This is a genomic window from Rhodoferax sp. ZS1R8 (assembly GCF_056521325.1).
On sequence record NZ_JBWMBA010000006.1, the window covers coordinates 171,156 to 255,228 of the forward strand.

Annotated in this window: 75 protein-coding genes, 1 tRNA gene and 3 pseudogenes (1 of these 79 running past the window's edge); 41 read left to right on the forward strand and 38 right to left on the reverse strand. The window is 60.3% G+C overall.

The genetic code is table 11. The features are described 5' to 3' along the window. The 3 genes in view from AC097P_RS20305 to AC097P_RS20315 are tightly spaced (at most 39 nt apart) and all read left to right on the forward strand, a layout consistent with a single transcriptional unit that may run on beyond the window. Positions 1–1,032: the 3' portion of an OmpA family protein gene (locus AC097P_RS20305; RefSeq protein ID WP_479612251.1), read on the forward strand. The gene continues 120 nt to the left of window position 1, outside the view; only the last 1,032 of its 1,152 coding nucleotides appear in the window; the start codon falls outside the window, past its left edge; its stop codon occupies positions 1,030–1,032. 32 nt (positions 1,033–1,064) lie between these two features. Then, entirely contained in the window at positions 1,065–1,679 is a 615-nt protein-coding gene (locus AC097P_RS20310; protein ID WP_479612252.1) for a hypothetical protein, read from the forward strand. Positions 1,680–1,718: 39 nt separating this feature from the next. Beyond that, positions 1,719–2,003: a hypothetical protein gene (locus AC097P_RS20315; protein ID WP_479612253.1), complete on the forward strand. Its 285-nt coding sequence runs from the start codon at positions 1,719–1,721 to the stop codon at positions 2,001–2,003. Between the two features lie 109 nt (positions 2,004–2,112). On the opposite strand, the gene AC097P_RS20320 is transcribed toward AC097P_RS20315, so the two are convergent. Beyond that, on the reverse strand, positions 2,113–2,271 hold the full coding sequence (locus AC097P_RS20320; RefSeq protein WP_479612254.1) for a DUF3309 family protein: 159 nt from the start codon (positions 2,269–2,271) through the stop codon (positions 2,113–2,115). Between the two features lie 259 nt (positions 2,272–2,530). Between AC097P_RS20320 and AC097P_RS20325 the strand changes: the two genes are divergently transcribed. Next, positions 2,531–2,686: a DUF3096 domain-containing protein gene (locus tag AC097P_RS20325; RefSeq protein WP_479612255.1), complete on the forward strand. Its 156-nt coding sequence runs from the start codon at positions 2,531–2,533 to the stop codon at positions 2,684–2,686. Positions 2,687–2,690: 4 nt separating this feature from the next. Here the strand turns inward: AC097P_RS20325 and AC097P_RS20330 are convergent, their stop codons facing one another. The 3 genes from AC097P_RS20330 to AC097P_RS20340 all read right to left on the reverse strand — a co-directional run bounded on the left by AC097P_RS20330 (position 2,691) and on the right by AC097P_RS20340 (position 5,096). Beyond that, the gene (locus tag AC097P_RS20330) at positions 2,691–3,836 is read right to left on the reverse strand and encodes an AI-2E family transporter (RefSeq protein WP_479612256.1); all 1,146 of its coding nucleotides are present in this window, start codon (positions 3,834–3,836) and stop codon (positions 2,691–2,693) included. A gap of 13 nt (positions 3,837–3,849) precedes the next feature. Further along, on the reverse strand, positions 3,850–4,056 hold the full coding sequence (locus tag AC097P_RS20335; protein ID WP_479612257.1) for a CsbD family protein: 207 nt from the start codon (positions 4,054–4,056) through the stop codon (positions 3,850–3,852). A gap of 122 nt (positions 4,057–4,178) precedes the next feature. Further along, entirely contained in the window at positions 4,179–5,096 is a 918-nt protein-coding gene (locus AC097P_RS20340; RefSeq protein WP_479612258.1) for a LysR substrate-binding domain-containing protein, read from the reverse strand. A 104-nt stretch (positions 5,097–5,200) separates the two neighbouring features. On the opposite strand from AC097P_RS20340, the gene AC097P_RS20345 reads away from it, so the two are divergent. From AC097P_RS20345 to AC097P_RS20380, 8 genes are all read left to right on the forward strand, one after another. Further along, on the forward strand, positions 5,201–5,923 hold the full coding sequence (locus AC097P_RS20345; RefSeq protein ID WP_479612259.1) for a substrate-binding domain-containing protein: 723 nt from the start codon (positions 5,201–5,203) through the stop codon (positions 5,921–5,923). Between the two features lie 61 nt (positions 5,924–5,984). Next, positions 5,985–7,013, forward strand: coding sequence for an amidohydrolase family protein (locus tag AC097P_RS20350; protein ID WP_479612260.1), 1,029 nt, complete (start codon positions 5,985–5,987; stop codon positions 7,011–7,013). Positions 7,014–7,093: 80 nt separating this feature from the next. Then, positions 7,094–7,777, forward strand: a complete 684-nt coding sequence (ligK, locus tag AC097P_RS20355; protein ID WP_479612261.1) for a 4-carboxy-4-hydroxy-2-oxoadipate aldolase/oxaloacetate decarboxylase — start codon at positions 7,094–7,096, stop codon at positions 7,775–7,777. 192 nt (positions 7,778–7,969) lie between these two features. Continuing rightward, positions 7,970–8,875, forward strand: coding sequence for an amidohydrolase family protein (locus AC097P_RS20360; RefSeq protein WP_479612262.1), 906 nt, complete (start codon positions 7,970–7,972; stop codon positions 8,873–8,875). 6 nt (positions 8,876–8,881) lie between these two features. Continuing rightward, the gene (gene ligA / locus AC097P_RS20365; RefSeq protein WP_479612263.1) at positions 8,882–9,325 is read left to right on the forward strand and encodes a protocatechuate 4,5-dioxygenase subunit alpha; all 444 of its coding nucleotides are present in this window, start codon (positions 8,882–8,884) and stop codon (positions 9,323–9,325) included. Positions 9,326–9,329: 4 nt separating this feature from the next. Beyond that, entirely contained in the window at positions 9,330–10,238 is a 909-nt protein-coding gene (locus AC097P_RS20370) for a class III extradiol dioxygenase subunit beta (protein WP_479612264.1), read from the forward strand. An 8-nt stretch (positions 10,239–10,246) separates the two neighbouring features. Then, positions 10,247–11,203 (forward strand): Gfo/Idh/MocA family oxidoreductase, encoded by a 957-nt coding sequence (locus AC097P_RS20375; RefSeq protein ID WP_479612265.1) that lies wholly within the window; start codon positions 10,247–10,249, stop codon positions 11,201–11,203. Between the two features lie 2 nt (positions 11,204–11,205). Beyond that, positions 11,206–12,453, forward strand: a complete 1,248-nt coding sequence (locus AC097P_RS20380) for a serine hydrolase domain-containing protein (RefSeq protein WP_479612266.1) — start codon at positions 11,206–11,208, stop codon at positions 12,451–12,453. Positions 12,454–12,511: 58 nt separating this feature from the next. Here the strand turns inward: AC097P_RS20380 and AC097P_RS20385 are convergent, their stop codons facing one another. Beyond that, on the reverse strand, positions 12,512–13,018 hold the full coding sequence (locus AC097P_RS20385; protein WP_479612267.1) for a DUF1993 domain-containing protein: 507 nt from the start codon (positions 13,016–13,018) through the stop codon (positions 12,512–12,514). Between the two features lie 284 nt (positions 13,019–13,302). On the opposite strand from AC097P_RS20385, the gene AC097P_RS20390 reads away from it, so the two are divergent. After that, the gene (locus AC097P_RS20390; RefSeq protein WP_479612268.1) at positions 13,303–14,073 is read left to right on the forward strand and encodes a hypothetical protein; all 771 of its coding nucleotides are present in this window, start codon (positions 13,303–13,305) and stop codon (positions 14,071–14,073) included. Positions 14,074–14,085: 12 nt separating this feature from the next. Here the strand turns inward: AC097P_RS20390 and AC097P_RS20395 are convergent, their stop codons facing one another. The 5 genes from AC097P_RS20395 to AC097P_RS20415 all read right to left on the reverse strand — a co-directional run bounded on the left by AC097P_RS20395 (position 14,086) and on the right by AC097P_RS20415 (position 19,313). Continuing rightward, positions 14,086–14,754: a DUF2894 domain-containing protein gene (locus AC097P_RS20395; protein ID WP_479612269.1), complete on the reverse strand. Its 669-nt coding sequence runs from the start codon at positions 14,752–14,754 to the stop codon at positions 14,086–14,088. Further along, a complete protein-coding gene (locus AC097P_RS20400; protein WP_479612270.1) occupies positions 14,751–15,392 on the reverse strand; it encodes an OmpA family protein in 642 nt (213 codons plus the stop codon). Before AC097P_RS20400 ends, AC097P_RS20395 begins: the two co-directional genes overlap by 4 nt. Positions 15,393–15,394: 2 nt before the next feature. Next, positions 15,395–17,584, reverse strand: a complete 2,190-nt coding sequence (locus AC097P_RS20405) for a DUF802 domain-containing protein (protein WP_479612271.1) — start codon at positions 17,582–17,584, stop codon at positions 15,395–15,397. After that, a complete protein-coding gene (locus AC097P_RS20410) occupies positions 17,581–18,339 on the reverse strand; it encodes a DUF3348 domain-containing protein (RefSeq protein ID WP_479612272.1) in 759 nt (252 codons plus the stop codon). Before AC097P_RS20410 ends, AC097P_RS20405 begins: the two co-directional genes overlap by 4 nt. Before the next feature lie 65 nt (positions 18,340–18,404). Then, positions 18,405–19,313 (reverse strand): LysR family transcriptional regulator, encoded by a 909-nt coding sequence (locus tag AC097P_RS20415; RefSeq protein ID WP_479612331.1) that lies wholly within the window; start codon positions 19,311–19,313, stop codon positions 18,405–18,407. Positions 19,314–19,418: 105 nt separating this feature from the next. Here AC097P_RS20415 and AC097P_RS20420 point away from each other — a divergent pair, with 105 nt between their 5' ends. The 3 genes from AC097P_RS20420 (at position 19,419) to AC097P_RS20430 (ending at position 23,717) form a co-directional block, all read left to right on the forward strand. Then, a complete protein-coding gene (locus AC097P_RS20420; RefSeq protein ID WP_479612273.1) occupies positions 19,419–20,801 on the forward strand; it encodes an MFS transporter in 1,383 nt (460 codons plus the stop codon). Positions 20,802–21,069: 268 nt separating this feature from the next. Then, positions 21,070–22,686: a diguanylate cyclase domain-containing protein gene (locus tag AC097P_RS20425; RefSeq protein ID WP_479612274.1), complete on the forward strand. Its 1,617-nt coding sequence runs from the start codon at positions 21,070–21,072 to the stop codon at positions 22,684–22,686. Positions 22,687–22,688: 2 nt separating this feature from the next. Beyond that, the gene (locus AC097P_RS20430) at positions 22,689–23,717 is read left to right on the forward strand and encodes an MBL fold metallo-hydrolase (RefSeq protein ID WP_479612275.1); all 1,029 of its coding nucleotides are present in this window, start codon (positions 22,689–22,691) and stop codon (positions 23,715–23,717) included. Here the strand turns inward: AC097P_RS20430 and AC097P_RS20435 are convergent. Then, positions 23,704–24,195: an acyl-CoA thioesterase gene (locus AC097P_RS20435; protein ID WP_479612276.1), complete on the reverse strand. Its 492-nt coding sequence runs from the start codon at positions 24,193–24,195 to the stop codon at positions 23,704–23,706. The two genes, AC097P_RS20430 and AC097P_RS20435, sit on opposite strands and share 14 nt — an antisense overlap. Positions 24,196–24,262: 67 nt before the next feature. On the opposite strand from AC097P_RS20435, the gene AC097P_RS20440 reads away from it, so the two are divergent. Next, entirely contained in the window at positions 24,263–25,186 is a 924-nt protein-coding gene (locus AC097P_RS20440; RefSeq protein WP_479612277.1) for a class I SAM-dependent methyltransferase, read from the forward strand. A gap of 125 nt (positions 25,187–25,311) precedes the next feature. Here AC097P_RS20440 and AC097P_RS20445 read toward each other — a convergent pair whose 3' ends face one another. The 3 genes from AC097P_RS20445 to AC097P_RS20455 are packed head-to-tail and all read right to left on the reverse strand — an operon-like array spanning position 25,312 to position 29,781. After that, a complete protein-coding gene (locus AC097P_RS20445) occupies positions 25,312–25,770 on the reverse strand; it encodes a carboxymuconolactone decarboxylase family protein (RefSeq protein WP_479612278.1) in 459 nt (152 codons plus the stop codon). A 39-nt stretch (positions 25,771–25,809) separates the two neighbouring features. Next, positions 25,810–26,727, reverse strand: a complete 918-nt coding sequence (locus tag AC097P_RS20450; protein WP_479612279.1) for an RNA polymerase sigma-70 factor — start codon at positions 26,725–26,727, stop codon at positions 25,810–25,812. Between the two features lie 6 nt (positions 26,728–26,733). Beyond that, positions 26,734–29,781: a bifunctional diguanylate cyclase/phosphodiesterase gene (locus tag AC097P_RS20455; RefSeq protein WP_479612280.1), complete on the reverse strand. Its 3,048-nt coding sequence runs from the start codon at positions 29,779–29,781 to the stop codon at positions 26,734–26,736. 115 nt (positions 29,782–29,896) lie between these two features. Between AC097P_RS20455 and AC097P_RS20460 the strand changes: the two genes are divergently transcribed. Both AC097P_RS20460 and AC097P_RS20465 read left to right on the forward strand, forming a co-directional pair. Further along, positions 29,897–31,252, forward strand: a complete 1,356-nt coding sequence (locus AC097P_RS20460) for a lytic murein transglycosylase (protein ID WP_479612281.1) — start codon at positions 29,897–29,899, stop codon at positions 31,250–31,252. A gap of 31 nt (positions 31,253–31,283) precedes the next feature. Further along, positions 31,284–31,700 (forward strand): YccF domain-containing protein, encoded by a 417-nt coding sequence (locus tag AC097P_RS20465; RefSeq protein ID WP_479612282.1) that lies wholly within the window; start codon positions 31,284–31,286, stop codon positions 31,698–31,700. Between the two features lie 21 nt (positions 31,701–31,721). Here AC097P_RS20465 and AC097P_RS20470 read toward each other — a convergent pair whose 3' ends face one another. Then, positions 31,722–32,135: a CreA family protein gene (locus tag AC097P_RS20470; protein ID WP_479612283.1), complete on the reverse strand. Its 414-nt coding sequence runs from the start codon at positions 32,133–32,135 to the stop codon at positions 31,722–31,724. A gap of 103 nt (positions 32,136–32,238) precedes the next feature. Then, positions 32,239–32,745, reverse strand: coding sequence for a hemerythrin domain-containing protein (locus AC097P_RS20475; protein ID WP_479612284.1), 507 nt, complete (start codon positions 32,743–32,745; stop codon positions 32,239–32,241). 466 nt (positions 32,746–33,211) lie between these two features. Between AC097P_RS20475 and AC097P_RS20480 the strand changes: the two genes are divergently transcribed. Then, on the forward strand, positions 33,212–33,424 hold the full coding sequence (locus AC097P_RS20480; protein WP_479612285.1) for a hypothetical protein: 213 nt from the start codon (positions 33,212–33,214) through the stop codon (positions 33,422–33,424). A gap of 469 nt (positions 33,425–33,893) precedes the next feature. Here the strand turns inward: AC097P_RS20480 and AC097P_RS20485 are convergent, their stop codons facing one another. After that, positions 33,894–34,247, reverse strand: a complete 354-nt coding sequence (locus AC097P_RS20485; RefSeq protein ID WP_479612286.1) for a hypothetical protein — start codon at positions 34,245–34,247, stop codon at positions 33,894–33,896. 16 nt (positions 34,248–34,263) lie between these two features. Between AC097P_RS20485 and AC097P_RS20490 the strand changes: the two genes are divergently transcribed. From AC097P_RS20490 to AC097P_RS20530, 9 genes are all read left to right on the forward strand, one after another. After that, positions 34,264–35,268, forward strand: a complete 1,005-nt coding sequence (locus tag AC097P_RS20490) for an aldo/keto reductase (protein WP_479612287.1) — start codon at positions 34,264–34,266, stop codon at positions 35,266–35,268. Positions 35,269–35,468: 200 nt separating this feature from the next. After that, positions 35,469–37,703 carry an NADP-dependent isocitrate dehydrogenase gene (locus AC097P_RS20495; protein ID WP_479612288.1) on the forward strand — a complete coding sequence of 745 codons (2,235 nt, stop codon included), beginning with the start codon at positions 35,469–35,471 and terminating at the stop codon, positions 37,701–37,703. A 249-nt stretch (positions 37,704–37,952) separates the two neighbouring features. Then, a complete protein-coding gene (locus tag AC097P_RS20500) occupies positions 37,953–38,918 on the forward strand; it encodes an ABC transporter substrate-binding protein (RefSeq protein WP_479612289.1) in 966 nt (321 codons plus the stop codon). A gap of 9 nt (positions 38,919–38,927) precedes the next feature. Beyond that, entirely contained in the window at positions 38,928–40,469 is a 1,542-nt protein-coding gene (locus AC097P_RS20505; RefSeq protein WP_479612290.1) for a sugar ABC transporter ATP-binding protein, read from the forward strand. Beyond that, positions 40,466–41,533 (forward strand): ABC transporter permease, encoded by a 1,068-nt coding sequence (locus AC097P_RS20510; protein WP_479612291.1) that lies wholly within the window; start codon positions 40,466–40,468, stop codon positions 41,531–41,533. The genes AC097P_RS20505 and AC097P_RS20510 overlap by 4 nt, the downstream gene beginning before the upstream one ends. Further along, a complete protein-coding gene (gene yjfF / locus AC097P_RS20515; RefSeq protein ID WP_479612292.1) occupies positions 41,530–42,534 on the forward strand; it encodes a galactofuranose ABC transporter, permease protein YjfF in 1,005 nt (334 codons plus the stop codon). Before AC097P_RS20510 ends, yjfF begins: the two co-directional genes overlap by 4 nt. A 25-nt stretch (positions 42,535–42,559) precedes the next feature. Further along, positions 42,560–43,486, forward strand: coding sequence for a 2-dehydro-3-deoxygalactonokinase (locus AC097P_RS20520; protein ID WP_479612293.1), 927 nt, complete (start codon positions 42,560–42,562; stop codon positions 43,484–43,486). Then, positions 43,486–44,130 (forward strand): 2-dehydro-3-deoxy-6-phosphogalactonate aldolase, encoded by a 645-nt coding sequence (locus AC097P_RS20525; RefSeq protein ID WP_479612294.1) that lies wholly within the window; start codon positions 43,486–43,488, stop codon positions 44,128–44,130. The genes AC097P_RS20520 and AC097P_RS20525 overlap by 1 nt, the downstream gene beginning before the upstream one ends. A 281-nt stretch (positions 44,131–44,411) precedes the next feature. Further along, positions 44,412–45,227, forward strand: coding sequence for a hypothetical protein (locus AC097P_RS20530; RefSeq protein ID WP_479612332.1), 816 nt, complete (start codon positions 44,412–44,414; stop codon positions 45,225–45,227). Between the two features lie 270 nt (positions 45,228–45,497). Here the strand turns inward: AC097P_RS20530 and AC097P_RS20535 are convergent, their stop codons facing one another. From AC097P_RS20535 to chvE, 7 genes are all read right to left on the reverse strand, one after another. Next, positions 45,498–46,943 carry an aldehyde dehydrogenase family protein gene (locus AC097P_RS20535; RefSeq protein WP_479612295.1) on the reverse strand — a complete coding sequence of 482 codons (1,446 nt, stop codon included), beginning with the start codon at positions 46,941–46,943 and terminating at the stop codon, positions 45,498–45,500. A gap of 44 nt (positions 46,944–46,987) precedes the next feature. Then, positions 46,988–48,151 (reverse strand): Gfo/Idh/MocA family protein, encoded by a 1,164-nt coding sequence (locus tag AC097P_RS20540; protein WP_479612296.1) that lies wholly within the window; start codon positions 48,149–48,151, stop codon positions 46,988–46,990. A gap of 13 nt (positions 48,152–48,164) precedes the next feature. After that, a complete protein-coding gene (locus AC097P_RS20545; protein ID WP_479612297.1) occupies positions 48,165–49,103 on the reverse strand; it encodes a dihydrodipicolinate synthase family protein in 939 nt (312 codons plus the stop codon). Positions 49,104–49,122: 19 nt separating this feature from the next. Continuing rightward, the gene (gene mmsB / locus AC097P_RS20550) at positions 49,123–50,271 is read right to left on the reverse strand and encodes a multiple monosaccharide ABC transporter permease (RefSeq protein WP_479612298.1); all 1,149 of its coding nucleotides are present in this window, start codon (positions 50,269–50,271) and stop codon (positions 49,123–49,125) included. A 1-nt stretch (position 50,272) separates the two neighbouring features. After that, entirely contained in the window at positions 50,273–51,805 is a 1,533-nt protein-coding gene (gene mmsA / locus AC097P_RS20555; RefSeq protein ID WP_479612299.1) for a multiple monosaccharide ABC transporter ATP-binding protein, read from the reverse strand. Positions 51,806–51,969: 164 nt separating this feature from the next. Further along, positions 51,970–53,154 carry a carbohydrate porin gene (locus tag AC097P_RS20560; RefSeq protein WP_479612300.1) on the reverse strand — a complete coding sequence of 395 codons (1,185 nt, stop codon included), beginning with the start codon at positions 53,152–53,154 and terminating at the stop codon, positions 51,970–51,972. A gap of 133 nt (positions 53,155–53,287) precedes the next feature. Next, positions 53,288–54,310 (reverse strand): multiple monosaccharide ABC transporter substrate-binding protein, encoded by a 1,023-nt coding sequence (chvE, locus tag AC097P_RS20565; RefSeq protein ID WP_479612333.1) that lies wholly within the window; start codon positions 54,308–54,310, stop codon positions 53,288–53,290. 204 nt (positions 54,311–54,514) lie between these two features. Here chvE and AC097P_RS20570 point away from each other — a divergent pair, with 204 nt between their 5' ends. After that, entirely contained in the window at positions 54,515–55,486 is a 972-nt protein-coding gene (locus AC097P_RS20570) for a LysR substrate-binding domain-containing protein (protein WP_479612301.1), read from the forward strand. On the opposite strand, the gene AC097P_RS20575 is transcribed toward AC097P_RS20570, so the two are convergent. Next, entirely contained in the window at positions 55,483–56,259 is a 777-nt protein-coding gene (locus AC097P_RS20575; RefSeq protein WP_479612302.1) for an SDR family NAD(P)-dependent oxidoreductase, read from the reverse strand. The two genes, AC097P_RS20570 and AC097P_RS20575, sit on opposite strands and share 4 nt — an antisense overlap. Positions 56,260–56,397: 138 nt before the next feature. Between AC097P_RS20575 and AC097P_RS20580 the strand changes: the two genes are divergently transcribed. Genes AC097P_RS20580 through AC097P_RS20590 form a run of 3 tightly spaced genes read left to right on the forward strand, consistent with a single transcriptional unit; the run spans position 56,398 to position 60,039 of the window. Further along, the gene (locus AC097P_RS20580; protein WP_479612303.1) at positions 56,398–58,122 is read left to right on the forward strand and encodes an IlvD/Edd family dehydratase; all 1,725 of its coding nucleotides are present in this window, start codon (positions 56,398–56,400) and stop codon (positions 58,120–58,122) included. Between the two features lie 26 nt (positions 58,123–58,148). Then, positions 58,149–59,063: an SMP-30/gluconolactonase/LRE family protein gene (locus AC097P_RS20585; RefSeq protein ID WP_479612304.1), complete on the forward strand. Its 915-nt coding sequence runs from the start codon at positions 58,149–58,151 to the stop codon at positions 59,061–59,063. A 49-nt stretch (positions 59,064–59,112) separates the two neighbouring features. Next, positions 59,113–60,039 (forward strand): aldose 1-epimerase, encoded by a 927-nt coding sequence (locus AC097P_RS20590; protein WP_479612305.1) that lies wholly within the window; start codon positions 59,113–59,115, stop codon positions 60,037–60,039. A gap of 32 nt (positions 60,040–60,071) precedes the next feature. On the opposite strand, the gene pobA is transcribed toward AC097P_RS20590, so the two are convergent. Continuing rightward, positions 60,072–61,277 carry a 4-hydroxybenzoate 3-monooxygenase gene (pobA, locus tag AC097P_RS20595; RefSeq protein WP_479612306.1) on the reverse strand — a complete coding sequence of 402 codons (1,206 nt, stop codon included), beginning with the start codon at positions 61,275–61,277 and terminating at the stop codon, positions 60,072–60,074. A gap of 130 nt (positions 61,278–61,407) precedes the next feature. On the opposite strand from pobA, the gene AC097P_RS20600 reads away from it, so the two are divergent. Further along, on the forward strand, positions 61,408–62,193 hold the full coding sequence (locus AC097P_RS20600; protein ID WP_479612307.1) for an IclR family transcriptional regulator domain-containing protein: 786 nt from the start codon (positions 61,408–61,410) through the stop codon (positions 62,191–62,193). Positions 62,194–62,314: 121 nt separating this feature from the next. On the opposite strand, the gene AC097P_RS20605 is transcribed toward AC097P_RS20600, so the two are convergent. The 6 genes from AC097P_RS20605 to AC097P_RS20630 form a co-directional block, all read right to left on the reverse strand. Then, positions 62,315–63,058, reverse strand: coding sequence for an ABC transporter ATP-binding protein (locus AC097P_RS20605; RefSeq protein ID WP_479612308.1), 744 nt, complete (start codon positions 63,056–63,058; stop codon positions 62,315–62,317). Further along, on the reverse strand, positions 63,051–63,821 hold the full coding sequence (locus AC097P_RS20610; RefSeq protein ID WP_479612309.1) for an ABC transporter ATP-binding protein: 771 nt from the start codon (positions 63,819–63,821) through the stop codon (positions 63,051–63,053). The genes AC097P_RS20605 and AC097P_RS20610 overlap by 8 nt, the downstream gene beginning before the upstream one ends. Further along, entirely contained in the window at positions 63,818–64,813 is a 996-nt protein-coding gene (locus AC097P_RS20615) for a branched-chain amino acid ABC transporter permease (RefSeq protein ID WP_479612310.1), read from the reverse strand. The genes AC097P_RS20610 and AC097P_RS20615 overlap by 4 nt, the downstream gene beginning before the upstream one ends. Further along, positions 64,813–65,685, reverse strand: a complete 873-nt coding sequence (locus tag AC097P_RS20620; protein WP_479612311.1) for a branched-chain amino acid ABC transporter permease — start codon at positions 65,683–65,685, stop codon at positions 64,813–64,815. The genes AC097P_RS20615 and AC097P_RS20620 overlap by 1 nt, the downstream gene beginning before the upstream one ends. A gap of 184 nt (positions 65,686–65,869) precedes the next feature. Next, the gene (locus AC097P_RS20625) at positions 65,870–67,042 is read right to left on the reverse strand and encodes an ABC transporter substrate-binding protein (RefSeq protein ID WP_479612312.1); all 1,173 of its coding nucleotides are present in this window, start codon (positions 67,040–67,042) and stop codon (positions 65,870–65,872) included. Positions 67,043–67,136: 94 nt separating this feature from the next. Continuing rightward, the gene (locus tag AC097P_RS20630; RefSeq protein WP_479612313.1) at positions 67,137–68,813 is read right to left on the reverse strand and encodes a class I adenylate-forming enzyme family protein; all 1,677 of its coding nucleotides are present in this window, start codon (positions 68,811–68,813) and stop codon (positions 67,137–67,139) included. Positions 68,814–68,871: 58 nt separating this feature from the next. Here AC097P_RS20630 and AC097P_RS20635 point away from each other — a divergent pair, with 58 nt between their 5' ends. Further along, positions 68,872–69,843: a helix-turn-helix transcriptional regulator gene (locus AC097P_RS20635; protein ID WP_479612314.1), complete on the forward strand. Its 972-nt coding sequence runs from the start codon at positions 68,872–68,874 to the stop codon at positions 69,841–69,843. Positions 69,844–70,056: 213 nt separating this feature from the next. Continuing rightward, complete coding sequence (locus AC097P_RS20640) at positions 70,057–71,385, forward strand: MFS transporter (protein WP_479612315.1); 1,329 nt, start codon at positions 70,057–70,059, stop codon at positions 71,383–71,385. Positions 71,386–71,783: 398 nt separating this feature from the next. Here AC097P_RS20640 and AC097P_RS20645 read toward each other — a convergent pair. Further along, a tRNA-Leu gene (locus AC097P_RS20645) sits at positions 71,784–71,846 on the reverse strand. 1,220 nt (positions 71,847–73,066) lie between these two features. Here AC097P_RS20645 and AC097P_RS20650 point away from each other — a divergent pair. Beyond that, on the forward strand, positions 73,067–75,148 hold the full coding sequence (locus AC097P_RS20650; protein ID WP_479612316.1) for a hypothetical protein: 2,082 nt from the start codon (positions 73,067–73,069) through the stop codon (positions 75,146–75,148). A gap of 2 nt (positions 75,149–75,150) precedes the next feature. Then, entirely contained in the window at positions 75,151–77,916 is a 2,766-nt protein-coding gene (locus AC097P_RS20655) for a tyrosine-type recombinase/integrase (protein ID WP_479612317.1), read from the forward strand. A 784-nt stretch (positions 77,917–78,700) separates the two neighbouring features. On the opposite strand, the pseudogene AC097P_RS20660 reads toward AC097P_RS20655, so the two are convergent. After that, positions 78,701–78,835, reverse strand: a pseudogene (locus AC097P_RS20660) (transposase); the annotation flags it as partial. A 131-nt stretch (positions 78,836–78,966) separates the two neighbouring features. Between AC097P_RS20660 and AC097P_RS20665 the strand changes: the two are divergent. Further along, positions 78,967–79,919: pseudogene (locus tag AC097P_RS20665) on the forward strand (IS3 family transposase); the annotation flags it as partial. Continuing rightward, positions 79,919–80,260: pseudogene (locus AC097P_RS20670) on the forward strand (IS66 family transposase); the annotation flags it as partial. The pseudogenes AC097P_RS20665 and AC097P_RS20670, both read left to right, overlap by 1 nt. On the opposite strand, the gene AC097P_RS20675 reads toward AC097P_RS20670, so the two are convergent. After that, a protein-coding gene (locus AC097P_RS20675; protein ID WP_479612318.1) for an IS3 family transposase occupies positions 80,203–81,485 on the reverse strand; the annotation gives its coding sequence in 2 pieces (ribosomal slippage) (positions 80,203–81,149 and positions 81,149–81,485; 1,284 coding nt in all). The pseudogene AC097P_RS20670 and the gene AC097P_RS20675 overlap by 58 nt on opposite strands. 156 nt (positions 81,486–81,641) lie before the next feature. Here AC097P_RS20675 and AC097P_RS20680 point away from each other — a divergent pair. After that, entirely contained in the window at positions 81,642–81,863 is a 222-nt protein-coding gene (locus AC097P_RS20680) for a hypothetical protein (RefSeq protein WP_479612319.1), read from the forward strand. A 222-nt stretch (positions 81,864–82,085) separates the two neighbouring features. Here the strand turns inward: AC097P_RS20680 and AC097P_RS20685 are convergent, their stop codons facing one another. The 3 genes from AC097P_RS20685 to AC097P_RS20695 form a co-directional block, all read right to left on the reverse strand. After that, on the reverse strand, positions 82,086–82,373 hold the full coding sequence (locus AC097P_RS20685; RefSeq protein WP_479612320.1) for a hypothetical protein: 288 nt from the start codon (positions 82,371–82,373) through the stop codon (positions 82,086–82,088). A 314-nt stretch (positions 82,374–82,687) separates the two neighbouring features. Continuing rightward, positions 82,688–83,110, reverse strand: a complete 423-nt coding sequence (locus tag AC097P_RS20690) for a DUF7684 family protein (protein WP_479612321.1) — start codon at positions 83,108–83,110, stop codon at positions 82,688–82,690. Continuing rightward, the coding region (locus AC097P_RS20695) for an RHS repeat-associated core domain-containing protein (RefSeq protein WP_479612322.1) at positions 83,110–84,073 on the reverse strand (964 nt) is incomplete at its 5' end. The genes AC097P_RS20690 and AC097P_RS20695, both read right to left, overlap by 1 nt.

Below are 84,073 nucleotides of genomic sequence, written 5' to 3' on the forward strand. Positions count from 1 at the left end.
GGCCAATCCCAATCGCAGATTGAGGATCGGTACACGACCGATAGCTTGCTGCGGTCTTCCAACAGCCCGAGCTCTTTCTCCAACGAACGCCAGAGTGCTGCTTACAAGCTGTTTGGCGGCTACCAGTTCAACAAGAACTTTGCACTGGAAGCCGGCTACTTCAACTTGGGCAAGTTCACCTACAACACGTCGGTCCCGGGTGGTACGTTAAACGGCCAATCCGAGATCGAAGGTGTCAACTTGGATCTGGTGGGCACCATGCCGTTGAGCCCCAAATGGTCTGCGCTGGCGCGCGTGGGTGTGCAGCATGCGCTAACCCGCGATGGCTTCAGTGGACCCGGATTTCCGGCCTCGGCAATCAACGACAACAGCACGCGTGTGAACAACATGAAGGTGGGTCTTGGCTTGCAGTACGAGATCAGCCCGTCTGTGCTGGTGCGCGGTGAAGCCGAACGCTACCGCGTGCGAGACGGTATCGCAAACAATGGCGATGTCAATCACTACTCGGTGTCCCTGGTCTTCCCGTTCGGACGCAAGGCACCGCAACAAGTCGCAGCCGCGCCAGTCTATGTTGCGCCTGCACCCCTTCCCCCACCGGCTCCCGTGGTGACGCCTCCACCCCCTCCGGCTCCGGCTCCCGCCCCGGCTCCCCGCAGGGTGCAGTTTTCTGCGGATTCGCTGTTCGCGTTCGACAAAGCCCAGCTGGGAACGGAAGGTCGGGCAGCGCTGGATACGTTTAGCCGCGACTTGCAGGGAGTGCGCTACAGCACGATCTCGGTCGAAGGCAATACAGACCGTCTAGGGTCCGACGCCTACAACCTGAAACTCTCCCAACAACGTGCAGATGCGGTCAAGGCATACCTGATTGCGAACGGCGGCGTTGACCCCCGCAAGATCACTGCGACCGGTCGTGGCGAAAGTAACCCGCAAACCAAGCCAGGCGACTGCAAGGGCAATAAACCCAATCCAAAACTTATCGCCTGTTTGCAACCTGATCGCCGTGTGGACGTAGAAGTCACCGGCGAGCGATAAGACCAACCATTGTTTAACCACCAGGAGTATTCATGAAACAGCACACACTTAACTGCACCATTCTTGCCATCGGCCTGAGCTTTGGCGCAATGGCACACGCCGCCGACACAATGACCCGCGCGGAACACAAGGACGCAAAGGCCAAGATCGAGGCAGACTACAAGTCGGCGATGAAGCCATGCGATTCGCTCACCGGCAATCCGAAGAAAGTCTGCAAGCTGGAGGCCAAGGGCAATCTAAAAGCCGCGTTGGCAGCCTTGGACGCGCGCAACGACCCTACGCCCAGACACCAGCAGAAGGCCAGCGATGCCAAGGCCGAGGCAGCCTACGACGTCGCCCACCAGAAGTGCAAGGAGCAGACCGGAAACGCCAAGGATGTCTGCATCAAGGAAGCCAAGGCTGCTGAAGTTGCCGCCAAGGCAGACGCAAAGGCCCAGATGAAGACGACGGACGCGACCAAGGACGCCAACAAAACCATCACGCAGGCTGCAAACAAGGCCGGCGAAAAGGTCAGCGACGCGCGCAGCGATGCTGCAGCGGACAAGACCGATGCCCAGTACAAGGTCGAAAAGGAGAAATGCGATGCCTTGGCAGGTGCTGCCAAAGACAACTGCATGACCCAGGCCAAAACCCGCTTCGGCAAGTAAACACTGAAGATATTTCAACCCCCACTAGGAGAACCAACCATGTCTAACCTCAACACCGCTACCTCCAACAGCATGCTGGAAAACGCTGGCAAGACCGCGGATCACGCTATCGAAACCACCCAACGCATGGCCGGCGAGGCCCTTGACGGCGTTTCCAATTCCCTGCAAGTCGCTGGTCAACAATTCCGGGACGGCGCCAATCAAGTGTCGGAGCGGACCGTCAATTACATCCGCGACGAGCCTGTCAAGTCGGTGTTGATTGCTGCTGCAACCGGCGCCGCGATCGTCGCTCTGGCCCGCGTGGTTGGCGGCCGTTCGGACTGAACGTCCTAATCACCTTGCACAGCGCGCCCTTCGGGGTGCGCTGGTTCCAAAGCCCAAAAAAAAGGGGCAGTGCCATCATGGCACTGCCCCTTTTCCTTTGCGACACGGTCTATATCCGGCCCATCGCCAGCAGGATGATCAGGATCAGGACGATAAGCCCAAGGCCGCCACTGGGTCCATAGCCCCAGCTCTTGCTGTGCGACCAAGATGGCAAAGCGCCTACCAACAACAGTATCAACACGATCAGCAAAATGGTTCCTAAACTCATATCGTTCTCCTTAAATTTGTAAATGGTTGAAAAATTAGGGATGGGCCTGTTACCCGATCACCACACGCCGAGAATAAATCGGGCGCGCTTTTTCATCTGTTCGGTAGGACACCCAACTCGGGTTGGGTAGGAGCAGACTGTGTCTGGAGACTCAGAGTGCTGTGTGTGGCCGGACACAGACGGTACGCATGTGAGCGAGTAGCATGAGGCTTAGCTGAGCCGCTTCGTGCTCAGTTTTTATTGAAAAATGGAAAGCCCCATGAACCTGCACCTTAGCCTTACACCCCTGATTTCGTTGCTTGCCGGCATATTGATATTGTTGATGCCACGGCTGTTGAATTTCATCGTGGCGATCTATCTGATCCTCATTGGCATCTTGGGCCTCGTAGGCGCCGGAGCCTTGCGCCTCAACTAGAGGTTCAGTCCCCCAATAGTTCGCCCACCGGCTGGAGGTCATCAATGGAGTCGCAGACGACCTTGATGACCACCAGTATCGGCACTCCCAGCAGCAAGCCCCAGATTCCCCATAGCCAACCCCAGGCCAGCACGCCGATGAAGATGGCCAATGGGTTCATCTTGTTGGCGCGGCTCGTGAGCCAAGGAGTGAGCAGGAAAGCTTCTATCCCGTGGATGACCATAGACGTGCCACTGACCAGCATGGCCATTTCCAGCGAACCGAATTGTAAAAATCCCACCATTGCAGAACCGATGGCGATCGTTACGCTGCCAATGTAAGGAATCAGATCCAGCACGCCGGCCGCCACACCCCAAACGGCGGCGTTTTCCATGCCTAGCGCCAGAAACGCCAACCATGTGGCAACGCCCACCAGGACCGCAGTAAAGAGTTGCACCAGCAAGTAACGTTGGATCTGGTCGTGGATCTGATTCAGGGCAGCCAGAGTAACTTTTCGCTTGCTCAGTGTGGGGCCCGCGAGTTTGACCAGCTTGCGCCGAAACTGGTCACCCGACGCCAGCAGGAAGAACGTAATCAGCGCAACCATGCCCATCTGCCCCAGCGTGGCCAGCAACCCCATGGTTCCGCTCCACAAATAGTCCTTGATATCAAATTTGGGGCGCACAATCTGCACCCGCTGAACACCCCGATTGGGTGAGGGGGCCGTCGCAGTTTCGTCAGCCACCTGTTCAATCTGGGCCGCCGCTTTTTGCATGGTTGTCAGCGCATTGCCTGGTCGGCCCAGCGGGGCCCGCATCGTATCGTGCAATTTGCGCGTAGCCGCCGGCACCAAGTCCACCAGTTTGTTGGCCTCGTCCGCCAAAGAATAGGCGGATGCACCCACGCCACCGACAATACCAAGTATCAACAGTGCAGCGCTGGCCGCACGGGGAATCCGGCGGCGCTCCAGCCAATCCACGATAGGCGACAGCGCATAGCTGAACAACACGCCTACCATGACCGGTATAAACACGGCGCTGGCCCAACGCAACGCAAAAAGGCTGGCGAGCGTGGCTAGCACCGCCAGGGAAAGGCTGCGCACATCGATCGGCGCATGGAGTATTACGTGCGCCGGTTCGGCGGGCTCCGTTGCGCCGTTCAAATCGTCCAAGTGATGGCTTCCTTCAAGATTTAGGGTGCAACCCGTTTCGGTGTGACATCATACGACTGGCGGACGCCTGTGTATCACCTAACCGCTTTTCGGCCGCGCCCAAAACCTGGCGCTGCAAACCGCGCAGCACTTGGCGCTTGTTTCCCATCACTTCGCCCAGCGTTTCTTGAACCTGGCCGGCGAGGGTCCTGAGGATGCCGTTGATCTGGTTTGCGTTCATGCTGGGCTTTCGTGGGGAGATGGAGTTCGACTACCAACACACTGTTGAGTAGATAGGCTGATCGTAGGTGAGGCCCATCAAAACACTCCGTCGGCTACCGCACACAACCCGTCCGTCGAACACTAGGGTTTGCCCGATCCCATCACTATTTCGGCTGTCTGGCGAATGAGTTGCAGCGTGGCCTGCTGGGTCAGCGTGGTGGGGCGCAGCGAGCTGGTGGCCAGCGACACCCGGGTGCGCAACACCGGGTCGTGGATCGCCCGCAGGGTGTAGGCCAACGGTCGCACGGAGTTGTCCACCGCATGGCGCGGCAGCACGGCGCTGCCCGCACCATCGGCCACGAGATCCAAGATGGCCGACACGCCGTCAATCTCCAGCGCAATCTGCGGGCGGCATCCGATATTGGCCATCTCGGATTCGACTTGCATGCGGATGGCATTCGGACGGCTGGGAATCACCAGCGGCAGCAGAGCAACATCGCGCAGCGCTACCGGGCCGGGTGCTGGGTCCTCCAGCAAGCCGGACGGCCGCAACTGAACCAAGAACAAATCCTCGTCCTTCAACGGGCTGGTTTCGATATCCGGGCTGGCCTGGGTGTTGTACAGCATGGCTATGTCCAGCCTACCGTTGACCAGCGACTCCTGCATGGCCACCGACAGGCCTTCGCTGATGGAAATGGTGGCGTCCGGCATCTGCTGGCGAAAGGCCCGTGTCAGCGGCACGGTCAGCAGCCGCGCCAGGCTGGGCGGCATACCGACAGCCACGCGTCCGGCCAGCGCGCCGCGCACCCTGCCCAGTTCCTCCTTGGCCCGCTCCACTTGGTGCAGGATGCCGCGGCCATGCGCCAGTAGCAAATTGCCCGCTTCGGTGGGCACGGCACCGCGGCCGTTGCGCGTCAACAGCGTTTGCCGCAACTCTACCTCCAGCAGGCGCACTTGGCGGCTCAGCGCCGGCTGCGCTACGTCCAGCGCTACCGCGGCGCGGGTAAAACTACCCATCTCGGCCACACGCACAAAATATTCAAGTTGTTTGAGATCCATAGTGATTTGCGAGATAGCTGCCGACGAATTATGCCGATTTGGGATAGCTGCTAGTCCCGACCCAGGGCTTACCAAAATGCCATTGCGGGCACAGAATGGCGTCCATGCATAGCTCTGCGAATCCCCCTGTGGCACCCTTGACCGGCATCTCGTCAATGGCCACGCGCCTGCTGCTCGGTGAACTGTGCGCCGCCTACACTGCACGCAGCGGCCAGGTCGTACATATCGAATCGGTGGGCGGTGTGGACGCGGCCAAACGGGTAGAGGCTGGCGAAGCCTTCGACGTGGTCGTCCTGGCATCCGATGCCATTGCCAAGCTGATGGCATCCGGCTACTTGTGCGCAGATAGCGCCGTCGACGTGGCGCAATCCGGCGTGTCTGTGGCGGTGCGGGCCGGCACACCACCGCCCGCCATCTCTACTGAAGACGCCGTGCGGCAGGCTGTGTTGGCGGCCGGCACGCTGGGCTACTCCACAGGCCCCAGTGGTGTGGCGCTAGCCAAGCTGTTTGCGCGTTGGGGGATCACCGCGCAGATCAAGGACCGCATCGTCACCGCACCGCCCGGCGTGCCGGTGGGGAGCCTGGTGGCATCGGGCGCGGTGGCACTGGGCTTTCAGCAACTGAGCGAACTGCTGCATATGGAGGGCATCGCCATCGCGGGCCCGCTGCCTGCGGCGATCCAGATCACGACGACCTTCACCGCCGCCATCGCGAGCACCTGCCAACGCGTCGACCAGGCCCGCGCGCTGCTGCACTACATGGCCTCCAGCGACGCGGCAGCACCCAAGCGCCGCCAGGGCATGGTGCCATGCTTGATATGCATTTGATAGCGGCTTACGCAGGCTGGACGAGGGCTAGCGGCCTAAAACACCAATAGGGGATTGCAGAATGATCATCGACTGCCACGGCCACTACACCACTGCTCCCAAGGCGCTGGAGAACTGGCGTAACCAACAGATTGCCGGTATCCAGGATGCTGCAGTGCGCCCCAAGGTGGCGGACCTGAAGATCAGCGACGACGAGTTGCGCGAGTCGATTGAGACCAACCAGTTACGGCTGATGAAGGAGCGCGGCAGCGATGTGACACTGTTCAGCCCACGCGCCAGCTTCATGGCCCACCACATTGGTGACTTCAATGTGTCCAGCACCTGGGCCGCAATTTGCAACGAGTTGTGCTACCGCGTCAGCCAACTCTTCCCCGACCATTTTGTGCCAGTGGCGATGTTGCCGCAGAGCCCGGGCGTGGACCCTGCGACGTGCATCCCCGAACTGGAGAAGTGCGTCAAGGAATTCGGCAATGTCGGCATCAACCTGAACCCCGATCCGTCGGGCGGGCACTGGACGTCTCCCCCGCTGTCCGACAGGGCCTGGTTCCCGATCTACGAGAAGATGGTGGAGTACGACATCCCCGCGATGATCCACGTATCCACCAGCTGCAACCCGTGCTTTCATACCACCGGCGCGCACTACCTGAATGCAGACACGACGGCCTTCATGCAGTGCCTGACGAGTGATCTGTTCAAGGAATTCCCGACGCTGAAGTTCCTGATTCCCCACGGTGGCGGTGCCGTGCCCTACCACTGGGGGCGCTTCCGCGGCCTGGCGCAGGAGTTGAAAAAACCGCTGCTGCAAGACCATCTGTTGAACAACATCTTTTTCGACACCTGCGTCTACCACCAGCCGGGCATTGATTTGTTGAACACGGTCATTCCGGTAAAGAACGTGTTGTTCGCCAGTGAGATGATCGGCGCCGTGCGCGGCATTGATCCCGAGACGGGCCACTATTACGACGACACCAAGCGCTACATCGAGGCATCGAAGATCCTGAGCGACGCCGACCGCCACCAGATCTACGAAGGCAACGCAAGGCGCGTGTTCCCACGCCTGGATGCGTTGCTGAAGACCAAAAGCCAATAAGGAATATTTGGGGTCGGGTTCGAGAGCGCAGCGAAACAGACCTGACCCCAATTATTCCGTGCTACTTACGGAGAAACACCATGACCCAGCTAGGCATAGTCCACCGCAACATCCCCCGCGCCGACAAGTCCGCGGTAGCCAAACTCTCCCGCTTTGGGGTCGCCACGATCCACGAAGCCATGGGCCGCGTTGGCCTGATGAAGCCCTACATGCGCCCCATCTACACCGAGGCCAAGATGTGCGGCACTGCAGTCACCGTGCTGCTGCAGCCCGGCGACAACTGGATGATGCATGTGGCGGCCGAGCAGATCCAGCCGGGTGACGTGGTGGTGGCCGCCTGCACGACCGACAACGAGGATGGTTTCTTTGGCGATCTGCTGGCGACGTCATTCAAGGCGCGTGGTGCCGTGGGCCTGGTCATTGATGGCGGGGTGCGGGATGTGAAGGACCTGACGGAGATGAACTTTCCGGTGTTCAGCAAGGCCATCCATGCCAAGGGGACGATCAAGGCGACCTTGGGGTCGGTCAATATTCCCATCGTGTGTGCGGGTGCGCAGGTGGATCCGGGGGATGTTGTCGTTGCAGATATTGATGGTGTGGTGGTGGTGCCGGCTGCGATGGCGCAGAAGGTGGCGGATGCGGCTGAGGCGCGCGAGGCCAATGAGGGTGACAAGCGGGCTATCTTTGCTTCTGGGGTTTTGGGGCTCGATTACTACAAGATGCGGGAGGGGCTTGAGAAGGCTGGGTTGCGGTATGTGGACTAACTTTGTGAAGCGCCTGGGTGGCCGGGCGTTCTGCTCCGTGTCCCCCGCCCGCTTCGCGGGCTCCTCCTTTACCTGCGCAGAACGCCCAGCCACCCAGGCTTGCAGCACTTGGTCATTGGGCAAATAAGGCTCCAGCCCCCGTGTATAGCGCGTAAGCAGCTATTTAATTCATAGCAATTTTTTGAGAGGCCTATGGAATTCACCAAGACTCCTGGCTGGCTGGACTGGTATGCCGGCCCCAGCAAACCGCGCTTCAAACTCCCGGCCGGCAGCGTGGACGCGCACTGCCATGTGTTCGGGCCAGGCGACCAGTTCCCGTACGCACCAGAGCGCAGGTACACACCGTGTGATGCGTCCAAGGACCAGTTGTTTGCGCTGCGTGACCACCTCGGGTTCGACAAGAACGTCATCGTGCAGGCCACCTGCCATGGGTCGGACAACCGGGCGCTGGTTGATGCGCTGCTGGCGTCCGACAACCGGGCGCGTGGCGTGGCTACCGTCAAGCGGGACGTGACGGACGCCGAGCTACAGGCCATGCATGCGGCCGGGGTGCGGGGCACGCGTTTCAATTTCGTCAAACGCCTGGCCGATTTCACGCCGCGGGATGTGTTGCTGGAGATTGCCAACCGCATTGCGCCGCTGGGCTGGCATGTGGTCGTGTACTTTGAAGCGCAGGATCTGCCGGAGCTGTATGACTTCTTCACCGCGCTGCCGACGACGGTGGTCGTCGACCACATGGGCCGGCCGAATGTCAGCAAAGAGGTGGATGGCCCGGAGTTCGCGCTGTTTGTGAAAATGATGCACGAGCACGCCAACATCTGGAGCAAGGTGAGCTGCCCGGAGCGCTTGAGCATCAGCGGACCGCCTGCGCTAAATGGCGAGCAGCATGCGTATGCCGATGTGGTGCCGTTTGCCAAATACCTGGTCGAGCACTTTCCCGACCGCGTGTTGTGGGGCACCGACTGGCCGCACCCCAATTTGAAGGACCACATGCCGGACGATGGCTTGCTCGTGGACTACATTCACCAGATCGCCACTACCGCTGAGTTGCAACGCAAGCTGCTGGTGGACAACCCGACGCGACTGTATTGGAGCTAGCTGACCATGTCTCTCGACAAACCCTACCTGGACGTGCCCGGCACGACGATCTTCGACACCGACCAAGCGCGCAAGGGCTACCACCTGAACCAGTTCTGCATGTCATTGATGCAGGCCGCCAACCGCGAGCGCTTCAAGAGCGATGAGCGTGCCTACCTGGATGCGTGGGACATGACCGAGGAGCAAAAGCAGGCCGTGCTGGCGCGGGACCTGAACCGCTGCATTGCGGCCGGCGGCAATATCTATTTTCTGGCAAAGATTGGGGCCACCGATGGCAAGAGCTTTCAGCAGATGGCCGGCAGCATGACCGGCATGACCGAAGACGAGTACCGCGCGATGATGGTCGCTGGTGGCCGCTCGGTGGAGGGCAACCGCGTCATCGGTGAAGACGGCAGTGCACAGGCCCACCGCCAGCCCCAGGGCACCGCGGGCGACAAGAAAAGCTTCTGAGAAAATGGCAAAAATCACCGCATCCGTCTACACCTCCCACGTGCCCGCCATTGGCGCGGCGCTGGACCTGGGCAAGACCGCCGAGCCATATTGGCAGCCGGTGTTCCAGGGCTACGAGTTTTCCAAGCAGTGGATCAAGGACAACCCGCCCGATGTCATCCTGCTGGTTTACAACGACCACGCCACGGCCTTCAGCCTGGACATGATTCCCACCTTTGCGATTGGCTGTGCAGCGTCCTATGCGCCCGCCGACGAAGGCTGGGGCCCACGCCTCGTGCCTGTCGTGCAAGGGCACCCGGAGCTGGCGGCGCACATCGCACAGTCGGTCATCCAGCAGGACTTTGACCTGACCATCGTCAACAAGATGGACGTGGACCACGGCCTGACCGTGCCGCTGTCGCTGATGTTTGGCCAGCCACCCGCGTCGGACTTCCGCTGGCCCTGCCCGGTGGTTCCGTTCGCGGTCAACGTGGTGCAGTACCCCGTGCCGTCCGGCCAGCGCTGCTTCAATCTGGGCAAGGCGATCCGCAAGGCGGTGGCCAGCTTCGATGGGGATCTGAACGTGCAGATCTGGGGCACCGGGGGCATGAGCCACCAGCTGCAAGGGCCGCGTGCCGGGCTTATCAACAAAGTGTTCGACAACGCTTTCCTGGACAAGTTGATTAACGACCCGGCAGCCGCCGCTGTCATCCCGCACATCGACTACGTGCGCGAGGCCGGCAGCGAGGGCATTGAACTGGTGATGTGGCTGGTGGCGCGTGGTGCGATGGACGACGTGGCCGACGCCGCGGCTCCAAATGACGCTACAAAATCGATAGCTGCTTACGCGCACCCCGTGAGGGCTAGGCACCGTTTTTACCATGTGCCTGCCTCCAACACGGCGGTCGGCCATCTGATCCTCGAAAACACATAAGAACAACTATGACCAAAACCATCAAAGTCGCGCTGGCGGGTGCCGGCGCCTTCGGCATCAAGCACCTGGACGGCATCAAAAACATAGACGGCGTAGAGGTCGTGTCGCTGGTCAGCCGCGAGCTGGACAAGACCAAAGAAGTGGCAGCCAAGTACGGCATTCCCCACGTGACGACCGACCTGGCCGACAGCCTGGCGCTGCAAGAGGTGGACGCCGTCATCCTGTGCACGCCAACGCAAATGCATGCCGCACAAACACAAGCCTGCCTGCGGGCTGGCAAGCATGTGCAGGTAGAGATCCCGCTGGCGGATTCGCTGATCGGCGCGCAGGATGTGGTGGCCACGGCCCAGACCCGCGGCCTGGTTGCCATGTGCGGCCATACGCGCCGCTTCAACCCCAGCCACCAGTATGTGCACAACCAGATCAGGGCTAGAGAATTCAACATCCAGCAGATGGATGTGCAGACCTATTTCTTCCGCCGCAGCAACATGAACGCGTTGGGCCAGCCGCGCAGCTGGACCGACCACCTGCTGTGGCACCACGCTGCGCACACCGTGGACCTGTTCGCATACCAGTGTGGCAGCCCCATCGTCAAGGCCAACGCGATCCAGGGGCCGATGCACCCCACGTTGGGCATTGCGATGGACATGGGCATACAGCTGAAGGCGGCCAACGGTGCCATCTGCACATTGAGCTTGAGCTTCAACAACGACGGCCCACTGGGCACCTTCTTCCGCTACATCGGCGACAGCGCCACCTACATCGCGCGCTATGACGATTTATTCAACGGCAAGGACGAGAAGATCGACGTGAGCCAGGTCGCAGTGTCGATGAACGGCATCGAACTGCAAGACCGCGAATTCTTCGCTGCCATCCGCGAAGGCCGTGAACCCAATAGCAGCGTGGCCCAGGTGCTGGCGTGTTACCAGGTGCTGCACGACCTGGAGCAGCAGTTGCAGGATTGAGCATGCTGCCGCGCACACGCCAATCGCTGCTGGCGGCGGCACTGTGGGCCACGGCGGCCGGCCATGCTGCGCCCGATGAGGCGGTCTTGGGAAAGGCCCATGGCTACCCGGCGGCACCCACCTTTGCGCAGTCTTCCCAGGAGCGCTACCGCGTGGGCTCGTTCAGCGCCATGGACAGCCTGACGCCGCACTGCACGCTGCCGCCCTCACCTACACCACTGGCCTTGCCGACTGCTGAAACGCAGACGCTCTTTCGCTACCGCCTCGGTGGCCAGACGCTGACGCTGGATGACTACATGCAGCACCAGCGCGCGACCGCGGTGCTGGTTCTGAAGGATGGCGAAATCGTGGCGGAGCGCTACAACTACGCGCGTACGTCCAGCATGCGCATGCTGTCCAATTCCATGGCCAAGACCATCACGGCACTGGCGCTGAGCAAGGCGCTGGAGGAAGGGCTGATCCGTTCTTTTGACGACCGCGCAGCCGTCTATGCGCCCGAGCTCAAGGGCAGCCTGTATGGCGAGACCCGCATCGTCAACCTGCTGCGCATGGCATCCGGTGCCCGCTATGTGGAGGACTACACGCCACAGGATGATCGCGCACGCTTCAACGCCACGGTGCGGCGGGAGGGCGTCGTGCAGGCGGCACGCGGCGTCACCGAGCGGGAGGACGCTGAGGGCGCACGCTTCAACTACGCCGGCGCCCAAACCCAGGTGCTGGGCCTGGTGCTGCGCGGCGCGACCGGCAAGACGCTCTGCGACTACGTGACCGAGAAAATCTGGCAACCACTGGGGGCCGAAGCCGCGGCGACCTGGCAGCTAAATGCTGCAGACCAACAAGAGCTGGCCCAGGGCGGCTTCAGCGCCACGGTGCGCGACTACGCCCGCCTGGGTTGGATGCTGGCGAATGACGGTCTGGTCAATGGGCGAGCGGTGTTGCCGCGCGAACACTTACTGGACATGACAGACGCAGCGCGCCAACCGCCCGCCTTTCGCCCGGGGCAGATGCAGCACAAGGGCAGCGCCTATGCGGGCTATGGTTTCCAGACATGGTTGCTGCCCGGAAGCCACCGCCGCTTTGCGCTGCAGGGCGTGTACGGCCAGGCGATTTTTGTGGACCCGGAATTGAAACTGGTGGTGGTGCACACCGCGGCCGGCAAGGATGCGTCCGGCGACGCCAGTGGCCACCACCTGGGAGCCGAGCGCAGCGCGCTGTTCCGCGGGATCGTCGCGCACTATGGCGACTGGTAGCTGAGGCCGGTGGAGGCGCCCGGTAGCGGGCAGCCGGCCATCGAGCGCTTCAGGCTTCTTACGGGTTGCCGAGGAAATCGCGCTTGCCGATTTCCACGCCGTTGTGGCGCAGGATGCTATACGTGGTGGTGATGTGGAAGTAGAAGTTCGGGATGGCGTGGCCCAGCAAAAACTGCATGCCCTTGTAATGGGTTTCCTTCTCACCACGCTTGACGACGATATCCTTGTCTTCGGTACCGTCGATCTTTTCGGCCGGCACGGTCTGGATGAAGGCAATGGTCTTGGCCACACGTTCTTTCAGTTCGGCAATCGTCTTCTCATTGTCTTCAAACACCGGTGCATCAACGCCGGACAGGCGGGCCACGACCCCCTTGGCGGCGTCGCAGGCGATCTGCACCTGGGTGGTCATCGGCAGCATGTCGGGGAACAGGCGGAAGGCGGTCAGGCTGGCGTCGCTCAGTTTCTTGGCGTCCACATGGGCCTGGGCCTTGTCCAGGATGTTGGACAGATTGCCCAGGATGTTGACGAAACGCGGCACGCTGGCCTGGTACATGGAAATGGTCATGGGAGAGTCCTCAAAATGGTTGCCGCGCTCAATACCGAGCGGTGGCGGCGGGCCATGGTAACTGGTATGGCGCCGCGCTGCAGCCGGGCCGCCAATGCCCCGGCCAGCCCCCGTGCCCCGTCCATCTGGGGGGTTGCCGGTTCGGTGTGCCTTCGCACAGTCGCTCTTGTGCAGAAAGCTAATATGCGAAAACAATGGCACTGTCTTTGCAACGAATCCAGCACCGGCATGGCCCACCCGCTGGCTGGCGCGCCAGCTTGCTTGGTGTTGGAATTTTTGTGTCCGTGTGCGCACAAGCTGGGGCGCAGCCCGCGCCACCTACAGCGCAGATGCCAGCGGTCACCGTGTCAGCCAAGGCCAACGCCAACCCGGTCGAGAAGTCCTACCGCAAGATGCTCAAGGGCATGGACTTGTTTGAACAGCTGCACGGCATGTCCCCCGAGGCCACGCTGCGTTTCAAACTGCTGCCCCGCAAGCCCGGCACCGACATGGACAGCACCACGCTGGCCGTCGTGGGCGACACCGTGGACTTTGCCGTGCCCATCGCTGCCGACCACACGTTTACGCTGCCGCGCGACAAACTCGCCCTGCAAGAAGACGCACAGGTTGTGCCCAACCGCAGAAAGCTGACGATGACCTGGCGCACGGATATCCGCACGCCGGGCCTGCCGCCGAACATGCGGCGGCTGGGGGACCTGCGGCTGGAGTGCAAGGTGGGTATGGAAGCGGGCCTGATCTCGAACAACACCTCGCTGCTGGGCAAGCTCGCCGGCGCCCTGTTTGACACGCCGTCGTATTGCGACAGGCTGGAGCCGCTGTACCTGTTCTTTGCCGACAAGCCCTTGCGCAGCGTCATCCTCGCCGATGGGCCACGCGCACGCCAATGGACGCTGGACAAACTCTACGCACAGGCCAGCGGAGACCCGAACTTGCGGGACAACTTGCCCTACTGTGATTGCGAAGTGCTGCTGGACCGCACCTATGTGCTGCCGTTGGGCGACCGCAGCTGGCCGGACGACACCCGGGTCGTATTCGATTACCTGGACGGCGAATAAGCTGTCCGGTCTTCAGCGCTTGGGCTTGGGTTTGGCCTTGCTGACAACCCGCAGCGCTTTGGCAGCGGCAGGCACCACAGGCCGCTCGGCCGGGTCCAGACACAGCAGTGTGTCGACATACGACAGGAAGCGGTTGAGGTAGTCCGGAGACGTGTCGCGCATCAGCGCGAGCGACCGCAGCGCCACCACATGCGAGTTGATGGGACCCGCATTCTTGGGTGCCTGCTCCAATGCCTGCGCGACCTGTTTCTCCGCGCTGAGCCTAGACCAGGTGTTGCGGAAATAGGTGACGGATTTCAGCTCCGTGCGCGCCGGTGCCGCAGGCCCGTCGTGCGGACTCGCTTCCATTTTTTGCGGCGCATGCTGGGCCATCAGGCGCACCAGATCGGCAAGCGTTTCGGGGCGACCATTGGCTTCTGTTGCAGCAGTGGAATGAGCCGGTGTCTCTATGAGCGACTGTTGCTGTTCCCGTCGCTGGCGCAGAGCCGCAGCCGCGGCCAGCAGCTTGGCATCCAGCACCTGGCGCACGCCACCCTGGTGGGCCACGGCGCGGTTCGCCAGCGCTTCGATGTAATGGAAGCGCACCGGGTCAAACTGCTGCGCGCCCTCTGCGCGCAAGGCTGCCAACAGCGCCTGTGTCGCATCCAACTGCACCGCGTCGGCCTGCGTGGCCTCTGTCATGGGGCCGGCGCCTTGGCGCTGATGGCCTTGGGCACGGGCGCCATTTCCACACGCCGGTTTTGCGCCCGCGATTTCTCGTCGACATTGGGCACCAAGGGCTGCTCGGCACCAAAAGCCGCCGCAAATACCATGCTGGACGGCATGCCTTCCGCAATCAGTGTTCGGGTTACGGTCAAAGCCCGTTGGGCCGACAGCTCCCAGTTGTCCTCGAACTGGCTGTTGCCGCCGCGTATGGATTTGTTGTCGGTAAAGCCGCTGACCATCAGCAGCTCATCACGCGATGCCAAATAGGACTTCAGGGGCACCACCAGGCTGCTGAGCAACTCCAGGCCCTCGGGCTGCAGCTGGTCCGAATTCATCGCGAACAGCACGCGACCACTGATGCCGATGCGCCCATTGGTCAGCGTGATGCGTCCAGTAGACAACGGAACAGCCAGCGCCTGCTCCAGCGTCATGCGCCGCTGTTCTTCGGCCTGGCGTTTCTTGACCTCGTCTTCCAGATGGTTGACCAGTTGCAAATGCACGACCAGCACGCCGACCAGCAGCAGCACAAAGGCGCCCAGCAGGCCAGACATCAGGTCGCCAAAGACGGCCCAGACCGGCGCCGTCTGTTCCATGCCTGCGTCGATATCCTCCATGCTCAGGCCACCTCTTCAGCGACCTGCGCCTGCTGGGCTGGTTGGGCTGGTTGAGCTGGTAGTTGGCGCAAGGCTTCGAACACTTCCTTCTGCGACAGGATGCTCAGGTCAATGATCTCGCGGGCCTGCGCCACGTAGTAGGCCAGCTGCTCGTCGCTGCGGGCCATGGACTTGTCCATCGCGCCTTCGATGCGCTGCAGATTGGAAATAAGCTTCTCGTTCGCGTCGTTGAACGACTTCACCGCAAAGTTGAACGATTCGCTCAGCGCCGACACCTCGACCGCGCTGCCGGTCACTTGGGCGGCAATGTCAGCCAGCTTGACGGCCTCTGCGTCCACCTTCTCGGCGAATTGGTTGCCCGCCTGGGTCAGTGCCACCGCCGATGACGCGACCAGCGAATCGATGACGGTGCGCTGCTCCACGGATGCGTGGTTGATGGCATCCAGCAGCGAGCCTAGCGTGGCCATGATGCGGCCGCGTTCTTCCAGCAGTTCGTTGTCGCGGGCCGCGCTGCTGGACACTTCCTCGCGCAGCTTGCCAATCACTTCGGCCGCGGCGCGGGGCGCCTCGGATGCGGTCTCAATCAGGCGGGTGATGGGCTCTTCGAGCGCGGTGCCCAGCGTTGTCAGGTGCGCCGTCAACGCGGTCTGCAGTTCACCGAGTCGGTCCACCGCGGCTTGGCCACGCAGGGCTTCTGCATCGCGCAGCGCAAGCAGCTCGGCGCGCACCGTGCCGACGGCGTCGTCCATGCGCGCGGTGTGCTGCTCCGTCCACGCGGCTTCGCTGGCGATGCGGGTGCGCACCAATTCCTCGGAGCTGGCCACCAGGTCGGCAATGCCCTGCAGGGTTTGGCTGGCGCTGGCCTGGGCCTGCGCCGCCATCTCTTGCGCGGTGGCGGTCAGCGTGCTGCAGATCAGCTGTTGCTGCGCCAGCGTATCGGCACCGCTGCGCTGCCATTCCTGTTGCAAGCCTGCGGCGATGGATGCTTGCGCCACCACCCATGCCTGCAGGCGCTCGCGGTCGCTGGCCGTGTGGTCCGACTGCAGCGCGGCATACGCGTCGTGCACCGCAACCAGATGGCCTGCGGAGCGTTGTTCGAAAGTCTGCGCAAACGCGTTCAGCGACTGGCCCAAACCGGCGACCAGCGTGGCATTGCTGCGCTCCTGTTTGACCACCGCTGCCGTCCACGCTTCGGTCACCGTGGTCGCCGTGGCGTTGAAGCGCGTGGAAATGCCATCCAGCTGGGCCTGCGTCGTGTCGACCAGACGCCCGTGCAGCGCTCGTGCTTCTTGTGCGATACCTGCCATCGTGGCTTCAAACACAGGCTGTATGCTGGCGCTGACCGCAGTTGCACTATGGCTCAGGCTGTCGCGCAGCGATTGGCCCACCGAGCTGGCCAGCTCGGTATAGACGCCTTTGACACCGCTGTGAAAGGCCTCCTGGTTGCCCAGCAGCCGCTCGTTAAGCTGGCGGCCCATGGCCTCCATCTGCGCCATCATGGCCTGTATCTGGTCTACAACCACGGGCAGGGCTTGCGACTGCAGCTGCAGGGCCTTGAAGGTTTCCTGCCGCTGGTAGGTCAGCGAAAAGCCGCGCAGCGTGGTGGCTATGGCCGTGTCCAGCCCCTGCGCCACCGCCATCCGTTCGCGTCGGCAAATGGCCGACATCAGCCCCAGCATGGCCGACGTGGCCACGCCAGCCACCGACGTGCCAAACGACAAACCCAGGCCCTTGATGGGGGCAGAAAAAGCGGAGCGTATCGCCTGCAGATCGGCCGTGCTCTCCAATGCAAACACCGCGCCATTGAGCGTGACGACCATGCCCAGGAACGTGCCCAGCATGCCCAGCATCACCAGCAGGCCGACCAGGTAGGGCGTCAGCCCGGGGCCGGGCAGGCCCACGCGTTCGCCCTCGATGCGCAAGCGCACCGGGTTTTGCAGCGTGGCATGCACAGAGCCCAGCCAGCCTCCCAGGCTGGGCAGATTTGGCGGAATCGCGGCCAGCGCAGCCGTCAGCGTCGCGGTAGCCTGGCGATAACGGTACAGCTCCAGTGCGCCCAGCCCATAGACCGCAGCAATGGCGGCCGTCACCAGCAAGGCTAGCGCGTTGGCGGAGCCCAGGAATCCGGCCGCCACCCACGCAACTGCGATGGCACCCAGCGCAAAGGCGCCGGCAAAAAATGGTTTGTTCATACGGGTTGTAAAGTTTTCTCGTTGTGCAGTGCTTCCAGCAGGCCTACCGCTGGTTGCAGGCGCAGGTCCAGCTCCGCGAGCAGCACCGTTTGGAGTTCCGTGCAGAAGCGCGCGAGCCACGCTCCAGGTTTCATCCAGAGTTCTGGTTTGTCTTCTTCTGGCGGCAGGTCCTGCCGCGACTGCAGGTGCGCCTTGCGCAGGTGATTGAAACGTTTTTCCATCAGGCTGGGCGTTGTTGCCAGCAGGCGCGCTTCGCGCTCACCCAGAATGCCTTCGAACGCCGCGTCCAGCGCTACCAGTTGCCGCAGTGCGGGGGATGCCGCGGCAACCCCGTCGCGCACCTTGGTCCGCAGGCTGCGAACACTGTTTTCCATGTCACGCTGGTGGGCCTGGTGGTAGCGGCGAAACGGGGCATAGACCTTGGTGTCGTCCAGCGGTGCATCCAGTGCCGGCAGACTCAAATCGGCCCGCGCGCGGCCATTGGCCGGGGTCCCACTTTTGGTGATCACGCTCTCCAGGCTGGCCCGGGCTTTTGCAAACGCTTGCGCCAAGGCAGCGCCTGGCGCGGTTAGCAGTGCGGCCTGGGCGTCGAGCTTGCTGGCGTTGAGCACGCCGGTTAGCGCAATTGCGTCCGCAAAGTCAATCCACTGCCCCAGTTTCTCGCCCACAGCAGTCACCGGCCCGGCAGTCTCTACAACGGCCAGGTCGGCAAGGGTACGGATGAGTCGGGAGCTGTGGAAGTTTGTACGCGTCAAGGCTCGCGTCATAGAAAAGAAGGGGTTCGGGTCAACGCACCGCCATCGGATGGTGGGGCGCGATTTTACATGGGCCGTGCGGCTGGGTTGCCGCAGACTTCCAGCACGCAGGCCCGCAGCCAACGGTGCGCCGGGTCTGCCTGCATGCGGGGGTGCCACAGCAGGGACACGGTAAAGGCCGGCACGGCCACCGGCAATGCAAAGCTGTGCATGCCGTCGCGCAGCTTGCCGGTGTGCCATTCGGGCACAGTGGCGACCAGGTCGGAGGCACGGGCCAGCCCCAGCGCGGTTGCAAAACCGCCCACCGCGGTGGCCAGGGTACGCTCCAGCCCCACTGCCAGCAGCGCGTCATCCACGCGACCCCTGCCTGCGCCGCGGTGTGTTGCGTCGATGTGGCGGCTGGCGGCATAGCGTTCGGGCGTGATCTCACCTTTGCACAGCGCATGCCCCAAGCGCACGACACCGACAAAACGGTCACTGAACAGCGCCTGCGCACGCAGCTCCGGCCCTTGCTCATCCCCTACGACACCGGTTTCCAGATCGACCGTGCCGTCGCGCAGTGGCGCGCTGTCCTTGTCCAGCTTGGGCACAAAGCACAGCCGCACGCGCGGGGCCTCGCGCGCCACGCGTGCGATCAGGTCGGCACCAAAGTTTTCGACGAAGCCTTCACGCGTGCGCAGCGTAAAGCTGCGGTCCAACTGCTGCAAGTCGATAGTGTCCGCCGGGCGCAGCACCGCAGTGGCGTCCTGTACCAGCTGGCCCACCTGCGCGCGCAAGGCCAGGGCCCGGGGTGTGGGCACCAAGCCCCGCCCAGCCCGCACCAGCAAGGGGTCACCCGTGGTCTCCCGCAGGCGTGCCAGTGCGCGGCTCATTGCCGACGGGCTGAGCCGCAAACGCCGGGCGGCGCCGGCGACGCTGCCCTCGGCCAGCAGTACGTCCAGTGTGACCAATAGGTTGAGATCGGGTGCCGTCATGCAGCCACCATAGCGCAATTCGGGAGATGACATGGCGTAAAACGCACGAATAAAGTGCAAATGCTGCGTCTTGCGCTTTGTATGCCACAGACCTACGCTTGCAGCATGCTCCAAAAACTCCCTACCAAAACCAACGCGGCGCTCGCCAGCCTGGCGCTGTCCATGCTGCTGTCCTCTCTGGGGACCAGCATCGCCAACGTGGGCCTGCCGACGCTGGCACAGGCCTTTCAGGCACCGTTTCAGCAGGTGCAGTGGGTCGTGCTGGCTTACCTGCTGGCCATCACGACGCTGGTGGTTGGCGCGGGCCGGCTCGGCGACCTGCTGGGCCGGCGTCGGCTGCTGTTGGCAGGCATCGCGGTGTTCACGGGCGCAGCGCTGCTGTGCAGCGTGGCCCCAACGCTGGGCCTGTTGGTCGCGGCGCGGGCTCTGCAGGGCCTGGGCGCTGCCACAATGATGGCGCTGAGCCTGGCCTTGGTGACCGAGACGGTACCCAAGGACAGGACGGGCAGCGCGATGGGCCTGCTCGGCACTGTGTCTGCCGTTGGTACGGCGCTGGGTCCTTCGCTCGGTGGCGTGCTGATCGCTGGGGTCGGCTGGCAAGCCTTGTTTGGGGTCCAAGTGCCGCTGGGTATGTTGGCCTTGCTGCTGGCCTACCGCGCCCTGCCCGCAGACCCGACCCGGCCCAAAACGCCAGCCATAGGCTTCGACGCGCTCGGCACGCTGCTGCTGGCCGTGGCGCTGGCGGCCTACGCGTTGGCCATGACCACCGGCACCGGTGGCGGTGCGGGCGGCTTCGGTTTGGGCCATGCGGCCCTGCTGGTGGGCGCAGTGTTGGTTGGCGGGCTATTCATCTTCACCCAGTCCCGCGTGGCGTCTCCGCTGCTGCGGCTGGGCCTGTTCCGCAACGCGGCCCTGCGCGCCAGCCTGGCAGCCAACGTTCTGGTCGCCACCGTGATGATGGCAACGCTGGTCGTGGGGCCGTTTTACCTGGCGCGCGGCCTGGGGCTTACGCCGGCCATGGTCGGGCTGGTGCTGGCGCTGGGGCCTGTGATCTCCGCGCTGTGCGGGGTGTTGGCGGGGCGTGTTGTGGACCGCTTCGGTGCACAGTCCATGGTCATGGCCGGGCTGATCGCCATGGTGGTGGCGTCGCTGGCACTGTGCGTGCTGCCAGCGGTGTACGGTCTTGCAGGCTATGTTGCCGCGATAGCCGTGCTGACACCGGGCTACCAGCTGTTCCAGGCCGCCAATAACACGGCTGTCATGGTGGATGTGCCGGTGGACCAGCGGGGTGTCGTCTCCGGCATGCTGAGCCTGGCGCGCAACCTGGGGCTGATCACTGGTGCATCGGCGATGGGTGCGGTTTTCGCATGGGCCCCAGACGTGACTACGGGCCTGCAAGCCACATTTGCGGTGGCGGTGGCACTGCTGGTTGCCGCGCTCACGGTCGCCACGGGACCAGACCTGAAGCGGGCGATCTCATACCCCTGACCTCTGCGCAGACGATCAGCCGCTGTGACAGGCTTGTCACAGGGCGACGGACGTGCTGTCGGCAGAAACAACTATGAAAATGATAGCTGCTTACGCGCTCTGCACGAGGGCTACAGCCCGATTTGGCATATACGCCACGCCGCCAGACGCCCAGCCCGGCCACCGTACAACCGTAACACTTGGGGACAAATCGCCGGCTTGCGGGCCCGGCCACCACGGGTAAATTGCAGACAATAACGGCGGAGTATCGGCCCGCCCAAGGAACTGCATGCTACGTCACGCCATGGCAACCCCACCCGTCGGTATCAGCCGCCGACTGCTGTTGATCATCTGGATTTTCGTTGCGATTGTCGTGGGGCTGATGGCCTTCGCCTACTACAGCTTTGGCTTGATGTCGGCCACCCGGGCTTATGTGGGGGGCGAGGCGCTGTGGTCCAAGGCACAAAAAGATGCCGTCATGGCACTGTCCCGCTACGTGTCCGAGCAGAAGCCACAGGACTATCGGGCCTTTGAAGATGCACTCAAGGTCAGCTTGGGCGATCGCCAGGCCCGGCTCGAAATGGACAAGCCAGAACCCGACTGGCAGCGTGCAGCCAGTGGATTTCTGCAGGGCCGCAACCACCCCGATGATGTGGACGGCATGATTCGTCTGTACAGCAGCTTGCGCTGGGCACCAGAATTGGCCAGAGCTGTTGCCGTTTGGGCCGCCGCTGATGCCCACATCGACCAGTTGATCGCGCTGGGTGCGCAGATACACATGGCAGCGCAAGGCGCCAGCCTGGACGAGGGTACGCAGCGCTTGTTCCTGGCACAGCTGGACCGCATCAATGCGCAACTGACCCCGCTGGAGGACGAGTTTTCCCTCGTGCTGGGCGAAGTCTCGCGCCGTACCAATGCCCTATTGCGTTTGGCGATGTTGGGCATGGTGCCCATACTGCTGGCAGCGGCCTACTTAGCGTCGCGCCGCATGGTGCAGCAGAACGAGCGATTCCAGCAAGCCCTGCTGGACAGAGAAACCCAGTTGCGCAACCTGCTGCAATTTGCACCGCTGCCCATCATTGTCGTCAGCCTTCCCGATTACCACGTGGTCTACGCCAACGAACGCGCGCTGGCGCAGTTTGGCGTCGGCGCCGAAGAGTTGAACGGTCTCACCACGGAGGACTTCTACGTCGACCCGGCAGAGCGAATCCGTGTACTGGAGGTGCTGCGCACGCAAGGCACGATGCGCGACCGAGAGGTCCACATGCAGGACAAAAACGGCAATGCATTTTGGGTGTCGATGTCGTCGCAGCGCCTGCTGATGGGCGGGCAGGCCTGCCTGCTGACGGCTATCAACAATATCGACGACCGCAAACGGGCCCAGGAGGAATTGCGCCACCGGGCTTTCCACGACGAGTTGACCGGCCTGCCCAACCGGGCCATGTTCATGGACACCGTTAGCCGCGCGCTGCACCGAGCCGAGCGCCGCGGCGGCAGCTTTTCTATTCTGTTCATTGACCTGGACCACTTCAAGAGCGTCAACGACAACCATGGCCACCGCGTCGGCGACTTGCTGCTGCAGGCCGTGGCCAGGCGCGTGCGGCTGTGCGTGCGCGAAGGTGACCTGGTTGCCCGCATGGGCGGCGATGAATTCGTCGTACTGGTGGAAGAAGACCACAGCGTCCACGCAGTGGCCCACATCGCCGGGAAAATCCGCACCGCGCTACAACCCGAACATGCACTGGGAGAACACCGCCTGCAGGTCACCGCCAGCATAGGCATCAGCAGCTACCCGCAGGACGGCACCACGCTGGACGCGCTGGTGCGCAATGCAGACTCGGCGATGTACCAGGTCAAGGCCCAGGGTCGCAACAATTCACAGTTCCATTCCTTTCCTGAAAGTTGAAGATGAAGCGATTTCTGAAGTGGGCGGCCCTTGCCATCGCGCTACTGTTGGTGCTCGGCATCGCGGCGCTGGCGTGGATGCTGCGGCAACACCCCTCGTTACTGCCGTATACGGCGCTGGACTGGAAGAAAGAAGTCCAGCCAGTGGCCGCACCCCTGCGCGTCAGCTTTCTGGGCGTGGCAACACTGCTGCTGGACGACGGCGAGACGGCCATCCTGACCGACGGCTTCTTCTCACGGCCCGACCGCATGCAAAGCTTTCTGGGCAAGGTCGAACCTGACCTGAACAACATCACACGCGGCCTGGCACGCGCGGGCATCCGGCTCAAGGACCAGCCGGCAGCACCGGGGCGTAGCGGCAAGCTGGCAGCGGTGATTCCGTTGCACTCCCACTACGACCACGCGATGGACGCGCCCGAGGTGGCGCTGCGCACCGGTGCCACGCTGCTGGGTTCGGAGTCCACTGCAAATGTGGGCCGCGGCTGGGGCCTACCCTCGGCACAGATCCAGGTCGCAAAGTTGGGCCAGCCCATGCAGTACGGTCGCTTCACCATTACGCTGTTTCCAGGACTGCATGCACCCACTGGCTTTACCGGTGGCGAGATCACGCAGCCGCTGAAGCCACCTGTGCGCACGTCCGAGTACAAGGAAGGCCAGAGCTACGCGATGCTGGTGCAGCATGACGGGCGCTCGGTGCTGATCACTGGCAGTGCCGGCTTTGTGCCCGGCGCGCTGCAAGGCGTCAAGGCCGAGGTGGTGCTGCTGGGCATAGGCACCATGGGCCAGCGCAGCGATGCGCACCGCCAGGACTACTGGCGCGAAGTCGTGCAGACGACGGGTGCCAAACGTGTGATCCCTATCCACTGGGACGATTTCTGGCTACCCGCCGACCAGCCCATGCAGCCGCTGCCGCCGCCGTTGGACAAGTTCGATGTATCCATGCAGTTTTTGACCGCACGCGGTGCGGCGGAGCATGTGGACATTCGCCTGCCGCTGCCGTGGACGGCGATGGACGTATTCAGCGGCTTGTGATGTCCGTCGCCGCCACGCCCGCCGGCAAATAGGTCTGGCAAAACTCCGGCGGCATGCGCCGCGCCTGGCCGGTGCTGAGTTCGATGCACACCAGTTCCCAGCGGCCGCGCAGTATCGTGGCCTGGTCGCGGTTGCGCACCAGCTGGAAGCGCCGCTCCATGCTCAGTTTGCTGGTGGTGGCCATCAGCCAGGTTGCCATCGTCAGTTCTTCGTGCACGGCCGTGGGCAGCAGGTAGTCGTATTCGCCGCGGCGGATGGCCATGGCCCGGTCCAGCCGCTGGTAGTCCGCCAGGGCCAGCCCCAAGGCCTCGGAGTGCGCCCAGGCAATCTTCTCGCACCATTGCACGTACACGGCGTTGTTGGTGTGGTTCAGGCCATCGATGTCGCCGGGTTGCGGTACCGCGGGCAGCGTGAAAGGCGTTGGATAGTCCCAGACCATGGTCATGGCGGCGGATAGCGTTCGTTTAAAAAGGACCATGTTAATCTGCGCGCTCTGGCCAGCGGTGTCGCCTGCGCGATGCCTTCAACCCCACCCCTGACCGACCATGCAAGCCCTGCTCAACGCCATCGCACAGATGGCCGCCCTGCCCGCCGATGCCCGGCGCCTGTTCCACGGCCGTGGTGGCCTGCACCCGGGCTGCGAGCACCTGGCGCTGGACTTTTACCCACCGGTCTGGGTACTGACCAGCTTCCAGGCCCTGACCGACGATGCACTGGCTACTGTTGATGTCGCCCTGTCCACGCGCCTGCGTGCCATCGCGCCCAACCAGGCGCTGAACTGGATCTACCAGTGCCGGCTGGAGGGCAAGACCGAAACCCGGCTGATGGCCGGCGGCGTGCCCAGCCCGCATGTGGTCACCGAGAACGGCGCCCGCTTTTTAGTCCACGTGCTGAAGGGGCAAAACCATGGCCTTTTTCTGGACATGGCCGAGGGCAGGCGCTGGGTGCGCGAGCATGTCGCCACCCAACGTGATCAGAAGGTGCTGAATCTGTTCGCCTACACCTGCGCGTTTTCGGTGGTGGCTCGGCTGGCAGGCGCCCGGCACGTCAGCAATCTGGACATGAGCCACGGCGCGCTGGCCATAGGGCAGCAAAACCACCAGCTCAATGGGCTGACGTCTGGCGCGGGTTTTCTGGCGCACGACATCTTCACCACCTGGGGCAAGATAACCCGCGGCGGCCCTTACGACCTGATCATCGTGGATCCGCCCAGTTACCAGAAGGGCAGTTTTGTCGCAACGAAGGACTATGCGCGCCTGATGCGCCGCCTGCCCGAGCTGCTGGAGGCTGGCGGCCATGCGCTGCTGTGCCTCAACGCGCCCGAGCTGGACATGGCCTTCCTGCAAGAGCAGATGCAGGCACTGGCGCCCGAACTCCGGTTTGTGCAGCGCGTGCCGAACCCGCCGGTGTTTGCCGACGTGTCGGCCGAGCGTTCGCTGAAAGTTCTGGTCTACCAAGCACCCGACTGAGCGCCGTGTCGGCCTGCCCGATCAGCTGAGGCACCATCCACGAAAATCTGACGTTGCCCAGATTCACCGCCTCCATGCGCACAGGCTTGCGCAGCGTGCCCCAATCTCAGGGGGTTATCTGCTGGTCAAGCGATGGTTTTCTCTACTACCGGCGCCTGCATGCCGATGGCCATGCGGTTCCAGGTGTTGATCATCGCAATCGCCCAGCTCAGCTCGACGATCTCCTGGTCGCTGAACTGGCCCTTGAGTTGTTCGAAGTCCGCGTCGCGGTTGGCGTAGTTGTCGGCCAGGCGGGTCAAGGATTCTGCCCAGTTCAGCGCAGCGCGTTCACGTTGGCTGTACAAGCCCACTTCGCGCCAGGTTGCCACGCTGTTGATGCGTTGCCAGCCTTCGCCAGCTTTACGCAGATCGCGCACGTGCATGTCCAGGCAAAAGGCGCAGCCGTTGATCTGTGATACGCGTGTTTGCACCAGTTCGATGAGTGCGGAGCCGAGGGAGGATGGGGCCAGCGTGGCGCTGGCGTTGGCCATCGCTTGGTAGGACTTGGGAGACAGCGTGGTCCAGGGGAGACGGGCTTCGTTCATGGTTTTACTTTGATGGGTTGCCGTGCGGTTTGCACAGACTCAAGACGTCCGGTGCGGCACGTTTGTGACAGGCGCATCGCGGCCCAGCGCAGCCGCGATGCGGACCAGCTTGTCCGGATTGCGCTGGGAGTGGATGCGCACGATGCGTTCCCCGTCCGTTTCCAGCGATTGCGCCGACTCCAGCACACCCTGGACAAAGCGCAGCAAACCCCATTGCCCGTTCAGCACCACGACTTCGTAGCGCACCGCGCCGGGAAAGCGCAGGTAGGTGGCCAGGTACAGCTGCGCGATGCGGGGGCCGCCCACCAGTGGTACGCCAACGCTGGGTACCTTGCCCCCGCCGTCGCCTACCAATTGCGCATCTGCGGCCAGCATTTCCTTGAGCGCGTGGAAACTTCCGCGCGCGGCGGCGTCGGCAAAGCCGCGCAGCAGCTTCAACTGGGTTTCCCGTGCCACGGTGTAACGGGGCCGTTGGTCCTGCAGTTGCGCCTTCGCGCGGTGCACCAGCTGTCGGCATGCCGGCTCCGTCTTGCCCAATGCCTCTGCCACCTCACCATAGTCCGCATCGAAGACCTCGCGCAACAGATAGGCAGCGCGGGCCTCGGGCGCCAAGCGCTCCAGCAGTGTCAAAAAGGCGACCGACACATCGTCAGCACGCTCAAGCAATTGCTCGGGTGACAACGGAGACTCGGATAGCAGGGGCTCGGGCAGCCAGGTGCCGACATAGTGTGCACGCTGAACCTTGGCGGCACGCAGCCGGTCTATGGCCAGGCGCGTGGTGACCGAGACCAGCCAGGCCTCAGTGCTGTCCAGGCTCCCCGCATCCACCGCATGCCAGCGCAACCAGGCGTCCTGGACGATGTCCTCGGCCTCGGCGGACGAACCCAGCATGCGGTAGGCAATGCCCTGCAGGCGAGGTCGCAGAAGGTTGAAGTTATGGGTGCGATCGTCGTTCATGCATAGCTAGACGTTTCGCAGCAGCGTTTTGTGACCGCTGTACGCGCTCCACGCTTGGGGCGGCTTCCACGATGCACACCATTGCACGATTTGGGAGGCCGGCATCGGGCGGGCAATGCCATAGCCCTGCGCCGCCATGCACCCCAAGCTGATCAGGCGCGTGCCATGGTCCACGGTTTCGACACCTTCGGCTATGCAGTCGCGCTGGAACGCCGCAGCCAGACCGATGACGCCTTTGACGATGGCCAGATCGTCACGGTCCACCAACATGTCGCGTACAAAGCTCTGGTCGATCTTCAGTGTCTCCACCGGCAGATGGCGCAGATAGGTCAGCGACGAATAGCCCGTGCCAAAGTCGTCGATGGCAAACCGCACGCCCAGCCTGTGGCATTCCTCCATGATGGTCGCTGTCGACTCGATATCGTCCAGTGCACTCGTCTCCAGCACTTCGAGCTCCAGGCAATGCGGCGACACATCTGGATAGTGGGACAGGGTTTCTGCCAGCTGTTTGACAAAATTGGGATTCTGCAACTGCCGCGCCGGGACATTGATGCTGACATCCAGCACGAGACCCTGTGCTTTCCATTCGCTCATCTGCTTTAGCGCGCTGTCCAGCACCCAGGCGCCTACTGCCTCGGTTAACGAATGCCGTTCTATCGCGGGCAAGAATGCGCCCGGCGGCAGCAAGCCCCGCTCGGGATGCTGCCAGCGAATCAGGGCCTCAGCGCCCAGCACTGCACCGGTGTGCATATCGACCTTGGGCTGGTAGTACAGCAGGAATTCATTGCGGGCCAAGCCCATCGCAACCATGTCCTGCTGAACGCTGCGGCTTTTGACCTCTGCATCCTGCGCAGCATCAAAGAGGTGGAAGCGGTTCTTGCCGCTCTGCTTGGCCTCATACATGGCCTGGTCGGCGTGCCGCATCAGATGGTCGGCATCGGCATTGTCTTGCGGATATATCGTGACCCCAATGCTGACAGTGACATGCAGTAGCGCGCCTTCGACCAGCACCGGGCGGGCGAAGGCGTCCAATATTCGATTGGCCATATGAATGCAGTCCTGCACGTTGTCGACTTCGGTCAACACGGCGACAAACTCGTCGCCGCCCAACCGCGCCAGCGTATCCACATCGCGCAATATCGCCTTCACCTGCCTGGACACAGCCACGAGCAGCTGGTCCCCGACATTGTGGCCATACCGATCGTTGATGGCCTTGAATCCGTCCAGGTCCATGTACAAGACGGCCAGGCTGCAGTGGTGCCGCAGGCACATGGTCATGGCCTGGTTCAGGCGGTCTGACAACAGGCTGCGGTTGGGCAGATCCGTCAGCGGATCAAAATGCGCACTGTGCTCCAACTTTTCCTGCTGCAGCTTCAGGGCCGTGATATCCGAGAACAACGCGACGTAGTTGCTGACCTTGCCTCGTCGCCCCTTGATCTGGCTGACAGTGAGCCACACCGAATAGGCCTCCCCATTTTTGTTGCGGCTCCACATCTCGCCCTTCCACTCCCCGTGGCGTATCAGGGCCACACGCATGGCCTTGAATATCTCGGGCCCCTGGCGGCTGGAGCGGAACATCTGCGGCGTGCTGCCCAGAACGTCGTCGCGGTTGTAGCCGGTGATGCGGGTAAAGGCATCGTTGATCTCGACCATACGGCCTTCCCGGTCTGTAATCAATATGCCCTCGCTGGCATTGGTAAAGACACTGGCCGTGAGGCGCAGCCGCCGGGTCGCGGCAATTTGTTCACTGATGTCGCGCGCGATCTTGGAGGCACCTACCACCTTCCCCGAGCCGTCCCTTATGGGTGAGATAGTGACCGATACATCGATGATCCGCCCGTCTTTTCGCAACCGCTTGGTCTCGAAATGGTCGACCCTGCGACCGTTGCGGATGCTGTTCAGTATGACGGCTTCTTCGCTCTGCCGGTCGGGTGGCAACAGCTTGAGCACCGGCTGGCCCAGCATCTCCGAAGCCGTGTAGCCGAACATGCGCTCTGCCCCGGGGTTCCAGCTGTTGACAATGCCGTCCAGCGACTTGCCGACGATGGCTTCATCCGTTGACTGAACGATGGCGTCGGACCTTCTGGCCACGGCCGATGCCCTTATCAACAGCGAACTCACCACCATGGTGACCATGGACAGCAACATGGCGATGCCGGTCAGAATGGCCGTATGGACACGCCAGGTGGCCAAAACATCGTCCTTGCTTGCGCTGACATAGACAACCAACGGTAGGCCTTCGACCTTCGCGAACGACACCAGGCGCGGCCGCTGGTCAAAAAGGCTGACCTCTGATTCGTAGCTTCCCTTGGCCATGGGGCTCATGTACTGCTGCCAGGCCTGTCCGCCGGCAATGGAGCGACCGACAAATTGGCCATCAGCAGGGATGCGCAGGAGCAGCAGCCCGTCATCGCGAACGATGCCAATGCTGCCCGCTGGCTTGGTGCGCTGTGCCTCCAGAGAGCCGGCAATACGATCCAGCCCCATAGCGACCAGCAGCACAGCAACCTCCCCCCTGGGATCCTGCACGGGTACCGAAATGGGGATGAGGTTTCGGTTCGTCATACGCCCAACGATGGGAACGCCGATGAAAGTGCCGCGCTGGGGATCATCTAAGTGCACCCGAAAATAGTCGCGGTCGCTGACATCGACCGCCCCGGATTTGACCGTGCCCGTGATGGCATGCGCCTGACCGCTGCGCGTCACGGTGCGCAAGTCAAGCATCCCGTCGGACTCCCGGCGCAGGGCGTCAGCAAGGGCCATAAATTCGGGGGACTGCGTCGGGTCGCCGTGGGGGTTCTGCTCTATCCAATGCCGCGCGACTATCAGTGTTAACTCGGCCTGCTTAAATAGACTTTTGGTCTGGGTTTGCACGGCTGCAGCCAGCTGCTCCAACAACAATGCATTCGATGACAGGGCGCTGGACCGTGCCCACCAGGACCATGCCCCAGCCCCACACCAGATACACAAAAGGACGAGAACCGTCAGGGCCAGGGGCCGGTGGTTGCCGGCGAACACCGGTCTTTGAGCAAGCCAATTTTTGAACTGCAACATATGAAGTGCCTCCGCGACACTGAGCCGACGCCGTTAACGCAAGCTTCGATTGTTCTTCGGAATTATGGTCAATAAAACAGCTTTTCGCTGCTGGCTGCCTACCTAGAATGGCACGATGAAAAATATGCTGCTAAAGCACCCCGCCCGAGCACCAGCCCCCGCAGGGAACCGGCTTGTCTCCACCCTGCTATTGGCGCTGGCAATTGCCGGTTGTGCATCCGCCCCGCCGGCTAGCACCACCGCTATAACACCCCTTCCAGCAGCCATCCCGCCCGCGCCTGCCCAGCCCGGGCCAGATTTGTCCAACGACGAAGAACACAGCCAAAAGTTTGCGCGCTGGGTTGAGGCCTTTCGCTCGACCGCCCGTGCGGCCGGCATAGACCAGGCAACGCTACACAACGCGCTCGACAATGTACGCTTCCTGCCGCACGTCATCACATCCGACCGGGCACAGCCCGAGTTCACACGCGCAGTGTGGGACTACCTAGACAGCGCGGTGTCCGCCCCGCGCATCGCTCGCGGCAAAGAGAGGCTGCAGCAGCTGCGCGCGCCAGTGGAAGCGGCGGCCAGACGCTACGGTGTGCCAGCAGAGGTGCTGATGGCGATCTGGGGTGTGGAGAGCAATTTTGGCACGCATATGGGCGATGTCCCCGCCATCGACGCACTGGCAACGCTGGGCTTTGAAGGCCGGCGCGAAGAGTGGGCGCGTGGCCAACTGCTTGCTGCATTGAAGATTCTGCAAAGCGGTGACATTACCCGGGACCAAATGGTCGGCTCATGGGCCGGCGCCATGGGCCAGACGCAGTTCATCCCTTCGGTCTTTCTGGCGCATGCGGTCGATGCTGATGGAGACGGCCGGCGCGACATCTGGGGCAGCGTGCCCGATGTGATGGCCTCCACCGCCAACTTCATCGCCAAGTCCGGCTGGCAGGCTGGCCAGCCCTGGGGCCTGGAAGTGCGCCTGCCGCCGGGCTTTGACTACGCCCGCGCCGATGGCGATATACGCCAGCCCAGTGCGGCCTGGGCCACAGAGGGCGTGACCGCCATGGACGGCAAACCGCTGCCCACGCTGACCGACGCTTCGCTGCTGCTGCCGGCCGGTGCACGCGGGCCGGCCTTTCTGATCGGCGCCAATTTCCGCACCCTACTGCGCTACAACAACTCCAACAGCTACGCGCTAGCCGTCGGCCTTCTGGCGCAACGGCTGGCCAATGGCCCCGCCGTGCAAACACCGTGGCCGCGCGACGTGCAGGTACTGACACGCAACCAGGTGTTGGAGCTGCAAACGGCACTGAACGCGCAAGGCTTTGACACCGGCACGCCCGACGGCATGGCGGGACCGGCCACGCAGCGCGGCGTCCGTCGTTACCAGCGCAGCCTGGACCTGCCGGCGGATGGCTTCCCTACGCTGGACCTCCTGCAGCGACTGCAGCGACTGCAGCGACTGCAGCGACTGCAGCGACTGCAATAATCTCTACCGAAGCAACAGAGGGAATCAGGGAATGCGAACTATCGGAAACTTACTGTGGTTTGTACTGGGCGGTTTTTTCATGGGCCTGGGCTGGTGGCTTGCCGGCCTGCTGTGCGCCCTCACCATTGTGGGATTGCCTTGGGCCAAGGCCTGCTTCGTCATCGGGCAGTTTGCGTTTTTTCCTTTTGGGCAAGAGGCCGTGAGCCGTGCCGCAATCACCGGGGTGGAAGACATCGGCACGGGCCCCTTGGGCACTATCGGCAATGTCATATGGTTCGTGTTCGCCGGCCTGTGGCTGGCCTTGGGTCACCTGGCTTCGGCGCTGGCATGCTTTGTCACCATCATCGGTATACCCTTTGGTGTGCAGCACATAAAACTCGCACTTGTGGCACTGGCGCCAGTAGGCAAAACCATCGTAGCCAAAAACACTGCCCGCGTTGGTGCCTAAAGGCTTACGGGAAGGTAGTGGCTATTTGAACTGCAGTTTGGCCCCGTTCAAGGGCACAGCTGTAAGGCTGTTCTTGGGCGAGCCATCAATCAGCTTGTCGGTGTAAGTCAGGTACAGAAGTACCTGCCGCGCCGGGTCCACCATGCGCACGACCCGCATCTTTTTGAATAAGATGGAGCGGCTTTCGCTGAAAACCTCTTCACTCATAGGCAGAGGCGCCGTGGATGAAATAGGCCCTACCTGTCTGCAGGCAATAGACGATTCCGACTTCTCAGTCGCCAAGCCCAACGCGCCTTTGAGGCCGCCGGCTTTGGAACGCGACACATAGCAGGTTACGCCGGCCACCTTCGGGTCGTCAAACGCCTCCACAACTATCTTGTGGTCGGGGCCCAATAGTTTGAATGCCGTGTCGACCTCACCTATTTGCTGCGCCATGGCAACGCATACAAATGGGATAGATATTGCGGAGGCAAAGTAGCGGAGTATTTTCATACAGCTAATGTAGGCCCTAAGCCCCGGGCGGCACAGAGAACCGTCTTTAGGGAAGTTCGGGCGTTAGCAACTCTTCTTTACGCGCTTTGATTTCCTGACCGATCTCTTCCAGCTCCACACCGGATTCACGGGCTTTGGGAAACATTTCACTCTCTTCTTCGCGTACGTGGTGGTCTACGTACTCACCGAGCACCTTAACTTTGGCGTTGTACAGGTCCTCATCAGGGTCCATGGCTTTGATCTGAGCGATAAGTTCTCGGAGCGTTGAATGTTCTACTTCCGCTTCGTCCAGTTCGTCTGCCGCATCGTCAGCAGCGTCACGCATCGCAGGGTAGAAGATTTCTTCCTCGACGGTGGTGTGTGCCAACAGCGCTTCGCAAATTTCCTTCGCAACGCTCAAACGCTGTTCCGCAGGGGCTTGTGCGTCCGCTAATTCCTGAAACGAGTTGAAGAGCTTTTTCACGTCGCGGTGGTCTTTGATCAGCAGCGCAATGGCGTCTTCTGAGCCAGAAGCGGTTGCAGGTTGAGGAGAAAATGTATCGGTGGCGCTCATGTTCGGGTTCCTTGTCTGGGTGGAAAAAGGTTTTCGTCTTCCGCTACTGAGACTAATGGCCATGCCCTTGCAGGTCTGTGCGCTCGGCAACAATCGTCTATGGCTTGAAGGCAATGCGAACCGCCACCGGGTACAAGGCTTGATTTGCCTCCGCAGCGAGTACATGGCATCCAGTTTGGCTCTGATGCTCGGTGTTCAGTGTGCGATATCGCACAGCGCACCGTGCGGCAGATACCTAGAGTTCATGCAATGGTCACGAAAACAGATCTTCCGGCGATTGCCAAAGACACCTGCGATGTATGCCCCGCGGCGTGTCCGCTCGCAACCGCCACACAAGACTGTGGCTCCACCCCCCAACAGAATACGCAGGGCTCTTCCTGCTCCCCTATTGCAACGCTGTACAAGCAGTGTCGCAATTCCCCGCCGTCCATACCAGGCGGCCATCCTCAACTCACGGAGAAATTACATGCCTAACAGCAAAACAGGTTCCAATTCAGGCGGCCAACAAGGCTCTAACGATGCCAACAGCAGCGAGGGAAACAAAGGCGGCCGCGCACCCTCTAAAGAGAAACAACAAGACCAGGGCTCTTCCAAGCAAAACTCTCCCGGCAGCACCACCCGGGGCGGCACCCATGAGCAGCACGTGAAGGCTGGTCAGCAAAGCCACAAGAACAGCTAATCAACTTGGACTTGGTGCTTGAAGGGGCTCCGCAAATGCGGGGCCCGTTTTACGTTCACGTACCAGCCCTGCGGGAGGAGGACTGTGAACTGGGGGATATGAAAGCCGCTGTGCTAGAGATCAATGGCCAGGTCAGTATCCTGAAGGATTCCAACTGCAGGTTTGCCCAGTTGCGCGTCAAGCCGGGCGACTAAAACCGGTTGCTGGGCCGGTTTTTTGCCCAATCATTTGCGTCGTGAGGCCCTGCCAGCGGCAACGGTAACTTTGGGGTGCTTACGGTGCGTTGATCCTCTTGCAGGCTTGGCTGTCCCCGCAATGGGGTCCGTATCAAGCGCACCCCCTGCGTTGCGGTGCGCAACCGGTAATACAGTTCTGAATTTATTCTTTAACATCCGCGTTGCCAACTGCAGCAGGCTTAGGCCAATGGCAATTTTCCAAGCCGCTCGGGTGGTCGTCATCGTAGAGCCCGTCATACCAACCACCCTTCTTCTGCGATTTGCCGAGAGTTGAGCTTGCTCACCATGCCATCAAAGACCTTAGCGGAACGTTTGGTCTGCTGGTTGTGGGTTGCAATCTCCCTGGCACGACTCAGCATCGCGGCGTCATCCGCCAGGCCCAGCCAAGTCAAGTCGCGCGGCTGTTGGATGCTTGCCGCAGAAGATTTCTGAAGTTGTGTTGTTTGCATGGGTTGCATATCCATTGAAACCTCCATTGAAGAAGATCCTTCATTTAAATAGGCACCCCAACAAAAGTCTGTGCGATTGCCCACACGAAAAAGGCTTGGGAACCCATCCCCTAAACTAAGCTTTTGTTCACCATTCATTCAGCTGTAAAACGCCATGCAAACCCGCACCCTAGGCCCATTTAAAGTCTCCGCGATCGGCTTGGGCTGCATGAATCTCAGCCACGGTTACGACGCGCCGGTGTCTGCCGAACAGGGCGAGCGCGTGCTGCTGTCGGCGCTGGAGGCGGGCGTCACCTTATTTGACACGGCAGCACTCTATGGCTTTGGTGCAAACGAGACGCTGGTCGGAAAGGTGTTAAAGCCGCACCGACAAAAGCTTACGCTGGCCAGCAAATGTGGCATGCAGGGTGTTAATGTAAGGGGCGATGGCAAGCTGGTGCGGGTCATCGACGGACACCCACTGACGCTTCGCAAGACCTGCGAAGACAGCCTGCGCCGTTTGCAGACCGATGTGATCGACCTCTACTACTTGCACCGCTGGGACAAAAGGGTACCGATTGAAGACAGTGTGGGTGCCTTGGGCGAGCTAGTGAAGAAAGGCCATATCCGCAGCATCGGTCTCTCCGAGGTGTCTGCCGCCACACTGCGCCGCGCGCATGCCGAGCACCCGATTGCCGCGGTACAAACCGAGTATTCACTGGCCACCCGCAACCCCGAAATTGCGGTGCTGGAAGCGTGCAAGGATTTGGGTGTGAGCTTCGTGGCCTTCAGTCCAGTGGGCCGGGGGCTGTTGTGCGACAAGCCTCTGGATGTGAACGCCTTCCACGCGGGCGATATACGACGCAGCATGCCGCGGTTTGCACCCGACAACTACGGCGCCAACCTGCGTTTAGTGACTGGGTTGAAACAGGTTGCAAAAGAGGTGGGCTGCACGCTGGCGCAATTGGCCATAGCGTGGCTATTACACCGCGGTGAGCACATCATTCCCATACCTGGTACCACCAACCTGTCCCATCTCGCCGAAGACCTTGAGGCAGGTAGCGTGGTGCTGGACGCGGCGACGATGGCACGGATGGATGCCTTGCTCAACCAGAAGACGGTTGTCGGGTCGCGCTACAACCTACAGGGAAATAGCGAAGTCGACACGGAAGATTTCTGAGAACGCAGCTCTGTGCAAGCGCCCGCAGTGCAGCGTTTGCGCCACCTTGTTGAGATTTTTTAAGATGTGAAATTTGATTGCAAAAATAATTGCTCCGTGTCCGATCACTGAAAGCACAATCACTGGCAACCGTGACCACCTCTGCTGGTAACCCAGCAAACCGGTGTTCCGAGCCATAACAATTTTTTTGGAGATAAGCGATGACAACCCCGCACCCCACCATCATCTATACCCTGACCGACGAGGCTCCGCGCCTGGCTACGGCGTCCTTCCTGCCCATCGTGCGCACCTTTGCCGCACCCGCCGGTATTAACGTAACGGAAGCGGACATCTCGGTGGCCGCACGCGTGCTGGGTGAGTTTCCAGAAAGCCTGACCGAAAGCCAACGCCAGCCCAACACGCTGGCTGAGCTGGGCAAGAAGACGCTGCAGGCGGATGCCAACATCATCAAACTGCCCAACATCAGCGCCTCAGTAGGCCAGTTGCAGGCCTGTATCAAGGAACTGCAGTCCAAGGGCTATGCGATACCTGACTACCCCGAGGCACCGCAGAACGAAGAAGAGAAATCGATCCGCGCCCGCTATGCCCGCTGCATCGGCTCAGCCGTGAACCCCGTGCTGCGCGAAGGCAACTCGGACCGCCGGGCCCCCAAGGCCGTCAAGGAATACGCCCGCAAGAACCCGCACAGCATGGCCGAGTGGAGCCAGGCTTCGCGTTCTCACGTGTCACATATGCATGCCGGTGACTTCTACCACGGCGAAAAGTCCATCACGCTGGACCGCGCCCGTGATGTCAAGATGGAGCTGATCACCAAGAGCGGCCAGACCATTGTGCTCAAGCCCAAGGTATCGCTGCTGGACCGCGAAGTCATCGACAGCATGTTCATGAGCAAGAAAGCGCTGCTGGAGTTCTACGAGAAGGAAATCGAAGACGCACGCAAGACCGGCGTGATGTTCTCGCTGCACGTCAAGGCGACGATGATGAAGGTGTCCCACCCCATCGTGTTTGGCCACTGCGTGCGCATCTTCTACAAGGACGCGTTTGAAAAACACGGCGCGCTGTTCAAGGAACTGGGCGTCAATGTCAACAACGGCATGGCCGACCTGTACGCCAAGATCGCCACCTTGCCGCAAAGCAAACAGGACGAGATCAAGCGGGACCTGCACGCCTGCCATGAGAACCGCCCCGAGCTGGCCATGGTGGACTCTGCCAAGGGCATCACGAACTTCCACTCACCCAACGACATCATCGTGGACGCGTCCATGCCCGCCATGATCCGCAACGGCGGCAAGATGTGGGACGCTAACGGTCGCTTGAAGGACGTGAAGGCCGTGATGCCCGAGTCGACCTTTGCCCGTATCTACCAAGAGATGATCAACTTCTGCAAATGGCATGGCAACTTCGATCCCAAGACCATGGGCACCGTGCCCAACGTGGGCCTCATGGCCCAACAGGCCGAAGAATACGGCTCACACGACAAGACGTTTGAGATCTCGGAAGACGGCGTGGCCAATATCACTGACCTGGCCACCGGCGAAGTGCTGCTGAGCCAGAACGTAGAGCAAGGTGACATCTGGCGCATGTGCCAGGTCAAGGACGGCGCGATCCGCGACTGGGTCAAGCTGGCCGTCAACCGCGCACGCAACTCCGGCATGCCGGTCGTGTTCTGGCTGGACGCCTACCGCCCGCATGAAGCCCAGCTGATCACCAAGGTGAAGATGTACCTGCACGAGCACAACACCACCGGCCTGGACATCCAGATCATGAGCCAGGTGCGCGCCATGCGCTACACGCTGGAGCGCGTGATCCGCGGCGAGGACACCATCAGTGCGACCGGCAATATCCTGCGCGACTACCTGACCGACCTGTTCCCCATCATGGAACTGGGCACCAGCGCCAAGATGCTGTCCATCGTGCCCTTGATGGCCGGTGGCGGCATGTACGAAACCGGTGCCGGCGGCTCTGCGCCCAAGCACGTGCAACAGTTGGTGGAAGAAAACCACCTACGCTGGGATTCGCTGGGTGAGTTTTTGGCGCTGGCGGTGTCGCTGGAAGACTTGGGCTTGAAAACCGGCAATGCCAAGGCCAAGGTACTGGCCAAGACGCTGGACGCGGCCACTGGCAAATTGCTGGACACCAACAAGAACCCGTCGCCCAAGACCGGCCAGTTGGACAACCGTGGCAGCCAGTTCTACCTTGCCATGTACTGGGCGCAGGAACTGGCCGCGCAGACCGACGACGCGGCGTTGGCCACACAGTTTGCGTCCCTGGCCAAACAACTGGCGGACAACGAGCAGACAATAGTCGAGGAACTGGCGGCCGTGCAGGGCAAGCCCGCCGACATCGGTGGCTACTACCTGCCCGACGTGGCCAAGCTGGACGCCATCATGCGCCCCAGCGCCACGCTGAACAAGGTGCTGGCGTCGGTGAAGTAAAGCCTCTGGGCGGGCGCAGGCGCAATGCCTGCGCTGCTATCGCCTCCTTCGGGGGCGTGCGCATGTGGCAAATGATGCCCTAGGGTTTTCACGAATCCTGTTTTGCACATCAATAGTCCCGAAATATCAATTGGATGTATATCGAGTGCGTCCGTATCATCCGCCCATGTTCTGACGGCAGGCAGGTGCCGCAGCGCTATTCCTTTCCGCAATTTTTGTTCCAGTTAAAACCAACAAGAGGAGACTCTGATGACACAGAACCGACGTACGCTGATTGCCACCCTGGTTGCGGCATCGTTCGCAGTGGGCATGCCCATGAGCGCGTTTGCGCAAAAGAAAATCGTGCTGGGCTTCAGCCAGATCGGTGCCGAGAGCGAGTGGCGTAGCGCCAACACCAACTCCATCAAGGAGACAGCTGCCAAGGAAGGTATCACGCTGAAATTCTCCGACGCGCAGCAGAAACAGGAAAACCAGATCAAGGCGCTGCGCTCCTTCATCGCGCAAAAGGTGGACGTGATTGCGTTCGCGCCGGTCGTGGAGTCGGGCTGGGACACCGTGCTAAAGGAAATCAAGGCCGCCAAGATTCCGGTCATCTTGACCGACCGCTCGGTGGACTCGAAAGATACCTCTCTGTATGCGACTTTCATGGGTTCCGACTTCACCGAAGAAGGCCGCAAGGCCGGCCGCTGGTTGCTGGAAAAAGTCAAGAACACCACCGGCGACGTGAACGTGGTGGAGCTGCAAGGGACCGTGGGTTCTGGCCCGGCCATTGACCGCAAAAAGGGCTTTGAAGAAATCATCAAGGCCGAGCCGCGTATCAAGATCATCCGCTCACAAACTGGAGACTTCACCCGCGCCAAGGGCAAGGAAGTGATGGAAGCCTTCCTAAAGGCGGAGGGCAAGAAAATCAATGTGCTGTATGCGCACAACGACGACATGGCCATTGGCGCGATCCAGGCCATTGAAGAAGCGGGTCTGAAGCCGGTCAAGGACATCACCATCATTTCTGTGGATGCCGTCAAGGGCGCGTTTGAAGCCATGATCGCCGGCAAGATGGACGTGACGGTGGAGTGCAGCCCGCTGCTGGGCCCGCAACTGATGTCGGCCGTCAAAGACCTGGTGGCGGGCAAGACGCTGCCCCGGCGCATCGTGACGCAGGAAGGTATCTTCCCGATGGAAGTGGCGGCCAAGGAATTCCCGTCGCGCAAGTACTGAGTCGGTAGTGTGATCGTCAACCACGAGGCCTCCGGCGCGGCGCAACCCGTGCTGGAGTTGTCCGCCATTGCCATCCACTTTGCGGGGGTGCAAGCGCTGGGCGGCGTCAACCTGCGCCTGTTCGCCGGCGAGGTGCATGCCCTGATGGGGCAGAACGGCGCGGGCAAATCCACGCTCATCAAGGTGTTGACCGGCGTGCACCGTGCCGACCAGGGCGAGATGCGCCTGGGCGGGCAGCGCATCGCGGCAGCATCGCCACTAGAAGCTCAGCAACTGGGCATCAGCACGGTGTACCAAGAGGTCAACCTGTGCCCCAACCTGTCGGTGGCAGAAAACATTTTTGCCGGGCGCTACCCGCGCCGCGGCGCCAGCGGTGCCTGGGCCATCGACTGGGCGCGCATGCACCGCGACGCCAGCGCCTTGCTGGCGCGGTTGAACCTCACCATCGACGTCACACAAGCGCTGGACAGCTATTCGGTTGCCGTGCAGCAGATGGTGGCCATCGCGCGGGGCCTGAGCATCTCGGCGCGCGTGCTGATTCTGGATGAGCCCACCTCCAGTCTGGACGACGACGAGGTCGAGCGCCTGTTCACCGTGCTGCGCCAACTGCGTGCGCAGGGCATGGCGATTCTTTTTGTGACCCATTTTCTGGACCAGGTATATGCCTTGTGTGATCGCATCACGGTGCTGCGCAATGGCCAACTGGTAGGTGAATACCTTACCGCCGATTTGGGACAAAGTGCCCTGATTGCAGCCATGGTGGGTCGCGAGATGGTGGCTAGTCTGGCACCACAACCCTGCACACAGGAGGATATCTGTGCGCAGGAGCCCGAGGTGCTAAGCGTGCGCGGTCTGGCACGCCAGGGCCATGTCAAACCGATGGACCTGGCGCTGCGCCGGGGTGAGGTCGTGGGCCTGGGCGGCTTGTTGGGCTCGGGGCGCACCGAGCTGGCCCGTGTCTTGTTTGGTCTGGACCGCAGCGATGCCGGCGAGATGTGCGTGCAGGGCAAAGCCGTGCGCCTGCATTCTCCGGCGCAGGCCATCCGCCTGGGCCTGGGTTTGTGCCCCGAGGACCGCAAGGCCGAGGGCATCATTGCCGAACTGTCTGTGCGCGAAAACATTGCGCTGGCGCTACAGGCGCGCCAAGGCCTGTGGCCCTGTATGTCACGCGCGCAGCAGGCGCAACTGGCACTGCACTACGTCAAGGCCTTGGGCATCAAGACCGCCGATATCGAAACACCGATTGGGCAATTGTCCGGTGGCAATCAGCAAAAGGCGGTGCTGGCACGCTGGCTGGCGACCAAGCCCTGCCTGTTGATACTGGATGAACCGACCCGCGGCATAGACATCGCGGCGAAACAAGAAATCATGAACGAAATTTTGACCCTGGCCCGCGCGGGCATGGCCGTGTTGTTCATCTCGTCGGAGATGGAAGAGGTGGTGCGGGTCTCGGACCGCATCGTCGTGATGCGCGACCGTGCCAAGGTGGGCGAACTGCCCGCCGGCACGTCCGACCACGCGGTCTACGCCATGATTGCGGGGCAGGCATGAGTGCGCACAACGCGGCCTCCTGGGGCCAACGCCTGCGGGCGCATCCGCTGCTGTGGCCGCTGGTCACGCTGTTCCTGATACTTGCAGTTAATGCCAGCCTCAACCCGGGCTTCTGGGTGCTGCAGTGGCGTGATGGCCACTTGTACGGCAGCATCATCGACATCTTGAACCGCTCGGCCCCGCTGATGCTGGTGTCGCTGGGCATGACCCTGGTCATTGCCACGCGGGGCATAGACATCTCCGTGGGCGCCGTGGTGGCCATCAGTGCCTCGGTGGCGGCGCTGATGATTGGCGGCAAGCTGGTCATCCACGACGGCGTGCCCACGCATGTCAGCAACTTCCCGATGCCACTGGCCATCCTGTGCGCCTTGCTGGTGGCGCTGGCCTGTGGTTTGTGGAACGGTTTGCTGGTGGCCAAGATCGGCCTGCAACCCATCATCGCCACGCTGATCCTGATGGTGGCCGGGCGCGGCATTGCGCAACTGGCGACGGGTGGGCAAATTGTCACCGTGTACTACGCCCCGTATTTCTATATCGGCAATGGTTTCCTGTTTGGCTTGCCGTTCGCGCTTTTCATTGCGGCCGCGGTGTACTTGGTGGTGCATCTGGCGGTCACACGCACGGCCTTGGGCCTGTTCATCCAGGCCATTGGCATCAACCCGGCAGCTGCTAGGTTGGCCGGTGTGCGTGAGCGGCTGATCAGCGTGTGTGTCTATGCCTTCTGCGGTTTGACCGCCGGGGTGGCGGGATTGATCATCAGCTCCAACGTCAAGAGCGCCGACGGCAACAACGCCGGCAACCTGATGGAGCTGGATGCGATTCTGGCCGTCACATTGGGTGGCACCTTGCTTACCGGTGGGCGTTTCAGCCTGGCCGGCAGCCTGGTAGGTGCACTCATCATCCAGACGCTGACCTCCACCATCTATTCCATTGGTGTACCGCCCGAGATCAATCTGGTGGTGAAGGCGGCTGTCGTGTTTGCGGTCATGCTGCTGCAGTCGGCCGACTTCCGCAGTGCCGTGCGGACATGGGTGGTGCGCCCGGAAGCAGGGAGCCGCGCATGAGCAACAACCTCAGCCCAACGGCATCCACGCGGCGCTGGCGGCTGGACCGCAAATTCATGCCCCTGGCGGCCACGGTGTCACTGTTCATGGCCATGGCCGTGTTTGGCTCGGTGTCCTACACCGGGTTTTTCACCGCGCAGGCATTTTTGAACCTGTTGATCGACAACGCCTTCCTGGTCATTGTGGCGGTGGGCATGACCTTTGTCATTCTGTCCGGTGGCATTGATCTGTCAGTGGGTTCGGTGGTGGCACTCAGCACCATGGTGCTGGCGGCGCTGGTGGAGCACCGGCACTGGAGCCTGTGGCAGGCCATTCCACTGGTGCTGTGTATGGGCACGTTGTTCGGCGCCTTCATGGGCTGGCTGATCCAGCGCTTTCGGCTGCAGCCTTTCATCGTCACGCTGGCCGGCATGTTCCTGGCGCGTGGCCTGTGTTACCTCATCAGCATCGACTCCATCAGCATCACGGACGAGGCCTACACCGCGCTGGCGCAAATGCGCGTCGAGTTGTGGGGTGACAGTGCTGCCCTGTCGCTCAGCGCGCTGCTGGCCCTGGTGGTGCTGGCCGTTGCCATGTTCGTGGCCCATGGCACCGAGTTTGGCCGCACCGTCTATGCCATCGGCGGCAGCGAACACTCGGCCAAGCTGATGGGTCTGCCGGTGGCGCGCACCGCGGTATTGGTCTACACCGTGAGTGGCTTTTGTTCGGCGCTGGGTGGCGTGGTGTTCACGTTCTATATGCTTTCGGGCTACGGGCTGCACGCCGTCGGGCTGGAGCTGGACGCCATTGCCGCCGTGGTGATTGGCGGCACGCTGCTCAGCGGTGGCGTGGGCTACATCGTCGGCACGCTGTTTGGTGTGCTCACGCTGGGCATCATCCAGTCGCTGATCATGTTTGATGGTTCGCTCAGCTCGTGGTGGACGCGCATTGTGATTGGCGTATTGCTGTTTGTATTCTGTGTGTTGCAGCGGGTATTTGAGTCTGGGCGCACACTGCGCTGAAGCAGGTGGCTGAACAGGAGGAAAAATGACCCGAACAGAAAAAATAAAAATTGTTGGTGTGGACTGGGGCACCACGCACCGCCGTGCCTATGCGCTGGACGCCGACGGTGCATGTGTAGCCACCTTCGCCGACAGTGACGGGGCCATGGCCTGCAAGGGGCGATTCGCTGCCGCGTTGGACGCAACACTGCAGAAATTGCAGGCAACACCCCAACTGGTAGTTTTGTCCGGCATGGTGGGCAGTGCGTTGGGCTGGCATGAATTGCCGTATGTGGACCGCAGTGTTGCATTGGATGCACTGCCCGCACACCTGTTCGCGGTGCCGGATGCGCCCACTGCCACGCGCTGTGTCATCGTCCCGGGCTATTGCATCCGCGACCAATGGGGCCAGCCCGACGTGATGCGCGGCGAGGAAACCCAGTTGTTGGGCGCCCTGGCCCTGGGCCACCACAGCGGTTGGTTTGTGTTGCCGGGCACACACAGCAAATGGGTCGAACTGGAACACGGCCGCATCCTGCAACTGCGCACCTACATGACGGGCGAGCTGTTCAATCTGTTGGGCCAGCACGGCACCTTGGCGGCGGCCATTGGTAAGGCCGCGCCCGTTTGGGATGCGAGCGCATTTGCCGACGGTGTACATGCCGCCGGCAAGGATGGGCTCAGCCACCAACTTTTTTCCTGCCGCGCCCGCGTGGTGTGCGGTGACATGCCCGCCGCCAGCAGCCAGGCGTATCTGAGTGGCCTGCTAATCGGCAGCGAACTCCATGACGTGCTCCGTACTCCAACCGGTTCACGGAACATGGACACGTTCAAACTCATAGGTTCACCTGAGCTGGCCGAGCACTACCAAGCCGCCGCCGCGCTGCTCGACCTGCGCTTCGACGTGCTGGACGCCCAGGCGGCCTTTCTGGCGGCCGTGGCGCGTATTCACTCTGCGACCCAACACCCATGATGAACACTGCACAGCAACAACAACGACTCGTTCAAACCCGCAGCATGCCACTGGTCGCCATACTGCGCGGGCTGGACCCTGCCAACGCACTGGCCGTTGGTGAGGCGCTGCTGGAGAGTGGTTTTCGTACCTTGGAGGTTCCGTTGAACCGCCCAGGTGCCTTGCAGTGCATAGAACTACTGGCCCGCATGCTGCCCGACGATGCGCTGGTGGGCGGCGGCACGATGCTGACCGTGGCCGATGTTGAAGCGGTCCATGCCCACGGTGGGCGTTTGATGGTCTCCCCCAACTGCGATGCCCGTGTGATCGCTCGCGGCGTGGAACTGGGTATGTTGTGCGCACCCGGTGTTGCCACACCCACCGAAGCCTTCACGGCCTTGCAGGCCGGTGCGCATGCGCTCAAACTCTTCCCTGCGGAAATGGTTGGGCATGGTGGACTGAAGGCTTTGAAATCGGTGCTGCCCGCCGGTACCGATTTGTGGCCCGTCGGCGGCATCACGCCGGAGAACATGGCCCCCTGGGCAGCCGCTGGTGCCACTGGCTTTGGCATTGGTAGCCAGCTCTATGCACCAGGCACGTCGGCCAGCGACGTGCTGGCCAGGGGGCGTTTGTATGTGGAAGCTTGGCGATCACTCCAAGGCTGACGGCTTTAGCTGGCTGGCCCAACCCCTAACAGACACCATCATGGCGTATGCACCGGGCCAGTTGCGGTCGGAGATTTGCGTCAACTTTTGGTCGCCCAGCTTCCAGTTGAGTCAAGCTGGTCCATGTTCAAATGCTGAGCAGCATCCGCTAAATTCCTCACAAAACGGTTTAGCCAACACTGCCGATGGAGGCCGCTATCGAAGCTCGCTGGACGCACTCACGCTGCATCATTTGCAAGACTGAAGCCACCTTCAATGTAGAGCACCTGATCCCAAACGCGTTGGGTGGCAAGCTCACCTGCCGCTTTGTCTGCATACATTGCAACTCTCGCATGGGCCACCTTTTTGAAGGAAGTGCCAAATCAGACCCAACAATCCGGCTTCTCGTATCCAAACTGGGCGACAGTATCTCAACGCTCGCTGCGAAACTGTCCGAGGGCCAGCCATATGTATCCACTGGTCCCGGCGGAAGGTCGATCGGCTATATCCGAGACGGCGAGTACATCACACAGTCCCGTAAGTTGGAAGACGGATCACTCGTCCAGCACACCCCAGAGGCAGTGAAATCGATCCGTCGAATGTTAGAACGCGCAGGCGCCAGATCAGAATCCATTGCTGAGTCGCTACGCCTCCTGGAGACTTCCCCCGAGAACCTCCGTGTCGAAGTTGCAAACGGTTTGGAGGTTGTTAAGTGGAGCATCGAACACATCCAGCCGTCACTCGACGGCCCACTTCTCTCCCAACTTTCTCCTCTTAAAACTGCATACGAGTTTCTTGCTCTGCATCTTAGTATTTCGATCTACGAGGACATTCCTGCGCTAGTTGCAACGCGGACCGCGCTACGCGGAGGTGAAATCGATACAACCCACATAAGAGTTGAGCGCCTGTACGGCCCGGAAGCAAAGCCTATTCACGGCATCGTTTTCGAGGCAGCTTTCCCACACGCAACCGTCCAAGTACGTCTGTTTGGGCAGTTGGCATTTCGCGTCCACTTCATCACCCTTGCAGTCGACGGACCGAGGTTCGTATACACCCACGACCTTGTGTCAAACACAGAACACGTCGCTCGCGCACATGAAGCCCAGGATAGTGGCTGATGCTTCGTTCAAATGTACAGGCCGGTGACCTCCGCACGACACCGACGGCACTATATCGTGCACAGCGATGCGTTGATCGACCGCGCGTTGATTGCTACAGTTGTAATAGCGGCATACGCTTATTTCACGGGGGCTAGCGGCAAATTTTGTTTTCATTCCCCAGCGAAAGCTTCAACGGGAATGGCCTTGGGTTGCTTCACCCGATACGGCGGCAGTCCCTTCTGAATGTCTGCTAACTGGCGCGGATTTCTATCGTCTCTTGGACCCTGTCTACCCACCCATCACATACGCCGTCTTCACCGTCGTGAAAAACTCCTGCGCATACTTGCCCTGCTCACGCGAACCATAGCTGGAGCCCTTGCGCCCGCCAAACGGCACGTGGTAGTCCACCCCGGCGGTAGGCAGGTTCACCATCACCATACCCGCTTGCGAGTGGCGCCTGAAGTGGGTCGCGTATTTGAGCGAGGTCGTGGCAATGCCAGCCGATAAGCCAAACGGTGTGTCGTTCGCAACGGCCAGGGCTTCTTCGTAATCCTTGACGCGGATCACACTGGCCACCGGGCCAAAGATTTCTTCACGGTTGATGCGCATGGTCGCAGTGCTGTCCACAAACAGTGCGGGCGCCATGTAGAAACCATCGGTGGGCCGTGTGAGTCGTTCGCCGCCCACCAGCAGTTGTGCGCCTTCGGCCTTGCCGATTTCCACATACGACAGATCCTGCTCCAACTGTGCCTGTGAGGCGACGGGGCCAATATCGATTCCTGCCTGGCAGGCATCACCCACCTGGATGGTGGCCATGCGGCGTTGCATGGCGGCGATGAATTCTGGGTAGATGCGGTCGGTGACGATCAGGCGGCTGGATGCGGTGCAACGCTGGCCGGTCGAGTAAAAGCAGCTCTGCACGCTGAGTTCCACGGCAGTCGCCAAGTCCGCATCGTCCAGCACCACTTGGGGATTTTTGCCGCCCATCTCCAACTGGACCTTCTTCATGTTCAGTGCACAGGCTTGGGCAATGCGCTGGCCCACGCCGACCGATCCGGTGAAACTCACCGCGGCAATGCCGGGGTGGTTCACCAGCGGGTCGCCAATCACGCTGCCCCGGCCCATGACCAAATTAAAGACGCCGGCGGGAATGCCGCTGCGGCTGATGATCTCGGCCAGCGCCCAGGCGCATCCGGGCACTATGTCGGCCGGCTTGAACACCACACAATTGCCATAGGCCAATGCGGGCGCAATCTTCCAGGCCGGGATCGCAATGGGAAAATTCCAGGGCGTGATCAGGCCCACGACACCCATGGGCTCGCGGGTGACTTCGACGGCAATGCCGGGGCGTACCGATGGCAAAACCTCACCCGCCAAACGCAGGCATTCGCCGGCAAAGAATTTGAAAATATTGCCGGCACGGGTGGCCTCGCCAACACCCTCCGCGCGGGTTTTTCCCTCTTCACGGGCCAGCAGGGTGCCTAGCTCTTCCTTGCGGGCCAAAATTTCGTTGCCGATTTTGTCGAGCGCATCCGAACGTGCTTGGATGCCACCGGTAGACCAAGCCGGAAAAGCGCGCTGCGCTGCGGCGACTGCGGCATCGAGCTGTGCAGCATCGGCCTGTGCGTATTCCCCGATCACGTCCGCCAGATTCGACGGGTTCACGTTGGGAGCGTAGTGGCTGGAGGCTACCCATTCACCGGCTATGAGGTTGTTGTGTTGTGGCAATGTCATGGTGTTTTAGCGTGTTGTAAGCGGTAGATAAAAAAGAGGATGGATTACGGCGACACGCAGGGTGTCCAGGCGCTACCGTTTTGATGGGACTGGATCACGCTGGCTACGAATCGCACGCCCAGCAAACCGTCCCATGCATTGGGAAAATGCAACGCCAGCGGATCGGCGGCTTGCCCCGAACGGCGGGCGGCAATGGCTTCGGCAGCATCTGAGTACAGGTTGGCAAAGGCCTCATGAAACCCTTCAGGATGCCCCGCCGCGACGCGTGAGGCGCGGGCCGCCAGTGGCAGGGTTCCCGGACCATTGGGCATTCTGTTTTGGGCTGGTGCGCCCATCGGCTTGAAAGCCAGGGCCTGCGGCATCTCTTGCATCCACTCCAGGCTTCCCAATGCGCCGCTGACGCGGATGCGCAAACCGTTCTCCACGCCCGCTGCCGCTTGGGTCACCCAAAAGCTGCCGCGCGCGCCGTTGTCCAAACGCAGCATGGCGCTGGCGTAATCATGGGTCGTTCGCTGCGGGACAATACTGCCCACCTCGGCGGCCACCTGGGCGACTTCGAGCCCGGTGATGAAGCGCAGTAGGTTGTGCGCATGGGTGCCGATATCGCCCATCACCAGTGAAGGGCCGCCCCGCACGGGGTCATCCTTCCAGGCGCAACGTCCCGGCCCTTCCTTGGCACGGCCACCTTGAACATACTCCACTTGCACCAGCCGAATGGCGCCCAGTTGGCCATCGGCCACCATGGCGCGGGCTTGGCGCACCATCGGGTAACCGGTGTAGTTGTGCGTCAAACAAAAGACCAGACCGGTGCCCAGAACACGCTGGTGCAGTTGCTCCGCCTCGTCTACCGTGTTGGTCATGGGCTTGTCGCAAATGACGTCGAAGCCCCGCTCCAACGCGGCCATGGCGAACGCGAAATGGCTGTCGTTGGGTGTCATGATGGCCACCACCTCGGCGCCTTGGGCATGGCCTTGTTCGGCCGCCAGCAGGTCCATGCCGCTGGCATAACAACGCTCCGGGCTCAAGCCAATTTCACGACCGGCGCTGATGGATTTCATCGGGTCGGAAGACAGCGCGGCAGCCACCAGTTCATAGCGGTCATCCAGTCGCGCCGCTTGCCGGTGCATGGCGCCAATAAATGACCCTGGCCCACCACCAATCACTGCCAACCGCAGTCGGCGCCCCAATGTTGCGATGACAGGATTCATAGGCATACGGTGTTCACTTTCCCCAGCGCAGAACCATGGGGTCCAGCCGCCGTGCTGCCTCCAACAGTCCCGCACGCACGTCAGGCTGCATGGTTGGGAACGGATGGCGCGGGGCATCACTTGCAATGATGCCGCCCTCCAGCATCAAGGCCTTGGCTGTCAGGATGCCGCCCTGGCGGTTCTCGTAGTTGATCAACGGCAACCAGCGCTGGTACTGGGCCACAGCCTCTTCACGCTGACCGGCGGTATAGGCATCCACGATGCTGCGTATGCCGTCGGGGTAGGCGCCCCCGGTCATGGCGCCTGTCGCGCCAGCATCCAGATCAGGCAGCAGCGTGATGGCCTCTTCACCGTCCCACGGGCCTTCGATGGCCGAACCGCCCAAGTGAATCAGTTCGCGCAACTTGGAGGCCGCATTGGCAGTCTCGATCTTGAAGTAGGAGACCTGCTTGATCTCCTTCGCCATGCGGGCCAGAAAGGTGGCGCTCAATGCTGTGCCGCTCACCGGTGCGTCCTGGATCATGATGGGGATGCTGATGGCATCCGACACCCCGGCATAGAACTCGAACACCTTTTCTTCTGACACGCGAATGGTTGCGCCGTGGTAGGGCGGCATCACCATGACCATGGACGCTCCGGCATCCTGCGCACGGCGGCTGCGTTGGGCGCAAACCTGCGTGCCATAGTGGGTGGTAGTCACGATGACGGGCACACGCCCGGCCACGTGGTCCAGAATCGCAGTGGTCAACAGTTCACGTTCGGCATCCGACAGCGAGAACTGTTCCGAGAAATTGGCCAGTATGCAAATGCCGGTAGAGCCCGCGTCGATCATGAAATCGACACATCGCTTCTGGCCCGGTAGATCCAGCTCACCCTGCGCCGTGAAGATGGTGGGGACGACCGGGAAGACGCCTCTATAACGTGGGGATAGCGGGGTTTGTGATGGTGTCATGGTTGACATGTCTTCTTTCCTATTTGTTTTTGTTGTACACATCGACACACACGGCTGCCAGCAAAACCAGGCCTTTGATAACCTGCTGGTAATCGATGCCAATGCCCATGATGGACATGCCGTTGTTCATGACGCCCATGATGAAGGCGCCAATGACAGCACCCAACACCTTGCCCACGCCACCCGATGCCGACGCACCGCCAATGAAACAGGCAGCAATCACGTCCAGCTCGAAGCCGAGGCCGGCCTTGGGTGTTGCCGTATTCAGGCGCGCCGCAAAGATAAGACCGGCCAGCGCCGCCAGCACACCCATGTTGATGAAGGTGTAGAAGGCCAGGCGCTCGGTCTTGATGCCCGACAGGCGCGCCGCCTTCTCGTTGCCGCCCAGCGCATAAATACGCCGCCCAATCGTGGTCCTGGAGGTTACAAAATCGTAGACCAGCATCAGCAGCAACATGACGATCAGCACGTTGGGCAAGCCCTTGTAGGTGGACAGCAGGTAGCTGAAGGCCGCGATCATGGCGGCAAACACCAGGTTCTTGACGATGAAGAAGGCATAGGGCTCGTTGTCCATGCCGTGCTTTATGCGCTCGGCCCGGCCCCGCACCTTGACGACCAGCAGCACCAACGCCATCAGCAGCCCGACCACCAGCGACGCAATACGCAGGCTCTCTCCGGCAAAGGGGTCTGGAATGAAACCGGTGCTCAGCAGTTGGAACTCTTGGGGGAACGGCCCCACAGATGCCCCACCCAGCACGGCCAGCGCCAGCCCCTTGAACACCAGCATGCCGGCCAGAGTGACGATAAACGAGGGAATTTTGTGGAATGCCACCCAATAACCTTGAGCCGCACCGATGACCGCACCCAACGTCAAGCAGATCAGGGCGGCGGGCACAAAATGCAGCTTGTATTCAACCATCAGCACGGCGGCCACGGCGCCCACGAACCCGCTGACAGACCCCACCGACAGGTCGATATGCCCGGCTACGATCACCAGCAGCATGCCCAGCGCCATGACGATGATGTAGCTGTTTTGCAGAATCAGATTGGTCAGATTCAGGGGTTGGAACAGCGTGCCGTTGGTCATCACCTGAAAAAACACCATGATGGCGACCAGGGACATCAACAAACCATATTCACGCAAGTTGTTTTTGAGAAAGCCCGCCATGTCAATTCACTCCTGATGTCACGATAGAACGCATAATTTTTTCTTGGGTTGCCTCTGCGGCGGAGAACTCGGCCACAAACCGGCCCTCGTTCAGCACGCAGATGCGGTCACACATGCCCAGCAGTTCGGGCATTTCGGACGAGATCATCAGCACACACTTACCCTCGGCAGCCAACTGCGCGATGATGGTGTAGATCTCGTACTTGGCGCCCACGTCAATGCCACGCGTGGGTTCATCCAGAATCAAAACCTCGGGGTTGGAAAACAGCCACTTGCTCAAGACTACTTTTTGCTGGTTGCCGCCCGACAGGTTGATGGTGCGTGCCGACACATCCGGGCTGCGGATGTTGAGCTTGCGGCGGTAGTCTTCGGCCACTGCAAATTCACGGCCTTCATCAATCACGCCATGGCGCGACACCGCCTCCAGATTGGCCAGCGTGGTGTTCCAGGCGATGGTTTCGTCCAGCACCAGGCCGTAGCCTTTGCGGTCTTCGGTCACATAGGCAATGCCGTGGTTGATGGCCTTTTGCACCGTACTGGTGTCAATCTCCTTGCCATGCAAGAAGACCTGGCCGCTAATGCCTTGGCCGTAGGTTCGGCCAAAAATGCTCATCGCCAGCTCGGTGCGGCCCGCGCCCATGAGCCCGGCAATGCCCACGATTTCACCGCGCTTGACGTGCAGGTTGACGCCCTTGATCAGCAGTCGATCCGCGTGCACAGCATGGTGCACCCTCCAATCTTTGACCTCGAAAACTTCTTCGCCGATATGGGGTGTGCGCTTGGGATAACGGTCTGCCATTTCGCGCCCCACCATGTGCTGGATGACGCGGTCTTCGCTGATAACCCCGCCTGCGCAATCCAGCGAGGCCACCGTGGTCCCATCGCGCAGCACGGTAATGGCATCCGCCACTTTAGAAATTTCGTTGAGCTTGTGCGATATCAGGATGCAGGCAATGCCCTGGCGCTTGAGTTCCAGCAACAGCTCCAGCAGGGCGTCACTATCGGTTTCATTCAGGCTGGCGGTGGGCTCGTCCAGTATCAGCAGCTTGACCTCTTTGGACAGCGCCTTGGCAATCTCGATGAGCTGCTGCTTGCCAACGCCCAGGTCGGTAATCAGGGCTCCGGGGGATTCTTTCAAGCCCACTTTTTTGAGCAAGGCCTGTGTCTTCAAAAACGCAGCCGACCAATCGATGACGCCATAACGCGACGGTTCATTCCCCAGGAATATGTTTTCTGCAATCGACAACAAGGGCACCAGGGCGAGTTCCTGGTGGATGATGATGATGCCTTTGGCTTCGCTGTCGGAGATGCCCTTGAACCGGCATTCTTGGCCCAGAAATTTGATCTCGCCTTCGTATTCACCGTGCGGGTAGACACCGCTCAGCACTTTCATCAGCGTGGACTTGCCCGCCCCGTTTTCACCCACGATGGCATGGATCTGTCCCGCATGGACCGTCAGGTTCACATCGCTCAGCGCCTTAACGCTGTGAAACGATTTCTTCATCCCCCGCATTTCAAGAATAGGCTCAAGCATATTGCCCCAAGTATCCGTAAAAAAGGGCGGCCGCAGGACCGCCCTGTAAACACCTAACCCTCGAGAGAACCGATTAAATCAATACATTCGCTACCGGGCCGCCCCGAGGCAAATGGCGCCCGCGTGGGGGAGCCACACCCAGTGGGTGACCGGAGGGGTCACATTTACCACCAGATCTCGTACTGGATGCCCGCTACGGTGCGCGCAGTCTTGCCGCCAGCACCAAAGCTGCTGGCATTGGCCGCTGCAGCCGCATCGTTCCAGTTCGCCATGGTCACATAGAAACGCAATTCTGGGCGGCTGTAAAAGTCAGGACCGACCGATAGCGTAGGCGCAATCGTCAACTTGTCCAAACGCTGATCCGGGCCAGCACCTGTGCGGGTTGTGGTTGCTGCATCTACCAACAACTTGAAGTTCTTGGAGAACGCGTAAGAGATGCGGCCACCGATGGACGTGTCCTTGGTCTCCACGCCGGTCTTTTCATCCTTGTTGGTCTGGTAGGCCAATAGGGTCTGGCCACCGAAGGCGCCCAGTTGCCAGCTCAAAGAGTCTGCTATGCGGGTAACCTTCTGACCAGCGGCCACGCCGTCGATGTTCAGGAACTCGCCGTCGATGCGGGCGTGGCCGCTGGATGTTTGCAGAAACAGCGCGTTGTTCAATCCCTTGGTGATGAAATCGGTCTGGTTATGCGACACGGAGATACCGGCACCGGTGCTGGTGTCCGCTAAGCCAGAACCGTTCACGCCGGTTAGCAGGACACGCAACTTGCCGCCGGGGTTGACGTTAATATCTGAAATGTCGGCGTTAAATCGTGTCGCGTTGACACCTGCCACAGCAGCGGTATCAAACTTGTCCCCGGTGAACACGCCCAGCCCCAGCTTCGCGCCACCCATCGGAATGTCGGTCACGCCAGCGCCCTGGTTGTCACCGTAGTTCAGCAAGAAGTAGTCGATGATGTGCACATCCTGGATCCGCAGACGGCGCTGGCCGACCCAGAACTTAGCCTTTGGTGCAAAGCCCATGCCGCTGATTTCGACAAAGGCCTGTTCGGTGCCGACGTTGCCACTACCCCATTTGGACGGCATGTACTGCACCTTGTAGTTGGCAGCGTCGGTCTTGAAAGTCTTGATCAGGTCGATTTCGATGCCGTTGTCGGCTTCGTTGCCCAGGCGATACCCTTGCGTGTCACCGCCCAGCTGGAAGCGGCCCTTGACACCATCCGAGGTGCTGAGCACTGGGCCACCGCGGGAGTAGCCGTGGAATTCGAATGTACCGTCGTCAGCGTGTGCACTGGCAGCGCACAGTGCAGTGGCCAGCGCAATGGCGCTGATGGAGATAGTGAGTTTCATGATGGGCTTTTGTTAAATTTTGAGAAAGAGTGTCCCCGGAGGACGGTTTTCGCCGTCCCCTGACTTGTCTTACGGGTGTTGCTTGGTTTGCTGGATGGTTGCCGCGGCTATGCCCTGCGGCTAACCCCGGCGCTTACTTCAGCTGGTCTTCTTTGATGTAGCCGCTGCCTACGAGAACCGTCTTGTAGTTGGACAAGTCGACGCTGACCGGCTTCAGCAGATACGAGGGAACAACCTTGACCTTGTTGTTGTAGGTCTTGGTGTCATTGATCTCAACCGTCTTGCCGGACATCATGGCGTCCACCATATTGGCAGTGACCTTGGCCAGTTCGCGGGTGTCTTTGAAGACGGTGGAGTACTGCTCCTTGCGAATGATGGACTTAACAGATGGCACCTCGGCATCTTGTCCACTCACAAAGGGATACGGTTGTGTGGCGCTGCCATAGCCCACGCCTTTGAGCGAGGACAGAATGCCAATACTCAACCCGTCATAGGGGGACAACACCGCGTCCACCCGCGCCTTGCCATAGTAGGCACTCAGCAAATTGTCCATACGGGCCTGGGCCACCGCACCATCCCAGCGCAAGGTGGACACCTTGTTCATGCCCAACTGCTTGCTTTGCACCACGAGTTTGCCTTTGTCGATGTAAGGCTGCAACACGGACATGGCTCCGTCGTAGAAGAAGAAAGCATTGTTGTCATCAGCCGAACCGCCGAAGAGCTCGATATTGAACGGGCCCTTGCCCTCTTTGAGGCCCAGGGCTTTTTCGATCGATTGTGCTTGCAGCACACCAACCTGGAAATTATCAAAAGTCGCGTAGTAATCCACATTCTTGCTGCCGACGATCAGGCGGTCATAGGCCACGACCTTGACACCCTTGTCTGCCGCCTTTTGCAGCGCATTGGACAGCGTGCTGCCGTCAATGGCCGCAATCACCAGAACCTTCACACCCTTGGTGATCATGTTCTCAATCTGAGCCAATTGGTTGGGGATGTCGTCGTCGGCGTATTGCAGATCGGTTTTGTAGCCCTTGGCGGCCAAGGCTGCGACCATGCTGTTGCCGTCACTGATCCAGCGTGTGGAACTCTTGGTTGGCATGGCGACGCCAACGGTGCCTTTGTCTTGCGCCAAGGCAAGGGGTGCCACACAGGCCATGCCCAGCGCCAAGCCAGCGGCCAGTGCCTTGAGTGTTGTTCTACGTGCTTTCAAAGTTTTTGTCTCCTGAGAAGGATTGATTTTTAGTTCAGTCATCTTTGCCTTTTTGGCGAAGAGGCCTGATGATACGGATTTGAGTGATAATTTTCTAATACTGTTTAGTCTAGTTGTGATGCCAAAATTAGAATCATAAAAACCCCGTATATGACAAGTTATAACCATTGGTTTCTCCGGGCACGGCTCAAAACCCGGCAGCTACTGCTGCTGGTCACTCTCGCAGAAGAGGGCAATATTCACAGGGCCGCAGAGGTCCTCAATATGACGCAGCCCGCGGCGTCCAAGTTGCTCAAGGATCTGGAAGACGCACTGGAGGTGTCCCTGTTCGAGCGGTTACCCCGCGGCATGCGGCCCACCTGGTACGGGGATACCATGATTCGCCACGCGCGGGTGGCGCTGAGCAGCCTGAACCAGGCCCATGAGGAACTCCAGGCCGCGAAAAGTGGGCAATTTGGCCAAGTGAATATCGGCGCCATCACCGCCCCCGGGCTAGCACTGCTTCCCACCGCGATTGCGCTGGTCAAGCGGGAGCATGCCAACCTGCAGATTGCCCTGCAAATCGAGACCAGCGACATCCTCATCGAACGCCTGAACCAGGGCAAGCTCGACATCCTCATTGCGCGCCTCTTTGCACAGCACGAAAAAGCAGACTTGCGCTACGAGATGCTGTCCGACGAGCCGGTGTGCGCGGTAGCGCGCCCGGGGCATCCCTTGTTCACGGGCCACACTCCCACGTTGGGTGATGTTGTCGAGTGTGGCTGGATCGTGCCGCCCAGCGGTAGCGTGCTGCGCCACCGCTTTGACCTGATGTTTCAGGAAGAGGGATTTAGAGCTCCCAACAATGTCATAGAGACCGCCGCATTGCTATTCACCACCAAAATGTTGCAGCAAAGCGACATGCTCAGCGTGATGGCCACTGATGTTGCGCGCTACTATGCGGACCATGGCTTGTTGGCCATATTGCCAATGGCACTGCCCTGCCAAATGGACGCCTTTGGCATCATCACCCGCCGTGACCGCCTGTTGTCGCCCGCAGCCAAAGTCATGCTACACGCGCTCAAGGCGTCGGCGATCACGGTTTACGGCAAGCAGCTGGATATGGCTGCCGACGCTGACTAGTTCCAACCAGCATCCACCTTGAACTCCTGGGCGGTGCACATGGCAGCATCGTCCGAAGCCAGGAACAGCACCATGCGGGCCACGTCCGAGGGCTGTAATTTGTCGGGCAAACACTGGTTGCGCTTGATCGACTCTTCGCCCTCGGCATTGAGCCATAGTTTGATCTGGCGCTCGGTCATGACCCAGCCCGGCGACACCGTGTTGACCCGGATACGGTCGCGCCCCAGGCTGCCTGCCAGCCCCCGCGTCAGACCATTGACCGACGACTTGGCGATGGCATAACAGGGGTAGTCGCTGCCCTTGGATTGCCAACCGGTCGAACCGATGTTGACGACCGAACCGCCGCCCAAACGGCGCATGCCCGGCACGATGGCCTGGATGGCAAAAAAGGCGGGGCGCTGGTTGACCGCCATGCGCTCATCCCAGTACTCGGGCGTTACCGATTCCAGCGTATGGCGGTCATCCCGCGCCACGTTGTTGACCAGGGTTGAGAAATCGCCCAGCGCTTCGGTAGCGGCCTCAACCGTGGCTTTCAGTGCCGGCACATCCCGCACGTCGCATACACGCCACCACGGCGCCGGATGCCCGGCGGCAGACAGCGACCGCGCCAGCGCTTCGCTTTCGGCCTCGGCCACGTCGACGAAGGCGACCTGGGCGCCCTGCTCGGCAAAAGCCGACACGATGGCCGCGCCAATCCCGGTGCCGCCACCGGTGACAAACACGCGTTGACCGCGCAAGCTGGGGAACAAGGCCAATTTTTGGGAAGCAGTCATCACATTCATTCCTGGTTGTATTGCAATTTCGGTATTGAAAATATCTATTTAAGTATTTTTCATTATCACTGTGCCTTGCTACGATGCGGTTTGTCAAGCCCCCCAGGGCCCATCCACACTGAAAGAATCCTGAAAAATATGGACTCCAAAAAATACCCCTTTCGCCGCAGCCAAGCCTGGTTTGGCAAGACCGACCGTGATGGCTTCATGCACCGCAGCTGGCTCAAAAATCAGGGCTATCCACACGATGAGCTGGATGGCCGCCCCGTTATCGGCATCTGCAACACCTGGAGCGAATTGACCCCTTGCAATGGCCACTTTCGTGAGCTAGCCGAGTTTGTCAAACGCGGCGTCTACGAGGCCGGCGGCTTTCCGCTTGAATTCCCGGTGATGTCGCTGGGCGAGACGCAAATGCGCCCTACCGCCATGCTGTTTCGCAACCTGGCCAGTATGGACGTGGAAGAGTCGATCCGCGGCAACCCGATCGACGGTGTCGTGTTGTTGATGGGGTGCGACAAGACCACCCCCTCGCTGATGATGGGCGCGGCCAGTTGCGACCTGCCGACCATTGGTGTCTCCGGTGGACCCATGCTCAACGGCAAGTTCCGCGGCAAGGACATCGGCTCGGGTACCGGCGTGTGGCAGATGAGCGAGATGGTGCGTGCCGGTGAGATGACACAAGAGGATTTCACGGCGGCCGAGTGCGACATGCACCGCTCCAAAGGCAGCTGTATGACCATGGGCACGGCCAGCACCATGGCCAGCATGGTCGAGGCGCTGGGCATGTCGCTGCCCGAAAACGCCGCCATCCCCGCGCCCGACACGCGGCGCAACCGCCTGGCGCAAATGAGCGGACGGCGCATTGTGGAGATGGTCAACGAAGACCTGCGCATGTCAAAGATCCTGACCCGCGAGGCGTTCGAAAACGCCATTCGCACCAATGCCGCGATCGGCGGCTCCACCAATGCGGTGATCCACCTGATCGCCATTGCCGGGCGCATGGGTGTGAAACTGGACCTGGAGGATTGGGACCGTCTGGGCGCTGCAGTGCCCTGTCTGCTGAATCTGCAACCGTCCGGAAAATTCTTGATGGAAGATTTTTACTACGCCGGTGGCCTGCCCGCCATCCTGCGCGAAATCCGGCCGCTGTTGCACCTGGGCGCCCTCACCGCCAATGGAAAGACCCTGGGCGACAACATTGAAAACGCACCCTGCTACAACCGCGAAGTCATCATGACACCGGACGCCCCCTTCATGAAAGACGCCGGGATTGCGGTCTTGCGCGGCAACCTGGCCCCCGATGGCGCGGTCATCAAGCCATCGGCCGCATCGGCCCACCTGCTGCAACACCGCGGCCGGGCCGTGGTGTTTGAAGACATTGAAGACTTCCACGCCCGGATTGACGGCGACGAGCTCGACATTGACGAGCACTGCGTGATGGTGCTGAAGAACTGCGGCCCCAAAGGCTACCCCGGCATGGCGGAAGTGGGCAATATGCCGCTGCCCCCGAAGATTTTGCAAAAGGGCATTACCGACATGGTGCGCATCAGCGACGGCCGCATGAGCGGCACCGCCTACGGCACCGTGGTGCTGCACACCTCACCCGAGGCGGCCGCGGGCGGGCCTTTGGCCCTGGTGCAAAACGGCGACATGATCGAACTCGACGTAGCCGGTCGCAGGCTGCACCTGGAAGTGTCGGAAGAAGAACTGGCCCGCAGACGCCTGAGCTGGAAGCCTCCGGTGCACCCGACACGCGGCTACCAGAAACTGTATGTGGACCATGTGCAGCAAGCCCACCTGGGGGCCGATCTGGACTTTTTGGTTGGCGGCTCCGGCGCGGCAGTTCCACGCGAATCGCATTGAGCGGCCGGCCACACACCATACCCACCATGGCCAGCCCATCTGCCACGACTGCCCCACGCATGCTGGGCGAACCACGATGCGTCTGGACCGGCGGGGCGGTGCTGGGTGAGGGCACCGTGTGGTCGCAGCGCCAGCAAGCGCTGTACTGGGTGGACATTCTGGGCCATCAACTGCACCGCTACCACCCGGCTACGCAAACGCGGGACAGTTGGTCGTTTGACGAAGAAATTTCTGCGGTGGCCGAACGCGCTGCAGCGCCGGGGCTATTCGTCACGCTGCGCCAGGGCTTTGCATTTTTCGACCTGGATACGCATGCTCTGGAGCGCCTGCACCAACCCGAGCCCGAGCGCGACGGCAACCGCTTCAACGACGGCAAGTGCGATGCACAGGGCCGCTTCTGGGGCGGCACCATGGACTTTGATTGCAAGCTGCCCAGCGGCGCGCTGTACCAGTTCACCCCCGCAGGCCAGTGCAACCGCATGGTGGATGGCTACACCGTCACCAATGGCCCCACATGGTCGCTCGACGGCCGCACGATGTACTTCAACGACACGGTGCAAGGCAGGGTGAACGCCTTTGACTTTGACCCCGCCAGTGGCTCACTGGGTGAGCCCCGGCTATGGCTGCAGTTTGCACAGAACGATGGCTACCCCGATGGCATGACCACCGATGCCGCCGGCCGCCTGTGGATCGCCCACTGGGGCGCCGCCTGCGTCACCTGCCACGACCCGCACAGCGCCGCGGAGCTGGCCCGCATCACGCTGCCGACCAGCCACATCACCAACTGTGCGTTTGGTGGCGCTGACCTCAAAACCCTGTTCATCAGCAGTGCCTGCTTCGGACTGAGTCCCGCGCAATTGGCGGCCCAGCCGCTGGCCGGTGGTCTGTTTTGTGTGGAGGTGGACAGTCCCGGTCTGCCCGCGCACGTTTTTGCGGGGTAACGGCGGTTCCTGCCCTTTTATCCCCACCTTTAGCGATTAGGCCCTTTCAATGACTTCGCCCCAGCATCCCATCCTCTGGCTCCGCCATGCCGGTCAACGCTTGGGCCTTGTGCCGAGCCTGGGCGGTGGTGTTGCAGCTTGGCAACTGGAGCGTGGTAGCGGTAGCGTGCTGGACCTGTGGCGCCCCTGGGATGGTCACAACCCAGACCGGTATTCGCTGGCCTCGTTTGCGATGCTGCCCTGGTCCAACCGCATCAGCGGCGGTGGCTTTGAACACGCCGCGCAATTCCACGCCATGGCGCCCAACCGCGTGGGTGAACCCTACCCCATCCACGGCGACGGCTGGCTGCAGCCCTGGGCCCTGACCCAGCCCGATCAGGACACGCTGGTGATGGCGCTGGAGTCTCACCGATTTGACGGAAACCCCTACCACTACCGCGCCGAGCAAACCTTCCAGCTGGTCGAAGGTGGGCTCAACCAATCGGTCCGTGTGACCCACCTCGGGGAATCTCCGCTGCCCTATGGCCTGGGTCTGCACCCTTGGTTTTTGCGCACACCACAAACCCGGTTGCAGGCGGCCGTGCAAGGTGTTTGGCTTAGCGGTGCCGACCCATTGCCCACCGTTCACACCACCGACTTACCTGCCACCTGGGACCTGAACAGCGGACTGGACGTCAACGGCCCCCTGGTAGACAACGCTTTTACCGGCTGGTCCGGCCTGGGCCGCATAGACTGGCCAGAGCATCAACTGCAACTGGAGATGCGCGTGCCCGCAACCCATGACCGCGGTCAGGACGACGGCTTTTGCCTGCTATACCGTCCACCCGTCGGCCCCGCGTTTTGTTTTGAACCGATAACACACCCCATAGATGCATTCCATATGCCGGGTAAGCCCGGCCTCCAGGTGTTGCAACCAGGTCAGCACCTGACGCTGCATGTCCAGTGGCGGTATCGCACAACGCCGGCCGCACCCTAGCACGGAATGGACCAGTACGGACTACCTGAGGGCTACGCTACCGGCCGGGCATCGCCAAAGTCCAGCGGCAGGCCGACATAGTTTTCTGCGATCGTCTTGGCACCGGCTTCGCTGTGTACAAGATACTCCAGTTCGGCTTGCTGGAAGCGTGCGCCCATCGCGCCTTCATTGGGGAAACGGTGCATCAACTGCGTGAACCACCACGAGAAACGTTCACCGCGCCAGATGCGCTTAAGGCAGCGCGCCGAGTAGCCGTCGATGCCCGCCTCCGACTTGTCTTGGTAGAAATCGATGAAGGCCTGCGACAAAAACTTCACATCGGTCGCGGCCAGATTTAACCCCTTGGCGCCCGTGGGCGGCACGATGTGGGCGGCGTCGCCGGCCAGAAACAGCCGGCCAAAGCGCATGGGCTCGGTGATGAAACTCCGAAGCGGTGCGATGCTTTTTTCTATGGCTGGACCGGTGAGCAATTCTTCACGACCTTGCGGGTCGAGCCGCATGCGCAACTCGTGCCAGAAAGCGTTGTCGCTCCAAGCCTCCAACTTATCGGTCAGTGGCACCTGAAGGTAATAGCGACTGCGGCTTTGGCTGCGTTGCGAACACAGCGCAAACCCGCGCGAGCTGTTCACATAAATCAGTTCATCATGCACCGGTGGTGTATCGGACAACACGCCCAGCCAGCCAAAGGGGTAGGCCTTTTCGAATTGCTGCATGGAGGACTCCGGCACGCTGGCACGGCACACGCCGTGGAAACCGTCGCAACCGGCAATGAAGTCGCATCGGACATCAAACTGCTGTCCGTCTTTCTCATACGTCACGCGCGGCTGCTTGCTGCCGAAGTCGTGCACGGCCACGTTGCGGGCCTCGTACACGGTGGGCAAGTCTGCCGCCGCGCGTGCTTCCATCAGATCGCGGGTCAACTCAGTCTGGCCGTAGACCATGACGCTTTTGCCACCTGTCAGCTTCTGCAAATCGATACGGTGGCGCTGGTTGGCAAACAGCATGTCAAAGCCGCCGTGCGCCAGGCCCTCGCGGTGCATGCGCGCGCCGACGCCGGCTTCATCCACCAGGTCGGTCGTCACCTGCTCCAGGATGCCCGCTCGGATGCGGGTCAACACATAGTCGCCGCTCTGGCGCTCAATGATGGTGTTGTGTATGCCGGCTTTGGACAGAAGTTGGCCCAGCAACAGGCCCGAGGGGCCAGCGCCGATGATGGCAACTTGGGTTCGCGTGGACACGGTGGTGGCTCCTGTGGTGTATCGCACCAGCTTAGGCGCTGCGCCACGTCTTGACGCTCCACTGACACAAGGTTTGTGCGATCATTGCACGCGCTGCGCGATCACCGCGCAATCGAACAGGGCACGCCGCATGATCATCGCCAAAGCGGATTTCATTGAAGGCATGGCCAAGGGCATGGCGGTGCTGGAGAGCTTTGACACCGAACGCCAGCGCCTGAACGCCACGTTGGCCGCGCAGCGAGCCGGCATCACCCGCGCCGCCGCCCGACGCCACCTGCTGACGTTGGCGCACCTGGGCTACCTGGAAACGGACGGCAGCCACTTCTGGCTGTCTGCCAAGGTGCTGCGTTTTTCGGGTAGCTACCTGGCATCCAGCCGCCTGCCGCGCGCGATACAGCCGACGCTGACCCGGCTGGCCGTGCAGGCGCAGGAGTCGTTCTCGGCCGTGGTGCTGGATGGGGACGAAGTGGTCATCGTGGCGCGCAGCGGCAATGACCGCAGCAATGCCGCGCCACCGGGCAGCCGGGTGATTGCATACGGCCTGCACATGGGCGCACGCCTGCCGGCCCACGCCACATCGACCGGGCGCGTGCTGCTGGCCGCCAAGACAAAGGCCGACTTCAGCGTGTGGATGAAGGGACGCACGCTGGCACGGTTGACCCCGCTGACGACGACCGAACCCAAGGTTTTTCGTGGCGTCATCGACACCGTGCGCAAACAGGACTTTTGCCTCAGTAGCGAAGAGCACGAACTGGGCGTGCACGCACTGGCCGTGCCGCTGCGCAACACGCAGGGTATGACGGTTGCGGCACTGAATGTGGTGGCCTCGCACAATCGTCTGTCGCTCCAGGCCATGCAGCACGACATGCTGCCGCTGTTGTTTGAAGCGGCGCGCGAGTTACGCCCGCTACTGTAGCGGCCGGCCAGGAAGGCTGTTTGGTCTGCCGCGTGCCTCAGAGCAATCTCATATGTCAAATCGGGCTGTAGGCCTCGCCAGGAAGGCGTAAGCAGCTATGAAATCAGGAGCAAACAGAGGATCATCGTGCGATCCCCAGCAGCCTGTCCAACAAAACGGGTTGTTCCAGCAACCCCTGCGCCGTGCCGCTGTGCACCACGGTGCCGCGGTCCAGCACGGCGGCGGTGTCGGATATGGCCAGAATCGCCTGTGGGTGCTGCTCCACGAGGATGGCGGACAGACCCTCCTCGCGCGTGATGCGGCGTATGGCGCGCAGCAGCTCCTGCACGATGATGGGTGCCAGGCCTTCGCAGGGCTCGTCCAGCAGCAGCAGTGTGGGGTTCAGCACCAGGGCGCGGCCCAGCGCCAGCATCTGCTGCTCGCCGCCGGAGAGTTGGGTGCCCAGGTTGGTCTTGCGTTCGGCCAGGCGGGGGAACAACGCGTAGACGCGTGCCGGCGTCCAAGGGCTGCTGGTGCGGCCTGCACGGGCCGGGCGCGCAACGGCGGTCAGGTTTTCGTGCACCGTAAGCGACTTGAAGATATTGCGCTCCTGCGGCACCCAACCAATGCCGGCGGCGGCGCGTTCGTGGGACGGCAGTTTATGCAGGGCGACAAACGAAGACGATGCAGCCGTTTTCAGCGCGATGCTGCCCGCATGCTGGCGGGCAGCGCCGGCCAGCGTGTTGATGAGTGTGGTCTTGCCAGTGCCATTGCGGCCCAGCAGGGCCAGTGTCTCGCCTTCGTTGATCGACAGCGATACGCTGTGCAAGACGACGGCCTCGCCATAACCAGCGCTTAAGCCTTCGACTCTCAGTAACTCAGCCATGGTGGACGACCTCCTCGTCCCCATGCCCCAGGTACACCGCCTTCACCCGTGGATCATTCGCAATCTGGCCCGGATCACCCTCGGTCAGCACCGCTCCGTTGACCAGCACCGTTATGCGCTTTGCAAAACTGAAGACCAGGTCCATGTCATGCTCGATCAACAAGATGGACACATCGGCCGGCAGCGCCGCTACGGTTTGCAGCAACTCTTCGCGCTCGCCGGTAGGCACACCGGCCACCGGTTCGTCCAGCAGCAGCACACGTGGCTCACACGCCAGCGCAATCGCAATCTCCAGCAGGCGGCGTTTGCCGTAGGCCAGCACACGGGTCTCTTGCGCCATCACGGCGGTCAGGTGGAACTGTTCCAGCAATTGCTCGCAGCGCTCGGTGACCTCGACAGGACTGCCCAGCGCCTGCCACCATTTGCCGCCCAGCCTCCGCTGCTGCGATACCACCATAGCCAAAGTCTCCAACGGCGTCAGCGTGTCAAACAACTGGTTGATCTGGAAGGTGCGAACCATGCCGCGGCCCACACGCTGGTGCGGCGCCAGTGTGGTGATGTCCTCACCCTCCAACACGATCTTGCCGGATAAGGGCTGCAGCACACCGGTCAACAGATTGATCAGCGTGGTCTTGCCTGCGCCATTGGGGCCGATCAGCGCATGGCGCGCGCCCTGGTGCAGATCCAGCGTGACGTTATTGGTGGCGGTGACGCCGCCAAACTGCATGACCAAGCCTTGGGCAGACAGCACGGTAGCGCTCATGCCGGGCCACCCTTCTTGCCCCTGGCGCCAAACCAGGTCCAGGGGCGAATCAGGCGTTCACGCCCAACCAACACCAGCACCACGAGGAACAAACCAATCCAGAACGTCCAGTACTGCGGCGTGATACTCGATATTGCATCCTGCAACAGCTTGAACACAATGGCCCCGGCCACTCCGCCATACAACCAGCCGACACCACCAATCACCAGAATCAGCATCACATCCGCCGAACGGTGGAACTCAAACACGTCCAGCGAAGCAAATCCGGTTGTTTGTGCCAGTAAGGCCCCCGCTGCGCCGGCCAACGTGGCGGCCACGGTATAGACCACGGCCAAGCGGCTGTTGACCGAGATACCAATCGCCATGGCGCGCAGCCGGTTGTCGCGAATAGCCTTCAGCGTGGCACCAAACGGCGAGCTGACCAAACGCCGGGCAACCACAAATACCAGCAGCAACACGGTCAGCGAATACCAGGCGGCAACACGACCATACAGATCAAATTCAAACTGCCCCAGCAACGGCCCCATCACCACGCCCTGCAGACCATCGGCACCGCCGGTCAGCCAGTCCAGCTTGTTGGCCAGCTCCATCAATATCAGGCCCACGCCCAGCGTGACCATCAGCCGCGTCAAATCCGTACCGCGCAAAATCGTGGCGCTGCACAGCGCACCCAACAGCCCCGCCATGCCCATACCCACCAGTAGCCCCACCAAGGGGTCGGGCATGATGAACTTGGCGAACAACGCCGCGCTATAGGCCCCCATGCCAAAGAAGGCTGCATGGCCCAGCGACACGATGCCGGTGTAGCCCAGCACCAGATCCAAGGAAAGCGCGAACAGCGCGACGATGGCGATCTCATTGATGATGAGCGCGTGGCTAGACAACAGCAGCGGCGAAGCCAGTGCCAGCGCCCACAACAGGACTTCCCACCACGTCCAACGCGCACGGGCCAGCAAGGTGTTCTGAGAAGAGCTAAGGAGCTTGCGTGCCATCACTCGCCCCCTTTGCGCACAAACAGCCCATGGGGCTTCCAGACCAGAACCGCAATCATCAAGCTGTAGACAATAAATCCACCCAACTTGGGGATGTAGTACTTGCCCGCCACATCGGCAATGCCCAGCAGCAGCGCAGCGAGCAACGGCCCGGTGATGCTGGAGGTGCCGCCCACGGCGACGACGATCAAAAAGTAAATCATGAACTTCAACGGAAAGCTCGGGTCCAAGCCCAGCACCTCTGCCCCTAACGCTCCACCCAAGCCAGCCAAGCCCGAGCCCACGGCAAAGGTGCCGAGGAACACCCAGTTCACGTTAATGCCCAAGCCAGCCGCCACACGCTGGTCGTCTACCGCAGCGCGCAGGCGGCTGCCAAAACGGGTTTGCGTCAGCACGTATTGCAGCGCCACGGTCAGCGCCGCACACACGGCAATGATGAACAGCCGGTAGTGCCCCATGCCCAGCATCCAAGCGCCCTCACCCAGCTCGGTACGGCCCTTCAACCATTCCGGCAATTGCACGATCTGCTGGCTGGAACCAATGTAGTAATCCGCCGTGGCCACCGCCATGAAAGTAAGACCGATGGAGAACAACACCTGGTCCAGATGCGGCTTGCGGTACAGCGGCCGGTACAGCGTGCGCTCCATCACAGCACCCAACAGCGCCGAGCCCATGAACGCCAATGGCAGGCACACCAGAAACGGCACGCCAAACTTCTGCATCAGCAACACGGTGATGTATCCCCCCACCATCGCAAACGCACCATGCGCAAGGTTGATGAAGTTCATCAATCCCATGGTCACCGCCAGCCCCACGGCAAGGATAAAGAGCAGCATGCCGTAAGCAATGCCGTCAAACAGAATGGTCAACATATAAGTAGGTTAGCCAGAGACAGAGTTTGGCCTGGCGGCTGGGCAAAGCGACCGGGCTTTGGGGTGAAAGGCGCGGAGGCGATCCCACACGAACCATCACCGCAGGCCGCGTGTTTTCACCCCAAAACCGCACGCGCTTTGCCCAGTCGCCAGGCCAACCGCATGCCAGGAACGTACCAGAAAATTACTTGGCCTTCCCAGGATCCTTAACATCCTTGATCACATCAAACTCCACGTTATGGAGTTGACCATCCTGCCGCTGGACCTTGCGCAGGTAGATGTTGTGCACCACGTCCCGCGTCTGGTTGTCAATGAACATAGGCCCCCGCGGACTCTCAAAAATCTGGCCCTTCATGGCCGCCAGCAACGCATCGCCACCGCCCTGCCCTTTGGTAGCCTTCAGTGCTTCGTAAATCACCCGCATGCCGTCGTAGCCACCAACCGCCATGAAGTTGGGCCGCATGCCCTTGTTGGCCTTCTGGAAAGCCTCAACGAACTTCTTGTTCGTGGCCGATGGGTGCGAAGCCGCATAGTGGTGGGAAGTGACCACGTTCAACGCACCATCGCCCATGTCATTCAACTGGTCGTCATCGGTCACGTCACCCGTGCCAATCAGCTTGATGCCGGCCTTGTCCATGCCGCGCTCCAAAAACTGTTTCATGACCGCAGCACCCGCGCCGGATGGCACAAACACGAACAGCGCGTCGGGTTTGGCATCACGCACCTTTTGCAGGAACGGCGCGAAGTCCGGGTTGCGCATGGGCACGCGCAGGGAATCCACCACCTGGCCACCATTGAACTGCAGCCGCTCGATGAAATACTTCTCGGCATCGATGCCCGGGCCGTAGTCACTGACCAGCGTCACCACTTTTTTGATGCCATTCTTGGGTGCCCAGTCGCCCATAGCGACGGAGGCTTGGGCCAGCGTGAAACTGGTGCGCACAATGTAGGGGGAGGCCTGGGTGATGCTGCTGGTTGCAGCGGCCATCACCACCATGGGTGTCTTGGACTGCGTGGCAATGGGGGCGGTAGCGAGGGCCGACGGCGTGATGCCGAAGCCCGCCAACACATCCACCTTGTCGTTGACCACCAGTTCTTGTGCCAGGCGCTTGGTCACGTCAGGGATGGTGGTGTCGTCCTTGATGATGAGCTGAATTTTCTTGCCGGCCACGGTGTCACCGTTTTGCGCCATGTAGAGCTTGGCGGCGGCTTCAATCTGGCGGCCGGTGCTGGCCTGTTGACCGGTCATGGGCAGAATCAGCCCGATCTTGAAAGCGCCACCGTCTGCTATTGATTGTGTAGCAGTAAACGTACTAAAAACGAGGGCTACAGCCATTATTACCTGTCGCTTTTGCATCGGGGGGGTCTCCGTTTTTTAGGTGGCGCGTCTCGGTTTGCCGCCACTATGCGTGTAAAGCCTTACGCATGCAATAGGGGTTTGTGACTGCGTGTTATACCAATAGTGAATAGCTTGCACCGACCGCAAGTTTTTGCACCACCTGTTCCCGCACGCTTCGGCGGAGCATCTTGCACAATGGGGAACGGGGTAGCTGGTCCATGAAGACTACCGCGTGTGGGAGCGCCTCCGGCGGCAGCTGCCCATGCAGGAATTCAAGCAGTTCCCGTTCGGACGGGGCATGCGGCCCAGGTTGCAAGCGGCGGTACTTTTGGCGAAGCACCACCGCAAGATACAGGCGCTGCTGGCGCTGAACCTCGACGGCAACCAAGGCAACCTCTTTTACTGCCGGGTGTTCATGCATGGCCTCTTCCACCGTGCGGGGAAACACCTGGACCTCGGTGTCGCCGCGGCGCACCGTGATGGCATCGACCTGACGTCCCAGAACGTACAAGTAGCCGTCGGCGCTCAGGTAGCCGGCATCGCCCATCAACAAGGGCTTGTTTTTCTGCGGGTCGCGGATGCCTGTGGGGGACCAGTATCCGACGAAACGGGTAGCGCTGTTGACGCGGATGGAGCCGACTTCCCCGGCCGACAATTCCCGCCCCAAGGCATCAACAACCTGCACCTGCACGCCGCGGGCCACTTTGCCAGAAGAGCGAAGCAGTTCAGGGTTGCTCGACTCCAGCGCTTTGCGATGGTCCGAGGCCGACAGCATTGCCACCGGTGGCAGGACTTCAGCGCTGCCGTACCCCTGCTGAAGGATGGGGCCGAAGTGCTGCAGGGCTTCCCGCAGCTTTGGAACCGGCATGCTCTCCGTGCCATAGATGATTTGGCGCAGCGAGCCAAGGCGCGCTAGATCGTCTGGGGGCAGGTCCAGCAGATCGATCAACTGGCTTGGCGTCAGGAACACGCGCACCACCCGGTAGCGCTCGATGTAGTGCACAAGGGTTGATGTTGCCCTGGACGGTGCGACCACCAGCGCCGTGCCGGACAGCAGCGCGGGCAGCACCAGGCCGCTGCCCGCGCCACCGAGGGGGATTGCGCTCATACAAGCGCCACCACTTACCGCGGGCGATGCCAGATCGATATTGCGGATCAACATCCTCAAGCTCGTGGCCTGGGCACCGTGACTTTGGGCCATGAGCTTAGGCGCCCCCGTGGTGCCCGACGTGGCAATGATGGCAGACACGCTGTCCTCAAGAATCGGCACGTCCGCGCATTGCGCCGGGCAGGCGTCCAACCATTCTTCGTATTGCGGTCCCACCAAAATCATGGGTACCGTCCGGTCGGTTGGGTCCGCGCAAGCCAGGGCCAGATCGCTACCTGGCGCGGCAATCACAAGGCAGGGGTGCACGGCGTTGAGCAGCTCAAGCACTTGCGCGGTAGCCGCGTACGCGGGCAGAAGCGCAGCGATGGCTCCGCACTCGTAGGCTGCGAACCGAATCTCGAGTTGCTCGTTGCCATCCTCAACCTGGTAGAGCAAGACCTTCCCCGGGCCCAAGCCCGCGGCACGCATCGCCTGGGCTAGGCGCAGGCTGCGCCCATGCAATTGGGCAAACGTCCAGACGCCACTTGCGGTGATTAATGCCGGTCTGGATGCGTAGTTGCGACAGGCCCAACGGACCACATCACGGGGTACGCGAAAACGACTGGCAATGAAGTATGCTAGCCAATAGGCGACCCGGCTGCGCAGATAGTGAAACACGCTCATCGTAGGTTTTTTGATCATCATGAGCACTACATAGTGCCCACTGTGTCGAACGATGGCTTGAATATTCCCGCCAGAAGTGGGCAAGCTCGATCAGGCGGCATTGGGCGGCTTTGAGATGCCAGTCCAACTCAAGATTGAAGAGCCCAAAAAAGTGGATGTCGTACACACCGCATTAAGCCTGTCGGCCAGGCGCCCGGCAACCGATCTGCAGGCACGTGGCCAGCGCCTGTCAGACTGGTGCTACCTCGGTACCCGAGCGTTTGAGGCGTCAAGGGCGCTCCTTTTGCAACAAGCGTCACAACCGTCTTTCCTGGAAATGGCACGCCGCGGCAATGCAACTGCCTTGGCCGCGGCCTCGCCCCTGGTGCGGCTGCTTTTAGCGTCGAGCGATGTGACCGATTTTGTCGGCCGATGGAATCGGCTCAATCAAGTTGTCACCACCCGGCACACCACCCAGTTGCGCCGGGTGGGTACCGATGTGATCTGCATTGAGTGCGGTGGTCAGACCGGCCCAATCGATCCGGTGCGAGGCCTGTTTATCGGCTCTGTGATTGCAGGCGTGTTCAGCCACATGGGTGGTGTGTCCGCCTATGCGGGCCTGGTGTTCCAGAACGGCGCGGTGAGCGGCGAATACAGCCCGCTCCCACAGAACCAGGTGCTGGAAATCGTCGCTTCTCCAACGCATTTCCTGCCCGTTCAGGGCAGTCCGGTGACCGACGACAAGGACCTGGCAATGCTGACACAGCGCATTCAAGAGGACCCCGGAGAGTCCTGGAGCATGACCGACGCGCTGCGCTTGTTGCCATATTCGGAACGCAGCCTCCAGCGCAGATTGGCCGCCGCGGCAATCTCCCTGCCTCTGTTGGTTCGGGCGGCACGGGTGCATACGGCCATCGGCTGTTTACTGGAGGGCCGGGAGAGTCTGACCGATATTGCACACCGCTGCGGGTTCTCGGATTCCGCGCATTTTTCCCGCGTGTTAAGCGTTGCTGCGGGCGTTGCGCCTCGAGATTTTCGGGCTATCGCACGCCGACGCAGCCCGGGTTGACGCCTGCGAAACCGAGCACTGCCAACGGTTTCTTTTGCTTACAAAGTGGCGGCGATATACAAGTTTTTCTTGTACGCCCGGCGAGAATCAATTTCACGGCTGCAACGAGAGACGACTTTGTCGTCGGGCCGGTAGAGCGCATTCCCGTGAACTCAAAAAGATGGGCGAGACAAGCATGAAGATTCTGCGCATACGTGGCGCCCTGTTACTGAAATGAACGCGGCACGACTTTCTCTCGCCACCAAACTTCACTACTCCGTAGGGCAGGTTGGTTGTCAGATGCTCGGCTCGGCCATCAGCTTCTTTCTTTTGATTTTCTACACCGATGTTGCCATGGTGGCGCCGGCCGTGGCGAGTTCAGCCTTGCTGATAGGCAAGGTGTGGGACGCCATCAACGACCCGCTCTTCGGCTATATGGTCGACCGCACGCGTTCCCGCCACGGGCGCCGACGGGTGTACTTGATCTATGGCGCATTGCCGCTTGCCGGGCTGGCCGCTGCGGTGTGGATGGTTCCATCGGGTTTGTCGCCGGTCATGGCGTTCGTCTGGATTGCAGTTACCTACACGCTCTTCGACACAGCGCTAACGCTGGTGCAGTTGTCCTATTCGGCCATGTCCGCCGAAATGACCACGGACTATGACGAACGCACCAGCCTCACCGCATTCAGCTCCATTGGGGCATTGCTGGGATTTGTACTGGGCAGCGTGGCGATGCCCATGATCGTCAAATCGGCCAGCAACACGCACGCGGGCTACGCGATGGCGGGGGCGATCTTTGGTGTAACCGCAGGCGCCTGTATGGGATGGGTGGCATGGCGGGTGCGTGAGCCCCACGCCGCGGACACGGGCCCATCCGATGACTCCACGCCCTGGTCTGGGATGCGCGCCGCACTGCATAGCCGGCCCTTTGCCTTTCTGGCCTTAGGTTGTGGTCTGGCACGGTTGGGGCTGACCCTGGCTACCGGGGCTATGGCCTATTTTGTCGTGTACCAGTTACGGGGCTCTAAGGACGATGTGCCTAAGTACCTCGGAGGGATGTTGGGCGTGGTGGCGCTATCCATTCCGATGTGGAGGTATTTCGTCAGCCGCTGGGAAAAGAACACCGTCTACATGGCCGCGCTGACCCTGGCCGCATTCGGCTTCGCCTGGATGTTTTGGCTCACTGCGGACAAACCCAGTTCCATGTGGGGTGCCGTCACGCTGGTAGGGTTGGGCATGGGTGGGCACTGGGTGGTGCCGTACTCCATGTTGCCCGACGCGGTGGACTTCGCGCATGGAGCGGGGCAAGACCGGCAGACCGGCATGTTTTATGGTTTGTTTGGACTGGCGGACAAATTGGCCCGCACGGTCGCTACCGCAGCCATTGGATGGATCTTGCAGGCCACCCACTACGTACCCAACATCGCGCAGTCGCAAGAGTCGCTGCTCGGTATTCGCCTGGTTGCAGGCCTGCTGCCCGCCATCTTCCTGGTTCTGGCGCTGCCTTTGTTGTGGGCCTACCCCATCACCCGAGCGCAGCATATGCGTGCTCGGGCGCAATGACCTGAGTGGCCCCCGCAGACTTCATCGGATTTGTCTACAACATCGAAAAGGCATTCGCTCGGACACACAGGTGCGAATTGTGTTCTTCACAGCCGTCGTCCACCAAGACCGCAACTCGCTTTACAGAAATTCTCTGGCCTACTTGTGGACAAGTCTGGCAAATAGAAGTTTGGGTAGCGCAGATATTGGACCACATGAGATCGCCTGTTCGAAGGCACCGAAATACACTACACGTCTCTAGCGATTGACCTGCTCAGACATTTGGTGCCGGCAAAAATGATCACATACCCAATGGTCGTTCAATGCCCATCCATTTTCTGTGACGTCACAAACCTCGTCACAAATGCAAAACGCCCTCACTGGGAGGGCGTTTTCTCAACGTAAGTCGTTGATTTCATTGGTTGCGAGAGAAGGATTTGAACCTCCGACCTGGGTTATGAGCCTGCCATTTTCTCTATGCATACAGAGAGATTTCTTTAGATCTTGCAAGTGGCCAAACGGCGTGATCCATACAAATCAAGGACTTAGCGAAGTTGACTGTGACACCGTTTAACACCCAATACCCCTGATGCAGAACATCCGTCACATCGGCCCGCCAAAAAATCCCGCGAAGTTGATCCCGTACAGCCCCCTTGTTTGAGACCATAAGGTCAACCGATCACGATATAGAACTCCGCGCTCGCACGGTCGCAGCAGCCCAACAGATACGTGCATTTCGGATCGCAGCACAATCTCGCAGCAACAGAAAGGCTCCTTAAGAGTTTCTTACCGCCCAACTCTTCCCCAAAAATATCTGCCATACTTCAGGTGTGAGATCGGTAGGGCCGGTCGGACTTCAACTTGTTGACAACGGGTTGATGTGTATCAGAAGGGTTCACAACGAACTGACGCATCAGTAGTCACAGCAAACTGCACAGGAGAATTCAACATCTAATTTCTCCATGCGGCATTCTTCTATTACGGCAACGCTCACCACTTTCATGGATAGCGGGCCAGGCGATTTGACAAACAGGGCTCGCGCCTCGTTGAGCAGTTATGTTTGCAACGCAATGAATTTAGTGCCAGAATGCGCCCACGTGCAGCTTATTGTTGATTCCCTTGAATCGCAGTTAGTCTATCCATAGCAGTCTTAACCTTTTGTCGGTTCATGAGATCGGCGAGCACTACTACTAAGGTATCCTGAGGGCACCGACGGCCGACCGCAAGTTGGAGAACTATCAAACATGCCGGGTTGAAATCTACGCGAAAGCATGATGACGACCCAGCGAGCATAGGCGTTTTATAACGCAAGATTGGTTGCCATCATTGGCAACTACCCCTTACAAAGGTCCAGGGTATCTAAATACCTAAAGACAACTTAGGGCACAGTCCCGGAGTCCGACTATTGATTGTGTGTTGCCGTTTTGCGGCAGATATGCGATCGAGCTTATTTTTCAAAACATGACGACCGATTGGGGTGCGATACCACCCGATCGGTCGCTCCTTCAGGGCGGCCCCATTCACCGCCCGAACAAAGTCACGTCTGAACCTTGGCATTAGCCGAGCACGCGTGTACACGCTTCCTTCTTTCTTGAGTTCGCCGCTTCTTTACCCGAGCCACGGGTGGCGCACTCTTACGACTTCAGTTAGTGGCAATGGGGTGACACGCGAATGGGGCGGGGCACAAAAAGCTGGAGAAATCATGAGAACTGACCAAACTGAACAACTCATTAGCCTGCCCACGTCTATTCCGCCTGAGAAGGGGATGGAACGCGATGTTTTCTGTCAACTGACTGCGCTTGCCCCTTCGCCGCACGGGGGCCCTTGCAGCTACAACGCTGCCAAAGGGATTCGAATCTGCATTGACAACGCGATATCCGCTATTGATTCGCCAAACGGTGAAGTACTTGCCACACAAAGCTCGTTCGCCGCGCTGGAGATTCATTTGAAGCAAAGATTGGATGCGGCTCACTGTGCGGACACATTCAGCGCTATAGCACGGACCAAAGTACGCCACCCCGAGTGGCATCTTTTGGCCAGCATTGGCAGCAAAAGACGGACCCACAGACTGTGCACCCTGTACGTCGGGTTGAAGGTCCTCCTGGCGATACGCGCGGGCCGGCCCCTCAGCAAAAGCACCATCAGCCGCGCAGAAAAGCTGGCAAAGGAGGATGACTTGACCGCCGAGCAACTACATGCGCTTCTGCACGGCATGGCGCCTGAACAAGCTTTGGGCCAAAGTTGGCCCCGCGACCTTTGTCGATCCTGGCGAGATGCCATGCGCTACTTCTCTACCGACGGAAGTCCGCCTCCACCCTCTGTTAAAGAGCGCGTTGCCGGACAGATGTTGGATGCAGCGTTGTACGCCACCGCATCCCGGCGAGCAGGTGCCCGCTCCCATCGCCAATTCAGCAAATCTCAACTGCACCATAGCCTGTTGCATATCGGTATGCTGCACGAACAAGACAGGCTGCAAGGTGCGTTGGGTGTACTCGTGTGCATCAGCACATTTTCTGTTGACGTGGTGGCAGAGCTACGGCTCAAGTCCAACTCCCTGGATGCAGGATGGTGGGCAGAGATTGATATTCAAAAGGGGACACTGACGGTGGACTACAGCTTCATTGTGCATGAGGCCTCTGCACCCATCCAAGGGGCCGTCCCGGCCTCATACATTTGCACACGACCTCTCCCGGTGACGTTGGTTGGAAGTCTTAGCAAGCGGGCAAAGCTCTATCCTCACGCCTGCACGCTCAAGGAGCTTTTCCCAGACGAGACCGTACCGGCCTACGACTGCCTGGTATTTCCATCCAAAGACCAGATTCAACCGACCTGGGCGCGGCTGCGCCGCATCATCGGAACATTCCTCCGAGAAGCCGGCATGGACAACCTGCTTGCCAGTGTCGTCAGTGGTGACCTCACGCATGTTCCGCGAAGCAAGCTGTATTACGCATGCGTCACCGTCGACGAGGTCGCCAATGCGTTTACGCATTTCTACAGGCTTGCTGGTTGGTCGGAGCCCGCGCTGATGCCGAAAGAGACTCTGGCCTTTGGATGCCAGGTTGTCCCCACCATGGAGTCCTTAGAGCTCTTGGATCAGCACTGGCAAGAAAGAGTGAAGGACAGCCAGCCGGGCAAACACTGTTCCGTTGCAAACCTGCTCACGTTTCATAACAACTTTGTGTCTTGGACTGGGATGCGGCTGTCACTGCTGTTGGCCTTGCGTGAGTTCAATGAACTTACCGTTCTCGCAGACATCGACGAACGTAACGACCGCTGGGTTCCCATCCACGACAAACACGTGCCGGGCGATCACGGGGCTATGCCAGTCCCATTGGCCGTTTGGGTTCAACAAACCATTCGAAGTGTTCGTGTCCACAGCAAGGCGATGCAATCCCGCTTATACATGGCGGGATTAAAAGACAGTGACCTGGCACGGTGGTGCGCTTCCGTCGTGCAATGCCAACCAGTGCCCTTGCTATGCGTTGCCGCCAGTGCGTCCAATATCCGCCCCCTAGGCACCGCCGACTTCATCCACGACGAAGACATCAGAAAGCTTGTGCCTCCCGATTTTGGTCGCAAGGCAATGGAAAACCTACTGCGCGCACATGGCCTACGCGCCAGTGAGATCGACGCGATTCTGCGCCATGCACTGCAAGGTCAAACGACCAATTGTGTAACTAGTGACTCTGCTCCCCTGGTGCGATGGAGGCGAGCCAATCTGGCCATTACCAAGATAGCCGTCTCCATTTTTAAAGAAGTTGGCTTCGGCCTTGCGAAGGAATAGTCATGGCAGCAAAAGTAAAACTCTCGAACGCTGGATTTCAAGTTCAGCAATTTCAGGATCAACCCACTCGCTGGGGCGTCAGCTCGGAAGTATTCAAGCGCCAGACGCGATTCATCCATTTCATCCGTGAAAGCATGGCTTGCAAATCAGACGCACCAGGATGCTTGGCTGCGCGGATGGTCGCCATCGACGGCATCAAGCCCAGCCATATCGACGCGATGGATATCCAGAGCGCCACGCCTTACCGAACAGCCCACGGTATTGCTATCGATTGGCTGGCATTGGAGCCCATGCGTTGGGAGCGGCGCCTACTGTCTTCCATCACGCTGAACGCTTGGCCTGGCCAGCAGCTTGCAATCGCGGGGCCTTGCGTATCTCCGTTTCCGCCGCTTGCGACGAACCTATGCTCCGAACTGGAAAAATGTCTCGTAGCATTCGAGTCCTACCGACACGAAACGTCTCCATTGCAAGAACTTGAACTGGACGCTATGTGCTGGTGGCACGAAGCTCTCCCGTCTTCACTGTTTGGCCACTGCAGCGAGACGCTGATTCTCTCGGCGTTGCCAAGAAGCGCTTTAGCCCGGCTTGAGTGCGGACTTGCCCTCGCGCCCACCGATGCAGTCGATGGCACTTTCAACGACACGGGGGTTGCCAGTGATTTAGTTGATGCTGCAATGGTCAGCCAGGGGCCCGACAGCAGTACTGCACTGATAGATACCGTTTTAGACATTCTCAAAGAATCTAAGTCGGAAATCGATGGCGTGAACAAGCGGCACTGGTCCGCCGAGATTCAAAAACTCACTAGCAGGGCCATCAACGCCGGGCCTCGGACGGCCTTGCTGTTGGCCTGGGCCGCCGATATGTGTGAATCGGGAACCATCGAGCAACACAACCCGGCTGATTCAACTGTGAGTGCGTACATCCGACGTGCGTTAATGCCCTTGCACCAAGTTTTGATCGGTCTGTCCGATGAGCTTGAAAGCAGGGAATGGTGCGCCGAGAATTTGCGCATGCGCTACCAGCAGCTAGTTGCCAGTCAATCGACGGGCAACCAGGCTACGATGCGGGCAGCATTGACAAACTTCCACCATTTTCTAGTGACCTGGTTGGATATTGAAGCCCTTACGGCTCCGTTACCGGGCAACACCTCTTCCGCGCGGGTAGGGGCACAGATTGTCTGGCAGCATGAACTGGATTTGGCAATGCAGTGGGCGGCGGAGTATGACGACAGTAGCATGGGTATGGCCGCGCAAATTATCTTGGGAATCGCCTTCGAAGCGCCAGCTCGAGCTCAAGAACTGACTCGGCTGCGCATGTGCAACCTGTCATTTTCCAAAGATCAAAAAGGTGAATTCGCCGAGATAGAGATTGCACGCCATGCTGCCACTGGACGCCTCAAGACGCCCAGTAGCCAACGCCGACTCCTGATTCGTGGACCGACCTTGCTTGCGCTTCTCGCTAATTGGCTTGCGCTACGCGAAGGGCAAGGGGCTCCCAGCAGCGCCTTTCTCTTTGGAGATCCCAACAATGACAGAGAACGCTACCGACCGGCAGCTACTTTGGCCTTGGTATCTCGATTGCTCAAGGCCGTCACCGGTGACTCCCGTATTAGTGTGCATACCTTGCGACATACCGCCGTTAGCAATTTGATCAGCGAGGTGTGGATGAATATGTCTGATGTTGACATCAACCTCATCGAAGTCGTTGCGGCCCATGCCGGTCATGCTTCAGGGCTAACAACCCTATGTACCTACTCTCATCCGTATGAACACGCACTACGCACCTGGCTGGACCAAGCGCTACGCGAACATGTGGAAATATCGAGTCAAGTAGCAGCGGACCTCTTAAACCTGAAGTCTGACACGCTGCGTAAACATGCATCGCGAACCGCGAAGGACGTCAGCGAGTATTCATGGGACGTATTGCTGCAGTTAGCAAAGGAAATGGCTGCGCAACGCGCGTCGTTGCCAAACAGCTGGCGTACCCCGTTGCGGCCGCCGAGCGCCCCTTCACCCGCCAGAGAACTCACTGTCAGCGTGATGGAGTCCGTGCTAAGTGAAACGCTTAACGGCGTGTCCATTGCTTCGCTGGTGCGGCGCTACCAGCTTGACGAACAAGCCTTGGATACCTCGTTGACCACGCTGGTCGTCAAATGCAATGCGCAAGCAGCACGGGCTTTTCCTCGAAAGGAGTCGAGCCATTCAGCACCCCGTCTCAAGCTTGCCTCGTCGCTTACAGCTCTCGGTATCGATTTTGAGCGCCGCAGCCAATCCAAGTACCACGCACTTACGGAGGGCCTGGACGGACGCATTGAGGACTCCCAATTGTTGCGAGGGCTAGAGAGTTGGGAGCGGTGCTATCGGGGCATCTATGTGGCCGCTGAAACACCATCTGAAGTGTTGGGCCTGCTCTCTCTATTGAAGTTGGTAAATGTTGACCCCGCCGCACTGAGGGTCTGCATGCAATCTGCGGCGCAGACTGAAATGAACGATAGCGACGAAATGTCGGATCCGGCGGCTGAGGTTAACGCTTTTGACAGTAGCTCCCTGGTACTGCGCGAGAAGATCAAGCGGGTGTTTGAAGCTGTATTCAGCTTGACCCCCCAAATAACTCCAGTGCGCATAAACCGCGATGTACCTCTGGCCTATCTTCGTTGGGATTCGGGTACAAATGCGGGGCGAGCAGCGGGCACAACGGCCGGGCTTAGCGCCTACATGATTTGCATTCGCGCATACCTAATCTACAAGGAGTCTCTGAAGTGCCACTGAGAGAACATCGCGTAGGCGGACGGCCCTTTGCCGCCATCGGTGCGTCCCTAAACACCAGGTCATGGGAATCACGACTGCAAGCTCTTTGGTCTGAACTGCTGACGGACGTGCCCTGTCTTAGGGAACTGAAAGCCAGTGTGCTTGAACTGCGATATGCAGCTACACCTAACGGCGTGGACCTCAATGTTTTCTTACTTGAGTCGCCACAATGGCAATTGCCATCTCTAACCGAAGATGAAGAGAGTAAAGACCTTTTCATACAGGATGTCGAACGAGCCGTGCGATCCCAGCAAGGCATTGAAGATCGAATCACGTTGGCAATTGGGCCTGCTCTAAATCCAATGGGACAACCGGATGTCGTCGAGATTCGGCAACGCCTGAAGATACCTCGAGGGCAACGCAGGGTAGTTCTTTGGACTTCGCCAAAGGCTACAACCTTGCCACTCTTCGATCTACCAAGATTCTTGCCCCTGGCAGGACAGCAGTCAGTCCTCGTTCGGGTCACTAAGCTCACTACGCTTTGGGCGGACGTAAGGCTTTGCGAGGATCTCCATCTTGCGCCACCCTACTTCATCCAGCGCGGGGCTGCAATGGTACTAAAACGCTGTGGGGATCACCAGCAGCCTGATACTGGAGTTCGACTGGCATATGCCATGGATTCACACCATCCTCTGGCGATTGTGGTCGCAGTCGTGCTTGAATGGGACACCGGGGAGCCTCACTGCCTAGAGTTGCTTGACTTTGTTGAGGGGTTGCCAATAAATGCCTCGTTGTTGTGAATGTCGCCAAACTTGCTACGCCAGAGGTAATAGCTGGCCTTAGAGAAGTTGTGCCGCCGGCACAACTCGGCTACCGCCAAGCCTGCTTCCGCTTTGCGCAGGAAGCCAATGTTCTGTTCTCCTGAAAATCTCTTTTTCACGGTCCAATCTCCTGTTAAATGGAATTGGACTCCAGAATCACCTGCTACTCAAATCTGGGGGTAATCCCCCCGATAAACCCCCGATAAACCAAAGGGCGGAGAAGTAGAATTTTCTATGAAGGAAGTTCTACGTGAAGAAGTCGAGATTTACGGACAGCCAAATCATGGCTGCCTTGAAGCGTGTTGAAGCCGGTCTGCCGGTCCAGGAGATCTGCCGCGAGCTAGGCATCAGTTCCGCTACGTTCTATAAGTGGCGCGCCAAATTCGGCGGTATGGACGCCTCCATGATGACGCGCATGAAGGAGCTCGAAGACGAGAACCGGCGCCTGCGCAAGATGTATCTTGAAGAGAAGCTCAAGGTCGAAATCGCCAACGAGTACCTCACAAAAAAGTAACCCGGCTGTCTCGCAGTCGCGAGATGGCCAAAGAGGTCGTGCATCAACGTGGGCTGACCATACGGGTAGCCTGCAAGATGTTCTCGATCAGCGAGTCCTGCTACCACTACCAACCCAAACATGACGCCCAGAATGCGCTCATCGCCGATTGGTTGATCCGCCTGACGGATAACTATCGCAACTGGGGATTTGGCCTGTGCTACCTGTATCTGCGCAATGTCAAAGGCTTTGGCTGGAACCACAAGCGCGTGTACCGCATCTACCGTGAGTTGGAATTGAACCTGCGCATCAAGCCCAGGAAGCGCCTGGTGCGCGAGAAGCCCGAGCCGCTGAGGGTGCCAGAGGCCATCAATCAGGTCTGGTCAGTGGACTTCATGCACGACAAGCTCGAAGACGGCAGGAACCTGCGGCTGTTCAATGTCATAGATGATTTCAATCGCGAGGCGCTGGGCATTGAAGTGGATTTTTCGTTGCCGTCTGAACGCGTCATCCGGGCCTTGAAGCAAATCATCTCCTGGCGCGGCAAACCGCAGGTGATCCGCTGCGACAACGGGCCGGAGAATATAAGCGGGAATGTACATAATTGGGCTAAGGAATGGGGCATCCGATTTGAGTACATTCAACCTGGCAAGCCTCAGCAGAATGCCTATGTCGAACGGTTCAACAGGACAGTTCGCTACGAATGGCTAGTGCCACGGCCAAGGCGATTGACTACAGCCTAAACCGCTGGGAGGCATTGACCGCCTATTTGGACAATGGTGAGGTGCAGATCGACAACAACCATATTGAAAATTTGATGCGCCCATGGGCGATGGGGCGAAAGGCATGGCTCTTCGCCGGCAGTGAGCTGGCAGGTCAACGTGCTGCCATGGTGATGAGCTTGCTGCAATCAGCGAAACTGCACGGCCATGATCCGTGGGCTTACCTGAAGGACGTGTTGACTGATCTTGCCCCCATATCTCCGGACCCGTGCTATTCGCAATTTAGCGTCATATCCGTTGTGGACTCTGATCGCGCCTGTGCGGCCTGATGCCGCCTGAACTCCCGAGGTGAGCGCATTTTCAACGATGAGTGCGGGTGTACCTCGTTGAAGTGCTCGAATGCTGCTGGTAACTGCGCAAATACTGTGGCGGCATCGCGCAAGTCCATCCGAACTACGTAATCACGCTTGAATGTGTTGACGAAACTCTCGGCCATACCATTACTCTGTGGGCTGCATACCGGCGTGTTGACCGGCGTCAGCCCCAATGATCGGGCCAGCGCCCGCGTATCGGCAGCGATATAGGCGCCGCCGTTGTCACTAAGGAATTCCAGTCGGTGATCTTCAGGAACAGATTCCAGCGCTCCGGAGCGTCTCTCCACCGCCTCAGTCAGTATCTCGCGCACCGGCTCGCCCGCTAGCCCCTTGCCCTCCCATGCACGCCAGGCCATTACCTCGCGGTCGCAGCAGTCCTTCGCAAACGTGGCAGTCACCGTCTGGCCCGAATCGCACTTGATCTCAAGGCCGTCAGAGCACCACCACAGGTCACTGCGGTTGACGGCGACCTGCCCGTCGTGCACACGGCTCGATTGGCGCCTGCGTGGTGCCTTGGGCAGCAGCAGGCTGGCCCGGGCCATTACACGGTAGACCCGCTTGGGATTGACCTGCGCACGCCCCTGGGCTGTACGCTGGCGATTGACCAACGCACACGCACGCCGATAACCGTAGCTGGGCAACTCGGCGATCTGCCCCTGGATCTCATCGAGCAACTGCGCATCACCCGCTGGTGTGCGGCCCTTTCGGCCATCGCGCCAATCACCACTGCGATGGTGTAGTTCGTGAACATGCGAGCGCGCCACCCCCAGAACCCGGCAGACCGTCTTCATTGGTCTTCCCTGGGTTGCAAGGGCGAGCGCGCAATCCACTTTTTTTCTGCGGCGTACTCCATGGCTTCCTTGAGGATTTCGTTCTCCAGGGTCTTCTTGCCCAAGACCCGCTGCAGCTTGGCAATCTCGGCTCTAGCAGCTGCCAGTTCAGACGCCGGTACAACCGCCTCGCCAGCCGATACTGCGGTCAACGCACCCTGACGCTCAAGCTTTCTCCACAGGAACAAGAGGCTGGCCGCCACACCCTCCTGGCGAGCCACCAGAGATACGCTCATTCCTGGTTCGTATGTGCGCCGCACCAGTGCCGCCTTCTCTGCCAGGGACCAGCGCCTGCGGCGCTGGTCTTTAAAGATAACTTCAACAGAATCCGTATGACTAGTCTTATTCACTGTCCTTCTCCTATCTCCAAAGATAAGCGATAGAACAGGTCCGGGGAATCAGGGGGCTATCTCATTGACCAGGCTACCTGGCCAAATGAACAGCCGAATTGACGAGTTGCTGCCGCATCGCTGGCGGCCTGGCGACTGGCAACAGAATACTGGCGCATGAAGAGCATTGAAGCACTGATCGCCAGCGGTGGTGACATCACGATTGGCGCGTTCTTCCCGATTGAATGCGCAGCTACTGTCGCTGACGGCCTCAACACCGTGGCTATGCTCGTTCGCCGTGACGGCGAACCGCTGAACGCGCTGCTCAAGCGGCTCGACAAAGCCATCGGAATGTTTTACGACCACGATGAAGTAGTCGACGAGATAAACGGTGGATGACTCAGGCCATGCAGTCAAGACGGTATGGCTGGACGCTTACGCAAGAAGGCAACGTAGGCCAGCAAACCCAGCGGCTAAAAACAGAAGCCACCTGGAACCCCAGCTTTAGCAGCTAAGGGGTTGCGGTGGCTTTTTTATTTCTTTATGAATAGAGAAACTGGCCGCTAGCTCTCGTGAATATTGCGTGAGAAGCTATGAGTTTGATAAAAAACAGGCGCTAACTCACTCAGCCTCGAAGCGTCTTATGAGGGCCTCAAGTTCAAGCAGCGAGTTTTCAATAGCGGCTTTATCGGCTACGGTCAACCCCCTTTTCGCATCCAGTGCTACGGCGTTCACCTGCTCCATAGACAACACGATGGGGAAGACCGCATCTTTCCACGCTTCGACGCCAAGCACGTCGCCAATGCCCTCGATACGTTGAATGAGGGCATTCAAGCCAAGCACACCTTCGCGGTAGTCACTGACCAGTCGGCGTAACACCACCACCTGCCGAGCAAAGAGTTCATCCATTGCGTGTGCCTTTATCTGGGAATGACCGTGACCACCCGCCCGCCGTTGCCGGTGACGACGGTCACGCCATTCGAGCCGGTATGAACTGTCGTGCCGGGTGTATTTCCCGGTGACGGCGTGCCGTTCTGAATCGCATCCTCAACCGCAGAAGGCGGAACACCTCGGCCCTGCATTCGGTCAAGCGCGTGGCCTGAATAATCGCGACCACCGATGCTTGTCGGCTCGTTGGTGCCCGGCTTAACTTCGATAGGACTGCCTCGCTGCCCAGTCGGCGTGCTCGGGTCCTTATCTCCACTGTCTGCCCCAATAATGCATCACCGAACTGACGCTTCAACACGGATCGCTTCCAACAAATCAGCAAAAAGAGCCTCATCAGCGTACCCAACACAACACCGCACTTGCTCTTCACCGGGTAGTGCAGCGTTGACCAAGAACCATGCAACGTCTTCAATCTGCTCTCCCTCATGCGACGCTGTCACAACGCTCAGGCAGTCCCCTCCAGTTCCTTCGAGCATTTCATCAAGGGCATCATGAATTTCCTCGGCAGTTGCACCCAAAGTCATAAAGTACGTACAGCCACTGGAAATAAGGCTATCGACCAAATTACCCAAGTAAGTTTTTGGAATCAACACATCCGAAACAAGCAGACAGACAGTAGGCATTTTGGGCAGTGGGCCATTTAAGGGCATGCCTATCTTGAACATGTGAAGGTCACAGTTTGGCAAGTTTGTGTTCATTAGGGTCTTCCACGCAATATTCTGCTTATGTTGTTCTGAAATGTCCTGATTTCGGTTTCCAAGTGTCTAATACGTGCGGCCTGCTGGCTCTCAATTGCCTGTGGAGATTGCCCTTCCATACCAGGTCGAACCGTTGGGTTGTCCTTAAAAGCGGCGAGCTTTTCCTCATGCTCTGCAATTCTTTTCTCTAACGAGTCGATGGCCTTTTGCTCTGATCGACTTAAATTCCCATGACCATTGTCATCTGGATCGGGCGACCCACCGGCTACGGCTGAGGTATTTGTATTGTCTGCCCCGGGGTCTGCCGAGGGCTTATCTGTGTCAGGTTTAGCTGGTGCACCCGGCTCCTTATCTTTGGAAGAATCGACATTGAGCGCAGTTTGAAAAAATGCAATAAGCCCAAGACCACATTTTGGACTTGCAAGGCATTCCCGTATGCCGTGCTTAATAAGTTCTGCTCTCCCTCCTCCAACGTTAATAAAGCCAGGATCCCGGCTGCATCCGGATCCCCCATCAGAGCACGAAGGTAAATTCCTTCTTTTACCGAAAACTTCCACTGGAGTTGGACTGCCATCTGGTTTGGCTAAAGGTCGAAGGTTCTCCGTGGCGTGCGGTTCTCTACTATTGTTGTTTTCGTTATTATTGTTGCTTCTGTTGCCGCTGTCCCCATTCTCGCCGCCATTGTCAGAGCCGTCACCCCCTCCGCCATTACCACCAGCGTCCAGAAGGTGCTGAACGGTCGTGGTCACTAGATGCCCAGTCGGATCGGTAGTCGTCAACGGGTTATTCCAAACATAGGCATACCGGTTGAACGACTGCAGTTCCGTGGGCGCCTGAATGATGTCATCAGCACTCATGAACCTACCGATAAGCGGATCATAAATACGCCCATTCATATGGATGACCCCCACCTCATCCAGGTGTTCGTGTTCGGTATATCCCCGATCCGTGTTCTTGCCCACG

What these genes read in the sequence shown, in the direction of transcription:
- AC097P_RS20310 (WP_479612252.1), top strand. Translation starts at nt 1,065, where the DNA reads ATGAAACAGCACACACTTAACTGCACCATTCTTGCCATCGGCCTGAGC.
- AC097P_RS20315 (WP_479612253.1), top strand. Translation starts at nt 1,719, where the DNA reads ATGTCTAACCTCAACACCGCTACCTCCAACAGCATGCTGGAAAACGCT.
- AC097P_RS20320 (WP_479612254.1), bottom strand. Translation starts at nt 2,271, where the DNA reads ATGAGTTTAGGAACCATTTTGCTGATCGTGTTGATACTGTTGTTGGTA.
- AC097P_RS20325 (WP_479612255.1), top strand. Translation starts at nt 2,531, where the DNA reads ATGAACCTGCACCTTAGCCTTACACCCCTGATTTCGTTGCTTGCCGGC.
- AC097P_RS20335 (WP_479612257.1), bottom strand. Translation starts at nt 4,056, where the DNA reads ATGAACGCAAACCAGATCAACGGCATCCTCAGGACCCTCGCCGGCCAG.
- AC097P_RS20340 (WP_479612258.1), bottom strand. Translation starts at nt 5,096, where the DNA reads ATGGATCTCAAACAACTTGAATATTTTGTGCGTGTGGCCGAGATGGGT.
- AC097P_RS20345 (WP_479612259.1), top strand. Translation starts at nt 5,201, where the DNA reads ATGCATAGCTCTGCGAATCCCCCTGTGGCACCCTTGACCGGCATCTCG.
- AC097P_RS20350 (WP_479612260.1), top strand. Translation starts at nt 5,985, where the DNA reads ATGATCATCGACTGCCACGGCCACTACACCACTGCTCCCAAGGCGCTG.
- ligK (WP_479612261.1), top strand. Translation starts at nt 7,094, where the DNA reads ATGACCCAGCTAGGCATAGTCCACCGCAACATCCCCCGCGCCGACAAG.
- AC097P_RS20360 (WP_479612262.1), top strand. Translation starts at nt 7,970, where the DNA reads ATGGAATTCACCAAGACTCCTGGCTGGCTGGACTGGTATGCCGGCCCC.
- ligA (WP_479612263.1), top strand. Translation starts at nt 8,882, where the DNA reads ATGTCTCTCGACAAACCCTACCTGGACGTGCCCGGCACGACGATCTTC.
- AC097P_RS20370 (WP_479612264.1), top strand. Translation starts at nt 9,330, where the DNA reads ATGGCAAAAATCACCGCATCCGTCTACACCTCCCACGTGCCCGCCATT.
- AC097P_RS20375 (WP_479612265.1), top strand. Translation starts at nt 10,247, where the DNA reads ATGACCAAAACCATCAAAGTCGCGCTGGCGGGTGCCGGCGCCTTCGGC.
- AC097P_RS20380 (WP_479612266.1), top strand. Translation starts at nt 11,206, where the DNA reads ATGCTGCCGCGCACACGCCAATCGCTGCTGGCGGCGGCACTGTGGGCC.
- AC097P_RS20385 (WP_479612267.1), bottom strand. Translation starts at nt 13,018, where the DNA reads ATGACCATTTCCATGTACCAGGCCAGCGTGCCGCGTTTCGTCAACATC.
- AC097P_RS20395 (WP_479612269.1), bottom strand. Translation starts at nt 14,754, where the DNA reads ATGACAGAGGCCACGCAGGCCGACGCGGTGCAGTTGGATGCGACACAG.
- AC097P_RS20400 (WP_479612270.1), bottom strand. Translation starts at nt 15,392, where the DNA reads ATGGAGGATATCGACGCAGGCATGGAACAGACGGCGCCGGTCTGGGCC.
- AC097P_RS20405 (WP_479612271.1), bottom strand. Translation starts at nt 17,584, where the DNA reads ATGAACAAACCATTTTTTGCCGGCGCCTTTGCGCTGGGTGCCATCGCA.
- AC097P_RS20415 (WP_479612331.1), bottom strand. Translation starts at nt 19,313, where the DNA reads ATGACGGCACCCGATCTCAACCTATTGGTCACACTGGACGTACTGCTG.
- AC097P_RS20420 (WP_479612273.1), top strand. Translation starts at nt 19,419, where the DNA reads ATGCTCCAAAAACTCCCTACCAAAACCAACGCGGCGCTCGCCAGCCTG.
- AC097P_RS20425 (WP_479612274.1), top strand. Translation starts at nt 21,070, where the DNA reads ATGCTACGTCACGCCATGGCAACCCCACCCGTCGGTATCAGCCGCCGA.
- AC097P_RS20430 (WP_479612275.1), top strand. Translation starts at nt 22,689, where the DNA reads ATGAAGCGATTTCTGAAGTGGGCGGCCCTTGCCATCGCGCTACTGTTG.
- AC097P_RS20435 (WP_479612276.1), bottom strand. Translation starts at nt 24,195, where the DNA reads ATGGTCCTTTTTAAACGAACGCTATCCGCCGCCATGACCATGGTCTGG.
- AC097P_RS20440 (WP_479612277.1), top strand. Translation starts at nt 24,263, where the DNA reads ATGCAAGCCCTGCTCAACGCCATCGCACAGATGGCCGCCCTGCCCGCC.
- AC097P_RS20445 (WP_479612278.1), bottom strand. Translation starts at nt 25,770, where the DNA reads ATGAACGAAGCCCGTCTCCCCTGGACCACGCTGTCTCCCAAGTCCTAC.
- AC097P_RS20450 (WP_479612279.1), bottom strand. Translation starts at nt 26,727, where the DNA reads ATGAACGACGATCGCACCCATAACTTCAACCTTCTGCGACCTCGCCTG.
- AC097P_RS20455 (WP_479612280.1), bottom strand. Translation starts at nt 29,781, where the DNA reads ATGTTGCAGTTCAAAAATTGGCTTGCTCAAAGACCGGTGTTCGCCGGC.
- AC097P_RS20460 (WP_479612281.1), top strand. Translation starts at nt 29,897, where the DNA reads ATGAAAAATATGCTGCTAAAGCACCCCGCCCGAGCACCAGCCCCCGCA.
- AC097P_RS20465 (WP_479612282.1), top strand. Translation starts at nt 31,284, where the DNA reads ATGCGAACTATCGGAAACTTACTGTGGTTTGTACTGGGCGGTTTTTTC.
- AC097P_RS20470 (WP_479612283.1), bottom strand. Translation starts at nt 32,135, where the DNA reads ATGGCGCAGCAAATAGGTGAGGTCGACACGGCATTCAAACTATTGGGC.
- AC097P_RS20475 (WP_479612284.1), bottom strand. Translation starts at nt 32,745, where the DNA reads ATGAGCGCCACCGATACATTTTCTCCTCAACCTGCAACCGCTTCTGGC.
- AC097P_RS20480 (WP_479612285.1), top strand. Translation starts at nt 33,212, where the DNA reads ATGCCTAACAGCAAAACAGGTTCCAATTCAGGCGGCCAACAAGGCTCT.
- AC097P_RS20485 (WP_479612286.1), bottom strand. Translation starts at nt 34,247, where the DNA reads ATGAATGGTGAACAAAAGCTTAGTTTAGGGGATGGGTTCCCAAGCCTT.
- AC097P_RS20490 (WP_479612287.1), top strand. Translation starts at nt 34,264, where the DNA reads ATGCAAACCCGCACCCTAGGCCCATTTAAAGTCTCCGCGATCGGCTTG.
- AC097P_RS20495 (WP_479612288.1), top strand. Translation starts at nt 35,469, where the DNA reads ATGACAACCCCGCACCCCACCATCATCTATACCCTGACCGACGAGGCT.
- AC097P_RS20500 (WP_479612289.1), top strand. Translation starts at nt 37,953, where the DNA reads ATGACACAGAACCGACGTACGCTGATTGCCACCCTGGTTGCGGCATCG.
- AC097P_RS20510 (WP_479612291.1), top strand. Translation starts at nt 40,466, where the DNA reads ATGAGTGCGCACAACGCGGCCTCCTGGGGCCAACGCCTGCGGGCGCAT.
- yjfF (WP_479612292.1), top strand. Translation starts at nt 41,530, where the DNA reads ATGAGCAACAACCTCAGCCCAACGGCATCCACGCGGCGCTGGCGGCTG.
- AC097P_RS20520 (WP_479612293.1), top strand. Translation starts at nt 42,560, where the DNA reads ATGACCCGAACAGAAAAAATAAAAATTGTTGGTGTGGACTGGGGCACC.
- AC097P_RS20525 (WP_479612294.1), top strand. Translation starts at nt 43,486, where the DNA reads ATGAACACTGCACAGCAACAACAACGACTCGTTCAAACCCGCAGCATG.
- AC097P_RS20535 (WP_479612295.1), bottom strand. Translation starts at nt 46,943, where the DNA reads ATGACATTGCCACAACACAACAACCTCATAGCCGGTGAATGGGTAGCC.
- AC097P_RS20540 (WP_479612296.1), bottom strand. Translation starts at nt 48,151, where the DNA reads ATGAATCCTGTCATCGCAACATTGGGGCGCCGACTGCGGTTGGCAGTG.
- AC097P_RS20545 (WP_479612297.1), bottom strand. Translation starts at nt 49,103, where the DNA reads ATGACACCATCACAAACCCCGCTATCCCCACGTTATAGAGGCGTCTTC.
- mmsB (WP_479612298.1), bottom strand. Translation starts at nt 50,271, where the DNA reads ATGGCGGGCTTTCTCAAAAACAACTTGCGTGAATATGGTTTGTTGATG.
- mmsA (WP_479612299.1), bottom strand. Translation starts at nt 51,805, where the DNA reads ATGCTTGAGCCTATTCTTGAAATGCGGGGGATGAAGAAATCGTTTCAC.
- AC097P_RS20560 (WP_479612300.1), bottom strand. Translation starts at nt 53,154, where the DNA reads ATGAAACTCACTATCTCCATCAGCGCCATTGCGCTGGCCACTGCACTG.
- chvE (WP_479612333.1), bottom strand. Translation starts at nt 54,310, where the DNA reads ATGGCCTGTGTGGCACCCCTTGCCTTGGCGCAAGACAAAGGCACCGTT.
- AC097P_RS20570 (WP_479612301.1), top strand. Translation starts at nt 54,515, where the DNA reads ATGACAAGTTATAACCATTGGTTTCTCCGGGCACGGCTCAAAACCCGG.
- AC097P_RS20575 (WP_479612302.1), bottom strand. Translation starts at nt 56,259, where the DNA reads ATGACTGCTTCCCAAAAATTGGCCTTGTTCCCCAGCTTGCGCGGTCAA.
- AC097P_RS20580 (WP_479612303.1), top strand. Translation starts at nt 56,398, where the DNA reads ATGGACTCCAAAAAATACCCCTTTCGCCGCAGCCAAGCCTGGTTTGGC.
- AC097P_RS20585 (WP_479612304.1), top strand. Translation starts at nt 58,149, where the DNA reads ATGGCCAGCCCATCTGCCACGACTGCCCCACGCATGCTGGGCGAACCA.
- AC097P_RS20590 (WP_479612305.1), top strand. Translation starts at nt 59,113, where the DNA reads ATGACTTCGCCCCAGCATCCCATCCTCTGGCTCCGCCATGCCGGTCAA.
- AC097P_RS20600 (WP_479612307.1), top strand. Translation starts at nt 61,408, where the DNA reads ATGATCATCGCCAAAGCGGATTTCATTGAAGGCATGGCCAAGGGCATG.
- AC097P_RS20605 (WP_479612308.1), bottom strand. Translation starts at nt 63,058, where the DNA reads ATGGCTGAGTTACTGAGAGTCGAAGGCTTAAGCGCTGGTTATGGCGAG.
- AC097P_RS20610 (WP_479612309.1), bottom strand. Translation starts at nt 63,821, where the DNA reads ATGAGCGCTACCGTGCTGTCTGCCCAAGGCTTGGTCATGCAGTTTGGC.
- AC097P_RS20615 (WP_479612310.1), bottom strand. Translation starts at nt 64,813, where the DNA reads ATGGCACGCAAGCTCCTTAGCTCTTCTCAGAACACCTTGCTGGCCCGT.
- AC097P_RS20620 (WP_479612311.1), bottom strand. Translation starts at nt 65,685, where the DNA reads ATGTTGACCATTCTGTTTGACGGCATTGCTTACGGCATGCTGCTCTTT.
- AC097P_RS20625 (WP_479612312.1), bottom strand. Translation starts at nt 67,042, where the DNA reads ATGCAAAAGCGACAGGTAATAATGGCTGTAGCCCTCGTTTTTAGTACG.
- AC097P_RS20630 (WP_479612313.1), bottom strand. Translation starts at nt 68,813, where the DNA reads ATGATCAAAAAACCTACGATGAGCGTGTTTCACTATCTGCGCAGCCGG.
- AC097P_RS20640 (WP_479612315.1), top strand. Translation starts at nt 70,057, where the DNA reads ATGAACGCGGCACGACTTTCTCTCGCCACCAAACTTCACTACTCCGTA.
- AC097P_RS20650 (WP_479612316.1), top strand. Translation starts at nt 73,067, where the DNA reads ATGAGAACTGACCAAACTGAACAACTCATTAGCCTGCCCACGTCTATT.
- AC097P_RS20655 (WP_479612317.1), top strand. Translation starts at nt 75,151, where the DNA reads ATGGCAGCAAAAGTAAAACTCTCGAACGCTGGATTTCAAGTTCAGCAA.
- AC097P_RS20680 (WP_479612319.1), top strand. Translation starts at nt 81,642, where the DNA reads ATGAAGAGCATTGAAGCACTGATCGCCAGCGGTGGTGACATCACGATT.
- AC097P_RS20685 (WP_479612320.1), bottom strand. Translation starts at nt 82,373, where the DNA reads ATGGATGAACTCTTTGCTCGGCAGGTGGTGGTGTTACGCCGACTGGTC.
- AC097P_RS20690 (WP_479612321.1), bottom strand. Translation starts at nt 83,110, where the DNA reads ATGAACACAAACTTGCCAAACTGTGACCTTCACATGTTCAAGATAGGC.